The following is a 102,326-nucleotide window of genomic DNA, read 5'->3' as shown; positions in this document are numbered from 1 at the left end:
CCCCCCCCCCCGCCGCCGACTGATTCAGCGCAGGGGGGTAAGCCGGTCGGTGCCCAGGCGCTCCTGAAGGACCTTCGGGACCAGGACGCTGCCGTCGGCCTGCTGGTACTGCTCCAGGATGGCCGGGAAGAGCCGGCTCGTCGCCAGCGCCGAACCGTTGAGCGTGTGCACGAAACGGGTCTGCTTGCCGCCCGGCTCGCGGTAGCGGATGGCCGCCCGACGAGCCTGGTAGTCGCCGGCCCAGGAAACCGACGACACCTCCTTGTACTTGCCGGTGCTCGGCATCCACACCTCGATGTCGAGCGTCTTCTTCATCGAGGCGCTGGCGTCACCGGCCGAGAGCAGCGTGCGCTGGTAGTGCAGGCCGAGACCCTCGACCAGGCTCTCGGCGTGGGCGAGCATCTCCTCAAGAGCGGCGTCGGCCTGCTCCGGCAGGGTGAACTGGAAGATCTCCACCTTGTTGAACTGGTGCCCCCGCACCGTGCCGCGCTCGTCCGAGTGCGAACCGGCCGACTCCCGCCGGTAACACGGGGTGTACGCGAACGCCTTCAGCGGCAGCTTCGGGGTCTCCAGGATCTCGTCCTGGTACGCGCCGAGGATCGCCGTCTCCGACGTGGGCAGCAGGAACTGGCCGCGCGGGGCGGACGCCGCATCCAGGTGGTAGACGTCGTCGTAGAACTTGGGGAACTGCCCGGCGGCGAAGCCGGCCGAATCCAGCAGCAGGTGCGGCGGGAGCAGGAACTCGTAGCCGGCCTTGATGTGCTGGTCGACGAAGTAGTTGAGCAGCGCCCACTCCAGCCGGGCGCCGATGCCCGTGTAGATCCAGAAGCCGGACCCGCCGAGCTTGACCCCGCGCTCGTAGTCGACCAGGCCCAACGCCCGGCTCAGCTCCACGTGGTCGCGGACCTTCTCGATCACCGGAGGCTCACCGAAGGTCTTCACCACCCGGTTGGCTTCCTTGCCGCCGGCCACCACGTCGTCGCTGGGCAGGTTGGGCAGCTCGCTCATCGCGTCCCGCAGCCGGGCCTGCACCTCGTCCAGCTGGGACTCCAGGTCGGCGAGCTGCCGACGCTCCGCCTCCGGCGCGGCGACCTGCGGCTCCTCGCCGGCCCGCTTTGCCTGCGCGTACGCCCGGGCCTCCGCCTTGCGGCGCTGCCGCTCGGCGTCGATCTCCGTGATCAGCGCGCGTCGTTCCTGGTCGAGCCGCTGGATCTCGTCCAGGGATCGGGTGACCTCGGCGGGATCCAGTCGCTTCGCCAACGCGGTCGCCACTGCTTCGCGATCCTTCCGGATCAACTCCATGTCGAGCATGCTGCTCCGTACGCCTCCGTCCGGGGTCACAGGTGAATCACCAGATGCTACCGTCGCGGCCCCCTGGGCCCGGGGCGGGGAGGTTCTAGAGCCGGATCGGCATCAGCACCGAGTAGGTGTCCGCGTCGTCCGGTCGGCGTACGGCCAGCGGGGCGATCGGCCCGTCCAGCTCCAGCACCAGTTGCGGCGCTCCGGCCGCGTTCAACGCGTCCAGCAGGTAACCACCGTCCACCCCGACCCGCATTGCGTCGGTGCCCAGGTCGGTGGCGGGGAGCAGCCGCAGCTCGCCCCGGTCGTCGACGCCGAGCACGGTGACCGCACGGGTCGTGCCGTCATGGTCGCGGGCGACGGTGGGGGCCGCCGGGTCGGCCAACGCGGCGCGCAGGGAGGCCACGTCGACAGGGATCCGGCGCGCGGTGGGCCGCTCGCCGACGGCCTTGCGCAGCAGCCGGCGGTAGTCCGGGAAGTCGTACGGCAGGGCGGTGCCCGTCACCGTGCCCTCGGCCACCCGCACCCGCAGGTCCGCGCCCGTAACTGTCAGCCGGACCGGCCAGGTGTCGGCGGCGTCGAGCAGTGGCCGGAGCTGGTCGACGAGGGCCACCGGCACGAACACCCGCACCGGCGGGCCGTCGACGTCGGCCCCGGCCCGAGCCAGCGCCAGTCGGTACCGGTCGGTGGCGACGAGTCGGACGCCGTCGGTCTCCACGTCGAACAGCACACCGGCGAGCATCGGCAGCTCCGGGTCGACGGTGACGGCGAAGCGCACCGCGTCGAGCGCGGCGGCCAGGGCGGCGGGGGAGATCAGCAGCGTGGTGGCGGTCGGCGGGGTCGGGTCCAGCAGGGCCCGGAGCCGGTCGACCTCACGGCGGGCGTCGTCGAGCCCGTCGGCGAGCCGGCGCAGGTGCGCGTCGAGCAGCTGGTGCACCACTGCCGGCTCGGCGCGTACCGCGGCGGCGATCTGCGGCACCGGCATGCCGATCCGGCGCAGTCCGGCCACCAGCCGGGCCGGCGCGACCTGCTCGTCGGTGTACCAGCGGTAGCCGGTCACCGGGTCGACCAGGGCCGGTTCCAGCACCCCGGCCGAGTCGTAGAAGCGCAGGGCGCTGACCGTCAGGCCGCTGGCCCGGGCCAGCTCGCCGATGCTGTGCAGGTGGCTCACGCTGGGCATCCTGCCCCCTCGACCCGGTTGAGGGTCAAGCCGGGCGTTCCAGCACCCGGAAGGTGAGGCCGGCCCGGACCAGCCGGTCGAGCAGCGCGTCACCCATCGCGGCGACCGGGGTGAGCTGCCCGGCGGTCGGCGGCAGGTTGTCGAGCGCCAGGCACAGCGCCGACTCGCCGAGCATCTTCGCCGTCTCGTCGTAGCCGGGGTCACCACCGGCGACCTCGGTGACCACCCGCTGCCCACCGCCGGTGCCGACGAAACGGACCCGGAACCACGACGACGCCCGCTGCTGGGCCGTGGGCCCCTGCCCGGACGAGAGCCGGCCGAGCAGCCAGCGCCGACTGGGCGGCAGCTTCACCAGCCCGACCAGCGCGCCGAGCCCGGCGGCACCGACAAGCACCGTGGGTAGCCGCTTCACCGCGGCGAAGTGCCGGTAGCGGAAGTCCGGGCCGTACTCCGGGCGGGCCGCCGCCGAGCGCCGCACCACCTGCGGGTCGATGGTCGGCAGCGGCACCGTCCAGATGCCCAGCTCCGCCGAGCGGGCCAGCCGGCCGGGCACCGCCCGGACCCGACGGGCGGCGGGGCGCGGCTCGACCGCCCGACGCTCCCGGGCGGCCCGGCTGGCCTGCCCGGTACGGGAGAACGCGGTGAGCGCCGAATGGTAGGTGCCGGCGGAGAACCGGCCGCCGGCGCGCACGTACCCGTCCACGGTGATCGGGACGTCGGCGGGCAGTTGCTTGACGGTGAACCAGACGCCCACGTCGTGCGGGACGGAGTCGAAGCCGCAGGCGTGCACCAGCCGGGCGCCGCTGCGGGTCGCCTCGGCGTGGTGACGCACGTACATCAGGTCGACGAACTCCGGCTCGCCGGTGATGTCCAGGTAGTCGGTGCCGGCCCGGGCGCAGGCGGCGACGAGCGGCTCCCCGTGGTGGATGTACGGGCCGACGGTGCTGGCCACCACCCGGGCGTTCTCCGCCACCACCCGTAGCGAGTCGGCGTCGGTCACGTCGGCGGTGAGCAACGGCAGGTCGGCCAGGCCCGGGTCGACGGCGGCGAGCCGGTCCCGGACGGCGGCGAGGCGCTGCGGGTTGCGCCCGGCCAGCGCCCAGCGCAGCCCGGCCGGTGCGTGTCGGGCCAGGTACTCGGCGGTCAGGCCGCCGGTGAACCCGGTCGCGCCGAACAACACCACGTCGTACGTTCGCTCCACGGCCATCCCCGGAGTCTGCCATTCGCCCCCGCCGATCGACACTCGTCACGGCGTGAACACGGCCCGTACGCAACCGTCGGCCCGGTCCCGGAACAGCGCGTACCCCTCGGGGCCCCGCGCCAACGGCAGTCGGTGGGTAGCCAGGTGCTCGGTCCGCAGCTCGTCGCGGGCCATCCGGTCCAGCAGCATCGGCACATCGCGCAGGTCGGGCCGGCCCGCGCCGTGCAGCGTGAGCCGCCGCTCGGTCAGCGCACCCAGCGGGAACGCGTCGACGAACCCGGCCGTCCCGCCGAGCACCACCACCACGCCGCTCTTGCGGCAGGCGTGCACCGCCTCCCGCAGCGCGTCCGGCCGGTCGGCGTGCTGACCGCCGAACCGGTCGGCAATCGACCGGGTCGGCGGTGTGCCGACCGCCACCACGCACACGTCCGGCCCGCGCCCACCGCTGCGGTCGCGCAGCTCGGCGGCGATGTCGTCGCGGCGGTAGTCGAGCGGCTCGGCGTCGCAGTGCCGCTCGGCCATCCGCAACCGCTCCTCGTACCGGTCCACGATCAGCACCCGGGTGGCACCGCGCCGCACCGCCGCCCACCCGGCCAACTGACCCACCGCCCCGGCGCCCCAGATCGCCACCACGTCGCCGGGGCGCACCGCACCCACCTCGGCGGCGAGCCACCCGCTCGGCGCGGCGTCGGCGGCGAACACCGCCCGGTCGTCGTCGACGCCGTCCGGCACCCGGAACGCGCTCACGTCGGCGTACGGCACCCGCACGTACTCGGCGTGACCGCCCGCGAAACCGCCGGCCGCCCTCGGCCGGCCGAAGCACCCGGCGTCCGAGTGGGCCCAGTCGGGGTCGGCGCTGGCCAGGTCGGCATGGGCGTTGTCGCAGCAGGAGTGCCGGCCCTGGCGGCAGTACCAGCAGCCGCCGCAGGCCACGCTCGCGCCGACCACCACCCGGTCGCCCACCCGGTGTCGGCGAACCCCGGGGCCGACCTCCACCACCTCGCCGAGGAACTCCGCGCCGAGCACGTCGCCGACGCGCAGCAGCGGGTGCCGACCGGACAGCAGCGGCAGATCACCCCCGCTGGTGGCGCTGCGCCGCACCCGCACGATGACGTCGCGCTCGTTGCGCAGCTCCGGGTCGGGCACCTCGCGTACCCCCAGCTCACCGGCGGCCACCCAGCACAGCGCCCTCACCCGGGAACCTCGGGGCGGTCCAGCGCGGAGCGGTCCGCGCGCAGCACCTCACCGGTCTCCACCCGCTGCTTGACCTGGCGCAGCGCCCGGCGGACCAGCAGAGCAGGGTCGTCGCCGACCAGGTGCGCGGCCAGCCCGGTGGGCGGGGTGACGCCGGCCAGCGGCCGGGCGGCCAGCTCGGTGCCGCGGTCGCCGGGCGCCGGCCGCACCCGCACCTCGACCGCCCCGTCCAGGCGGCGCAGCGGCTCCGGCCACCGGCCGTCGGGAAGCACCTGCTCCGGCGGCCGGTCGACGGTCACCACCTCCCACCGGGCCGGCGCGGCAGCGTCGCCGTCCGCGCCGCGCCGGCCACCCCGACGGGGTACGCGCAGCAACCGTGCCGCCCCGGCCAGCGCCGCGCCGCCGAGGGCGGGTCCCGCCCGCGCCAGCCGTCCCATCGGCACCACCCGTCCTCCCGGTTCACGTCCCCCGATCGTCGGTCGCGGCCGGGTGAAGCGCGCTCGCCCGGAAGGGGTGAACCGGCCCGGGTCGGGTAACCGCTCGCCGACCGGGGGCGGAGCGCGTGGTGGGGGTGGGGCTGGGTGCCGGAACAGAATCGGGTACGGGTCGAACCGGCGCCGGGGCCACCGCTGTTGGCGTCCCGGCTGACACCGGCCGTGCCGCCGGAACCGGTGGTGGCCCGACCCCGCCTGCTGCGCCGGCTGGACGAGGGCAGTGCGGGACCGGTGACGGTGGTGGCCGCCCCGGCCGGTTGGGGCAAGACGACACTGCTCGCCTCCTGGGTGCGGCTGGGCGGCCCCGCACCCGACGTCGAGCCCGGCGAGGTCGTGCCCGACTCCGGCGACCTGTCGGTGTCGCCTGCGGACACCCCGGTCTCGGCCTGGATGTCGGTCGAGGCCGGCGACGACTCCGACCGGCTCTGGGCGTACCTCGCCGCGGCGCTGCGCTCGGCGATCGGGTCGACCGACGACGGCCCGGTGCCGGACCGGCCACCGCGCCCCGACCAACTGGAGGCGTTGGCCGCCACGCTCGCCGCCGCCGACCGGCCGGTGCTGCTGATCCTGGACGACCTGCACCGGGTCACCGACCCGGGGGCGTTGACCGGCCTGGAGTTCCTGCTGCGGCATGCCGGCCGGCGGCTCCGGCTGGTGATCGGCGCGCGCGCCGGACTGCACCTGCCACTGCACCGGCTGCGCCTCGCCGGTGAGCTGACCGAGATCGGCCCGGACGAGCTGGCGTTCACCGACGACGAGGTGGCCGACCTGCTCACCGCCCACGCCGCCGCGCTGCCGGCGAACGCCGTGCACCGGCTTCGGGAGCGCACCGGCGGCTGGCCGGCCGCGCTGCGCATCGCGGCCCTGGCGATCCGGGGACAACCCGACCCGGAGCGCTGGGTGGGGCAGTTCGGCGGGGACCAACCGGAGATCGCCGGCTACCTGCACGAGGAGGTGCTGGCGACGCTCGACCCGGCCGAGGTGGACCTGCTGCGGCGTACCGCAGTGGTCGACACCGTCTGCGCCGACCTGGCCGAGGCCCTCACCGGCCGCGCCGACGCCGGGCAGGCGTTGGCCAACCTGGCCGGGACCGGTGGCCTGCTGCACCGGGAGGACACCCGGCCACCCTGGTACCGGTGTGAGCCGCTGCTCGCCGACCTGCTCCGCGCCGACCTGGCCCGGTTGCCCGCCGACGAGCTGCGCGAGCTGCACGTGCGGGCCGCCGACTGGTACGCGGGCGACGGCCGGCCCGCCGACGGACTGCGGCACGCCCTGGCCGCCGGCCGCTGGGACCTGGCCGGTGACCTGTTCGTCGCGCACTGGCCGGAGCTGACCCGCTACGACAGTGGCCCGGTGCACGCGCCGGCACCCGCGCCGCCGCCAGCGGAGGTGATCCGGGCCGACCCGGAGGTGGCGTTGGCCTGCGCCGCCGAGCGGGCGTACGCCGGTGACCTACCGGCGGCCGGCGGTCACCTGCGCGCCGCCGCCGGGTACGCCGCGGGCCTGCCGGTGCCGCGCCGGGACCGGTTCCTGCGGTTGGTCACCGCGCTGGAGCTGACCGTGGCCCGGCTCGCCGACGACCGCGGTGAGGTGCGGGCCGCCGCCGCTCGCCTGTTGCGCACCCGCCCGTCGGACGCCACGCCGACCCGGGTGCCGGACAGCCCGCCGACCGGTGTGCTCAGCTCCGCCCCGACAGCCGGTGGCGGCGGCGCTGCGGACGACCTGGACCTGCGGGCGTTCACCGGCACCGCCCTGGGGCTGGTCGAGATGGCCGACGGCGCGCTGCCCACCGCCCGGTTCGTCCGGGCCCGGGCGGCAGCTCGGGAGGCTGAGCGACCGCGCACCGAGCTGGTCGGCGCCAGCCGCGCCGCGCTGCTGCTCGCGGTACGCGGCGAACTGCGGGCGGCCGAGCAGGCAGCCCGGGACGCGCTTGGCATGCCGCCCTGCCGGGGCTGGTCCTGTCGGCTCGACTGCGGCTACGCGTACCTGGCTCTCGCGGTGGTGGCGCTGCTGCGCGACCAGCCCGACGAGGCCACCGCGAACCTCGCCCTCGCCCTCCCGGCGCTCGACCTGGCGGGCGGCTGGTCCGGCGACGCGGAGGTGGGCGACGAGTGGCTGGCCGCCGCGGCCGGTGAACCGGTGGCGGCGGCGGTGGCCGCGTTGTGCGGGGCTCAGCTGCGCCGCGACTCCGGCGACCCGGCGGCCGGCCAGCGGCTGCTCGTCCGGGCCCGGGAGGCGTTGGCCGACCGGCCGTCCGCCGCCAGGTTGACCGGTCTGCTGCGGGCCGCCGAAGCCGAGCTGCGTGCCACGCGGGGCGACCTGGACTCCGCCCGCGACCTGCTGACCGACGCCACCGAGGAGGGGACCGACCCGGCGCTCGCGGTGACGTTGGCGAAGGTGCAACTGCTGGCCGGAGACCCCGCAGCCGCCGCGCGCGCCCTGCCGGACTGGCAGGCGCCGGCCGCCACCGCCTGGCCGTTACCGGTACGCCTGGACGCGCGCCTGCTGGACGCGGTGCTGGCCGAGCGGGCCGGGGACGGGCGTCGGGCCGGCCGGATCCTGGAGCAGACGCTGGACCTGGCCGGCCCGCAGGGCTGCCGGAGGGTCTTCACCCGGGCCGAGCCGCCCGTGCGGGACCTGCTCGCCGCGCACCTGGACGCCGGCACCGCGCACTTCGCGCTCGTCAGTGACCTCGTCCGGGGGGCGGGGCAGAGCACCGCCGGGCCGGCCACCGGGCCACGGGGCGCGCTCGACGAGCCGCTGACCGAGCGGGAGCTGACCATCCTGCGCTATCTGCAGAGCATCCTGTCCAACGTGGAGATCGCCAGCGAGTTGTCCCTCTCGGTCAACACGGTGAAGACCCACGTCCGCAACATCTACCGCAAGCTCGACGCGACCCGCCGGCGTGAGGCGGTCCGGCGGGCGCGCGAGCTGCGGCTGATCTGAACGGACACGGGTCAGGCGTTGGCGGCGGCGTCCACGGCCGTCAGCAGGTCGGGCAGGTCGTACCCGCCGTCGTGCCGGACGCCGTTGACGAACAGGGTCGGGGTGCCGTTCACCCCGCTGCGGATGCCACCGACGAAGTCCCGGCGCACCCGGTCCGCGTGCGTCCGGTTCTCCACCTCGGCGTTCAACTCGTCCGGCGGCAGGCCGACCTGCTCGACACCGAGCGAGAGGTGCACCGGGTCGAGCTGGTCCTGGTGCTCGTAGAGCCAGTCGTGCATCTCCCAGAACCGGCCCCGGACACCGGCGGCCTCGGCCGTCTCGGCGGCGCGTTCGGCGTACGGGTGCACGTTGGCGATCGGGAAGTAGCGGTAGACCAGCCGGACGGTGTCGGTCCGCTGCCGCAGCAACTCGTGCAGGTTCGGGTACGCGGCACCGCAGAACGGGCACTGGAAGTCGCCGTACTCGACGATGGTCACCGCCGCGTCGGCCGGCCCCCGGATGTGGTCCTCGGTGGTCACCGGGTCGCGAAGGCGGGCGGTGACCTGCAGTGGCGTGCTCATCCGGTCATCACCTCCCGATCGGCGGCGAGTTGGTCCAGCGCGTCGAAGATGCCGTCGGCGCCGGGGTTCACCTCGGGCGGTGACAGGTAGCTCCAGTTCACCGTCCCGGCCGGGTCGAGCACGACCAGCGCGCGGGCCGCCTCGCCCCGCTCCGGCAGGTACGCGCCGTAGCGGCGGGCCACCTCGCCCTTCGGCTCGAAGTCGGACAGCAGCGGGAACTCGATGCCCTTGCTCTCCGCGAACGCCCGGTGCGACCAGATGCCGTCCACCGACACGCCGAGCATCGCCGCCTGGTACTGGGCGAAGACGGGTGCCGCCGACTGGTAGAGCGACATCTGGTCCCCGCAGACCGGGCTCCAGTCGGCGGGGTAGAAGGCGAGTACGACGGGCCGGCCACGGAACTGCTCAGGCCCGACGAGAGCCCCGTCCGGGGTGGCCGGCAATGTGAAACCAGGCGCGGAACGTCCCGGTTGGATCAGCCCGTTCGGATCACTCATGCCCCCAGCCTGCTCCCGGGGCGGGTGAGGTGGGCTCACCCACCCCGGGTGGTTCCGCGCCCGCTCGGCGCTGGCGGGCTCAGCGCAGCACCGGGGCGACCGCGATGTGGTTCTGCACCTCCCGGATGCCCGGCGCGGACCAGGCCACCTGCTCGACCTCGGCCCGCTCGGGCATCGAGTGCACCAACCCGGCGAGGATCGCCGTGTCGCCGTGCACCCGGACGCTGATCCGTTCGGCCTCGGTCGCTCCGGCCCGGGCCAGCGCGTCGACGATCCGTTCGGCCAGGTTGTGGCCGTCCGGCGCGCTGGCCGGTCGGACGGTGATGCCGTTGCTGACCCCGCGTACGCCGGTCAGTCGGGCGACCGCGCGTTCGGCGGCTCGGCGCTGGTACTCCCACTCGACGTCGCCGTGCAACGTCACCCAGCCGGCCGAGACGGTCACCTGGAGTTTCTCGATGGGCACGAACGCGTCCCACTCCAGCGCGTGGCTGGCTGCGGCGGCCAGGTCGCTGTCGGCGCGCTCGGTGCTGTCGGTCAGCTGCACGGCCACGTCGTTGGCGACCGCCCGGACCGAGGTGACCCGGTGCGCGGCCCGTTCGGCGGCCCACTTCTTGGCATAGCTGTCCACGCGGCCGGTCAGGGTGACGACGCCCTCGGCGACGGTCACGCCGATCTCGTGCGGCTGCACCCGCGGTTCCCAGGTCAGCTCATCGAGGACGGCGGACTGGATGTCCTGATCGGTGCGGTTGATCTCCGCGATGGCCATCTGTCCTCCTCCGCTCTGGCGATGGCGGACCTGGCGCTGGTCGCGGCCGGAGGTCCGCCGTGCCGCCAGCCTGCCGCCGCCCGGGGTGAGCCGCCCTCGCCCGGACCGGGTGAGGGCGTGGCCCGACCTGGGCGGCACGGCGGGAAGGCGCGGACCAACATCGATGGTGGGAGCGCTTCCAAAGCGAGCGGCTTTCGGTTACGGTAATCGCGTTCCTCGATCGCGGGAGCCGTCGCGTCGGGTGATGGAGCCAGGGCAGCTCCGTCCGTTCCCGTCGTCGTGCTCGTCCCCCGGGCCACGGCGTCACCAGGCGATCGCCCCCGTCCCCCGGGGCTCCATCGAGAGGAACCGCAGATGCGGAGAAGTCTCGCCGGCACCGTCGTGTCCGTGCTGGCCGCCGCCACCGCCGTCGTGGTGGTCCCGTTCACCGCCGCCGGGTCGGCCCCCGCCCCGGCCGCGGCGGAGGCGTACACCTGGCGGAACGTCCCGGTCGGCGGCGGCGGTTTCGTCCCCGGCATCGTCTTCAACCCCACCGAGAAGAACCTCATCTACGCGCGCACCGACATCGGTGGGGCGTACCGCTGGGAACAGGGCAGCCAGTCCTGGACGCCGCTGCTCGACTGGGTCGGCGCCGACCGGTGGGGCTACAACGGCGTGGTCAGCATCGCCACCGACCCGGTGCAGACCAACCGGGTGTACGCCGCGGTCGGCATGTACACCAACGGCTGGGACCCGAACAACGGCGCGATCCTGCGTTCGACCGACAAGGGCGCCAGCTGGCAGGCAACCGAACTGCCGTTCAAGAACGGCGGCAACATGCCGGGGCGGGGAATGGGGGAGCGGCTCGCCGTCGACCCCAACCGGAACAGCATCGTGTACTACGGCGCAGAGGGCGGCAACGGGCTCTGGCGCAGCACCGACCACGGCGCGACCTGGGCCCGCGTCACCGCCTTCCCCAACGTCGGCAACTACCGGGCCGACCCCAGCGACCCGAACGGCTACAACGGGCAGAACCAGGGCCTGACCTGGGTCAGCTTCGACAAGAGCACCGGCGCCGCCGGCTCCACCACGCAGACCATCTACGTGGGCGTGGCGGACAAGGACAACCCGGTCTACCGCAGCACCGACGGCGGCGTCACCTGGGCGCGCATCCCCGGTCAGCCCACCGGCTACCTCGCCCACAAGGGCGTCGTCGACCCGGTCGGCGGTCACCTCTACATCGCCACCAGCGACACCGGCGGCCCGTACGACGGCGGCAAGGGCGACGTCTGGAAGTTCACCAGGTCGACCGGGGCCTGGACGCGGATCAGCCCGGTGCCGTCCACCAGTGCCGACGCCTACTTCGGCTACAGCGGGCTGACCATCGACCGGCAACGCCCGAACACCCTGCTGGTCGCCACCCAGGTGTCCTGGTGGCCGGACGCCATCTTCTTCCGCAGCACCGACGGCGGGGCGAGCTGGACGCGGATCTGGGAGTTCACCAACTACCCGGAGAGGTCGCGCCGCTACACCATGGACATCAGCTCGGTGCCCTGGCTGACCTTCGGTGTCAACCCCGCGCCGCCTGAGGAGAGCCCCAAGCTCGGCTGGATGAACGAGTCGGTGGAGATCGACCCGCACGACTCCAACCGGATGATGTACGGCACCGGCGCCACCATCTACGGCACCACCGACCTGACCAGGTGGGACACCGGTGGTCAGTTCACGCTCCGGCCGATGGTCCGGGGGCTGGAGGAGACCGCCGTCCTCGACCTGGTCAGCCCGCCCAGCGGCGCACCGCTGATCAGCGCGCTCGGCGACGTCGGCGGGTTCCGACACACCGACCTGGACACCATCCCGTCGATGCTGTTCACCCAGCCGGTCTTCACGAGCACCACCAGCCTGGACTACGCGGAGAACAAGCCCGCGGTGCTGGTGCGCGCCGGCAACTTCACCGACGCCGACCGGCCCAACGACAGTCACGTCGCCTTCTCCACCGACGGCGGAGCCACCTGGTTCCAGGGCACCGAACCCTCCGGGGTCAACCTGGGTGGCACGGTGGCCGCCGCCGCGGACGGCAGCCGGTTCGTCTGGGCACCCGGTGACGCCGGGCAGCGCGTCGTCCACGCTGTCGGTTTCGGCAACTCCTGGGCGCCGTCGACCGGCATTCCGGCGAACGCGACCATCGAGTCCGACCGGGTCGACCCCGCCCGGTTCTACGGCTTCAGCGGCGGGCGCTTCTATCTGAGCACCGACGGCGGGGCCAGCTTCACCCCGACCGCGGCGACCGGTCTGCCCACCACCGACGTGCGGTTCAAGGCCCTGCCGGGCCGGGCCGGCGAGGTGTGGCTGGCCGGGCCGGGTGGCCTGTGGCGCTCCGCCGACGCGGGCGCGAGCTTCACCAGGCTGAGCGGCGTCAGCGCCAGCGGCAACGTCGGCTTCGGCAAGGCGGCACCCGGGCGGACCAACCCCGCCGTGTTCCTCTACGGCACGGTGAACGGTCAACCCGGCGTGCACCGCTCCGACGACACCGGCGCGACCTGGGTACGCGTCAACGACGACCGCCACCAGTACGGCAACCCGACCGAGGCGTTGACCGGTGACCCGCGTGTCTACGGTCGGGTCTACCTCGGCACCAACGGTCGCGGGATCCTGGTCGCCGAGCGCAGCGGCGAGCCCCCGACCACGCCTCCGCCGACCACTCCGCCGCCGGCCGCCGGATGTGCGGCGACCTACCGGGTGACCGGCTCCTGGTCAGGCGGCTTCCAGGCCGAGTTGACGGTCAGCAACACCGGCAGCGCCCCCATCGCCGGGTGGACGCTGGGCTGGACCTTCACCGACGGCCAGCGGATCAACCAACTCTGGGGCGGCACCCACACCCAGGCCGGGGCCGCGGTAACGGTCCGGGACAGCGGCTGGAACGGCGCGCTCGCCGCCGGGGCCGGCACCACCGCAGGTTTCCTCGGCTCCTGGACCGGCACCAACACGCCCCCGACGGCCATCACCTGCACGAGTCGCTGAGCGGGTGATCCGGGTCGGGACCCCGGATCACCACCAGACACCGGTCCGCCGGGCCGCCTGAGGGGTCCGGCACCCGGCGGACCGGTTCCACCCCGGCACCACGACGGGCCCCACCCGAGAAAGGTCGAGTGGGGCCCGTGCTGCTGTCGTTCAGACGGCGGGGGAGTTGGGGCGGTCGACGTCGACGAACTCCACGTCGTCCACGGCACGGTCGTCGCGGCTGCCGGCGGCCCGCGCGGCGGAACCGACGGCCCATCCGACCGCCGCGCCGGCGAGCGCGGCGCCGATCAGCAGCGTCCAGGGCAGTGCCGGCTGGCGGCCGGCGAGCGCGTCGAAGGCCAGCGAGGCGCGGCGTCGCGCCTCCTCGGCGGCGGATCCCACCAGGTCACCGGCCCCGTCGGCGAGGTCACTGCTGCTGCGACGGGCCGAGCGGGCGGTGTCCAGCACACTGTCTCCGGCGGAGCTGACCGCCGAGAGCAGGTGCTCCCAGGCCTGCTCAGCGATCCGCTCCGGCTTGCTGCGGCGGTCCAGCAGGTTGGTTCCGAACATCGTGGTTACCTCCTCGGGTGCCGAAGCCGCCGGCCACTTCGGACTTCGGCGTCTTTCCAGCGCGTCACGGTGTCGTCCACCCCGCAGTGCCCCGCGTCAGCCGGACGCAAACCCCGACCGCCGCGGAGCACCGCCAGCTCGGCGCGCCGCCACCCCGGCGCGCCACCGACTCAGCGCACCGCTGACACGGTGATGCCGCGGGCGAAGTCGTCGTCATCGTCGTCATCGTCGTCTCCGCCACCGAAACCGCAGGCCAGGACGAGGGCGAGCAGCGCGCCGACGCCGGCCAACCCGGCAAGTCGCTTGATCATCGAAGATCCTCTCCGTCACGGCGGGTGTCCCGGCCGATGCTAGGGCGCGTGGGCAACCGACGGCGCGGATCACACCCGCCGACCGACTGCGACACGCCGACGGCGCACGGGGCGGGCGTACGTCGGGGACCGGTTGTCGGGCGTGCCGCGTCCGGACCGCTACCCTGGTTCGGCGGCGCGTCGGTCCCGACTGATCGTCGATGCTCGGATAACAAAAACTCTTGAGTAATCAAATACTGAAAAGTGCGGATATGGGCAGCTTTTTGGGCCCGGATCCGCGAATTGCTCATCCCGAGGGGTGGCGACCGAGGCCATCGGAGGAATACTCTCGGTCGCGGCCCGCGTACTGATGAGGCGCCCGGGGGACGGGCGGGTGGAGGTGCTCGCGTGAGCCTGTCGATCGTGAAGTCGGTTCTGTCCGGTGGTGTCGTGGAGATCGCCCCACGGGGCGAAATCGACGTCGACACCGCGTACGAGGTGCGCGAAGCGATCGCGGAGGTGCTGGCCAAGGGCCGGCCGCTGCGCATCGAACTCAACATGAGGCTGGTCACCTTCATCGACTCGGTCGGCATCAGCGCCATGGTGGCCGGCTTCCAGACGGCCGAGGTCAGCGACGTCAAGCTGGTCGTCACCGAGCCGAGCCGGTTCGTGCACCGGCAGCTCTGGGTGACGGGCCTGCTCGGCCTCTTCGGCGCCCCGGAGCCCTACTTCGCCGGCGCCGCCACCCCCGAGGTGCTGCCCGGCGCCTGAGCGCCCGTCAGGGCTGCTCGTCCAGGCCGGTCAGGTCGATGTCGGTCGCCTCGCTGACCGCTCGGACGGCGGTCACCGACGCGTACCCGGCGGCCAGCAACGCCACGTCCGTGCCGGGCTGCGCGGCCTGCCCCGGTTCCTCCAGCGAGGTACGGACGAAGCCGTGGCCGGATTCGGCCACCGTCATCTGCACCTGACCGAAGCTGGCCAGGCGGCCTCGTCGCACCCCACGAAGCTGCCCGTGCGGCAGGTCCGGGGCGTTCACGTTGAGCACGCTCTCCGACGGCGCGGAGGTCAACCGGGGGAGCAGGTCCAGGGCGACCCGCGCGGCGGTGCTCCAGTGCCGTTCGGCATCGCGTACCCGGGCGGCGGCGTCCACCGCGGCGCCACCGCTCGCGGCCGTCGCCTCGCCGGCCGAGAGCACGTCGAGGGAGACCGCCATCGCCCGGCACCCGTTCGTGGCGGCGGTGAAGGCGGCACCCACGGTTCCGGAGTGCAGCACCGCCCGGCCGGCGTTGGCACCCCGGTTGACCCCGGAGAGCACCACCGACGGCGGTGGACCGAACGCCCCGTGCAGGGCGATCAGCGTGATGAAGCCGGGGGACCCGGCGACCCCGTACGCCGGCACACCGGCCAGGTCCGGCAACGGGTGGTCGTTCACGACGACCCGCCCGTCGCGTTCCATGGCGCTCATCGCGGCGCTGGTGCCGCTCGCCTCCTCCATCGGCGCGGCGACCACCACGTCCAGGCCCCGCTGCCTGGCCGCCCAGGCCAGTGCCTGGATGCCCGGCGCCGCGATCCCGTCGTCGTTGGTGATCAACACTCGCAGTGTCATCGCTCGGCCACCCGGTCGGCCAACTCGTCCGGGGTGGTCCGCTCCTGCTGCCGGCTGTCCGCTGGCACCAGTCGGACCCGGTCCACCAGGCCGGTGATCGAGTCCAGTCGTCCGGTGCCCAGGCCGTGCCGGGTCACGTTCAGTGCGCCGGCGGCGGCGCCGGTGCGGATGGCAGTGCGGATGTCCCCGCCCCGGGCCACGACGGCCGCCACTCCGGCGGTCATCGAGTCGCCCGCGCCGCGTGGGTCGGCGGCCTCCAGCCGGGGCATCTCGACCTGGAACAACTCCCCGTCGATGAGCGCCAACGCCGGCTGGTCGGCGCGACTCACCACGACGGTCTCGGCGCCGCCCGCGTGCAACTCGTACATGGCCTGGGTCAGCTCCACGGTGTCGTCGCTGCGGGCGCGGCCGTCGCGGATCAACTCCTCGTGACTCACCTTGAGGAAGAACACCCCGCTCTCCAGCACCGAACCAAGGTGATCGCCGGAGAGGTCGACCACCACCCGGCCGCCGTTCGCGCCGAGGTCGGCGGCGAAGCGTCGGTACAGGTCGGCGGGTACGAGCCAGGGCTCGTTGGGTCCACTGAGGATGCTCACCGAGGCCCGCAGGCCCTCGCCGAGGGCGAGGTTGTACAACTCGTCGATCTCATGCCGGCTCAGTGGCTGCCCGGGTACGTCGACGATCTCCTGCCGGGAGCCGTCCCGGCGATCGTGCACGTACCCGCCGCTGCCGGAGTCACGGACCACCACCTTGAGGTCCACGCCCTCGCTGACCAGCAGCGGCTCCAGCACCTGGCCGATCTCACCACCGAGGGCGGTGCAGAGCACCACGTCGACCCCGAGGGAGATCACCATCCGGGACTGCCAGACGCCCTGCCCGCCGGGGTGCAGGTGCAGCTCGGGGTGATCGTTGGGCTGGTCAACGGTCACCGTCAGCTGTGGAGTGGGCGCGAAGACCATCACGTGCCCGCTCATCGGTTGTCGCCGTACAGGTGGCCGCGCTCCGGCATCTTCGGAAGATTTCGCACTAACTGATCTTAATGGGACATATGAGGGCACGGCACCGCATCGGCCCGGCCCCGGCGCGGCGTCGGGGCGATCGGGCGTTGCCAGCCGGACATCGGTACGGGACGATCGGGCGACCAACGGCGGCGGGAGACGGTGTGCTCAGCAGCGATACCTTCAGCTACACCGTCCAGGCCCGGAGTTCACCAGCCGAGGCCGCGGCGCTGCTCAGCGACCTGACCCGGCAGGGCGAGCTGCATCCGCTGATCGTCCGGGTCCGCCGGGTGCCACCCCGGCCCGGAGCGCGGGCCAGCTACACGATCAACGACCGGTTGGTGGCCGGCCCGCTGCACTTCCGGACCACCTACCACGCGGACGTGCTGATCAGCGAGACCGACGAGATCGTCATGGTGGCCCGCCAGTGGCCAGCCACCACCGTGCGCAACCACACCCGGCTGCGCGCCGAGCCCGACGGCCTGGTCCGCATCGACGTGGAGATCACCCTGACGGCGCCGACGCCGCTGTTCCGGTACGCGTTCCGCCAGGCCCGAGCAGCCCACCTCGCCCTCGCCACCCGGCTGGGCGCGGCCCTCGACCACGCCGGCGACCCCCCACCACCCCCGGCCTGACCCACCGCCGCGCGCCGCCCCTCCGCCCCTCCGCCCCTCCGCTTCATGATCGTGCTCAGTCCTGGTTCGGGCGCGATCATGGGTGGGCGGTGTCGCTAGGGGCGTGCGGTAGCGCGGCCACGGCCGGTGAGGGTGGCTGCGGCGGTGCGCCGGCGGCCCCACGGCTTGTAGGTGGAGAGCACCGTCGCGATGATCATCAGGCTGGTCGACACGGCCGGCGCGATGACCAGGTCGGCGCGATCCCGGGCGGGCAGGGCGGCGCCGACCGCTCCGGCGTGGCGCAGGTTCGGGATGAGCAGGAACAGCACCAGCCCGACCATCACCGTGGTGAGCACGAGCTTGGCCAGCACCCAGCGGTGCCGCAGCAGGCCCCACGGGGTGAGCAGCGAACTGGCCACTCCGATCAGCCAGACCAGGACGCTCAGCGGCGCGAACAGCACAGTGCCGATCAGGGCCGTGACCGGGTAGACCACCGCCGGGTCGGCGCCCCGCTGCACGGCGATGCCGAGGGTGAGCAGCACCAGGTCGGTGCCGAGCCAGCCGAGCGAGGTGACGAGGTGCAGGGTGAGCAGCGCCTTGCGGGTGGTGGGTCGAATCCGAGGCATACCGCGATGCTGCCCGCCGGCCCCGGCCGGGTCGTCCGCCGAGCGACGACATCAGGGGTACGCCCGGCGACGTAGCCGGCCCCGGACGCAGGTGATGCCTGTGAGTCATCGTGATGACTCACAGGCATCACCACGCGTGGGTCAGTAGACCGACAGGTGTACGTGGTTGGTGTGGTCGGTGGACGGGGTTCCGTGCGCCCCGCTGTACGACTTCCATCCGCTGCTGGGCAGCCAGATCTGCTTGTACCAGATCACGTAGAGCACGGCGAGCCGGTCCGCGTTACGGATGAAGTACGCGGCCAGGTTGTTGCCGTAGGTCTTGTCGCCGCCGGTCGCGGCTCCGCCGAAGCCGCCCTTCTGTGCGGCGAAGTCGCAGGCCCGGCCCTTCGGGTGCTCACCGGAGCCGCTGGGGCGGTGGCACGAGACGTACCTGGTGAAGCCCGCGGCCTTGGCCTGGTTGAGCGCGTGCAGGGTGCGCGGGGTGATGCAGCCGCTGGCCGGCGTCGGGTCGTTGACGCTGCACGACTCGGCGGGCCAGGAGCCGTCGGAGTTGCGCGGCGCGGCCGTCGCGTTGGCGGTGGAGGTGCCCCGGTTGGAGCCCGTGTCGGCGGCGCTCTGCGTCTTGGGTGTGGTGGCCACGGTCAGGGCCCGTTCGGCCTGTTCCTTGCGCTTGGCCATCACCGCGACCTGCTTGCGCTGTTCGGTGATCTCGCCGTCCAGTGCGACCCGGGTGCGGGTGGCCTGGTCCTTGCTCTGCAGCAGGTCGCGCAGCACCCGGTCCTCGTTGGCGGCCACCGCGTCCAGGGCGGCTGCCCGGTCCATGAAGCCTTCCGGGGTGCTGCTGTTGAGCAGCGCCGACATCGCGCCGAGTCGTCCGGTCCGGTACGCCACCTCGGCGATCTCGCCGACCTTGCCGTTGCGCTGGTCGATCTCGACCTCGATGGTCTTCAGCTGGGTGGTGAGCTGCTTCTGCCGTTGTACCGAGGTGTCCAGGGCGCGCTTGGCGTCCAGGTAGCCCTTGCTGGCCGCCTCGAGTTGGGCGCGCAACGCCGGGGTGCCGCCCTCCTCGTCGGAGTCGGGTGCGGCGGCCCGCAGGCCGGTCGGGGGAGCGGCCGAGGCGGTGCCGGCCGGAAGCGCGACGCCGAGGGCGAACATCGCGACGATCAGGGCCGCCAGTCGGGCGGCGGGTGGTCGTGCTGGTGCCACTGCGCATGTCCTTCCGTCAGCCGCCGACCGGGTTAGCTGACGGGTTCGGGACGGAAGATCCCTACCGCTGACGCGGATGCACCCCAGGAACATGGTTCCCCGGTTCGCCCGGTTGGGCGATTAGGCGGCGACCGCCACCGGCGCCGGGAGGCGCCGCCTGGTGGAGGCCGGGACCGAGCCTACCGGTGCCGGTGGGGCCGTTGCAGCCAATGTGACGGACGGTGCGTGCGTCATCACGGAAAATTACCCTAAAAGTGAGCAATGCTCCGAAAAGGTCGTCACCACTCGATGGAGCCACACGCGCCGGAGGCGGCGCCCGGCTCGATCTGCAACGTCGCGTGTTCGATGCGGAAGTCGTCGTGCAGGGCCGTACGCGCCGCGGTGAGCACCGCGCCGACCTCCGCCCCGGGTGCCATGGTCAGGTGTGCGGAGGCCACCTCCATGCCCGAGGTGAGCGTCCAGACGTGCAGGTCGTGCACCTCGACGACGCCGGGCACCGCGGCCAGCCGGTCGTGCACGGCGGTCACCTGGAGGTGCTCCGGGGCGGCCTGCACCAGGATGCGGATGGCGGCGCGGGCCAGCCGCCAGGTGCGCGGCAGGATGAACACGCCGATGGCGACCGCGACCAGGGGGTCCGCCCACCACCAGTCGGTGACGGTGATGAGCAGCGCCGCCCCGATGACGCCGACCGAGCCGAGCAGGTCACCGAGCACCTCCAGGTAGGCGCCCTGGAGGTTGATGCTCTCCCGGGCCCCGGCGCGCAGCAGGGCGAAGGCGGCGATGTTCGCGAGCAGACCGAGCACGGCCACCGCGAGCATCGGGCCGGCGACGACCTGGTGCGGGTCGCCGAACCGACGGATCGCCTCGATCACCACGTAGATCGCCACGCCGGAGAGCAGGACGGCGTTGGCCAGCGCGGCGAGCACCTCGAGCCGGTAGAGCCCGAAGGTGCGCTGTGGGTCGTTGGCGGCCCGCCGGGTCGCCGTGATCGCGGCGAGCGCCATCCCGATGCCGAGCACGTCGGTGAACATGTGCCCGGCGTCGGAGAGCAGGGCGAGTGAGCCGGTGTGCAGGGCGGTCACCGCCTCGACCACCATCAGGGTGGCGAGCAGCCCGAACGCCGCCCAGAGTCGACCCCGGTGCTGGTGTGCGGCATTGGCGACGGACCCATGGTGGTGGTCATGACCTGCGCCCACGAGATTCACCTTCCGCCGCCGGCCGGGACCCGGTCAAATGTATGCTCACATCGCTATGTGTGCAAGTGTACGGGCGGTGCCTTTCGCTGGCGGCGATCCGCGCAGGTCAGGCGGTCGGGTCGATGGTGGTGAGCCGCTGGGTGGCCCGGGAGAGCGCCACGTACAGCGTGCGTACCCCGGCACCCGGATCCGCCCGGATTTCGCTCGGGGCGACCAGCACCACCGCGTCGTACTCCATGCCCTTGGCCTCCAGGCTGGTCACCACCTGCAACCTGGGCGCGCCGAGCGCGCCGAGCCAACCGGCGACCTCGTCGCGGCGGGGGACCGGCGTGATCACCCCGACCGTGCCCTCCACCTCGGCCAGCAGGCCGGCGGCGGCCTCCACCGTCGCGGTCTCCAACCCGGCGGCCGGCACCACCAGCTCGACCGGTTCCACCCCGGTGGAGCGGACCGCTCTCGGCAGCGGCAGGTCGGGGTAGAGCCGGCGGATCTCCGCCGCCGCCACCGCGAAGATCTCCGACGAGTTGCGGTAGTTCGTGGTCAGCGTGAACTCGTGTCGCTTGCGCCGGCCCAGCGCCTGGTCCCGGGCTCGGGTCAGCTCCTCCGGGTCACCGGTCCACGCGGTCTGCGCAGGGTCGCCCACCACCGTCCAGGAGGCCAACCGGCCACGTCGACCGACCATCCGCCACTGCATCGGCGAGACATCCTGCGCCTCGTCCACCACCACGTGCGCGTAGTCCCGGTAGTCCTCCGGCCGCTCCCGGGCGGCCGCGCGGGCGGCCCGCTGCCGTTCGCCGAGGGTGCTCAGCTCGCGGACACCACCGGCGAGCTGGAACGGATCGCGTCGCGCCCTGGCCGGCTGCGCGGGCTTACCGAGCAGCGCGTCCAACTCGTCCAGCAACGCCACGTCGGCGATGGTCAGCCCGGCCGAGTCCAGGTTCCGGTACGCGGCGGTGAGCAGCCGGATCTCCGCCGAGGAGAGGATTCCTCCGGCGTACCGGCGCAGCCGGTCCGGCTGCGCCAGCCAGCCGAGCACGTGCCGGGGGTGCAGCCGGGGCCACCACGCCTTGAGGAACTCGCGGAACTCCGGCCGCTCGGCGATCTCCGCCTCGAAGGCCGGCTGCTCCGGCAGCCGACCGCTGCTCAGCTCACGGGCCTGCGCCCACAACGCGGCGAACACCCCGTCGAAACCGGCCCGGCGCACCTCGTTGCGCCGCGCGCCGCGGTGCAGCGCGCGGTCCCGGATGCGGTCCAGGGTGGCCCGGTCCAGCCGCAGCAGCGTGCCGCGGTAGAGCAGCCGCAACTCACCCGGGCCGCCCGGCACCGCGTCGCGGGCCGCGCGCTCCAGCACCCGGCGCATCCGCAGCGATCCCTTCACCGCCGCCACCTCGGGCGGATCGGTGCGGGTGGCGGTCATCCCCGGAAAGAGGGTGCCCAGCGAGTGCAGGGTCGCGGTGTCCTCACCGAGCGACGGCAGCACGGAGCCGATGTACTCGACGAAGACCGACGACGGGCCGACCACCAGGATGCCGCCGCCCGCGTAGCGACTGCGGTCGGAGTACAGCAGGAACGCGGCCCGGTGCAGGGCGACAGCGGTCTTGCCGGTGCCGGGGCCGCCCGCGACGATCGTCACCCCGGAGCCGGGCGAGCGGATCGCCTCGTCCTGCTCTCGCTGGATGGTCGCCACGATGTCGCGCATGCCCCGACCGGTGGCCTTGGACAGGGTGGCCAGCAACGCGCCGTCACCGACCACCGTCATCCCCTCCGGGGCGGCGGTCGGGTCCAGCAGGTCGTCCTCGATCCGGGTGACCCGCTCGGCGCGGGACTGGATCGTGCGGCGTCGCACCACGTCCAACGGCTGCGCCGGGGTGGCCTGGTAGAAGGCGGCGGCGGCCGGCGCGCGCCAGTCGACGACAAGCGTGACGGCGTCCTCGTCGCGGATCCCGAGTCGCCCGACGTGCAGCACCTGACGGTCGCGCAGGTCCAACCGGCCGAAGACCAGCCCCTCGTGCTCGGCGTCCAGGGTGTGCCGCCGTTGCGCCGCGTGGAAGACCATCGCGTCGCGCTCGACGAGGGCGCCGAACGTGCCCACCCGCGCCATCCGGTAGCCGTCGCGCTCGGCGCGGACCGCCGACTGCCGCAGCTCGGCCAGCCGGGCGTACACCCGGTCGAGGTGTCGTTGCTCGACGGCGATCTCCTGCTCAAGGCCGTTCTGGTCGGTCAACGCACGCTCCTTCGAGGGTCGCCGGCAGGCGGCGGGAACCGCGCGGGCCAACCGCAGAAGGGTACGGCCCCCGGCTCGACCCGCCGCGCCCGAGGTGCGCGAACGTGCTCAGGCACCCGTCTGCGAAAGGGTCGCGTCACAGCGGGCCGGCGGTGATTCGGCGAGCACCCGCCGCAGCACCCCGGTGAGCGCGGCGTTGACCTCGTCCGGGCGTTCCATCATCAGCATGTGCCCGGCACCCGGGCAGACGGTCAGTTCGGTGGCGGGCAGGGCCGCCGCGATCGACTCGGCGCACGGCGGCGGGGTCAGCCGGTCCCGGTCGCCGACCAGGGCGGCGGCCGGCAGGTGGGCCAGCGCGGCGAGGGTGTCCAGTCGGTGCTGGGCGCCGATGGAGGCGCGGAACCCACCGATCGACCGCAGCGAGGCACGGGCCACCGCCGACGTCACCAGGCGGATGTCGGCCGGCTCGCAACGGTCGCCGAAGAGCATCCACCGGATGCTCGGTTGCAGCGCGTTCAGCAGGGCCCGGGGCGCCCGCCACGAACCACACCGGGCCAGTACGCCGGCGCCGGTCGTCTCGGCCAGCCGGATCAACCGGGCGATCCGGGGCGAGAGCCCGTAGGCGGTGTGCGTGTGCCCCTCGGCGGTGGTCGACACGAAGACCAGCCCGGCGGCGCGGGCGGCGAAGTGCGCGGGGTGGCGGTGGGCGTACTCCATGATCGTCATGCCGCCCATCGAGTGCCCGACCAGCACCACCGGGCCGGTCGGCGCCACGGCGTCGATCACCGCGGCCAGGTCGTCACCCAACTGGGCCAGGGTGGCGGTGGGCAACGCCATGCAGCTGGACCGGCCGTGCCCTCGGGCGTCGTAGGCGACCACCCGCACCGCGTCCCCGAACGGCGTCGCGGTGAGCGCGTCGACCTGCCGGTGCCAGGCGCGTCCGTCCAGCGTCCAGCCGTGCAGCAGGATGGCGGTGACCTGGGCGTCCGTCGGACCCGTCGCCTCGACGTTGAGCCGTACGCCGTCCGGCAGAGCGACCTCGAACCGCTCCGGCATCGCCACCTCCCCAGGGCCGCCCAGTACCACGAGCACCGGGATACCCGGCGGTAACACCGGCTACCCGCCATGACACCACGCCAATCGCGCCGTGGCGAACATTCCCGACCGCACCCGTGGCGGACGGCGGCGGGCCAAGCTGAACGGCATGGGGTGGTCGGGAGCGCCCATGGGCGCGGCGTCGGGGCCGGGGCGGCAGGCCGGCGGTACGCCCCGCGCCGCGCTGGCCGACCTGCTCGCCGGCAACCGGCGGTTCGTCAGCGGTCAGCCGGTGCACGGTCACGACGTCACGGCCGCCGCCGCTGCCTCCGGCGACCAGCAGCCGTACGCCGTGGTGCTGGGTTGCATCGACTCCCGGGTGCCGCTGGAGGCGATCTTCGACCAGACCTTCGGCGCGATCTGTGTGATCCGTACCGGCGGGCACGTGCTCGACCGCGCGGTCTGCGGCTCGATCGAGTACGTGGTCGGCCAGCTCGGCGTACCGCTGGTGATGGTCCTCGGCCACGAGCGGTGCGGCGCGGTGGAGGCCACCGTGCGGGCGCTGCGCGCCGGGCAGCGTCCCGGGGGGTCGTTGGCGCACCTGGTGGACGAGATCGCCCCGGCGGTGACCGAGGTGGGGATCGACGACCCGGCGGTGCAGCCGCTGGCGATCCGCCGGCACGTCCGGCGCACGGTGCGCATCCTGCGCGCGGACGACCTGCTGGCCGGGCCGGTGGCCGCCGGCCGGGTGGCAGTGGTCGGCGGCCTCTACGACCTGGCCACCGGCGAGGTCGCCCTGATCGATCCAGGCTGACCCGCCCCTGCTCGGCGGGCTGGCCCGACCCGACCCCGGACGCGCGAAACCGCCCGCCGGACTGTCCCGGCGGGCGGTTTCGGTTGGTGCGGTGGGGGAGGGCTCAGCCCTCGAAGACGCCGGCCGCGACCAGGCGCTTCTCGGTGGCCTCCCAGCCGTCACCCGGGTGGGAGGCAGCCAGGTTGTTGATCTCCGCCCGGATCTTGGCGGCGTGGCCGGCGGCGGCCAGCACGCGGATCTCCTCGACGAACGCGTCGGAGTCCGTGCGCAGGTGCGCGGTCTTGCCGTTGGTCAGGTTCCGCACGTAGGCGTGCTTGCCGCCGTTGAGCGGGATGAGGTACTTGAACTCGCCCAGCACGCTGAGGGCGCCACCCTGGCCAGCCTGGCCGGCCCGGACGGACGCGCGCGCGGTCTTAGAGGTGTTGCTCGCCACGGAGGTACTCCTTGCAAGACGTACGGGAGGACTGGACGTCCGGGGGCTGTGTGCGGGCCGTACGTGAACTCGACCCGCGAAGGTGTAACGCGGCATAAGCCGCCGGTGGAACTGTACAGGACCACGACATCATGCTGGTCGTCGCGGTGTCCTGAGAGGCAACGGCGACCACCCGTCCGGCTATTCCGACCGGCGATTTTTCCGATTCCCTGGCGCACCACGCGTCACACAAGTCATCATGTGTTGCAGCAGCCACCTGGGTGGACGAGGTCGTAGGGGAAGACGCACCTCGCTCTCCGGGAGGTCACCGTGCCAACGCGTGGCGTCGTATACGTCCACTCGACCCCGCTCGCCGTGTGCTCGCACGTCGAGTGGGCGATCGCGCGCGTCCTAGCCGCGCCGGTCAACCTGCAGTGGACGGCTCAGCCCGTCGACCCCGGCGCACGCCGGGCCGAGTGCGGGTGGACCGGTCGTCCGGGGACGGGCGCCGAGCTGGCCGCTGCCCTACGGCAGTGGCCCATGATCCGTTTCGAGGTCACCGAGGAACCGAGTCCCGGAGCCGATGGCGAGCGCTTCATGTATGTGCCGGCCCGTGGCCTCTTCCGGGCGACGGTCGGCGTGGCCGGCGACATCCAACTCGGCGAGGACCGGCTTCGGACGCTGATGGCGGCCTCGCGGGCCCCGGAGGCGCTGGCGCACGCCCTCGACAAGGCGCTCGGGACGGCGTGGGACGCTGACCTGGAGCCCTACCGGTACGCCGGCGACGGCGCCCCGGTGACCTTGCTCACCCGGGTGGGCTGACCCGACGGTCCGCGAGTCGGCGACGTGCACGCCCGTCCGCCCGGCACGCACGGGCGGTAAGGTCAAGTTGCCCCGATAAGGGAGAAGCTGGTGGGATAGGTGGCGTGTCGAATCGCCCGTGGCGCGCCCCTGTCGCTGTCGCCGCCCTGACCGCCCTGCTCGTCACCGGCTGCTCGGGCGGCTCGCCCCGTCCCGCCCCGACGCCCAGCCCGACCGCCCCGTCCGGTGGTCCGAGCGCCCCGGCCGCGCCGCCGGCCGCCGATCCCGCCGGCCGGGCCGCCGCACTGGTGGCGACGCTGTCCGACGAAGACCTGGTCGGCCAGGTGCTGATGCCGTACGCCTACGGCGACTCGGCGACGAAGGTCTCCGCCGGCTCGGCGGCCGGTAACCAGGCCCTCGCCGGGGTCGACACCCCCGCCGACATGATCGCCAAGTACCGGCTGGGTGGCCTGATCCTGGTCGGCTTCAGCGCCGACGACCCCACCAAGGGCAACCAGGAAACCACCAACGTCGACAACCCCCAGCAGGTGCACGAGCTCACCACCGGGCTGCGTGCCGCCGCCGGTCGGCTCGCCACCGGGCCCGCACCGCTGCTGATCGGCACCGACCAGGAGTACGGCGTCGTCACCCGCGTGACCGACGGGGTCACCGTGCTGCCCAGCGCCCTCGCGGCCGGCGCGGCCGGTGACCCGAAGCTCACCGAGGCCGCCTGGCGGGCCGCCGGCACCGAGCTGGCCGCGATGGGCATCAACATCGACTTCGCCCCGGTGGCCGACGTGCTGGCCACCCGCAGCACCGTGATCGGCTCCCGGTCCTACGGGGCCGACCCGAAGCAGGCCGCCGCTCAGGTGGGCGGCGCGGTCCGGGGCCTCCAGGCGAGCGGGGTCGCGGCCACCCTGAAGCACTTCCCCGGGCACGGCCACAGCGCCGACGACTCGCACCAGGACCTGCCGGTGCTCACCCAGTCCGCCGCGGCGTTGCAGAGCGGCGCGTGGCCGCCGTTCACCGCCGGGATGGACGCGGGCGCGATGGCGGTGATGTCCGGTCACCTGGACGCGCGCGCGATCGACCCGGGGACCCCGGCGACGTTCTCGCACAAGCTGCTCACCGACGTGCTGCGCGGCCAACTCGGCTTCAAGGGCGTGGTGATCACCGACGGGATGAACATGCCGCCCGCCAAGCGCTGGGCTCCCGGCGAGGCAGCGGTCCGGGCGCTCAACGCCGGCAACGACCTCATCCTGATGACCCCGAACGTCGCTCAGGCGTACGACGGGTTGCTCGCCGCGCTGCGCGGCGGATCACTGCCCCGGACCCGACTGGTCGAGGCGGTCACCCGGGTGCTGACCATGAAGTTCCAGCTCGCGGAGCTGCCGGCGGCGCAGATGTCCACGCTCAACACCCCGGCGCACCGGGCGGCGGCCGACGCGCTGGCCGCCGCCGCCGTCACCGTGCTGCGGGGCACCTGCGGCGCGGGAGTACGCGGGCCGGTCACCGTCACCTCGTCCGGCGGTCGGGACGGCACCCGGGCCACGCTCACCGCCGCGCTGACCGCCGCGGGGGTGTCGGTCAAGCCCAGCGGTGGCACTGTCGTGCACCTGGTGGGCTACGGCGACGGCGCCGAGGATCTGCGCGCCGACGCGGCCGTCACGGTCGCCATGGACACCCCGTACGTACTGGCCGGCGCCACGTCACCGACGCTGCTGGCCACGTACTCCTCCAGCCGGGCGTCGATGACCGCCCTGGCCGCCGTGCTCGCCGGCAAGGCCCGGCCGGGCGGCCGGTCCCCGGTGGCCGTCCCCGGACTGCCCGCAAGCACCTGTCGCACCTGACCTGTCGACGCGTGCGCCGGGCGACCTCACTCGCCCGGCGCGAGCCCGCGCACCGCGAGCCGGTACGCCGGCAGCACGTCGGTCCGCTCGGTGATCAGCCCCTCGTTGACAGCGAAGACAAGCGTCTGCCCGGCCGACTGGACGGCCAGCGCCCAGTTGCGCGACTCCTCCTCGACCAGCGGGTTGGTGGCGATCCAGGTCATCTCGGTGCCGTCGAAGCCGCCAGCGCGCAGGTCGCGGAACTGTGCCCCGGTGACCGTCTCGCCGGCCCCGGCCGCGAAACCCTCCAGCGCGGCGCGCGGCGTGCCGGTCGGCGAGTCCGCAGCCCAGATCCGCAGGAATCCGCCACCGGCCGAGCGGCCGTCCACCTCGCAGCGCACCGTGGTGCCGCCGCGCTTCGTGAGCGCCTCGCCGACCAGTTCGGCCAGCTCACCCTTGGGCGGCTCGATGGCCTTTGCCGTCCACCCGTCGGCCAGGGGAAACGACACCGGGACCGGGCAGGGCGAACCCGTGCCGCCGGTCGTGCCGCCGGGCGACGCCGGGGCCACCTCGTCGTACCAGGGCTCACCCGTGGCCTGCGGCGCAGGCTCGCCGGCCGTGGCACCGGTGGGGGCGTCGTCGCCGCAGCCGGCCAGCAGGCCGAGGGTGAGCAGCGCCGACACGGCAACGCGGGTACGAGTGTCCATGGTGGTGATCCCCGTCAGTCGATCTTCAGTCGGCCCATCTAAGCCGGGCGCTGTCCCGGCGTCAATCGGCATCGGCTCCGCGCCACCGAAATCGGGTCGCCCCGCCCCCGGCCGGTCTGACAACCTCCCCCCATGGGAGCGGCAGCGGGATTCCGGCACACACAACGGGCGGACGGCACAGTGGTGATCACCCACCACGGACGGGTCGCCGGGACGCTGCGCGGCGCGCGGGCCGCGGAGTTCCTCGCCGAGGTCGACGACGATCCGCAGTTGGTGATGGCCCGCTGGACCGGCAACTACCGCCACGGCAACGAACGCACCGCGAAACAGCATCCCCGCAACCGGGGCTGAACGACGTAAGGGCCCCTCCTCGACGAGGAGAGGCCCTTACGCAGTAGCTCAGGGTCGGGCGAAGACGAGAGCCACGTTGTGGCCGCCGAAGCCGAACGCGTTGTTCAACGCGGCCGGAATCTCCATGGGGCGGGCCTTGTGCGCGGCGACGTCCAGGGTGAGGCCGGGCTCCGGGTCGTCCAGGTTGATCGTCGGCGGCACGATGCTGTCGCGGATCGCCAGGATGGTGGCGATCGACTCCAGCGCGCCGGCCGCGCCGAGCAGGTGACCGGTCATCGACTTCGTCGCGGACAGCACCGGGTGGTCGCCGAGCGCCTTGTGCAGCCCGCCGATCTCCAGCATGTCCCCGACCGGGGTCGAGGTGGCGTGCGCGTTGACGTGCACGATGTCGCGCTTGGCGATGTCCGCGTCGGCGATCGCCTTGGCGATGGCCCGGATGGCGCCCTCGCCCTCGGCGTGCGGCTGCACGATGTCGTACGCGTCGGAGGTGATGCCGGCACCGGCGAGGCGCGCGTACACCCGGGCACCCCGGGCTGCGGCGTGCTCGGCCCGCTCCAGCACCACGATGCCGGCGCCCTCACCGAGGACGAAGCCGTCCCGGCCCCGGTCCCACGGGCGGGAGGCCCGCTCCGGGTCGTCGTTGCGGGTCGACATGGCCCGCATCGAGCTGAAGCCGGCGATCGGCAGCGGGTGGATGACCGCCTCCGTGCCGCCGGCCACCACCACGTCGGCCCGGCCGGAGCGGATGATGTCCAGGCCCAGGGCGATCGCCTCGGCGCCGGTGGCGCAGGCGCTGGCCACCGAGTGCACGCCGGCCTTGGCGCCCAGCTCCAGGCCCACCCAGGCAGCCGGACCGTTCGGCATCAGCATCGGGATGGTGTGCGGGGAGACCCGCCGCGGCCCGGAGGCCTCCAGGATGTCGTCCTGGGCGAGCAGGGTGGTGGCACCGCCGATGCCGGAGCCGACGCTGACGGCCAACCGCTCCCCGTCAAGGTCGGAGCCGGCGAGGCCGGCGTCCGCCCAGGCCTGCTGCGCCGCGATGATCGCGATCGCCTCGGAACGGTCCAGGCGGCGCAGGCGGACCCGGTCCAGCACCTCGGACGGCTCCACGGCCAACTGGGCGGCGATCCGGACCGGCAGTTGCTCGGCCCACTCCTGGGTGAGAGCACTCACCCCGGAGCGGCCGGCGAGCATGGCGTCCCAGGTCGACGCGACGTCCCCGCCAAGCGGGGTCGTCGCGCCGAGCCCGGTGACGACGACGTCGGAACGACTCATGATCAGGACTGGGCCGCGATGTAGCTGACAGCGTCACCGACGGTCTTGAGGTTCTGCACCTCGTTGTCCGGGATCTTGACGCCGAACTTCTCCTCGGCCGCGACCACGACCTCCACCATGGAGAGCGAGTCGACATCGAGGTCGTCGGTGAAGGACTTCCCCTCGGCCACGTCGTCCGGGTTCACCCCGGCAACCTCTTCGAGGATCTCGGCGAGGCCGGTGGTGATCTCGTCACGGGTCATTGCGGTTGGTTCCTTTCATCGGGATTATCCGGCGGTCGGCGTCGCCCACCGCCACTCCTCGACGCGTACGCGCCCGAGGGGGTCATCAGGGGCAGCGGACGACCTGACCGGCGTAGGTCAGACCGCCGCCGAAGCCGAACAGCAGCACCGGCGCGCCCGAGGGCACCTCCCGGCGCTCGACCAGCTTGGACAGGGCCAGCGGAACGCTCGCCGCGGAGGTGTTGCCGGACTCGACGATGTCCTTCGCGATGATCGCGTCGGGGATGTTGAGCCGCTTGGCGATGCCGTCGATGATCCGCGCGTTGGCCTGGTGCGGCACGAACGCGGCCAGCTCCGACGGGTCGACCCCGGCCCGCTCGCAGGCCTGGAGCGCGAGCGGCGCGATCGCGGTGGTGGCCCAGCGGAACACCGCCTGCCCCTCCTGCTGGATGTACGGGCGCCAGCCCTCGATGCGGACCGCGTCGCTCTTGTCCGGCACCGAACCCCAGACGACCGGGCCGATCCCGGTCGGCTCGTCGTCGGCGGTGGCGGAGACCACCGCGGCGCCAGCCCCGTCCGCGAAGATGATGCAGGTGGAGCGGTCGGTCCAGTCGGTGAAGTCGGAGAGCTTCTCCGCGCCGATGACGAGCGCGTTGCGGGACGCCCCGGCCCGGATGGCGTGGTCCACGGTGCCCAACGCGTACGCGAAGCCCGAGCAGGCGGTGTTGAGGTCGAACGCGCCCGGCGCGTTGATGCCCAGCTTGGCGGCGACCCGGCAGGCCACGTTGGGGCTGCGGTCGATGGAGGAGCAGGTGGCGACCACCACTAGGTCGATGTCGGCGGCGGTCAGGCCCGAGTTGGCGAGCGCCTTTCCGGCGGCTGCGGCGGCCATGTCGGCGACCGTCTCGCTGTCGGCGATCCGCCGGCTGACGATGCCGACCCGGTCACGGATCCACTCGTCGTTGGTGTCGACGAGCTGGGCGATGTCGTCGTTGGTCACCACCCGGGACGGCTGGTAGTGCCCCATCGAGACGATGCGACTGCCAGTCATGAACGACCTCCGATACGGGCGATCAGGTCCCGTGCGGCCGGCAGGTCGTCCGGGGTGTTGAGGGTGACGATCTCCGGGGCGCCGTCGCCCTTGAGTTCCCGCTTGACCAGGCCGGCGAGGGTGCCGGCCGGGGGCAGTTCGATCACGCCGGTGACGCCGAGGTCGGCCAGCGTGCGCATGCACAGGTCCCAGCGCACCGGCGCGGTGACCTGACGGACGAGGCGCTGCACCATGGCCGCGCCGTTGTCGACCGCGATGCCGTCGAGGTTCGACAGCAGGGTCCGGGCCGGGTCGGCGGCGGCGATCCCGGCGGCCGCCGCGGCGAGCGCGGTCTCGGCCGGAGCCATGTACGGGGTGTGGAACGCGCCGGCCACCTGGAGCCGGATGATCCGGGTCCGGGCCGGCGGGGCGGCGGCGAGCTTGTCGAGCCCGTCCAGGGCGCCAGCGGCGACGATCTGCCCGGCGCCGTTGCGGTTGGCCGGGTAGAGCCCGTTCGCCTCGATCGCGGCGATCACCTCGTCGGGGTCGCCGCCGAGCACGGCGGCCATCCCGGTCGGCTCCAGCGCGCAGGCGGCGGCCATCTCCCGGCCGCGTACGCCGGCCAGGGTGATCGCGGCGTCGGCGGAGAGCACTCCGGCCAGGGCGGCGGCACCCAACTCGCCGACGCTGTGGCCGGCGGTGAGCGCGACGCCGTCCAACGGCAGGTGCTCGGCCGCGAGCAACGCCGCGGCGACCAGCAACGGCTGGGTGCGGGCGGTGTCCTTGATCTCGTCGGCGTCGGCGGCGGTGCCCAGGTGCAGCAGGTCGACCCCGGCCAACGCCGACCACTCGCGCAGTCGCGCCTCAGTGCCGGTCAGGTCGAGCCAGGGGGTCAGGAAGCCGGGTTTCTGAGAACCCTGGCCGGGACTAAGTACAGCGAGCACGCCTATGACTCTCCCGGATAAAGGCGGGTAACGCTGTGCCGCCTTCGACCAAACCGTACTAGGACCTTTGGAGGTTTCCTACAAAGATCGGCGGGGATCATCCTCGTTTTGAGGGGATTTCCGGGCGGCCGGGGTCATTGTCTGAGTCGGGACCGCAGAGGCGAGCGGGGCAACCGGGTCCAACCGACCCACGGTCAGCGCGACCTGGAGGGCGAACGCGTCGCGCGGAGACAACGGCGAGAACCCGGTCACCTCGGCGATCCGGCGCAACCGGTAACGCACCGTGTTCGGGTGCACGAACAGTGCCCGGGCCGCGCTCTCCAACGTGCCACCGGCGGCCAGGAACGCGTCCAGGGTCGCCAGCAGTTCCCCGCCGGCACGCACCAGCGTCGCGTACACATCGTGGCGTAGCCGCCGACGGGCCTCCGCGTCACCGGCGAGAGCCCGCTCCGGCAGCAGGTCCGCCGCCGGCACCGGGCGGGGCGCGCTGGGCCATGCCGGCGCTGCCCGGAAGCCGGACAGCGCCGCCCGCGCCGACTCGGTCGCCTCGTCCAGGCTCGGTACGGCGGGACCGACGACCACCGGGCCGTCCCCGAACGCGCTCAGCAGCTTCGCCGTGGCGGTCAGCGGATCCGGTGCGCCGCCCAGCACGATGACCAGCCGGTCGCCGTGGACACCGCCGATCACCTCCACGCCGATCCGGCGGGCCTGGCGGTAGACCACGTGCAGCACCGCGGAGACCTCGCCACCGGGGGACCGGCCGACCGCCACCGCCACCGGCGGCGCGTCCGTCCAGCCGAGCGCGGCGGCCCGACTGGCCAGCACGTCCGGCGAGTCGCCGCGCAACAGGGCGTCGACAAGCAGCGCCTGCAGCCGGGCGTCCCACGCGCCGCGCGACTCGGCGGCCCGCGCGTACACCCGAGCGGCGGAGAACGCGATCTCCCGGGAGAAGCGCAGCACCGCCTCGCGCAACTGCTGCTCCTCGCCCTCGGCGGCCAGGTGCGACACCTGCTCCTCGACCACGTCGATCGTCACCTTGATCAACGCCACGGTCTGCTGGAGGGTGATCGACCGGGCCAGCGCCTGCGGGGCGGCGGCGAAGACCTCGTCCGAGACCTCCTGGGTGCTGTCCGCCGTGCCGCCGCCCTCGCGCAGCCACTGCACCAGCGACCTCGCGCCCGCCTGGGCGACCAACATCACCCAGGAGCGCTGGTCGGCCGGCAGCGACCGGAACCAGGGCAGCGTCTCGTCCATCCGGGCCACGCTGGAGGTGGCCAACGCCCCCGCCGATCGTTCGATACGGCGCAGCGTGGCCGACAGCTCCCCACCGCCCGGCGTGCTCACCGCCCTAGCCTGACACGTCGTGAGCAGGCCAACCACGTCGGCACCGGTCGGCACGGCTCACGGCGGCGGGGGAGCGGGCAGGCCCAACTCCTGGGCCAGGATGGCGGCCTGCACCCGGCTGCGCAGGTCCAGCTTCGCCAGGATCCGGCTCACATGGGTCTTGGTGGTGCTCTCCGCCAGCACCAGCCGGTCGGCGATCTGCTGGTTGGACAGGCCCAACCCGAGGCAGGCCAGCACGTCACGCTCGCGCGGGGTGAGGGTGGCCAGCGCGGCCCGGGTGTCCGCCGACGCGCCCGGCGTGGTGGCCGCGAACGCGGTGATCAGCCGGCGGGTCACAGTGGGCGCGATGAACCCGTCGCCCCGGGCCACCGTGCGCACCGCGCTGACCAGACCGTCGGCGTCGGTGTCCTTGAGCAGGAACCCGGCCGCGCCGGCCCGCAACGCCCCGAAGACGTACTCGTCGAGGTCGAAGGTGGTGAGCACCAGCACGTCGGCGAGCCCGTCGGCGACGATCGCCCGGGTCGCGGAGATCCCGTCGGAGTGGGGCATCCGCACATCGAGCACCGCCACATCGGGGCGCAGCTCCCGGCACAGGCGCACCGCGGCGTCACCGTCGGCAGCCTCGCCGACCACCCGGACACCCGGTGAGCCGTTCAAGATCAGGGCCAGTCCCGCGCGTACCGCCGGCTGGTCGTCGGCGAGCACCACCCGTACCGTCGCCGCGCCCGCGTCGTCCGCGGGCCGCGCCGCCCCGGTCACCCGGCCTCCCCGGTGGGCAGGGCCGCCCGCACCTGCCAGCGACCGTCGCACGGCCCGGCAGTGAACCGACCGGCCAGCAGCGTGGCCCGCTCCCGCATGCCGATCAGCCCGGCCCCGGCGCCCGGCAGCCCGGCCGCGCCCCGGCGGACCGGGTTCTCCACCGTCAGCACCACCTCGGCCGGGCGGTACGCGATCGTCAGCTCCGCCTCACCCGTACCGTGCTTCAGCGCGTTCGTCAGCGACTCCTGCACGATCCGGTACGCGGCGAGGTCCACCCCCACCGGCAGCGCGCCCGGCGTGCCATCGGTCCGGACTCGCACCGCGAGACCGGCCGCCCGGGCCCGCTCGACCAGCCCGTCCGCCTCGGCCAGCCGCGCGGTGACCACCTCCGGCGCGGCCTGGCCATCACTGCTCCCGGGCTCGCGCAGCACCTCGATCATCTGACGCATCTCCGCCAGCCCCTGCACGCTGCTCTCCCGGATGACCCGCAACGCCGACTCCACCTGCCCGCGATCCAACCCGGGCACCGACAGCACGGCGGTGGCGTGGATGGCCACCGCGCTGAGGTGGTTGGCGACCACGTCGTGCAACTCCCGGGCCATCCGGGCCCGCTCGGCGCTGACCGCCTGCCGACGGTCCAACTCCGCCAGCCGGGCGGTCTGCTCGGCCCGCGCCCGCTCGGCGGCGGCCTGGTCGCGGTACTGCCGCACACTGATGCCGGTCAGCACCGGCAACAGCCCGACGAGCACCACCAGCACCCCGAGCGCCGCCCCACGCCAGTGGCCGTACCCGAGCACCCCGACGACCGCCCCGACCAGGCTCAGCGCCACGGTGATCCGCAGCAACCACCGCCACAGCCGGGGCGGGCCGTACACGCAGGCGTCGTAGAGCACCTGCGTGTAGACCAAAACCGTGCCCAGCGAACTGCCCAGCGCCGTGTCGACCACCAGCGCGCCGGTGCCCAGCGCCAGGCTGGCGCGCGGTGCGATCCGCCGAAGAGCGACGGCGACGCACACCGCCACCAGCGGCGGCAGGAACAACGCCGAGGGCACCTCCGCGTTCGGGCGGACCTGCGGTTGCCAACCCAGGGCGTGCAACACCAGACCACCGGCCAGCGACGCGCCGGCCAGCACGAGATCACGGCCGAGGGTGCCGGAGTCGAGCCACGGTGGCGGACGCATGACCCGATCCCACCACAGCCGTCGCCGGTCGAACTCCGACCGGGGGAGGACCTCGACCGCACCGCCATGCGCCGAAAGGGGTACGCGCACAGCGCCCCGCCCGGTCCGCCCTCCGGCGGGCCCTTCGGTGAACGGCGCGGAAAGATGCTGTGAACTGCGTAACCGGGTTCCGTGCTCGGCGGCGTCGCCGGGGACCAACCCGTCCGGACGCCGGGTACGCTGCGCGCGGCCCGTCGGTCCCGGCCAGTACGGTGACAGGGCACCTCGGGGGAGAGCACCCGAGGGTGGGGCGAGCGTGAGGAGACCGGGATGGCGCACGGGGAGGCCGAGCACGGCTGCGCCCAGGGCGAGCCCTGCCGGCCGGGGCACCACGACCCGCAGGCGGCGGGTAAGCACCGCCGAGCGGTCGGCGGCGCACCATCGCACCCGGCGGAGCCGCTCACCGGGCGGGCTGACGACGAGCCCGTGCTGCCGCGCCAGCGCTCCGCAGAGCCCAACACCCTCGGCGAGCCCGACTACGACGTCCCCGCTGGTTGCCTGAGTGAACTTCCCGGCTGGGCCGGGGCGCACCGGCACGGCCCGGTTCGACCGCGTCCACGGGCCACCCGCCGGGAACGCCCACCGCGCCGCTGGTGCTGACCAGCGCCAACTGAGGCGCTGGCCAGCAGGTGCGCCGGTGGTCAGCGCTGGCGCCGGTTTAGCGTGTGCGGCGGCGGATCAGCAGGGCGATCCCGGCGAGGCCGACCGTGATGGTCAACATCACGCCGACGTTGAGCAGCAGCAGGCGTTGCAGGTCGCCGAGCGCCTCGTCGAGATCCTTCGCCGGGTCGAGCGTGTCTTCCGGGAGCACCCGTTCGCCGCCGCCCGCGCCGCCGCTGACCGTGTCGAACTGCCGCTCCAGCGGCACACCGGCGGTGCGCAGGGTCTCGGACATGCTGAGCCGACCCAGGAACCAGCCGGCGCTGGTCTTGCGGCCGTCCGGCTGCTTGGCCGGCCGGTAGACGCGGGGGCCACCGACCGCCTTGGGATAGAGGTCGTAGGTCTGCTTCGGTGTATCGCCGGCGAGCACCACGACCGTATATTTCGGACCGAGGTTGGCCGCCTTCGGACCGGTCGGCATGCCGGTGCGAGCGAGGAAGTTGACCTGGTCGATGATCGCGCCCACGAGAGCGGGCTCGGTGTCCGCGTGCATTCGCAGCGGCTCGGACAGCCCCGTGCCGGTGATGTCCACTCCGGCGGGTGCCGGTTTCGGCGCGGCCGAGGCCGAGCCGGCGGTGCCCAGCGACAGCAGTGCCGCCGCCAGCGTGCCCGCCAACACGGCGGCCAACCGCCTCATGTGTCGGACCATCCCGCCTCCTCGCCCCGCTCGATGGATGGCTTCGTCGTGACGTCCGGACCGACCTGCCGGTGCGGGCATCGACCAGATGGCCGCGTCCACTCCTACAGACTCCGCAGAACGTCGATGAGTTGCAGCTTTCGGAACAGTAATTGGAACTATCTGCGATCTCTGCTCGACTAATGAGGAGCCGTTTGATCAGCGGGCGGATCGTACCCTTACGGAGGGGTTCATGGGGGGCAGGGTTACACGTACGGTGCGGGTCATGCCAGTGGTCCTCGGCGTGGCGTTCGGTGTGTCGTTTCTGGTGCCGCCCACACCGGCCGCCGCCCACAACGAGCTGACCGGCAGCAACCCGCGCGATGGTGCCCGCGTGGCGACGGCACCCGCCCGGGTCGAGCTGCGGTTCCTCGCCACGCCGTCACCGACAACGACGAAGATCACCATAACCGGACCGGACAATGTGGTCGCTGGCGGCCCACCGGTCTTCGCCGGCAGCCGGGTGCGGGTGCCGTTCAAGCCCGCGGCGGCGGGTCTCTACATCGTGGGCTACCAGCTCGCGTCCGCCGACGGGCACCCGGTGAAGGGCGAAGTGCGGTTCACCCTCACGACCGGTACGGCCGCCGACCCGTCCGCCTCGCCGTCGACCGCAGCCGGGACCACAGCGGCCGGGTCGCCCTCGGCCGGCGCGTCGCCCTCCACCGCGCCGGCGTCAACCACCCCCGCCAGCTCGACGGCGTCCACGGTGCCGGCCGCGTCGGAGCAGTCCGACTCCGGCGGTCGTTGGTGGCTCTGGGGGCTCGGCGGCGTGCTACTGCTCGCCGCGCTCGGAGCCGGCCTCGTGTTCCGCCGCCAGCGAGGGGTTCGGTGACCCTCTGACACTCACCGCTTCGGGTGGGTCAGGTGTGCGCGCCATCCTTTGCTCTGCACCCGCGGAAGCGACGGTTACGGTCTGCGACCGGTGCCTATTGGGGTGCAGAGCAAAGGCGGGGCGATGCGGAGTTGGGTCGGCGACGCGCCCGTGACGCGTCGCCGCGCAACAGTCAGACCAGGCGGAGGCGGGCGGCGCGGATTCGGGTCAGGGTGCGCTCGCGACCGAGCACCTCCAGCGACTCGAACAGCGGCAGACCCACGGTGCGGCCGGTGACCGCGACCCGTACGGGTGCCTGCGTCTTGCCGAGCTTGAGGCCCCGCTCGGCGCCGACCGCCTCCAGCGTCGACTTCAACGACTCGGCATCCCAGGACTCCAGCGCCTCGAACGCCGCGACGGCGTCGTCCAGCAGTTCGGCGGAGCCGTCCTTCATCGTCTTGGTCCAGGCCGCCTCGTCGATCAGCGGCGTGGCCAGGAAGAGGAAGTCGACGTTCGGCACGATCTCGCTGAGCACCGCGATCCGGGTCTGGGCCAGCGGCGCCACGGCGGCGAACGCGTCGGCGTCGAACTCCTCGGGCTGCCAGGGTGGCGGCGCGATGGTGTCGGTGCCGGTCAGCCACGGCTGGCAGGCGTCGATGAACTCGGCCACCGGCAGGGCGCGGATGTATTCGCCGTTGAACGCGCGCAGCTTCTTCTCGTCGAAGAACGCCGAGGAGAGGTTGACCTCGTCCAGCCGGAACTCGTCCTCGATGACCGACCAGGGCACGATCTCCCGGTCGCCGGAGGGTGCCCAGCCGAGCAGCATGAGGTAGTTGCGCATCGCGCCGGCGAGGTAACCCTCGTCGCGGTACGCCTCCAGGGCGACCTTGTCCCGGCGCTTGGAGAGCTTCTGCCGCTTCTCGTTGACCACCACCGGCACGTGCGCCCAGACCGGCGGCTTGACCCCGAGGGCCTCCCAGAGCAGCTGCTGCTTGGGGGTGTTGGGCAGGTGCTCTTCGGCCCGGATCACGTGGGTGATCCCCATGGTCATGTCGTCGACGACGTTGGCCAGCAGGAAGACCGGCGAGCCGTCGCCCCGGGCGATGACGAAGTCCTCGATGAGCTTGTTCTCGAAGGTGGGCTCGCCGCGGATCAGGTCGACCACCACGGTCGTGCCCTCGTCCGGCGTACGGAAGCGCAGCGCGCGACCCTCACCGGGGCCGAGGCCGAGGTCGCGGTGGTAGCCGTCGTAGCCCTGGTACTGCGAGCCGGTGCGGGCCTGCACGTCCTCACGGGTGCAGTCGCAGTAGTAGGCGCGGCCCGACTCGTACAGGCGCGCGGCGGCGGCCCGGTGCTCACCGGCGTTCGCCGACTGGAAGTAGGGGCCCTCGTAGCTGCCCCGGGTGATGCCGATCCAGTCCAGCGCGGAGAGGATGCCCTCGGTCCACTCGGGCTTGTTGCGCGCCGCGTCGGTGTCCTCGATCCGCAGCACGAACACGCCGCCCTGCTGCTTGGCGTAGATCCAGTTCTGCAGCGCCGAGCGGGCGCCGCCGACGTGGAACATACCGGTCGGGGAGGGGGCGAAGCGCACACGTACTGTCACGTCCCCCAGCCTACGGCGGGCGGCGAGCGCTTTTGGGCACGGCCCCCTGACTCAGGGCACCGAACGGATCTTGACGACCAGGGCGCTGCCGAGGAGGGTGACCACGGCGGTGACCGCGTAGAGGGTGGGATAGCCGCCCAGATACACCACGAGCGGGGCGGAGAGCGCCGGGCCGAGCACCTGCGGCGCCGAGTTGGCGATGTTGATCACGCCCAGGTCCTTGGCCCGGTCGGTGGCCCGGGGCAGCACCTGGGTGATCAACGCGGCGTCCACCGAGAGGTAGACGCCGTAGCCGGCGCCGAGCAGCAGCGCCGCGACGATGGCGACCGGCCAGAGCGGGGCGACCGCGAGCAGCAGCGCCGCCACCGCCATGATCAGCCCGGAGACGATCACGTAGACCTTGCGGCGGCCGGACCGGTCGGAGAGCCGGCCGGCGACCACCGCGGTCAGCATCATGCCGAGCGTGTAGAGCAGGATCAGCACCAGCAGGCCGCCCTCGGGGTCGGGGTGACGCACCCCGTCGCTGAGGAAGTACAGCAGGTAGAGGGTGCCCAGCGCGTTGCCGAGCTGGACCAGGAACCGGGTGATCCAGGCCCAGGCGAAGTCCGGGTGTCGGCGCGGGCTGATCCACATCGAGGCCAGCAGCGCCCGCGTCCGGAGCGCCGGTCGATGCGTACGCGGCAGTGGCTCGTCGGGGGTGAGCAGCGCGAACGGCAGCGACAACAGCAGGATGGCCACGGCGATGGCCAGGTAGCCGGCGGCGTTGCCGGTGACCACGGCGGTGACGAGCACCGCGCCGAGCACCAGCCCGAGCGCCTGCGGGATGCCCACCCAGCCCGAGACGCCACCGCGCTGGCGCACCGGCACCCGGTCCGGGATGGCGGCGGTGAGGCTGGCCAGCATCGCGTTGAAGCAGACCTGCGCGGCCACCCAACCGAGGGCGACCCCGAGGATGGTCCGCTGCTGGGCCAGCAGCACCAGGGCCGCCGCGCCGAGCACCGCCCCGCCCACCGTCCAGACGTGCCGTCGACCGAACTCGCGGCCGGCGATCCGCAGGCAGGTCCGGTCGGAGAGCGCGCCCGCGAGGGGGTTGGCCAGCACCGCGGCCAGCGCGCCGAGGCCGGTGACCACGGCCAGCATGTTCTCCTTGTCGCCGGGCGCGATCTGCTCGATCTGCTGCGGCAGCAGCACCTGGATCGGCGTGAAGAACGCCATCCACACGCCGAGGTTGGCCGCGAAGATCAGGCCGATCCAGCCGCGCCGGACCGGCACCGTCGGCTCGGCGAGCGCCGCCGGCAGCGATGCCGGCGTCGGGTCGAGGGTGGTCACCGCGCCGACCCCGGCCGGCTGGCCGCGATCACGTCCCGCAACCAGGTGTACGACGACTTCGGCGTACGCGTCTGGGTGGCGTAGTCGACGTGCACCAGACCGAAGCGCTTGGTGAACCCCTCGGCCCACTCCCAGTTGTCCAGCAGCGACCAGACGAAGTACCCACGGACGTCCACCCCGTCGTCGAGGGCGGCCCGGACCGCGCGCAGGTGCCCGTCGAGGTACGCGATCCGCTCCGGGTCCGCCACCTGCCCGTCGGCGTCGGGTGCGTCGTCGTACGCGCAGCCGCTCTCGGTGATCTCGATGGGTGGCAGCGCGTCGCCGTACGTGTCGTGCAGCCAGCCGAGCAGCTCGCGCAGCCCGTCGGGGGCCACCGGCCAGTCGAAGGCGGTACGCGGATAGCCGTCCAGCGCAACCAGGTCGAACGGCAGGGGTGAGCCCTCCTCGGCGGCCCGTACCCCGGTGGGGTTGTAGTAGTTGACCCCGAGCACGTCGATCGGCGCGGCGATGGTGTCGAGGTCGCCGGGGTGGACGATGCCCGGGTCGAGGCCCGGTAGTTCGGGGTAGCCGCGGCCGAGCAGCGGGTCGGTGAAGAGCCGGTTGTGCAGCGCCTCGTATGCGGCCCCGGCGGCCCGGTCGGCGTCACTGTCGCCGAGCACCCGCACCGGCGAGTAGTTGTTGGCGATCGCCACCGGGCTGGTCGTGTGGGCCCGTAGCGCGGCGACGGCGAGCCCGTGCCCGAGCAGTTGGTGGTGGGCGGCCGGGAAGGCGTCGAAGAGCAGCATCCGGCCGGGGGCGTGCTGGCCCATTCCGTAGCCGAGGCTCATGTGGATGAACGGTTCGTTCAGGGTGATCCACAGCCGGACGCGGTCGCCGAGCCGGGCGGCGGTCTTGTCGGCGTACTCGGCGAACCGGGCGGCGGTGTCGCGGTGCAGCCACCCGCCGGTGTCTTCGAGGGGTTGCGGCAGGTCCCAGTGGTAGAGGGTGGCCACCGGGTCGACGTCGGCGGCCAGCAACTCGTCCACCAGGCGGTCGTAGAAGTCCAGGCCGGCCGGGTTGGCCGGGCCGGCGCCGGTGGGTTGGATCCGGGGCCAGGCGATGGAGAACCGGTACGCGCCGACGCCCAGGCCGGCCAGCAGCGCCACGTCCTCGGTGTGCCGGTGGTAGTGGTCGCAGGTCACCGCGCCGCTGCTGCCGTCGCTGATCCGCCCCGGTTCCTGCGCGAAGGTGTCCCAGATGGACGGACCTCGGCCGTCGGCAGTGGTGGCGCCCTCGATCTGGTGGGCCGATGTGGAGACGCCCCAGCGGAAGCCGGTGGGGAACTGGGGCATCGGTGCTGTCGACATACGCCCTCCCGGTCAACGTGAAACGTGCTCGGGACTTTAGGGCGCTGTCGATGAATGCGCCATAGGCCGGCCTGGCGCATTCCGCAATGGTTGATCGGCGTGTCTTTTTCCGAACCCGTCCTGGTAAGTCCGATTTAACGCATAGAGTGCCGATATCGTGGGATGTCCTCACCGGAGGAAAGACGGAAATGATCCTCGTGGAACGCAGTGCGCACGTGGCGGCGCCAATTGAAGTGGTCTGGGATGTCGTGCAGCGGGCCGAGCAGTTGCCGGCCTGGCTGGCCGGGGTCCGCGCGGCCGAAGTGCTCTCGGGTGAGGGCTTCGGACGACGACAACTGGTCCAGGCGGGGCGCGGCTCGGCGCATGAGGCCGAGGTGATCGCCTACCAGGAGCCGACGCTGATCGGCTGGCGGGAGCGGGCCAAGGGTGCCGGTGCTCGTGCGGAGGCGCGCACCGAAATCTACGTCCAGCTCACCGCCGACGAGGAGGAGGGCGGCACCATCGTGCGCCTCATCGTGGTCCGCTGGCCGGCCGGCCCGGTCAAGGCGGCTCTGCTGCGCCTCGGACTGCGTCGGGTCGGCGCCGACCTGGAGGACTCGCTGGCCCGGCTCACCGACCTGGCCGCCGTCGGCTGACGAGCGCCCATCCTCCCGGCGTCACCCGCGACGGCGGTGGTCCGGATCCCCGCCAGGGCTCCCGGACCACCGCCGCTCCCTGAACGGAAAAGGGCCCGGCGCGGGTGCGCCGGGCCCTCCTCAGTGGTGCGGAGTCAGCTGTCGCCGCCGGTCTCGCCGACCGGGGCGGCGTTGACGTCGTCGATCGCGTACTTCTTGGCGGCCTCGGCCGGCACCGTGGCCGGCACCGCGCCGCTGCGGGCGAGCTGCCGCAGCGTGGCCACCACGATCGACTCCGCGTCGACGTGGAAGTGCCGGCGCAGCGCGTGCCGGGTGTCCGACATGCCGAAACCGTCGGTGCCGAGCGACGTGTAGTCGCCGGGTACCCAGCGGGCGATCAGGTCCGGTACCGCGCGCATGAAGTCGCTGACCGCGACCTTCGGCCCGTCCGCGTCGGCCAGCTTCTGCTGGATGTACGGAACCTTCGCCTCGGCGCCCGGGTTGAGCAGGTTGTACTCCTCGGTCTCCACCGCGTCGCGGCGCAGCTCGGTCCAGGAGGTCACCGACCAGACGCTGGCACCCACCCCCCAGTCCTGGGCGAGCAGCTGCTGGGCCTTGAGCGCCCACTGCATCCCCGTGCCCGAGGCGAGCAGGTTGGCCTTCGGGCCGTCGACCTGCGGGGCCGGCGAGTAGCGGTAGATGCCCTTGAGCAGGCCCTCCACGTCCACGTCGGCCGGCTCGGCCGGCTGCACCGTCGGCTCGTTGTAGACCGTCAGGTAGTAGAAGACGTTCTCCTGCGCGTCCCCGTACATCCGGTGCAGACCCTGCTCCATGATGTGCGCGATCTCGTACGCGAACGCCGGGTCGTACGCGACGACGGCCGGGTTGGTGGCGGCGATCAGCAGCGAGTGCCCGTCCTCGTGCTGAAGGCCCTCACCGTTGAGCGTGGTCCGACCGGCGGTGGCGCCGAGCAGGAAGCCCCGGGCCATCTGGTCGGCCGCCGCCCACAGCCCGTCGGCGGTGCGCTGGAACCCGAACATCGAGTAGAAGATGTACATCGGGATCATCGGCTCGTCGTGCGTGGCGTACGACGAGCCGGCAGCGGTGAACGAGGCCACCGAACCGGCCTCGTTGATCCCCTCGTGCAGGATCTGCCCGGAGGTCGACTCCTTGTACGACAGGAACAGCTCGCGGTCGACCGAGGTGTAGCGCTGGCCGTGCGGCGAGTAGATCTTCGCGGTCGGGAAGATCGAGTCGAGACCGAAGGTGCGGGCCTCGTCCGGGATGATCGGCACCCAGCGCTTGCCGAACTCCTTGTCCTTCATCACGTCCTTGAGCAGGCGGACGAAGGCCTGCGTGGTGGCCACCTTCTGCTTGCCCGAGCCGCGCTTGACGTCGGCGAACCGCTCCGGGCCGGGGATGGCCAGCCGCTTGGTGCTGGTCCGTCGGGACGGCAGGAACCCGCCGAGCTGCTCGCGCCGCTCCTTGAGGTATGCCATCTCCTCGGACTTCTCGCCCGGGTGGAAGTACGGCGGCAGGTAGGGGTTGTCCTCCAGCGCCGAGTCCGGGATGTCGAGGTAGAGCCGGTCGCGGAAGGTCTTCAGGTCCTCCAGCGTCAGCTTCTTCATCTGGTGGGTCGCGTTGCGGCCCTCGAAGTGCGAGCCGAGCGTCCAGCCCTTGATCGTCTTCGCCAGGATGACGGTGGGCTGACCGGTGTGCTCGGTGGCCGCCTTGTAGGCCGCGTAGAGCTTGCGGTAGTCGTGCCCACCCCGCTTGAGGTTCCAGATCTCGTCGTCGCTGAGCGGCTCGACCATCTTGCGGGTCCGGGCGTCCCGGCCGAAGAAGTGCTCCCGCACGTACGCGCCCGACTCCGCCTTGTAGGTCTGGTAGTCGCCGTCGGTCGTGGTGTTCATGAGGTTGACCAGCGCGCCGTCGGTGTCCGCGGCGAGCAGCGGGTCCCACTCGCGGCCCCAGACGACCTTGATCACGTTCCAGCCGGCACCCCGGAAGAACGCCTCCAGCTCCTGCATGACCTTGCCGTTGCCCCGGACCGGGCCGTCCAGCCGCTGCAGGTTGCAGTTGATCACGAAGGTGAGGTTGTCCAGCTCCTCGCGGGCGGCCACGCCGATGGCGCCGAGCGTCTCCGGCTCGTCCATCTCGCCGTCGCCGAGGAACGCCCAGACGTGCTGCTGGGAGGTGTCCTTGATGCCGCGGTGCTGCAGGTACCGGTTGAACCGGGCCTGGTAGATCGCGTTCAGACCGCCGAGACCCATCGAGACGGTGGGGAACTCCCAGAAGTCCGGCATCAGCCGAGGGTGCGGGTACGAGGGCAGCCCACCGCCGGGGTGCGACAGCTCCTGGCGGAACCCGTCGAGCTGGTGCTCGCTGAGCCGCCCCTCCAGGAACGCCCGCGCGTACATGCCGGGGGAGGCGTGGCCCTGGTAGAAGATCTGGTCGCCACCGCCCGGGTGGTTCTTGCCCCGGAAGAAGTGGTTGAAGCCCACCTCGTAGAGCGACGCCGAGCTGGCGAAGGTGGAGATGTGCCCGCCGACGCCGATCTCCGGGCGCTGCGCCCGGTGCACCAGCATGGCGGCGTTCCACCGGACGTACGCCCGGATCCGCCGCTCGACGTGCTCGTCACCCGGGAACCAGGGTTCGCGCTCCGGTGTGATGGTGTTGATGTAGTCGGTGGTGGTCAGGGGCGGAACCCCGACCTGGCGCTCACGGGCCCGCTCCAGCAGGCGCAGCATGACGTAGCGGGCGCGCTTGGCACCGCGTTCGTCGATGACACCGTCAAGCGACTCGACCCATTCGCTGGTCTCTTCAGGGTCGATGTCCGGAAGCTGGCTCGGCAGGCCGTCGCTGATCACCGGGCGCTTGCGTTCCGTAGCCACAGGCGTTCCCTCGGTTGTGTGTGGGATAGGTCTCTAGCGCCATCCTGCCCCCTGGTGGCACCCCTCGTCACGTCTAGGTGCCCCGGACGCGACGCTCAACACAGGTACTCGTCGGTAACTTAGCGCTACGACCCGCTTTCGACACTTGTTCTGGCTTCCTACCGTGGTGGGATGAACGGACGGCGCGTGATTGTCGGCGGTGTGCTTCTGGCGGTCGGGGTGCTCCCGGCGGTTCCGGCGACCTGGGTGCTGGTGTCGGGTGAGCCCGCCGCGCTCCCGATCGTCATCTTCGGTCTGGCCGCAGCGATCTTCGGCGCGATCCACGTGCGTGCCGGCCTGCGGGAACCGGCGGCCCGGAGGGTGTGGCCCGTGCCCGGCCAGCGCGCCCGGCACGCGGACACCAGCACGCCGGTGAGCTACTACGGAAGCGACTCCGGCGGCTGGGACTGGGGCGGCGGCGGTGGCGATTCCGGCGGCGGTGGCGGTGGTGGGGACTCCGGCGGCGGTGGCGGCGGTTCCTGAGCCCGCGCTGCGGCAGAATGCGGTGTATGCGCAGCGACGTGATCACCGTCCAGACCGGGTCCCGGCCGGCCGTCCGGGACATCACCGCGGAGGCCCAGCAGTTCGTCTCCGGTGCGGGCGACGGCCTGCTGCACGTCTTCGTGCCGCACGCCACCGCCGGCCTGGCGATCATCGAGACCGGGTCGGGCTCCGACGACGACCTGCTCACCGCGATCGACGCGCTGCTGCCCACCGACAACCGCTGGCGGCACCGGCACGGCTCGCCCGGCCACGGCCGTGACCACGTGCTGCCGGCGTTCATCCCGCCGTACGCCACGGTGCCGGTGCTCGGCGGCCGACTGGCGCTCGGCACCTGGCAGTCGATCTGCCTGGTCGACACCAACGGCGACAACCCGACCCGCCAGGTCCGCTTCTCCTTCCTCCCAGGCTGACCCGCCGCCCCGCCCCGCCCCGCCCCGCCCCGCCGCTCCGTCCCGACCCCGCCCCGCACGCCCCCCTCAAGATCCGCACAACTTCCCCGAAACTGCTGCCTCAGCGCCTGGCGAGGCAGCAGGTTCCCTGATGTTGCGCGGATCTTGAGGCGTCGGGGCGGTTACGGGCGGACGGTCTCCTGGTCGACGGTTTGTTGGCCGGGGTCGACGGACGGCGCGCCGCCCCGCAGCGCCGACGGCAGCGGGTTGTCCGCCGTCTGGTGCAGGCCGGGCACGCGGTCCTCGATCACGAACGACGCCCGGGTGTACGCGGGCGCGTCCGGCCGGCTGACGTACGGCAACACGTCGAAGTCGGCGGTGAGCTGCCCCGGGGTGATCGTGGTGCGCACGTACCCGCGCAGGTTGTTCTGGAAGCGCAGGTGCGGGTTGAACGCGAACCACGGGTGCGAGCCGGACGCCGAGTCCGCGCCGTCACCGGTCGAGGTGATCGAGGAGCAGACCAACTCGGTGCCGACGGTGCGCGAGGTCGGGTCGGCGTAGTCCAGCTTGAGATCGCTGGCCCAGTGGGCGTGCACGTCGCCGGTCAGCACCACCGGGTTGCGTACCCCGGCGGCCAACCAACCCCGGGTGATGCGGTCCCGGGAGGCCACGTAGCCGTCCCAGGCGTCCATGCTGGTGACGGTGAGCGGGCCGGAGTTGTTGTCCCGCTGCGCGAAGAAGACCTGCTGGCCCAGGATGTCCCACTGGGCGTCCGAGCGGCGGAACCCGTCCAGCAGCCACGCCTCCTGCTCGGCCCCGGTGATCGACCGGGCCGGGTCGCTTGCCGCCGCGCAGTCCCGGTAGCCGTCGCCGCAGGCCTGGTCGTCGCGGTACTGCCGGGTGTCGAGCATGTGGAACGTGGCCAGCCGCCCCCAACGCACCCGCCGGTAGAGCTGCATGTCGATGCCGCGCGGGATCGAGGTGCGCCGCAGCGGCATGTTCTCGTAGTACGCCTGGAACGCCGCCGCCCGCCGCGCGGGGAACTCCGGGTCCGGCGCCTCGGGCACCTCGTCGGCCCAGTTGTTCTCCACCTCGTGGTCGTCGAAGACCACCGCCCACGGCGCCACCGCGTGCGCGGCCTGCAGGTCGGGGTCGGTCTTGTACTGGGCGTGCCGCTGCCGGTAGTTGGCCAGCGTCCGGGTCTCCGGTCCCTCGTGGTCACGGGGGTTGCCACCGGGCACGTTGTACGTGTCCGGGGCGTACTCGTACTGGTAGTCGCCCAGGTGCAGGATCAGCTCCGGCTCGGTCTCGGCCAGCCGCCGGTAGGCGGTGAAGTAGCCGTGCTCGTACTGGGAGCAGGAGGCGAAGCCCATCGCGAGGGCGGCGGGCATGGTCCACGGTGCCGGGGCGGTGCGGGTGCGTCCGGTCGGCGAGATGTGCCGCTCGGCCCGGAACCGGTAGAAGTACTCGCGCCCGGCCAGCAGGCCGGCCAACTCCACGTGCACGCTGTGCGCCGAGCGGGCGCGGGCGACAGCGACCCCGCGGCGCACCACGTGCCGGAACCGCTCGTCGGCGGCCAACTCCCAGTGCACCGGCACGTCGCGGTCCGGCATGCCGCCGAGGCCGTCCTCGGCCAGTGGCTGCGGGGCCAGGCGGGTCCACAACACGAACCCCTCGTGGTCGGGGTCGCCGGAGGCCACCCCGAGGGTGAACGGGTAGGCCAGCGGCCGGCCCGCCGCCGCGCCGGCCGCCGTCGGCAGCCCGGTGACCGCGCCCGCGGCGCCGATCGCGGCGCCGGACAGCAGGATGGTACGTCGGGACAGTGACACGAATCCTCCCCAGAGTCCGATCTTCGTGACTCCGGGAGCCTCGCGAGCCCCGGTGGCCGACAGGTGACAGCGAGTGGCCCTGCTCGTCGCCGGCAGTCGAACACCGATGACCACAGTCGATTCGTGCTGCTCGCCGACCGGCGGGTGCTCCGCCCGGCCGGGCCGGCCCGACGGCGCCCGTCACCGTACGATGTGGCGGTGACGCAGGAGGTGGGTCCCGCGGCGGGCGCACCGGTGGATCGCGCCGGTCTCGCCTTCGACGTGGTGCGCCGGATGGCGCACGTCACCGCCGCGCTGCGACACCGGCAGGGCTCCGCGTTCGCCGAGTTGGGCCTCACCCCGGCGGCGGCCCGGGCGTTGCAGGAGTTGGACCCGGACCACCCGCTGCCGGCCCGCGACCTCGCCGGTCAGCTGGGTTGCGACCGGTCGAACGTGACGGTGCTGGTCGACAAGCTGGAGCAGGCCGGGCTGGTCGAGCGCCGCACCGATCCCACCGACCGTCGGCAGAAGACGTTGCTGGTGACCGGGGAAGGGCGCGTCGTACGGGCCCGGGTGATCGAGGTGATGTCCGACTCCCGACTGCTGTCCGGGCTGACGGACGAGGAGCTGAACACCCTTCGTGACCTGGTCTGGAAGGTGTCCGACGGTGGCTGCCCGGAGGCCTGCGAGTCACAGTGAGCGCACCCCGGCCGGCCGTGTCCCACTGGGCGAGCCGGGCTCCCGTCGGTAATGCTGTCCGACGTGACCACCCCGCAAGATCTCGACGACCGGTTCCGGGAGACGCTGGCGGCGCTGCCCGCCGCCGAGCGGCGGCGTGACCCCGCCGACCCGGTCACCGACGACGCCCCACTGACCGGCGCGCAGCTGCTGGACCTGTTCGACGCGCAGGTGACCAGCCGGCAACTCGACCTGGCCGGCCGCTGGTTGCGCAGCTTCGGGGAGGGCTTCTACACCATCGGCTCGGCCGGTCACGAGGGCAACGCCGCCGTGGCCGCCGCGCTGCGTCCCACCGATCCGGCGTTGCTGCACTACCGCTCGGGCGCGTTCTACTGCCTGCGCGCCGCCCAGGTCGCCGCCGATCCCGCGCCGAGCGCCGAGCCGAGCACCGAAGCCGAGTCGACCACCGAGACCGGGCCGACCACCGAGACCGAGCCGACCTCCGCTCGGGTGCCCTCCGCCGACGCGGCGGTGTCCGAATCGGAGCCGTCCGGGTCCGAGGAGGTCACCGGTGGCTTCACGGCGTACGCCGACGCGGCCCGGGACGTGCTGCGCGGGATGGTCGCGTCCAGCCTCGAACCGATCGCCGGTGGCCGGCACAAGGTGTTCGGGCGCGCCGACCTGGCCATCGTGCCGACCACCTCCACCATCGCCTCGCACCTGCCCCGCGCCGTGGGCATGGGGCTCGCCGTGGAGCGGCTGCGCCGGCTCGACAGCGCCGGACGGCGTACCGGGGCCGGGGTGCGGCTCGGCAGCGGCGCCGGCGCCACGCACGCCCCCTGGCCGCCGGACGCGATAGTGGTCTGCTCGTTCGGCGACGCCTCGGTCAACCACGCCAGCGCCACCGCCGCCTTCAACACCGCCGGCTGGTACGACCACGCCGGGCTGCGCATCCCGGTGCTCTTCGTCTGCGAGGACAACGGGTTGGGCATCAGCGTCCGCTCGCCGGAGGGCTGGGTCGAGGCGACCCTGCGGGCCAAGCCGGGCATCCGCTACTTCAGCGCGGACGGAAGCGACCCGGTGCAGACGTACGCGGTGGCGGCGGAAGCCGCGGCCTGGGTGCGCCGCAACCGGCGCCCGGCCGTGCTGCACCTGCGCACCGTGCGGCTGATGGGGCACGCCGGGGCGGACGCGGAGTCGGCGTACCGCAGCCCGGCCGAGCTGGCCGAGGACCTGGACCGGGACCCGGTGGCCGGCACCGCGCGGCTGCTGGCAGCCGCCGGCATGGCGACCGGTGCGGAACTGCTCTCCCGGTACGACGAGACCGGCTGGCAGGTCCGCCGGCTGGCCGAGGAGGTGCTGGGCGAGCCGAAGCTGGCCGGCGCGGCCGACGTGGTGTCGACGCTGGCGCCCCGCCGTCCGGTGCGGGTGGCGCGGGCGGTGGCCGACGCCGCGGCGCGGGCCAGCGGGCCGGGCGCGGCCGCCCGGGCGGAGGCGTTCGGCGGTAAGCCGCCGGAGCTGGCCGGCCCGATGACGTTGGCGCAGAGCATCAACGCCGCGCTCGCCGACGGGATGCTCGACCACCCGCAGATGGCGGTCTTCGGTGAGGACGTGGCCGCCAAGGGCGGCGTGTACGGGGTGACGAAGGGGCTGCGCGACCGGTTCGGGGCGGCCCGGGTCTTCGACACCCTGCTCGACGAGACGTCGGTGCTCGGGCTGGGCCTCGGTGCCGGGTTGGCCGGGATGCTGCCGGTGCCGGAGATCCAGTACCTGGCGTACCTGCACAACGCCGAGGACCAGCTGCGCGGTGAGGCGGCCACCATGCGGTTCTTCTCGCAGGGGGCCTTCCGCAACCCGATGGTGGTGCGGGTGGCCGGCCTGGCGTACCAGGAGGGGTTCGGCGGCCACTTCCACAACGACAACTCGGTGGCCGTACTCCGGGATGTGCCCGGTCTGGTGATCGCGGTGCCGGCGCGGCCGGACGACGCCGCGCCCATGCTGCGGACCTGTCTGGCGAGCGCGGCGGTGGACGGCAGTGTGTGCGTGTTCCTGGAGCCGATAGCGCTCTACCACACCCGCGACCTGTACGCCGATGGTGACGGAGAGTGGCTGGCCGGCTATCCGGAGCCGGGCGGATGGGTGGCCGGTCACGTGCCGATCGGGCGGGCCCGGGTCTACGGGGTCGGCTCGGCCGACGACCTCACCATCATCACCTTCGGTAACGGGGTGCGGATGTCGCTGCGGGCCGCGGCCGTCCTCGCCGAGGAGGGGGTGGGCACCCGCGTGGTGGACCTGCGCTGGCTGGCCCCGCTGCCGGTGGCCGACATCATCCGGGAGTCCTCGGCGACCGGCCGTGTGCTGGTGGTGGACGAGACACGCCGCTCCGGCGGGGTCGGCGAGGGCGTGATCGCCGCGCTCGTCGACGCCGGGTATGTCGGTGCCGCGCGGCGAGTGGCGGGAGTTGACTCGTTTGTACCATTAGGTCCGGCAGCGCGTCACGTACTGGTCTCCGCGGAAGCCATTACCGACGGTGCCCGTACGCTGCTGGCACGGTAAATTCCGTTCCACCCGGTGCGCCACTTGCGCAGGGACCCACAACTGTGTGGACTTGCCTGACGGCGTCGGACCGACGCCGCGAGCAGGGACGAGATGAGGAGGCACGCGACAGTGAGCGCGACCGCTGGTCAGGCCGCCGACGGGGTACGCAGCCTGGCGGACCGGTTCGGGATCGAACCGGGGATGGTCGTCATGGAGATGGGGTACGACGAGGACGTCGACCAGGATCTCCGAGACGCCCTGACCGACCGCTGTGGAGATCTGGTCGACGAGGACACCGACGAGGTGGTCGACGCGGTGCTGGTCTGGTACCGGGACGGCGACGGCGACCTCTTCGAGTTGCTCGTCGATGCCCTCGGCCCGCTGGCCGACAACGGCGTCGTGTGGCTGCTCACCCCCAAGGCGGGGCGCGAGGGGCACGTCGAGCCGAGCGAGGTCGCGGAGTCCGCGCCCACCGCCGGCCTTCAGCAGACCTCGACCGTGAACGCCGGCCGGGACTGGAGCGGTGCACGTCTGGTGCTGCGTCGAGGGGCCAAGGCCAAGAAGTAGCCAGCGCCGCTCCGCGCGCCCGACGGTCCGCCCACCGCCGGGTGGCAGGCCGCTGCCGTTCACCCGACTCGACCCGAGGAGAGTGCGCATGCTCATCGAGGTTGGTGCCGAGGCACCGGACTTCGTGCTCAAGGACCAGAACAACCAGGAGGTCCGACTGTCGGACTTCCGGGGCAGGCGCACCGTGCTGCTGGTCTTCTACCCGCTCGCCTTCACCGGCATCTGCCAGGGCGAGTTGAGCGAGATCCGAGACAACCTCGACGAGTACGTGAACGACGACGTCCAGGTGCTGACCGTCAGCGTCGACTCGGTCTACAGCCACAAGATCTGGGCCGACCGTGAGGGCTACCAGTTCCCGATGCTGGCCGACTTCTGGCCGCACGGTGCCGTCGCCCAGGCGTACGGGGTCTTCAACGACGTGGCCGGCTTCGCCAACCGGGGCACCTTCGTCATCGACAGGACCGGCGTGGTCCGCTTCGCCGAGATGAACGGTCCGGGCGAGGCCCGCGACCAGCAGGGTTGGCGCAAGGCCGTCGCCGAAGCGACCAGCTGACCGGGGTACGCCGTGCACCCGGGTCGGTGGCGGGCAGGTAAGCTTGCCAGCCACCGGCCCGCCACGGGCGATCCGGGCGCGTAGCTCAGTGGGAGAGCACTCGCCTTACAAGCGAGGGGTCGCAGGTTCGAAACCTGCCGCGCCCACCCTTCACCATCTGCCGAATCACCTGTGCCGAGGCGCCGTCTGGCGTTGGCGACGTATCGAGTGGATCGACGCAGTCATGATCCAGGGTGCAGCATCCTGATCAGGACGGTACGCAGCGCGTTGGCGGCCTCGGCTGGAGACATCCGACCGGCGTCGACCTCCTCGCCGGCGGCGTGGCCGAGCTTGATGGTGATCGTGGCCAGCCAACTGGCCGGGAGCCCGTTGTCGAACTCGCCGCTCGCCTGACCGCGCTGGATCACGCGGTTGATCCGGTCGGTGACCGGTGCGTGGCGTTCCTCGTCCACCTGCGGGGTCACCGGAAGCGACGCGATCTGCTGGACGAGGACCGGATGGCGCCCGGCGGTCTGGGCGCCGGCCTCGAGGACGCGGATCAGCGCGTCCGTGGCCGATCCGTTGTCGGGGTCGGCGGCGTCCATCGCGGCGACGGCCTCGTCGGTGATGCGTCGCACGACCGCCGCCATCAGGTGCTCGCGGGACGGGAAGTGGGCGTAGACGGTCTGCCGGGTCACGCCGGCGGTGCTGGCGATGGCGTCGAGGCTCGCGTCGGGCTGCGCGTCGAGCAGTCGGACTGCCGCGTCGAGGATCGCGCTGCTGTTGCGCCGGGCGTCGGCACGGCGGTTGCGGTCTGCTGAGCCGGTCATCTTTTACACCTTGCCAAAGTTGTCGGAGGTCGATATTTTACAAGCTGTCAAGGTTCATCGAATCACAAGCTGACGGCGGGTGACATGGGCGGCCTCGATGGCAGCGATCCGAAAGAGTTCATCGCCAACTTCTTCACCTCCTTCATGAACGATCTGGTTCACGGCGACGAGGATCCGGCAGTGGTCGTCGACCGGTACCACACGCCCGACATCGTGCAGTTCGCCGACGGCAACCTGATGGATCGCGCCAAGCTCATCGCGCACACCCGTCCGGCGCGGAAACACCAGACCGGCGCCCGGTGGGAGGTGCACGAGGCGATAGCGGACGGGGACCGGATCGCCGCCCGCTACACACTGCACTTCCACACCTCGAAGCGGGCCGGCAGTGTGGACGTCCACTTCTTCGGGCAGTTCGCCGACGACGGGCGGATGCGTCAGGCGCACCTGCTCACCCGTTCCGTGCCGGCCAGGGCCAGCGACCGCGGGCAGGTGTCGCGATGACCGTCAGCAGCTATCGCGTGATCGGTATGGCCTGCGGGCGCTGTGCGGGCTTCGTCGCCGAGGAGATCGAACGGATTCCCGGTGTCACCGCCGTGGCGGTGGACGTCGAAGGCGACACCGCCACGGTGACGAGCGACCGACCTCTCGACATCGCCGAGGTGCGTGCCGCCGTCGAGGAAGCCGGTTACGAACTGCCCTGACCGTCGCTCACCCGCCTGCCGACGGAGCGGGCCGGACGGTCCGGAGCGATCACGCCATGATGGGTGGGTGCAGGACACCGTCGCCGTCGCGCTGATCACCTCACTGTCCACGTTGGCCGCCGCCACCCTGACCGGGCTGGTCGGCGCGCTCAGCACCCGCCGGCAACTGGCCCACCAACTCACCGTCGCCCGGCAGGAGAGCGTCGAGCGGTGGGCGACGCGTCGGGACGAACTGCGCCGCGACGCGTACGTCGGGTTTCTGAGCGCCTGCGACCAGGCGTACCGGCAGTTGGACCGGCGGTGGCTCGAATCCGGCGGGGGCGAGCCGGTGCCCGGCTACGACGAGGCGTACGCGGCGATGCGCGCCGTCGACGAGGCGTACAACCTGGTGTTGCTGGAAGGCCCGGCGGAGGTCGCGGCGGCCGGCCGGGCCGTGTTGACCAGCCTCACCGCGGAGCACGCCGACCAGCGCCGGCTCGGTGACGAGCCGGGTGACCGGGGTGCGCCGCTGCGCGACCGGCACCGGGAGCGTTGGCTCGCGGCGATCGAGGTACGCACGAATCACCGGATCTCGTTCGTCGACGCGGTTCGCCCGGTGCTGGGCCACGACGGCTGACGAGCCGGCATTCGGTTGGTTGAGCCCGGGGCGGCGTCGGATGGCGCCGACGCCGCCCCGGTTGCTCAGCTGTTGAAGCCGCCGTCCACGTTGACCACCGCACCGGTCACGTAGCCGGCCTCGGGGCTGGCCAGGTGCGCGACGGTGGCCGCGATGTCGGCGGGGCGGGCGTACCGGCCGACGGCGGTGAATCCGGTGATCGCCGCAGCGTTCGGCCCGTCCGCCGGGTTGGCGTCGGTGTCCGTCGGCCCCGGGTTGACCAGGTTGACGGTGATGTTTCGGGAGCCCAGTTCCCGGGCCAGGCCCCGGGTCAGCCCGACCAGAGCGGTCTTGCTCATCGCGTAGAGGCTCAGCCCGGGAAAGACCACCCGTTCACCGACGTTGCTGCCGATGCTGATGATCCGTCCGCCCTCGCCCAGGTGCCGCAGAGCCGCCTGCGCGGCGACGTACGGTGCCCGGATGTTGACAGCGACGGTCTGCTCCACCTCGGCCGAGCCAAGCTCGTCCACGGCGCCGACCGTGAACACCGCGGCGTTGTTCACCAGGATGTCCAGCCGACCCAGTTCGGCGGCTGCCCGGTCGACAGCGCCCCGCACGGCGGCCGGGTCGGCGCCGTCCGCCTGGATCGCCAGCGCCCGTCGGCCCAGCGCCTCGATCTGCTTCACCACTGTCGCGGCCCGCTCGGCGTCCTGCCGGTAGGTCAGCGCCACGTCGGCCCCGTCCTGGGCCAGACGCAGGGCGATGCCGGCCCCGATGCCCCGGGAACCTCCGGTCACCAGGGCGACCCTGTCGTTGAGTGTCGTCGTCATGCAAACGATCATCTGGCCGCGCGGCCTCGTCGTCTGGCGGCTATCGGACCCCTCGTTGCGACCCTCAGGTCCGATTCCCGCGATCCTCGACGGCCTGCGGACGCGGTGGGCCGCCATGATCCGCGCACCTTCACCGATCCTGCTGCCTCACTGGGCGACGAGACAGCAGGATCACCGAAGTTGCGCGGATCTTGCCAGGTGGGGGAGGGTGGGGCCGAGGGATGCGGGGAGAGTGGTCGTGGAACTGGCAGGCATCGGCGCGGTGCTGTTCGACATGGACGGGACCCTGGTCGACTCCGACGCCGCCGTGGAGCGGGCCTGGGAGCGGTGGGCCGCCGACTACGCCGTCGATCCGGCGGCGGCGTTGGCCATCGCGCACGGCAGCCCGGCCGACCGGACCATCCGCCGGCTGCTGCCCGCACTCGACGACGACGCGGTCGCCACCGCCGCCGCGCGACAGTTGGCGTTGCAGTACGACGACCTGTCCGACGTGACCGCCACCCCCGGTGCGCACGAACTGCTGAACGTGCTGGCCCGACTGGGGTTGCCCTGGGCGGTGGTGACCAGCGCCGACGCGCGGCTCGCCGAGGCCCGGCTCGACGCCGCCGGCATCAGGGCGCCGGTGCTCGTCACGGTGGAGGACGTCAGCGGCGGCAAGCCGGACCCGGAGGGCTACCTGCGGGGCGCGGCGCTGCTGGGCGTACCGGTGGCGCGGTGCCTGGTCGTCGAGGACGCCGAGGTCGGCCTGCGGGCCGGGCGGGCGGCCGGGGCGATGACCGCCGCATTGAAGGGACTCGACGGCGACCTGCGGCTGCACGACCTGGCGCACCTGGCACGCCAGCTGGATCCGCCGCCGACGGCATCCTGACCGGGCGGCCCGGCCGGCGCAGCCCTCTGTCCGCACCCGGCGGTGAATCAGTTGGCGCGTCCGAGTCGGCTCTGCTGCACTACCCGCTGGCGACGATGGAGGGGAGACGCGGTGGAGTTGACGTTGACGCCGATGACGGCGCCGGAGCTGACCCGCCTGCTGGGGGCACTGGAGCAGGGGTACGCCGAGGACCTGGTGGCCCACCGGGGGATGACCCCGGAGTCGGCCCGTGAGCGGACGGTCACCCAGATCGCGGAGTCGCTGCCGGCCGGCGTGGACACCGAGGGGGTGTTGCTGCGGATGGGCCGGGTCGGTGACACCGAGGTCGGCTGGATCTGGGTGACCCTGCCGACGGCCGCCGCCCCGAACCAGGCGTGGATCCACAACATCGAGGTGCACGAGGAGCACCGGGGACGCGGGTACGCACGGCGGATGATCCAGCTCATCGAGGCCGAACTCGCCCAGCTCGGCGTGCCGGAGCTGGGTCTGAACGTCTTCGGTACGAACACCGTGGCGCTCGGCCTCTACCGCAGTCTGGGCTTCGAGGTCACCTCGCAGCAGATGGCGAAACGCGTCACCCCGGCGGGCTGAACCGCCGCCGACGCCGTGCACTGTCGGTCCTCCCGGCAGGACTGTTCACCTGCCCAGCGGGAAACCGGCGCGGACCGCACCTGGGGAGGAGCGACGGATGACGCACGGCGCCGGACTGACCATCGGTGTGCTCGGCTCGTACGGTGGGCGAAACCTCGGCGACGAGGCGATCCTCACCGGCCTGCTCACCGATCTGCGGACGCAGGAACCGAACGCCCGGATCATCGTCTTCTCCCGGAACCCGGAGCACACCCGGGCCGCGCACCCGGACGTCGAAGCGGTGCCGTGGGAGGGCGTGAGCCGTACCGACTCGGCCCTGGTCCTGGCCCAGCTCGACCTGCTCATCCTGGGCGGCGGCGGCATCCTCTACGACCGGGAGGCCCGCCGTTACCTGCGGGTGGTCCGGGTCGCCCAGGAGCGGGGCCTTCCGCTGATCACGTACGCGGTGGGGGTCGGGCCGCTCAGCGACGGGGTGGACACCGGCATGGTCCGGGAAACGCTCTCCAGCGCGACCCAGGTGACCGTCCGGGACCAGGAGTCCCGGATGGTGCTGGAGGAGGCTGGCCTGCTCAACCCGATCACCGTCACCGCTGACCCGGCGTTCCTCCTGGAACCGGAGGAGTTCCCGGCCCACCTGCTGGCCGAGGAGGGGGTTCCGGTCGGCAAGCGGCTGGTCGGGATAAGCGTGCGGGAGCCGGGCCGGGCCGCCGAACGCCTCGACGTGGACGGTTACCACCGGCTGCTGGCCCAGATCGGTGATTTCCTGGTGCACCGGATCGACGCGTACGTGCTGTTCGTGCCCATGGAGCGGGACGACATCCGGCACGCCCACGGGGTGCTGTCGCACATGGTCGCCGCCGAGCGGGGTCGGATCCTGCACGGCACCTACTCTCCGCAGCAGGTGCTGGGGCTGATGCGCCACTTCGACCTGGCCGTCGGCATGCGCCTGCACTTCCTGATCTTCGCGGCGATGGTCGGTACGCCGTTCCTGCCCCTGCCGTACGCCGGAAAGGTCTTCGACCTGGCCCAGCGGCTCGGTGTGCCGGCGCTACGCGGTGTGGAGCGGGAGGTCGAGGGGCCGCTGCTGGCCGAGGTCGACCGACTGTGGGACGAGCGGGAGCAACGCGCCGACGCCACCGCGCGACGGGTGGCGGAGGTGTGCGAGCAGGCGCGGGGCACCTCGGAGGTCACCCGTGGCGTGTTGGAGAGTTTGCGCAGTCAGACCCTCACCCGGGTCTGAACCGGCATTCACACCGCCGGGCCGGTCCACCGGTAGCGCCACTCGCGGGCGTCCTCGCGGAAGTTCTCCAACTCGTAGATCTGCGCGTCGGCCAGCCCACCGGAGCCGAGGTGATGGTGGGTCAGCGGCGGGCGACCGTTGCTGTCGAGCTCGACGGTGATGGTCTGCCCGTCCGCCGTGCCGCCGACGAGAGGGATCTGCACGGAGGAAGCCATGCGCCCATCCTGCCCGGCGCAGCGCCCGCTCGCAGCGGATAGCGGGGCAGCGCGGTGACCGGCCCGTGGCTAGGGTCGGCGGATGGAGCAGACGATCGATCCCACGCTCGGTCCGGTGCTCGCCCGCACCGGCGACGAGCGCGCCGTCCTGACCTCGTTCCTCGACTTCCACCGGGCCGTGCTGCTGCGCAAACTGCGCGGTCTCTCCGACGCCGACGCCCGCCGCCGGCTGGTGCCCTCGGCGACCACGCTCGTGGGGCTGGTCAAGCACCTCACCCTCGTCGAGCGCAACTGGTTCCCGACCCTGTTGGCCCCCTCGCCCGGCGACGTCTACCTGACCTCCGAGGAGGACGCGGTCGCCAGCTTCATGCTCGACGACCAGGAGACCGTCGCCGGGCTCGTCGAGGCGTACGAGCGGGCCTGTGAGCGGTCCCGGGCGGTCGTCGCGAGCGTCGACCTCGACCACGTGGTGCCGCATCCGCAGCTCGGTGAGGTGTCGGTGCGGTGGATTCTGGTGCACCTGATCGAGGAGACGGCCCGGCACGCGGGCCACGCCGACATCCTGCGCGAGCTGACCGACGGCGAGTGCGGCGCGGTCTGAGCCCTGCCCCTGCGGTCCGAGCCGCCGATCATGGAGTTGCGGTGCCCGGTCGGCGGGCCGGTTCCTCTCTGGCATCGCATGATCCACTCGAGTTGCAGGAACGCGGCCCGTCACCGGGCCCGGGATACCGCGACTTCACAGAACGCGAGTGGATCAACGATGGCGTCGGTCGGTGGGGCGTCCGGTCGCTCAGCGGGAGGCGCCTATCCTGGTCGCGGGCGACGACGAGGGGGAACGGGTGCTGGTCATCCACGGGCTGTGGTTGCCCGCCGCCAGCTCTACCGGCGCCAGCTCGACCGGTGGCCTTGCTGTCTGGGCCGAGGACAGCGCGGCGCCGATTCCCGCTGTGCGTGCGGGCCGCCCGGCCCGGGACCGCCCGCACCCCTTCGCCGCCGGGCACACCGACCTGGCCGCCGTCCTCGCCGAGGCCGCCGAGCCGACCCGACCGGACACCGCGCTGCTCACCCTGCCCACCCGGGCGGGCGCGCCGACCGACTCACCCGAGCTGATCCGCACCACCGTCGCACCTGCGGTCCGCGGCCGGCTCACCCTGGCCAATTGGCGGGTGCCCATCCTGGTGTACGCCCCGGACGACGCCCTGTCGCTGCTGCACACCCTGGACGACATCCCGGCGGTGGCCGGGGCCACCCTGCGGCACCTCGCCGAGCTGGCCGACTTCGCCGCAGACCTGGTGACCCGTGGCCGGGTCCTGCCCGGCGTACGCACGACGACGGACGACCAACTGCCCGGCGCTGGTGCGACGACGGAAGACCAGCCGCCCGGTGCGACGGCGGGTGACCAGCTCTCCGGCGCTCACGGGACGGTGGCGTCTTCCGGGGCTGCCGGGCAGGTGCCCGCGCAGGCGGTCTGGCGTCCGCTGCTGACCGGCACCGATGCCGCCTGGGCGCGATCGCTGGCGCTGGCCCTGCCACCCGCCGCCCGCGCCGCCGTCCTGCCGGCCACGGCCGCCGGCTCGCCAACGCCCACCCCCGCCGCGCTGGTCGCGGACGCGCTCGACGCGTTGACCGACGCCGCCGCGCGGGCCGCGCTGGCGACCACCACGCTGGCCCGGGGGCTGCGCCCGGGTGGTCCGGCACCGGCCTGGTTGACCGCGCTCGCCGGCCCGCAGCGGGACTTCACCATCGACCCGGCCGGGCTGGCGACCCTCCGCGCTGAGCTGGACGCCTGGCAGCGCGACGCCGCCGGTGGCCCGGTGCGGGCCAGTTTCCGACTGGTCGAGCCGGCCCCCGACGAGGTCACCGAACCGTTCCTGGCCACCCGGCCGGCACCGGCCTCCGCGCCGGCACCGGCCTCCGCGCCGGCACCGGCCTCCGCGCCGGCAGTGGCCTCCGCGCCGGCACTGGCCGACTCCGCGCGGGGACCTGTCGACTCCGCGCCGGCGCCGGTCGACACCGCGCGGGCGGCGGTCGGGTCGACCGGTGGCGGGCGCTGGCGGCTGGAGTTCGGATTGCAGGCCGCAGACGAGCCTGGGCTGCACGTCGACGCCGGGGAGGTCTGGCGCGGGCCGCAGACACTCGGTGGCCTGGCGGGTCGGACGGCCAGCCCGCAGGAGACCCTGCTCGCCGAGTTGGGCCGGGCCAGCCGGCTCTGGCCGGACCTGGACGCCGCGCTGCGGACCGCCGCCCCGGAGGCGATGGAACTCGACGTCGAGGGAGCCCACCGGTTCCTCAGCGCGGGCGCCCCGGTGCTGCACGCGGCCGGCTTCGGGGTGCTGCTGCCGTCCTGGTGGCAGCGTCCGTCGGCGCGACTGGGTGCCCGGTTGCGGGCCCGTAGCCGCACCGCGCCGGGCACGGTCGGTGGTGTCGACGCCGGTGTCGGACTGGACGCCCTGGTCGACTACCGCTGGGAGATCGCCCTCGGCGACCAGCCGCTCTCCGCCGATGAGTTGGCGGCGCTGGCCGAGATGAAGACCCCGCTGGTCCGGCTGCGCGGCCGGTGGGTGGAGTTGGACCCGGGGCGGCTCGCCGCCGGTCTGCGCCTGCTCCGCTCCGCGGGCGAGCTGACCGTCGCCGACCTGCTCCGCCTCGGGCTGGCCGACGGCGAGGAGACCGGCGCGCTGCCGGTGCTGGAGGTGACCGCCGACGGTGCGCTGGGCGACCTGCTCGCCGGCGCGGTCGAGCGGCGGCTCACCCCGCTGGACCCGCCCCCGGGCTTTGAGGGGACGCTGCGGCCGTACCAGCAGCGTGGGCTGGCCTGGCTGGCCTTCCTGCGCTCCCTCGGCCTGGGCGGTGTGCTCGCCGACGACATGGGGCTGGGCAAGACCGTGCAACTGCTCGCGCTGCTCGCCGGGGACCCACCGGAGGCCGGTCCGACCCTGCTGGTCTGTCCGATGTCGCTGGTCGGCAACTGGCAGCGGGAGGCCGCACGGTTCACCCCGGGGCTGCGGGTGCACGTACACCATGGTGCCGAGCGGGCGCGGGGGGCGGAGTTCACGGCGGCCGCGCACGGCGCGGACCTGGTCCTCACCACCTACTCGGTGGCCGCCCGCGACGCCGCCGACCTGGCCGGCATCGACTGGCACCGGGTGGTGGTGGACGAGGCGCAGGCGATCAAGAACGCGTCGACCCGGCAGGCCGAGGCGGTCCGCGCGCTGCCCGCCCGGCAGCGGGTGGCGGTCACCGGTACGCCGGTGGAGAACCGCCTCGCCGACCTCTGGTCGATCATGCAGTTCGCCAACCCGGGCCTGCTCGGGCCGGCCGCGACGTTCCGCAAGCGGTTCGCCGAGCCGATCGAGCGGCACGGCGACGCCGAGGCCGCCGAGCGCCTGCGCCGGATCACCGGCCCGTTCGTGCTGCGTCGGCTCAAGACCGATTCGTCGATCATCTCCGACCTGCCGGAGAAGCTGGAGATGGAGGTGCTCTGCAACCTCACCGCCGAGCAGGCCGCGCTGTACCGGGTGGTGGTCGACGACATGCTCGCCCGGATCGAGACGAGCGACGGCATCGAGCGACGCGGCCTGGTGCTGGCCACCATGACCCGGCTCAAGCAGGTCTGCAACCACCCCGCCCAACTGCTGCGCGACGGCTCGCCGTTGGAGGGCCGTTCCGGCAAGCTGGCCCGGCTCACCGAGATCCTGGAGGAGGTGCTGGCGGCGGGGGAGCGGGCGCTGCTGTTCACCCAGTACGCCGAGTTCGGTGCGATGTTGCGCGGTCACCTGTCGGCGCGCTTCGGCCGGGAGGTGCTGTTCCTGCACGGTGGCGTCGGCAAGGCCGAGCGGGACACGTTGGTGCAGCGCTTCCAGTCGGCGGAGGGTCCGCCGCTGTTCGTCCTGTCCCTCAAGGCCGGCGGCACCGGGCTGACCCTGACCGCCGCGAACCACGTGGTGCATGTGGACAGATGGTGGAACCCGGCGGTCGAGGACCAGGCCACCGACCGGGCGTTCCGGATCGGGCAGCGCCGACGGGTGCAGGTCCGCAAGTTCGTCTGCGCCGGCACTGTCGAGGAGAAGGTGGCCGCGCTGATCGCCGACAAGCGCAGCCTCGCCGAGCGGGTCGTCGGCACCGGCGAGCAGTGGATCACCGAGTTGTCCACCGGCCAGCTGCGGGACCTGTTCGCCCTGGAGGCCGGGGCGGTGGTGGAGTGACGGACCGGTTCGCCGACTACGGGCGTCCCCGCCGGGTCGACGGGGGCCTGCGGGCCCGCAGCGCCCGAGGCGCCATCGGCCGGTCCTGGTGGTCGCGGCGTTTCCTGGAGGTGCTGGAGTCGTTCGCGCTCGGCACCCGGTTGACCCGGGGCCGGTCGTACGCGCGGGCCGGTCAGGTGCTCACGCTCGCCATCGCACCCGGGCGGGTCAGCGCGGTGGTGCAGGGCTCCCGGCCGCAGCCGTACCAGGTGTCGATCGGGGTGCGGCCGTTCCCGGCCGCGCTCTGGTCCCGAATCGAGAACGAGCTGGCCGGGCAGGCGTTCTTCAGCGCCCGGCTTCTCGCCGGGGACCTCCCCGACGAGTTGGAGGAGCTGTTCGCCGCCGCCGGTGCGCCGCTGTTCCCGGCGGCCGTCGACGAGTTGACCCAGCGCTGCAACTGCCCGGACTTCGCGGTGCCGTGCAAGCACCTCGCGGCCACGTTCTACCTGCTGGCCGAGGCGTTCGACGCGGACCCGTTCGAGCTGCTGCACTGGCGCGGTCGGTCCCGCGCGGAGTTGCTCGACGAACTCCGCGCCCGCCGGGCCGCAGCCACCGGTGCGACGCCACCGCCCCCGCCGGTCGACGAACCGTCCGAACCGGACGGTGTCGGGTCGGCGGTGGACGTCCTGACGCCGGTCGGTGCCGCCCGTGCGCTCGCCGGGCTGTCGGCGACGCCGCTGGCCGAGGCGGCGGACCGGTTCTGGTCGGCGCCGGTGCCGCTGCCTGATCGGCCGCCCCGACTGGTGACGGGCACCGACCTGCTGCTGCGCCAGCTCGGAGCGCCGGCTGCGGCCATCGGTGGGCCGGGAACGCTCGAACGGTTGCGTCGCGCGTACCGGGCGTTCGGCCCGGCCGACCGGTGAGCCGTCCCGTCGAGCGGTTGAGCAGTCATGTCCAGCGGCGGCGGAACCGCCACATGATCGCGGCGTTGGCCACCAGCACCACCGCGCAGATCGCGCCGGTGAGCCGACCGGCGAATACGGCTATCGCCGGCAGTGACGCCCACAGCACGATGGTCAACAACATCAGGTAGCGGCCCCTGCGGGCCCGCACCCGGTGGTCCAGCTTCTTGAAGAAGGCCGGGTCACTTTCCCGGAGCTGACGGGTGATCTGGTCGAATCTGCGCTGATCCTCTTTGCTGAGCATGGCGCTGCCTTCCCCTCACGCGTTCAGCGGTTCGGCGGCATACCCGCTGCGGTGGCGGCTCACGCTCGCCCGTTGCTGCTACTTTTCCTCCACGCGAGCGCCCCTCATGTCCGGCTTACCCGGACCTTAAGTTTGCCTTTGGTGGTGAACGGCGCCGAAAGTGTCGGCTACGGGCAAGTGGTCCGATCCGTACTCGCCTGGCGCGCGTACGCCCTGCTGGGAGAGTCTGCGGTCGGACCCCGCCCACCGCCCGCCGTCGAGGCCGCACTGAACGCTGTCTTAAGTGCCCTCACGGGTGTGTTCCGGCCACCTTGAAGGGCCCTGGGGGCTTGGTTACTTTGCCGTAGCAACTCCCTCAGGCAACAGTCGCCGCACTGCCGCACCTGCCCGGTAGCAGCTTCCGGCGCTCATCAGAAATCGGGATTGGTACATGGCCGACCAGAATGTGCCACCACGTCGACCGCGGGACGACCGCGGTTGGGACGGACACCAGCACCACAACGCTGACGGCTACGGCGACCCCCACCCGCCCACGCCCTACGGCTACGATTCGCCCCACCCCCAGCAGGGCGGCTACGCCGCGCCGGTCGACCCGCGTGAGCAGTACGCCGGGCACCCCGCCCCCGCCCCGCGCGGTCCGCAGTGGATCGGACCGGAGGGCCTTGGCCGCCCGGCTCCGGCCCGTCCGGCCGGCACCGGACTGCCCACCCTCGACGATGACGACGAACCGGGTCGCAAGGTCGGCCGACGCAAGGCGATGGTGGCCCTCGGCGGTACCGCCGCCGTCGTCGCCGGTGGCGCGGCGCTCGCCATGACCCCGCAGCTGCGGGGCCTCTTCGGCGACGAGGCGGTGGCCGGCGACGCGACCGGCAGCACGGTCACCGACGGCACCGCCGCACGGCCCAGCGGCCAGCAGCCCAGCACGGTGCGTACCTACACCGAGCAGAACGAGAGCTACATGGGCTCGCGCGCCGGTGAGGCGCTGAAGAAGAACGCGCCGGCCGGTGGGCGCACCTACTCCGGCCCGGCCGCGGCGGCGGCGGCGACCAAGGTGACAGTGAAGACGGTCCTGGCCAAGGACCCGATCCTGCACCTGGCCCGGCGCGCCACCTTCGGCGTGACGCCCGCGCTGCTCGCCGACATCAAGCGCGAGGGCATGGACGCCTGGATCCGCGCCCAGCTGGACCCGGACAAGTTGGAGCCGAGCAAGGGTGAGCTGAAGCTCGCCGAGCTGCCGACCCAGAAGCTCTCCGCGCAGCAGCTGCGTGACCAGCGGGACAAGCTCAACGAGCAGGGCGCCCAGCCGGAGCAGGAGATGGTCGACGCCACCATCGCCCGGCAGATCTGGTCCAAGCGCCAACTGTTCGAGGTGATGGTCGACTTCTGGAACGACTTCCTGCACGTCGCCGCGGACTTCGACGGCGGCGAGGTGTACCGCAACTCGTTCGACCAGGACGTCATCCGCAAGCACGCCCTGGGCAGCTACCCGGAGATGCTGGTCGCCGCGAACAAGCACCCCGCGTTGCTGATCTACCTGAACCAGAAGGACTCCCGCAAGGACGCGATCAACGAGAACCTCGCCCGGGAGAACCTCGAGCTCTACTCGGTCGGCGTCGACGGCGGCTACAAGGAGCCGGACGTCCGGCAGGCCGCCATGCTCCAGACCGGCCGTGGGGTCCAGGACGGCAAGTACGTCTTCCGCCCCGAGCAGCACTACGTCGGCAAGGTGAAGATCCTCGGCTTCACCCACCCGAACAACTCGGCCGACCCGAAGAAGGCCGAAGCGGCCATCGACGCGTACATCACCTACATCGCGACGCACCCGTCGACGGCGAAGTACGTGGCGCAGAGCCTGGCCACCCGGTTCGTCTCGGACACCCCGCCCAAGTCCCTGGTGGACCGGCTGGCCAAGACGTACACCACCAACAAGGGCATGATCAAGCCGGTCCTGATGACGCTCTTCTGCTCCTCGGAGTTCTGGGCCGGTGTGGGCCAGAAGGTGCGCCGGCCGATGGAGTACCTGGTGGCCACGTACCGCACCCTGGGCGTCTCGCCCGACGCGTCGCCGAAGCACAACAACGGCGACAGCAAGCGCACCGCGTACGCCCGAGGGCTGCGCCAGATCAACGACAAGCTGCGCGAGTTGGGCCACTACCCGATGGGCCAGCCCACTCCGGACGGCTACCCGGACGTCTACGTCGCCTGGACCTCGGCCGGCACCATGGTCAACGGCTGGAACGAGGCGGGCGAGATCCTCGCCGGCTACCGCACCACCTTCACGTACACCGCGCCGGAGAAGCTGGTCGCCAAGCCGCCGGCGACGGCCGGGGCGTACGTGGACGCGCTCTCCCTGCGGCTGGTGGGCCAGAAGTTCAGCACGCGGGAGAAGAACCTCATCCTCGGCGTGGCCGGTGTGGCGGCGACCGCCAAGGTCGACGCCACGTTCAACGGGGCCATCACCGCCGTCGCGCGGGCGATCCTCGCTTCCCCCCAGCACCACCTCCGGTGAGGCACCCGATGGAGAAGACTGTGTACAACTCTTTCCCCCTGCACCCCGAATGCCCGGACGTGCGACGGCTGGCCGACAACCCGGCCGAGGCGTTGCTGCGCGCCGAGGCCGACATCGTCGCCGCCGAGAACGCCGCCGAGTTCGACAGGTACCGCACCCTGGAGAACCTGGAGGAGGCCCAGCAGGACGGGCGGGGCGTGACCCGGCGGACCTTCGTCGCCGGTGCCGCGGCCACCGCCACCGCGCTGGCCACCGCCCAGTTCGTCACCACCTCGGCGTCGTTCGCGGCGACCAAGACCGGCACCCTGGTCCACGTCTTCCTCTACGGCGGGCTGGACGGGCTGAGCCTTGTCGCTCCGGACAACGACCCGGTGCTCGCCAAGGCCCGCCCGGACCTGCTGCTCGGGAACGACTCGTTGGCCCTGGGCCGCGGCTTCAAGCTGACCAGCGCGTTCAAGCCGCTGGAGAAGTGGCTCACCGCCGGTCAGCTGGGCTTCATCCCGGCGGTCTCGGACGAGCGGCTGTCCCGCAGCCACTTCCAGGCCGCGGACGCCTGCAACCTGGGCGGGCTGCCCAACGAGACCGGTGGCCGGGGTTGGCTCGACGGGCTCGTCGACAACCTCGGCAAGGGCACGGCGTTCCGCAGCGTCGGCATCGGCAGCACGCTGCCCCGCTCGCTCGTCGGCAACAACGGCGCGCTCTCGCTGAACAGCGTCGGCTCGTTGCGGCTCAACGGTGACGAGAAGTTCCGGGCGGCCACCGAGAAGGCCATCAAGGGGCTCTTCACCGGGATCAACCACCCGGTCGAGGAGGCCGTGCAGGAGGGCATGGGCGCGCTGTCCACCGCGCAGAAGCTCGCCGCCAAGCCGTACCAGCCCGCCGCGGGCGTCACGTACGAGGGCGTCGGTCGGGCGTTCCAGCAGCTCGCCCAGCTGATCAAGGGCGGCGCCAACGTGCGGGTAGCCACCGTCGGCATGGGTGGCTACGACACCCATGAGAACCAGGGCACCCGCGAGGGCGGCCAGCTGCACCGCCGGTTGAACGAGCTGGCCAGCGCGATGGCCGCGTTCTTCACCGACCTCGGCCCGCAGGCCGCCGACGTGACGATCATGGTCTCCAGCGAGTTCGGCAGGCGGGTCGGCTCCAACACCGGCGGCACCGACCACGGGCACGGCGGCGTGGTCACCCTGCTGTCCGGCAAGAAGCTGGCCGGTTCGCTGCTGGGCACCTGGAACGGTCTGGACAAGCTGGACTCCGGTGACGTGCCGGAGTACAACAACATGTTCAACGTCTACGGCGCGGTGGCCCAGGGCCGGTTCGGGCTCACCAACGCGGAGGTCGACAAGATCTTCCCCCGCCAGAAGTACGCCCCGATGAAGCTGTACGCGTGACGTATTCGCACACCCACTCCACCGGCCGTCGTACCGGGACCTCGTCCCGGCACGACGGCCGGTCGGCGACACCCGTACCCCCGCAGAGCCCGGCCCGGCGCGGACCCGGCGGCCGGCGGCTGCTGGGCGTGCTGCTCCTGGTCGGCCTGCTCGCCAGCGTGCTCCCGTGGTGGTTGGGCACCCCCGCCGGATCGCTGCGCACCACCGCCGCCACCGTCACCGCCGCCGGCCGGATCACCGGCCTGGTCGCCGGCTACCTGCTGCTGGTGCAGGTGCTGATGATGAGTCGCCTGCCGGTGCTGGAACGGTGGATCGGCGGGGAGCACACCGCCCGCTGGCACCGGGACATCGGGGCCACCCTGCTGGTCACCGTGCTGGCGCACATGTCGCTGATCCTCGTCGGCTACGCCGACCTGCGTAACCAGTCGATCCTCGCCGAGGTCGGCACGTTGCTCGGCGACTACGAGGACATGGTCTCCGCGTTCGCCGCCACCGGCATCATGGTGCTTGTCGGGTTCACCAGCATCCGGGCGATCCGGCGGGCGTTGCCCTACGAGCTGTGGCACCTGCTGCACCTGTCCAGCTACCTGATCCTGCTGCTCGGCTTCGGCCACCAGTTCACCCACGGCGCGCAGCTGTACAAGCCCGGCCCGGTGCGCACCGGCTGGATCGCGCTCTACGTGCTGGTGGTCGCCGCCCTGCTCTGGGGGCGGGTGATCGCGCCGCTGGCGTTCAACCTGCGCTACAAGCTGCGGGTCGCCGACGTGGTCGCCGAGAGCACCGACACGATCTCCATCTACCTCACCGGGGAGCGGCTCGGCCGGCTGGCGATGCTCGGCGGCCAACACTTCCGCTGGCGCTTCCTCACCCGGGGCTGCTGGTGGCAGTCGCACCCGTTCTCCGTCTCCGCCGCCGCCAACGGCCGCTGGCTGCGGATCACCGTGAAGGTGGTCGGCACCCACACCGCCGACCTGCGCGACCTGGACCCGGGCACCCGGGTCTGGGCCGAGGGCCCCTCGGGCACCTTCACCGCCGCGCACCGGCTGCGCGAGCGGGCGCTGCTGATCGCCGGCGGGAGCGGCATCACCCCGATCCGGGCGATGCTGGAGGAACTGCCGCCGGGCGCCGCGCTGATCTACCGGGCCCGCACACCGGCCGACGTGCTGCTCAGCCGCGAGTTGGACTGGCTGGCCCAGGAGCGCGACACCTCGCTCTGGTACGTCATCGGTTCCCGCGACGACCCCGGCCCCCGCCAGCTGATGAGCCCGGACGGGCTGCGGCAACTGGTGCCCGACGTGGCCCGGCGCGACGTCTACCTGTGCGGGCCGCCCGGGTTGGTGGAACAGTCGGTGCGGGCGCTGCGCCGGGCCGGCGTGCCCCGGCGGCAGATCCACCTGGCCACGTTCGAGCTGTAGGAAGGGCATACCCATGCGTCGCGCGCTCCTCGCGATCACCGGCCTGGCGGCCAGCACCACCGCGCTGGTGGTGTTCAAGGGCTCGCCGGGCGCCACCCAGGTCGCCCAGAACCTGCCGACCGCCCAGCCGGTCAACCCCACCGCGCCGGGCGCCGACCCGGCCGCGCCGGGCACGGACCCGGCCGGGGAGGTGGCCACGCCGTCGAAGACGGCCGACCCGCCGGTGTCGCCCAAGCCCGGCAAGACCACCGCCCGCCCCTCCGGCACGAAGACCACGACGAAGGCCCCGAGCACCCCGCGTACCACCAAGGCGGCCCAGCCGACCACCCGCCGGGTCACCGGCAACGGCTTCGACAACGAGTACGGGTACGTGCAGGTGCAGATCGTCGTCTCGGGTAACCGGATCGTCGAGGCGGTCGCGCTGTCGCTGCCCAGCGGGGGTGAGTCCGACATCCACAGCGGTGACGTGCGCGACCGCTACGACGGCAGCGGCGGCGAGGTGGTGCAGAAGCAGAACGCCAACCTCAACACCGTCTCCGGGGCCACCGAGACCAGCAACTCCTACAGGCAGTCGCTGCGGTCCGCCATCGAGCAGGCATTCTGACGTGCGGGCCACGCTGACCCGACCCGGGCTGTGCCGGGTCGAACAGATCATGGGTACGGCCGTCACAGTGGACCTCGCCGACGATCTGCCCCCGGCGACCCTGCGCGAGCTGGCCGATGACGTCTTCGCCTGGATGCACGAGGTGGACGCGCGGTTCAGCACCTACCAGCCGGCGAGCGAGGTGTGCCGCTTCGACCGGGGTGAGGTGCTGCTCTCCGAGGCGTCCGCGGACCTGCGGTACGTGCTGGAGGCCTGTGCCGACCTGTGGGGCGCCACCGACGGGTTCTTCGACGCGTACGCCACCGGTCGGCTCGACCCGTCCGGCTTCGTCAAGGGCTGGGCGGCTCAGGTCGCCTCGGACCGCCTCGTCGCCGCTGGCGCCGTCAACCACTGCGTGAACGCCGGCGGTGACGTGCGGGTGCGGGGCCTGTCGCCGTCCGGGGAGCCGTGGCGCATCGGCATCCGGCACCCGTGGGACGCGATGGCGGCCTGCCTGGTGCTCACCGGGACGGACCTGGCGGTGGCCACCTCCGGCGTGTACGAGCGGGGCCGGCACGTGCTGGACCCGCGCCGGGGAACGCCGGCCAGTGGGCTGCGCTCGGTGACGGTGGTCGGCACCGACCTCGGGGTGGCCGACGCGTACGCCACCGCCGCCCTCGCCATGGGCACCCCCGGCCTCGGTTGGTTGGCCCGCCTGGACGACCACACCCACGCGGCGATCACCGACAACGCCCGGCAGTATCTCTCCGTCGATCTGCCGCTCGCCGACTAGCGGAGGGGGCGGTGGGTGCCGGCTGGGCGGGAGCCGGTGGGGCGTGGGCGGCCGGGGCGGGAGCCGGCCGGTCGGGTGCCGGCCCAGCGGTGCCGTCGGTGGCTGCGCCGGGGCGGCTCGGTGCCGCCGGGGTGAGGCGCTCTGTCGTTGCTGGACATCGTTCCCCCGTTCGTGGCGCGTTGGCGCTCTTCCCCTGTCAACGAGGACCGGTGTCCCGTCGACGCTGTCGGGCACCTGATCGAATCGTCTGTCACATGCCTCGTCGGGGCAGCGGCAGGTGACCGGGGAGCAGGTCCGGGGTGAGCGTCACCCCGGTGGCGCGCAGCGCGCCGATCAACGTGTTCTGCACGAGGTACGAATCCGGAAGCTGCCAGCGGGCCTGCTCCGGGGCGACCGCCCAGCGGACGGTGCCCTCCGGCAGCCGGGTGGGCGGCGCGGGGATCCACGAGCCCGGACCGTGCCGGACCACGTGGAAGCAGTGCTCCAACTCCGGCCGGAGCGGGTCGCCGGGGCGGACCAGGAACATCCACCGCCCGGTGGGCGTGACCAGCACCGGCCCGCGTACGCCGGTGCCGGCCGGGTGGATCTGGACCGCGTCGAGCACGTGCCGGCCGAGGTGGGCGGGCACCTCCAGCACGTCGAAGGCCCGGCCGGTGGGCAGCAGCACCCCGTGCGGGCGGCTCCGCCACCAGGTGGCCACCCGGGCCGGGTCGGCGCTGGCGGCCAGCTCCCAGTTCTCCAGCGCGGGATGGCAGCCCACCGTGGGACAGCCGGCCCGGCCGCAGACGAAACGGCTGCGGGCCAGGCAGGCGCCCGGTGTGACCTGCCAGCCGTGTGCGGCGTACCGGATGGCGACCCGGCGCAGCCGGACCCGTTCCAGCGGCGACAGTTCGGCGACGCGCGGTCCGACATTCCCCCACATGTGTGCCAACTCCTCTCGTCGGTCCCGGCGTTCGCCAGGTCGCATGTCGAGCACCGTCACTGCCGTAACCCACGATCGTTGAGGTTGACGAACGGCTCGTGCAACTTGCACGAAAAGTACGAGGGCCAGCTGTACGGCTGACGTACATCCTGTGCGACCAGCCAAAACCTGAAAGTGAAAAGCGGTCGCCGCGCCCGCGGACATCGCCCCGACTCGATTGGTCGTCGGTGGCAGGGGAGGATGGGGAGATGGACGAGCTACCCATAGGACGGCGAGTGGCCTACTGGCGGGGGCGACGCAAGATGTCCCAACAGGTCTTCGCGGACCGGCTGGGCAAGTCCAAGAGCTGGGTGGACAAGGTCGAGCGCGGCGTCCGCCGGCTGGACAAGTTCTCCGTCCTCTACGAGATCGCCGACATCCTCCAGATGGACGTCCAGCTGCTGATGGGCAAGGATCCGGAGCGCCGCGCCGACGCCCTCAACTGCATCGACCAGGTCGAGGTGCAGGAGATCCGGGCGGCGCTGGAACGCTACGACTCGATGAGCGCGTACTTCGACGCGGCACCGTTCCCACCGCCGATGGACGACATGCGCAAGGCCGTCAACCACGCCTGGCTCACCTACCAGTACGGCCGCTACGGGATGCTCACCCGGGCGCTGCCCAAGCTGCTGCGCGACGCCCAGGCGGCCGACGCCGCGTACGGCGGTGAGCAGGCCGCCGAGGCGGCCCACCTGCTCGGCCAGGTCTACCAGATCGCCTCCTCGGTGCTGCGCAAGCTCGGCGAGTGCGAGCTCGCCTGGTTGGCCGCCGACCGGTCGATGGCGGTGGCCCAGCGGGCCGACGACCCCCTGCTGGCCGGGATCGCCACCACGCGGGTGTGCAACGCCCTGGTCGCGATGGGGCGGGCCCGTCCCGCGCTGGAGCTGAACGTCCAGATCGCCAACCGGCTGGCACCGGGTGGGAGCAACGAGGTCTCCCCGGCCCGCCTCTCCGTCTACGGGATGCTGCTGCTCCAGGGCGCGATGGCCGCGTCCCGCATCGGCGACTCGGCCAGCGTCGACGACCTGATCAACTGCGCGCAGGAGGCGGCCAACCTGCTCGGCGGCGACCACAACCACTACTGGACGTCGTTCGGCCCGACCAACGTCGAGCTGCACCGGGCCGCCGCCGCGGTGGAGCTGGGCGACGGTGGGCGGGCCGTGGAGGTGCACCAGCTGCGCATCGCGGAGCCGTCCTTCAACGCGCTGCTGCCCGAGCGTCGCGCCCACCACCTGCTCGACATCGCCCGCGGCTACGCCCAGATCGGTGACGTGGCGAACGCCGGCGAGATGCTGCTGCTCGGTGATCGGCTCGCCCCGTCGGAGATCCGCTGCCGGCCGATCGCGCACGAGGTGATGTCGGACATCCTCCGTCGCACACGTGGTGCGCCGCCTTCTCCGGTAGCGGAGTTGGCTGAGCACATGGGAGTAGGGGTATGAGCGCGGAGCCGGTCTGATGGCCGGTACAACGCGCAACAGCGGGCACCGCGAGGTGCTCTACGTCATCGCCTGCGGTTCGCCGCTGGCACGGCACGTCGGTCGTCTGGTCGACCTCGCCCAACAGGACGGTTGGGACGTCTGCGTGATCACCACGCCGGACGGCGCGAAGTTCGTCGACCAGTCGGCCCTGATTCGACAGACCGGCCATCCGGTGCGGATGCACTACAAGAATCCCGGCGACCCGGACGTGCTGCCGCCCGCCGATGCCATGATCGTCTGCCCGGCCACCGTCAACACCGTCAACAAGTGGGCCGCCGGGATCACCGACACCCTGGCGCTCGGGCTGCTGGTCGAGGCCCAGGGCAAGGGTGTCCCCATCGTGGCGGTGCCGTACACCAACGCGGCGATGGCCTGCCACCCGGCGTTTCGGGCCGGGGTGGCCCGGTTGGCCGAGTGGGGCGTCACCGTGCTCTTCGGCGACGACGTGATCGCGCTGCATCCGCCCGGGACGGGGGAACAGCACATGCACGCCTTCCCCTGGGCGATGCCGCTGGCGGCGCTGCAAACCGTCTCCTGGACCGCCGCCTAGCGCGTCCGCCCGACGCGGCCGGGCCGGGTGTCACCGTCCGGTGGCCGCCACGCCGGTAAGCTGGCCCGCCGTGAGCACAAGCGGATCCGCCCCCACTGTCGGCGACGTGGTGGCCGAGCTGGAACGGCGTTTTCCGCCGGTCTGGGCGGAGGAGTGGGACCGGGTGGGCCTGGTGCTCGGCGAGCCGGCCGCCCCGGTCCGACGGGTGCTCTGCGTGGTCGACGTGGTGCCCGAGACGGTCGACGAGGCGCTCGCCGCCGACGCGGACATGATCGTCTCGCATCACCCGCTGCTGCTGCGCGGGGTGTCGTCGGTCGCTGCGACGACCTTCAAGGGGCGGATCATCCACCGGTTGATCCGGGCCGGGGTGGCGCTCTACACGGCGCACACCAACGCCGACGTCGCCTCCCCTGGCGTCTCCGACGCCCTCGCCGCCCGCTTCGGGCTCACCGGTCCACGCCCCCTTCAGCGGCCGGCGCCCGGCTCGCCCGCCCACGGCGACGACCGGGGATTCGGCCGGATCGGCGAGCTGCCCGAGCCGATGACCCTCGCCGAACTGACCCGGCACGCCGCCGCGGTGCTCCCCGTCACGTCCTGGGGAGTTCGCGCGGCGGGGGATCCCGGGCGTATGGTTCGTACCCTCGCCGTCAGCGGCGGGTCGGGGGACAGCTTCCTCGGCGCCGCGACCGCCGCCGGGGTGGACGCGTTCCTCACCGCCGACCTGCGGCACCACCCGGCCGGCGAGCACCTCGCCGCCGATGGTCCCGCCCTGATCGACGCCGCCCACTGGGCGACCGAACGACCGTGGCTGGACGACCTGGCCGCCTTCCTCCGGGAGGCGCTGGACGTCGAGACGCTGGTGTCCGACCTGGACACCGACCCGTGGACCGTGCACGCCGCCGCACCCGCTGTGGACGACAAGGAGCCCGACCGTGAAGGCTGACCCTCAGGTGCAGCGCCGCCTGCTCGACCTCCAGGCGATCGACACCAACCTCGCCCAGCTCGCCCACCGCCGACGAACGCTTGCCGAACGCGCCGAGCTGGAGGCGCTGGCCCGCGAGCTGTCGTCGATGGAGGACGAGCGGGTCCGCGCCCAGGTGGCGGTGGACGACCTGGACCGGGACATCGCCCGGTTGGAGAAGGACGTCGAGCAGGTCCGGGCCCGCAAGGAGAAGGACGAGAACCGACTGGCCGCCGGCACCGGCCCGGCCCGCGAGCTGGAGGCGCTCCAGCACGAACTGGTCTCGCTGAAGCGCCGCCAGGGCGACCTGGAGGACGCCGAGCTGGAGCTGATGGAGCAGCGGGAGACCGCGCAGGGCGTACTCGACGGCGTGGAGCAGCGGCTGGCCGAGACCCGGGACAAGCGGGCCGCCACCGAGCAGCGCCGCGACGAGGCGCTGGCCGAGATCGCCAAGGAGGAGGAGTTCAAGCGGGGCGCCCGTCAGCCGCTCGCCGCCGACCTCCCGGCCGAGCTGGTCAACCTCTACGACAAGATCCGCGAGGACACCGGGCTGGGTGCCGCGCTGCTCACCGCGGGACGCTGCGGCGGGTGCCGCCTGGAGCTGTCCGGTGCCGACCTGGCCCGGATCCGCAAGGCCGCCCCCGACGACGTGGTCCGCTGCGAGGACTGCCGACGGATCATGGTCCGCACCAACGAGTCGGGCCTGTAGGTCGTGGCGCCGCGCGTGGTCTCCGTGGAGGCCGACGGTGGGTCCCGGGGCAACCCCGGCCCCGCCGGCTACGGCGCGGTGGTCCGCGACCCGGAGACCGGCGAGGTGCTCGCCGAGCGCTCCGAGTCGCTCGGCACGGCCACCAACAACGTCGCCGAGTACCAGGGCCTGATCGCCGGGTTGACCGCCGCCGCCGAGCTGGGCGCCGCCGAGGTGGACGTCCGGATGGACTCCAAACTGGTGGTCGAGCAGATGTGCGGCCGGTGGCAGATCAAGCACCCCGGCCTGCGGCCCCTCGCGGCCCAGGCCGCCGCGTTGGTGGGCCGGTTCACAGCGGTCCGGTTCAGCTGGATCCCGCGCGAGCAGAACCGGCACGCCGACGCCCTCGCCAACGCCGCCATGGACGCCGCCGCCGGCCGCCCACCGGCCACTGCCGCCCCCGCCGGTGCTGCGACGACGACGGCCACGAACCAGCCCTCGGCGGCACCCGCCACCCCGATCGTCGGCAGTGACCCGGCTACCGCGCCGGCCTCCTGGGAGCCACGGCCCACCTTCACCGCCACCCGGCTGATCCTGGTCCGGCACGGCGAAACCCCGTACACGGAACAGCGACGCTACTCCGGGCGCGGCGACGTGCCGCTCTCCGAGCGTGGCCGGGCCCAGGCCGGCGCCACCGGTGCCCGGGTGGCGGAGCTGGCCCCGTCCGTCGCGGCCGTGCTCAGCTCACCGTTGTCCCGGTGTACGGCCACCGCGGCGGCGATCGCCGGGGCGCTCGGCGACGTGCCGGTCCGCAGCGAGGACGACCTGATCGAGTGCGACTTCGGCCAGTGGGAAGGGCGCACCTTCGCCGAGGTGCGCGAGCAGTGGCCGGGGGAGATGGACGCCTGGCTCGCCTCACCCCGGATCGCGCCGCCGGGCGGGGAGTCGTTCACCCACGTCGCCGAACGCGCCAACCGGGTCATCGCCGGACTGCTCACCGCGTACCCCGGTGAGACAGTGGTGGTCGTCTCGCACGTCTCGCCGATCAAGCTGGTGCTGCGCGACGCCCTCGCGGCCGGCGACGGCTTCCTGCACCGGCTCTTCCTGGACGCGGCGGGCATCTCGGTGCTCGACATGTGGCCCGACGGCGGCGTGGCCGTGCGGACGGTCAACGACACCGCCCACCTCGCCGCGCTCTGATCAGCGGCGGTCGGGGGGCTCGCGCTCGACGGCGAGATGCCCGGCCTGATCCGGCTGGCGCTGGCGCTGCTCTGGGCCGGTCTCGCCCTGCCCACCCTCTACCTGCTGCGGTGGCTGCACCGCAGAGGCACCGCCGGGCAACCGGCCCGGCCGGGGCAGGACCGGACGAGCCGGTGAGGCCCGCCCAGCAGCAGGGTCACGGCGACGAACCAGACCAGCAGGATCGCGCTGTTGGCCCGCGGGGACCGGGGTCGGCGGCTCACTTCGCCGCCTCCGCGCCAGGCCCGTTCCGCAGCAGGCGCTGCGGGTCGCGCAGCACGTCGCCGATCCGTTCGTCGCCGATCGGCAACGAATCCAGCAGTGCCTGCCGGGCCTGGTCGACCTCGCGGCCGGCCGCCCGAATGGTCTCGGCGACCAGGTCACCGAGGGTCAGGTTGTCGACCGTACGACGGGCGCGGGGGTCGATCCGGACGGTGAGCAGCTCCCGGTTGCCGGACATCTCGACCGTCACCTCCCCGTCGGGCGACGAGACCACGTGCCGCCGGTCGGCGGCCTGCTCGGCGAACTCCACAGTCGCGGCGATGAGCGCGTTCATCTGTCGGGTCAACGCGCCCAGATCGGGACGCCCCATCAGCTGGCCCTCCCCGCCGCATCGCGGAACTCGTCCAGGGCCTGCCGCAGGCTGACCGCCTGGTCCACCCCGTCGTTTCCGGTGATCTCCTGAAGTCGCTCGCCGAGCACTGCGGCGAGTCGCGTCTGGGCTTCGCGGACCGCCTCCACGCAGGCGTTGCCGAGCGCGTCCGCGTCGAGGTCCCGAATGGCCTGTGGGCTGAGGTACACCCCGGCGACCTCCCCATCGCCGGGCAGCTGGACGCTGCGGGTGTCGATCTTCCCGGCCTGGTCGGCGAACTTGTTGGCGAGCGCGTCGTTCGCGTCGCCGAGGCTCTTCGCCGACTGCCACACCAGCAACGCGAAACCCACCAGGAGGCCGATGACAGCGACCGCGAAGCCCGCCCAGGCGACGAAGATCGCCACCTTGACCGCGGGCGACACCGGACCGGAGGCGTTGGCCGCGATCGCACCACCGATGGCCGCGGCCGTGCCGACCAGGAAGGCGGCCAGGGTGGTGCTGACCCCGACGGCCATCTGCGCGCAGTACGAATCCATCAGCGCGCAGGTCTGGGTCAACCGATCCAGGGCGGGCAACAGGTCGCCGGTGGCGAACGCGTGCTCCTCTCGGTTGTGCGGGGGCCGGTCAGTCGTACGGGGACCGGAAGCCGTCGGCCTGGTCGGCCTCCAACTGGTCGTAGTGCCCGGCGACCCGGTGCAACGCGGTGCCGATCGCCTCGAACGTCTCGCGCAGGGTGGCTGTCACCGCGCCCACGGCGGAGAGGGAGCGCTCGTAGTCGTCGGCGGCGGACAACGCGAACAGGGGGAACGCCTCCGACGGCATCTCCAACCCGGACAGGGCCCAGTTGGTCTGCTGGTCCAACTCGTCGGCATAGGTGCTGAAGGACGTGCCCAACGCCCGCATGGCCTCGACTTCGTACCGCGACACGGTGATCACCCCGCAGCCCTTGGTCGCCATCAGGCTAGTAGGCAGGCACCTTCTGCGCTGTCCCGTGCCGGCGGGCGTCATTCGGCGCACCACACTCGCCGCTCGGCGCACGACGCGCCTGACGGGTCACGTGACGGACGCCACAAAGCCGTAGCCTCCGGCCGTTACATCGAGATCCACGACTCCCCGGAGGTGTGTCAGATGGCTGCACCCGAACCGGAGGCGCCCACCACCACGGCGCCGACCAGGGCGAAGGACCACAGCCCCTGGAACTGGTTGCTGTTCATTCCCATCGTGGTGCCGCTGGTCCCGGTCTTCTTCAATGGCGACTCGCCCCGGGTCTTCGGCTTCCCACGTTTCTACTGGCTGCAACTGGCCTTCATCCTGCTCGGCGTCGGCACCACCACGTTGGTCTACCAGATGACAAAGAAGCGGGGAGGTCACTGATGTGGCGGGACCATCTCACCGAGATCATCGTCTTCTCGTTCCTGTTCCTGCTGGTGAGCGTGATGGGCTTCGCGGCCGCCCGGTGGCGGGCACCGAAGGACATGGCCCACCTGGACGAGTGGGGGTTGGGTGGGCGCAGCTTCGGCGGCTGGATCACCTGGTTCCTGGTCGGCGGTGACCTCTACACCGCGTACACCTTCGTGGCGGTGCCGGCGTTGATGTTCGGTGCCGGCGCGGCCGGGTTCTTCGCCGTGCCGTACACCATCGTCATCTACCCGCTGGTCTTCCTGGTGCTGGTGCGGCTCTGGTCGGTGTCGCACCGGCACGGCTTCGTCACGCCGGCCGACTTCGTCCGCAACCGGTTCGACTCGCCGGTGCTGGCGCTGCTGATCGCCATCACCGGCATCGTCGCCACCATGCCGTACATCGCGTTGCAACTGGTCGGCATCGAGGCGGTGCTCAAGACGATGGGCGTCACCGGCGACAACGCGCTGGCCCGGCACCTGCCGATCATCATCGCGTTCGCCATCCTGGCCGCCTACACGTACCAGTCGGGGTTGCGCGCGCCGGCGCTGATCGCGTTCGTCAAGGACAGCCTCATCTACATCGTGATCCTGGTGGCGGTCGTCTACCTGCCGTACAAGCTGGGTGGCTGGGGTGACATCTTCGCCGCCGCGGACGCGAAGTTCGACGCCTCGCCCAACCCGAACGACGGCATCCTGCTCAACGGCAACAACCAGCTTCAGTACGTGACGTTGGCGTTCGGCTCGGCGTTGGCGCTCTTCCTCTACCCGCACAGCATCACCGGTGTGCTGGCCAGCCGGAACCGCGACGTGATCAAGCGGAACATGTCGGCGTTGCCCGCGTACAGCCTGCTGCTCGGGTTGATCGCGCTGCTCGGCTACATGGCGATCGCGGCCGGTGTGAAGCCGCTGCCCGGCGCCAAGGAGGGCACTGTCGACAGCAACACCGTCGTGCCGCTGCTCTTCGACCAGCAGTTCCCGGACTGGTTCGCCGGTGTCGCGTACGCGGCGATCGGCATCGGCGCGCTGGTGCCCGCGGCGATCATGTCGATCGCGGCGGCGAACCTGTTCACCCGCAACATCTACAAGGAGTACCTGAAGCGGGACGCCTCTCCGGCCCAGGAGGCCAACGTCTCGAAGATCACCTCACTGGTGGTGAAGGTCGGCGCGGTGGCCTGCATCGTGTTCCTCGATCCGCAGTTCTCCATCGACCTCCAGCTGATCGGCGGCGTGATCATCCTGCAGACGCTGCCGGCGGTGGCGCTGGGCCTCTACACCCGCTGGTTCCACCGCGCCGGCCTGATCGTCGGCTGGGTGGCCGGCATGGGGTTGGGCATGTGGATGCTCTACCAGGTGGCCAGCCCGACCCGGAAGCACTTCGGCGGCTCGGCGTTCCCGCTCTCGGAGTTCGGGTTCGACACCACCAAGACGATCTACGTGGGCATCGTGGCGGTGGCGGTGAACCTGGCCGTGGCGGCGCTGCTGACGCTGGCGCTGCGGGCCGCGAAGGTCGAGGAAGGGGCCGACGGCACCGAGCCGGACGACTACTTCGCCGACGAGGGAGACCCGCGGGTCACCCCGGGCACCGAGCGCGACGCCGACTCGGCCCGCGAGCCGGTCGCCTGACCCTGGGCCCCGCGCGGGTTTTCGCGTCGATCATGGAGTTGTGGTGCCTGGTTGATGACTGTTCACGGCAGTCGTCCCCCACCACAACTCCATGATCGACGAAGCCTGGGCTTCACGAGCCCTTGTGGACCGACTCACGCCGATCCGCTGACCCGATTCCCTGCAGGGCGAGGGTCAGCAGTTGGTTCGCCTTGGCCGCGCCCATCGGTTGCGCCGCGAGTGAGATGCCGTTGGCGAGGATCATCAGGTCGGCCATGGTGATGTCGGGCCGTACCGATCCCTCGTCGACGGCTCGGCGGAGCAGTGGTTCACCGGCGGCGACGAGCGTCGCGCCGCAGGTCCCGGACTCCTCGGCGGGTTCGTTCAGAAGCGAGTCCGCGAGGCCGCGGGTCGTCGTGGCGTACGCGGTCACCTCGTGCAGCCAGGTCGTCAGCGCGTCGAGCGCGTCCGACGCGGCGAGCAGATCTCCGGCGCGCGCCGCCAGGTTGCGGACACATCCGCCGAAGACCGCCTGGAGCAGTGACCACCGGGTGGGGAAGTGCCGGTGCAGGGTCGCCGAACCGACCCCCGCGGATCGGGCGATCTCCTCCAGCGAGGCGTACGCGCCGTCGCGGGCGATCGCCTCGGACGCCGCGGTGACGATGAGGTCGTAGTTGCGCTTCGCGTCCGCTCTCATGACCCGCCTTGCAGAAGTGGGGTTGCCCCCCGTATCGTAGCCGAGGGAAAGTGGGGGGCTACCCCACTTGCTTCGTGGGAGGCATCATGGTTGTTCTCGTCATCGGCGCGACGGGCAAGCAGGGCGGGGCCACGGCCCGAGCGCTGCTCGACCGTGGCGTCCCGGTCCGCGCACTGGTCCGCGATCCCGGCACCGACAGCGCCCAGGCCCTGCGGGAACGGGGCGCCGAACTGGTCACTGGCAACCTGGACGACGCCGACTCGCTGCTCGCCGCGGCACACGGGATGGACGGCCTCTTCTCCATCCCGTATCCGGACGTGACGGACATGCAGGGCGACGCCGAGGTGACCCGCGGCCGCAACGTCGTCGAGGCGGCGCGCCGGGCCGGCGTGGCGCACGTCGTGCACAGCAGCGTCTCGGGTGCCGGGGACTTCCACCGCAGCCAGCCCGGCTGGGCCGAGGGTCGGTGGGACACGCACTACTGGGAGAGCAAGGCGGCCATCGACGAGATGGTGCGCTCCGCTGGCTTCGCGCACTGGACCATCCTGAAGCCCTCGACCTTCATGGAGAACCTGCTCGGCTGGTCCTACCTCTTCGGCGACTGGTCCAGCGGCACGATCATCACCGGCTTCGCCGAAGACACGCGGATGCCGTGGATCGCCGTCGACGACATCGGCGAAGCCGCCGCGCTCGCGTTCACCAACCCGGGGAAGCTCGACGGCCTGGACGTCGAACTCGCCGGCGACCTGCTCACCATGACCGAGGTCGCGGCCATCCTGGGTGAGGTCACCGGCCGGGCGATCACCGCGCCCGTGCTCACCCCGCAGGAGGCCGTCGAGCGCGGCCTGCTGCCCGCCATGGTCAAGGCGGTCGAGCAGATCAACGAGAACGGAAGCCCCGCCCGTCCGGAGATGACCCGCGCCCTCGGCCTACCGACCACCGACTTCCGCACCTGGGCGCGGCGAACGTTGTCCTGAATCCCAGCGGGTTCGCCGCAAGATCGTGCTCGATCGTTGTTGTAGTGGTGTCGGACCGCGCGGGATGCCACTACAGCCAGGATCTTGCGCGATCTTGGCGGTGGAAGGGCTTCTTCGCGCGACTGGACGGCGCGGTGAGCCAGACCACGACACCCCGACGCGGGGTCAGCGGGAGCGGTTGCGGTTCACCAGGGCCTGGTTGAGGCGGCCCAGCAGGGCGGCGAGGGTGGCGCGGTCCTCGGCGCTCCAGTCGGCCAGCATGTCGCCGTAGAGCCGGGTGCGGGCGGCCTGGACGGCGGCCATCCGCTGCAGACCGGCCGGGGTGGGGGAGATGACGGTGCCGCGGCCGTCGGAAGGGTCCGGGGTGCGGGTGATCAGGCCGTCGCGCTGAAGTGCGGAGACCTGTCGGGTGACTGTCGAGCCGTCCAGGTTGAGTCGGGCGGCGAGCGCCGAGACGTTCTGCGGGCCGGCGTCGGCCAGGTGGCGCAGGATGACGTACGCCGCGCGGTCCAGCACCCGGTGTTCGGCCGTGCCGGTGGCCCGCCGGGTGGCCTCGCCGAAGCGCATCAGCAGGGCCACCTCGGTCTCGATCTGGCCGAGGGTGCTCTCGTCACTGTCGTCGCTCATAGCTGTATGATACAGAATAAATACCTGTACGATACAGCTATCTGAGGAGTCGGAGTGGATCGGCGTTCCGAACCGAACCGCAGTGCCATCTACGCCACCACCCTGGTGGCCTTCCTCGCCATCGCCGGCATCGCGGTCGTCGACCCGATCCTGCCGGCCATCGGCGAGGCGATCGGGGTCACCGCCTGGCAGGTCGAGCTGCTGTTCACCGCGTACATCGCGGTCATGGCCGTCGGCATGATCCCGGCGACGCTGGCCAGCGGCCGGTTCGGCTTCAAGCCGGTGCTCATCACCGGCGTCTCAGTTGTCGGCCTCGCCGCGATCCTCGCCTCGTTCAGCGACAACATCGTGCAGCTCTCCGTGCTGCGCGGCGTCTGGGGGCTGGGCAACGCGATGTTCTTCGCCACCGCAATGGTGGTGCTGGTCAACCTGGCCGTCGACCGGGAATGGGTGGTGGGCCTCTTCGAAACCGCCCTCGGTCTCGGCTTCGCCGTCGGACCGCTCATCGGCGGCCTGCTCGGCCAGGTCAGCTGGCGGCTGCCGTTCTTCGTCTGCGGCGTCTTCATGGTCCTCGCCCTCGGCGTGGCCTCCCGCAAACTCCGCGAGCCCACCAACCGGCAGGCCCCGGTACGCGTCGGCCAGATCTTCGCCACCTACCGGCGGCCGGCGTTCATCGCTCTCTGCGTGGTCACCGCCGCGTACAACTTCGTGTTCTTCGTGGTGCTCGGCTACACGCCGCTCTTCCTCGGCCTGGACGTCATCCCGCTGGGGCTCGCGTTCACCGGCTGGGGTCTCGGCCTGGCCGCCGGCATCATGGTGATCGGTCACCGGCTGGCCCACCGCATCGGCGCGGTGCAGACCGTCGGCGTGGCCATCGCCGGGCTGCTGGTCTGCATGGTCCTCTTCGCCACCTCCACCAGCACCGCCGAGGCGCTCGTGGTGCTGGTGCTCGCCGGACTCTGCATGGGGCTGGCCAACGCCAACCTCACCGACCTGGCGCTCGGCCTCGGCTCCAGCGACCGGCGCGTCGCCACCGGCGCGTTCAACCTGGTCCGCTGGGGCGCCGCCGCGCCGGCACCGATCATCTCCGGCAAGCTCGCCGAGCAGTCGCTGTCGCTGCCGTTCTGGGTCGGCTTCGGGGTGCTCGCCGTCGGCGTGCTCGTCTACCTGGCCTTCGCACACGTGATGGCCGCCGGCTACGGCGAGCGGGTGCTCTGGTCCCGTTGGAACCGCGCCGCCGCGAAGACCGAACACACCGCCGAGGAACCGGTAGGCGAGGCCTACTGACCGCCCGGGTCTGCGCCCCTCCGCGATGCCCTGCCCAAGATCCGCATTCTTCGGGGAAACTGCTGCCTCGCTGCCGGTTGAGGCAGCACTTTCCCTGTAGTTGCGGATGCCAAGTACTCGTAGGAGTGGCGCGGGTATTCCGGTGCTGGAGACCCGGCACCGCTCCGGACCGGGCACCCTGCCTGACGGGTTCTGATTTGCCCCCTGGCGAGGGTAGGGGTAACTCCCAACCCCGACTGGGTGGTAGCAGGATCGAGCAAGATCTAGAAACCGTGGAAGCTCATTTCCATGACCACGCAGAAGATCTCCCGGTTCCATCGGACCGCCCTGGCCCTCGTCCTTCCCGTCGCCGTGATAGCGGCAGTCGCCGGGTGTGATGACTCGGCGGCGCCGAAGGCCGCGCCCGCGGCCAGTTCGGTAGGCGCGGTTCCCTCGACCTCGACAAGCGCGGCCGGCCCGGCAGGCGCGGCCCCCGCAGCGGGCTTGCACATGATCGCCAACAACGGGCATCAGCTCGCCTTCCACGTCACGCCCGGAAGTTCTCCCACCATCGTGCTGGACGCCGGCGGTGGCGAGGACTCCTCGTACTGGGATGCCCTGGTGCCGCAGCTGTCGCAGGCCACCGGATCGCAGATCATCACCTACGACCGGGCCGGTATGGGCGCCAGTGAGGAGGTGAAGGGCCCATGGGACCCCAAGGCCGCCGCCTCCGACCTGCAGGCCGGTCTGCGTGAACTCGGCGTCACCCAGAACGTGGTCCTCGCGGGCCACTCGCAGGCAGGAGAGGTGGCCCACTACTTCGTCCTCGCGAACCCCGGCGTTGTCTCCGGGGCGGTGCTCATCGATGCCAACGTGCCGCAATTCTTCACCGACACCCAGACCCAACGCCTCGTCGCGCTCACCGCACCGCAGATCGAAGAGCTCAAGAAGGCGCCGTCGACGAAGGCGAACCGCCAGCTCATCGCCACGGCCGACAACTTCGGTCCCACGCACCAGGCGTACCACAAGGTCTCCTGGCCCGACGGCGTTCCCGTCATCTACATCGTGTCGGACAAGACGCCCTTCGACGGATCTCCCCAGGACGCTCAGGCCTGGCGCGACGCGGCAGCGGCGTTCACCAAGGCGGGGCCCGACCGCACACTCGTCATCGCCGAGGGAAGCTCACACGACGTTCCCCAGGACAAGCCCGCCCTGGTGCTCAAGCAAATCGAACAGATGACCGCCACCGTCAAGTAATCACCAGCCCGGCGGTTCGGGACGGTGCGCAATAATGGAGTGAGATGACCGATAACAGCGGAACGGCCCTGTCCGGCGGCTCCTCGCCCTCGCGGGAGGGCTCCGGGCCGGGTCGCGTCGCTCGCAGCGGTCCGATCCTGCGCTCCGCGCTGGCCCAGCGGATGAGCCTGCTGGGCTGGTCGCTGGTGCTGCTGCCGGGCGCTGCCCTAGGTGCCGTGCTGGCCACACTCTGGATCACCTCGATATCGGTCGTCGCGCTTGGCGCCGGAATCCCACTGAGCCTGCTCGCGACCGTACTGGTGCGCTGGTTTGCCGACCTGCATCGCCAGTGGGCCGCCAACCGGCTCGGTGAACCGGTGCCCGCCCGGCCCTATCAGCCGACGCCGGACGCCGGGTGGCCGGTGCGGCTCTGGAGGATCCTGCGCGACCCGGCGACGTGGCGGGACTGGATCTGGTTGGTGGTCAACTCGATCACCTATTGGTTGAGTAGCGGACTGTCACTGCTGTTCTTCGCCTTCGGAGTCGTCTACCTGATCTATCCGCTCATCTATCAACTGACGCCTCCTCAGGTGTTCCGCACTCCGCTGGGGGAGGGCTTCCGGCTGCACAGCGTCGGGCAGTCGTTCGGGCTGGTACCGCTCGGTCCGGTTCTTCTTCTGCTCTGGTACGTCACTGCGGTGCGCCTCGCGAACCTCAACGCTCGGGTGATCCGCGCTCTGCTCGGCCCCACCGAACAGGCGCGCCTGCGGGCCCGCGTCCACCAGTTGGCGACCTCGCGAGCTGAGACCGTCGACAGCCAGGCCGGTGAACTGCGCCGAATCGAACGCGACCTGCACGACGGCGCGCAGGCCCGGCTGGTGTCGCTGGGTATGAGCCTGGGCTTGGCCGAACAGTTACTGCCCAAAGATCCGCAGGCGGTCCAGCAGTTGCTGGCCGAGGCCCGCGAGTCGACCTCCAGCGCCCTGACCGAACTGCGCGACCTGGTACGAGGCATCCATCCGCCGGTACTGGCCGACCGTGGCCTGGACGGCGCACTCAAGGCCTTGGCCCTGGTCAATCCGATCCCGACCACGGTGGTGACCCGCCTACCCGGACGGCTGCCGGCCCCGATCGAGTCCGCGGCCTACTTCGCCGTCGCCGAGGCCTTGTCGAACGCCATCAAGCACGCCCAGGCCCAGCAGATCCGGATCACCGTGGAGTTCGCACCCCACCGGGGCGGCGCTGCCGGGGAACTGACGATGCTGGTGTCCGACGACGGCCGTGGGGGTGCTTCGATCGATTCCGGCACCGGCCTGCGTGGCATCGTCCGTCGCCTGGCGGCCTTCGACGGCACGCTGACCGTTGACAGCCCGCCGGGCGGACCTACCGAGGTGAGGATGTCGCTGCCGTGCGTATCGTGATAGCCGAGGACCTCGCCCTGCTCCGCGAGGGCCTGATCAGGATCCTGCGGGCCAATTCATTCGAGGTCGTGGAAGCCGTTGACAACGGCCCCGCGCTGATCCGGTCGCTGACGACGCACCGTCCCGACGTCGCCATCGTCGACGTGCGGTTGCCGCCGACGTTCACCGACGAGGGGTTGCGTTCCGCGATCGAGGCCCGCCGGCAGATTCCAGGGCTGCCCATCATGGTGCTCTCGCAGTATGTCGAGCAGATCTACGCCAGGGAGCTGATGTCGGATCGCGCGGGCGCAGTGGGCTACCTGTTGAAGGACCGGGTTACGGACGTCGACCAATTCGTCGCCAGTGTCCGGCAGGTCGCTACCGGCAGCACCGTTATGGACCCCGACGTGGTGAGTGCGCTACTCACCCACCGCTCCACCGACCCTAAGCTCCTGGAGCTGAGCCCACGCGAGCATGAGGTCCTCACCCTGATGGCGCAGGGCCGCTCGAACGCTGCGATCGCCGCCCGGATGTTCGTCACCGAGAAAACCGTCAGCAAACACAGCAACAACATCTTCACCAAGCTCGGTCTCAAGCCCTCCGAGGACGACAACCGCCGCATCCTGGCGGTACTCGCCTACCTGGAAGGCTGAGTCCTGGGCCTCTGCCCCACCATGAGTGCGACCGACAACTGCCGAGCAACCAGGGGTGCGCGACGTCAGTGCAGGGCGCGCCAGAGCAGGTAGAGGCCGATCGTCGTACCGAACACCACGATCAGCGTCTTGAGCACCACCGGCGGCAGCCGGCGGACCAGCCGGGCGCCCGCGTACCCCCCAATAAGGGTGGCCGGCGCGACCACCGCGACGGCCGCCCAGTTCAACGGGCCGAACAGGGCGAACACCACCAGCGTCGTGCACCCCACCAGCGCGGAGAGCAGATTCTTGATCGCGCTCACCCGGGCCAGGGTCGCGTCCAGCACCAGGGCCAGCCCGGCCACCAGCATCACCCCGAGCGCCGCACCGAAGTACCCGCCGTACACCGCACCGAGCGCGACCATCGTCTGCACCGCGACCGTCCGCTGGCGCGGCGACATGTCCCGGGGGTGACCGACCAGCCGGCGCAGCGGGTCCTGGAAGGCCAGGACCGCTGTCGCGCCGAGAACCAGAAACGGTACGACCAACTCGAACGCGCGGGCCGGAGTGGCCAGCAACAGCAACGCCCCGACAATCGTTCCCACGATGGTGGTGGGCACCAGCGTGGCCAACGCACGGGGGCGCGGCAGGTCCTGCCGGCTGCCCGCCACACTGGCCAGATACCCGGGGAACACCGCGACGGAGTTGCTGACGTTCGCCGGCACCGGCGGCAACCCGACCGCGATCATCGCCGGAAAGGTGATCAACGAACCGCCACCGGCCACCGCGTTGACAGTGCCAGCGGCGAGACCGGCGGCGAGCAGCAGCGCGGCGTGGGAGAGATCCATAGCCCCACGAGGCTAGCTGCCGCCTTCCGAGGCGACTTCGCCGGACCGCCCGTGAGCTGCGCGATCTTGGTCTGGCGGGGCGGCAATACCGGCAGCACGCTCGTCGTTAGGATGGGAGAGCGACGGACGAGTCGACCGGGCGGTCGCGTCGGCGGGCTCCGGCCCGCCGCCGAGGAACGTCCGGACTCCACAGGGCAGGGTGGTTGTTAACGGCAACCCGGGGCGACCCGCGGGACAGTGCCACAGAAAACAGACCGCCGACCCCAACGGGGACGGTAAGGGTGAAACGGTGGGGTAAGAGCCCACCAGCACCCCGGGTGACCGGGGTGGCTCGGTAAACCCCACCCGGAGCAAGGCCAAGCAAGGGCCGTCACCGCAAGATGACGACCCGGCGCAGACGCTTGAGGGCTGCCCGCCCGATGTCTGCGGGTAGGCCGCTAGAGCCTGCCGGCAACGGCAGGCCGAGATGGATGGCCGCCGCCGACGCAAACCCCTTGGGGTACGCGTCGCGCACAGAATCCGGCGTACAGGTCGACTCGTCCGTCGCCCATCAGCTCGGAGACCTGATCAAGGTTCTGAGCTGGTTCTATGTCCGGGCGTCGACGGTCGTTCATGGTCAACATTGGGCAGCGTTTGACGCCCTGACGACGCCCTGACGCCCTGGAAACGCCCTGAGCGCCGGCTCAGTTGACCCCGTCTCGGGTCTGGCCGAACGTGCCGCCGTGGGTCGTCTCCGGGCCTGTGGTCGATGATTCCGGCGTGGGGCGGCGGCTGTGGCGGAGGGTGGGGCACGTCCTGGCGGTGGAGCTGGTGCCGCGACCCGGTGATCCGGTGGCAAGGCAGTCCCGGGGTTGGACTGGCGCGGCAGGCGGAAGCCCCGACCTCGATGGCGGTCGAGGTGCCGGCTTCCGTACCGCTCGCTGGCAAGCCGGCTAGGCGAATCTGCCGGTACCGCCCAACCGGATATCCAGGTCTCGCAGAAGCGCACCGAGCCGTCTGCTGGCCTCGGCGTCCATCTGGGGAATCGGCCGGCCTGCGGCCTGATGCTCGCCCAGGTCGTACAGCGCGATGCGAAGGTACTCGGCGGCGGCGAGGTCGAGACGCAGCTCGATCGGGTCGTCCATGCTGTGACCGTAGGACTCTGCCGTCATCTGGCGTGAAGGCGGTGTCCCGGCGGCTGTCGGTGGCTCACCGCCCCGGCGCCGTAGGCGGCCGGGGCGGCTTGCCGCCGGCCGGGCTTGCCGCCCCGCACCGCGCGCAGCGCGGTGCCTTGATCCTAGAAAGAGCAATTCGGCAGGACAGCAGCCTTGTTTAGGTTCTCCTCGCTTCAGTTAGAGCGGCAGAAGCCCGAGCGCTACTTGTTAGAAGTGGATCCTCCACGCTGATGGCAGGCGTGGGGCGTCGTGCCCAGCAAGCTGTCGCGAAGAGAACGGTCCCCAAGGTTTGGCTTCCCGCGACTAACGCCGCCCATGCCGGCCCAACTTCGCTCGAAGCAATCCAGTACGTCGACAAGACGAAGAAGCCAAAGACCCCTAACAGCATTAAGGCGGACCGAGCGGACATGCCAACCCGATTACGAGCCAGGATGGCTTGTGCGACGATAAAAGTGGGGCAAAGCCCAAATAGTAAGGGTGCCGTGGCTGATCTTGTTATGTCTGGGACCTCGGGAAACGCCACCTCCGAGCCTGTCGCGGAGAAAATGCACGCTGGAAGCAGAAAGAGTATTCCGACTGCCCCTACGCCGAAGCGGAGCTTGCGCGCGCCGTACTTGGGTGGCGGCAATACCAGGATTGGCGCTGGCTTCTTCGTTTGTTGCGGAGGTGCCAGACTCTCTAACAGAACGATGTGGCGAAATTGGTATTGAGGTCCAGTTTGGCGCAATATACCGCGCTCTCTGCAGAACTCAAGAAAGCCAACAAGTTGAAGTGGTAGAGCGCCTTGGGCGGCGAATATGAGGCGCGCGGTTTCGAATCTCCCCCAAGGGCTTGCAATGATCGCTGTGCATCCCCCAAGGAATCCACTGATAATCCCGGGAAGTCCCGAAGTTTTTCCCCCTGCGATGGCAAATATCCCACCCGCAAGCAGGCTCACCATAAGTCCAATGGTAAGTGCAACGGAGCGGGATGATCGTAGGATCGCGACTGGGCTAGCTGGCTTAGCTGTATCGACTTGCGCAGTCACCATGTCGACCACACCGACTATTATTCCTGCGACGACACCAAATATTGGTCCGGCGACAATTACCTCTGGTTCTCCAGTTCCTGCAAGGCCGATCAGGCTAATCCCAGTAAACAACGCGATGGAGCGAATGAACGGCTTCCAAAAGCGCCTTGGTGATATCGACACAACTGACGGTCGCGCATCAATTCGACGCAGGAATACTGTGCTCGACGCCATTGCTGCTATGACTGACATTACCGCAAGGGGGAGGCTGAAAGCTAGCCACGAGATGGCAAATACGAGCGCAATTGAAGCCATCCATGCTGCGCTGGCAAGGCCCTCCACCTCGTCGCTGAGATCCCACCAGCCGATTTCCTGCGATTCCTTCTTCCTGAGCAGTCGTGCCAAGAATGTCAGCCACTTCTGGGCGTGGTCGGCGGAACCCCATTTTGCTGACTCTGCACCCTCGAAGATGGACGGAATAAGTGCGCGGGTTAGGTGGCGCTCGATGTCTTCTCTAGTGCGTAACCCGGTATTTATTAGGTCGCTGGGATTTCCTGGTCCGCGAGCGTACGACTCTCGAGCCAAGCTCACCATTAGTGGCGTGCTTAGTGCTTGAGCGAGGCGGCCGCGAGGACTCTTTTCAAGACGACTGAAGACCTTGTTCCAAAGGGGAAGACGAAGCGGCGGCGTTACGCGATGAAGGTAGCCGCGAACCGTGGTGGCCGAAAGTTCCTCAATCTCGATAACCGCAGCGGCCGTTAGGACGTAACCCTGGGCGATAATTTCCGCATACTCACGGTGGCGAGACGTTAGGATAAGGTGCTGACCAACACCTAAGCGGTTTACACCTTCGATTGCGGAAATTCGAGAGTGGGGGGCCATTTCGTCGAGGCCGTCAAGGATGGGAAGTACTAGCCCATCCGAAATCATGTCTTCGGATATCGTCAGGTCATGCATCACCGGGTAGTCGGCTGCCAAGCGCCTGGACAGCCATTCTGTGAAGGATTGTTGCTCGGGATCCCAAGTTGTTAGTGGTGCAATTACCGGTACAGGGCTCTCTTCGGTTCTCCTTTCGAGAAGATCGAGCAGTAGACGCGTGGCAAGAACCGTTTTTCCCGCACCAGCCTCACCAAGGACCACTAGCCTTTTGCGGTGAAGAGTTGTCTCAAATATTTCTGAGACGTCAGCCAACCTTCCATCGACTGAGAGGTGGTGATCTATCCCGTCGGTTCGTATGTTCTTCCAGTGATCGCTCATGGGTGGACCAAGAGCATGCCACTGCACGGGGATGGGTTCCGGATTGTTCAGGCGATGCAGCCGTTCTTCGGCTGACCACTGGGCCCTTACTGACTTCGCAAGGAGGTTTATCAGCTTGCGCTTGCTGTCCTCTTGGGAGTGTGGGTTGCGGGTGATCCGAGGCGTCAGAAAGGTCAGCGCAAATGTGGCTAACCCCAAAAGGAGGCCACCCACGCTTGACATTTTATCCGCTTTGTCCAATCCTCCGGCCAATAGGAACCAAACACCAACTGCCAGCGCGGGGGTGCCCAAGAGCAAAACGGCGCGCCCTCGCTTTACGCGACCTAATCCGAGCATCCTCGGATTGTCCACCATCACGCATAGTTCTCGCAGGTCTGGCAAGCGGTTCTAGCGCGGTGACAAGGAACCGACTGAAGTGTTGACAGGTTGGCTGTTACTGGTCATGGCCGGAGTCTCCAGCCCAACACTGTCCGGCTTCACCCGTCGCTCCGTTCCCGAGCGTGGGACCAATGGTGCCGGTTCCTTCAGTGCAGGCGATAGGTTCTGACTACCGCTCTGACAGCTCCGTCTGTCCGGGCGAGGCTCTGTTGCTCAATGAGCTGTGTGCCTACAGCGACAGCGAAAAGTGCTGCCAGGTCTGGGTCAGCGGCTACGAGACGTTGTCGTGTCTCTGTCTCCGGATCCTCGCCTGGCCTCCTCGTTGAGGGCTGAGGGTTCGCGTATGTGCCACGGCCGTGCTCTGTAACAACCAGGTGCTCCTCCCTCAAGACCCCTATGGCCTGGCGGATCGTGCCGCGACTTGCGCCGAATTCCGCTGTTAGGGCGCTTTCGGTCGGCAGAAGTGCACCCGGCGGGATGCTGCCGCTCTCGATGCGTTCCCTGAGTTGATCCGCGATGACGCGGTAACGGGGCTGTCCGTAGTGCGGGGTGGGCACTCGGCCACCGTACCTGGCACTTGTCGTATCAAGTGTCAACCAGGAGGCATGTTTCGATGCCTAGACAACTCATCCACTTGTAGGTACGTTTCGGAATGTGCGGCCGGGGTGACGGTTTGTATCAGGGGTGGTGTCGCGTTGCTCCTGGTCGCACGTGATGCGCGGCGTCCTGTCGGACCGGTTGCGGTAGCTGCGCGTACAAATTGGCTCGGCGATACCCGACCGTCTACGTCGGACGGTGCGCCGTGCCCTCATCCGGGACCGGCGGCCGACTGCGTACCGCGTGGCTGACCGCCGGTCCCGGCCTACCCGTGGAGGTGCGATGTCTGGCTCTCATCGTCGGCGGCGTTGGTTCTCGATCTGGAGGTCCCGCAGACGTCTGCCGTCCAGTCCCGGCGGGAACGCGGCCACCTCGGACCGTTGTACGCCCTGCGTGACGCCGATGCAGGCGTGGGCGAACGCGCCGACCCGGAATCTGCCGGTGCTGAGGAGCGCGCCGCTGATGACTCCGGCCCAGATCTATCGGGGCAACGGTGGGCGGTGGGGGCGGTGAGCAACGCGGGCAAGCTGACCAGCGGTAGCCACCCGGCATGGTGTGCACCCGACCGATGTGGCCACCTGGTGCCACCGCTGATGGCCCACATGCCGCGTCGTCACCGTGGGGCAATGCACCGCCTGGGCGACGGTCGGCAGAGCGGCCAGCTCGTCACCTACCTCGTCGGCTCCGACGCTCGCGTGTCCCTGGTCGCGGTGCACGTGACGAGCCGGGGCGCGATCGCCTGGGTGGAGCTGTCCCTCCCGCAGGCTGCCCAACTGGCCGAGCGACTGCGCTCCTTGTTGGCGCAGGCGGGCACCCGCACGGAGGCCACCGGTGACTGAGTCAGAGGCCACGAGTGCTGGCGGGTTGACTCCGTCCACGAATCCTGCCGACTGCCCGAGTTGGTGCCGGGGGTGCGGCCCAAACGATCCAATGCATCACGGGCTGCTCCGGACTATCGGACGGGAGCGAACCGGCTGGATCAGCGTGCAACTGCTGACCGACCGATTCTTTCGGCGTGACCTGGCCGTGAAGCTCGACGCCAGCCGCAGCGGTGCCACCGAATCGGTCCTGCTCTCCCGAACTCAGCTCGACCGGCTCATCTACGAGTTGACCTATGCCCGGCTGGTGATGATGACCAAGGGGCAACCTCTGGAGGGGTTCCATGAACACCGCTGACCGGCGGTTCACCGATCGGATGCCCTCAACGAGTGCGCGGCCCGTGAAGCGGCCAGCGGCCGTCGTGCCTCCGGTGCCTGAGCGGCCCGCAGGTGGGACCGCCTGGCAGACGTTGGAACGTCTAGGGGGTACGGTGACCGGTGTGCATGGCCGGGACTGGCGCCCTCGTTACCTGCAACTCGCGGAGGAGTTGCGGGCAAAGATCGTGGGCGGAGAGCTGGCCCCGGGCACGCTGATGCCGAGCGAGACGGAGTTAGCGGACTCGTCCGGCCTGTCCCGCACCAGCGTCCGCAACGCCATCCGGCAGCTCCGGGAATGGGGCCTGGTCCGCGCGGAACAAGGTCGCGGCACCTATGTCCGGGCACCTCGTCAACGGGTACGGCGTCGCAACGCCGAGCGTTACCAGTGGGAAAAGGACCGGGCGCTGCTCGACGAGTCGGAGCGGCTGAAGACCGGGGCGACCGAGCACGACACCGGCCTTACCGTCGATGACCTAAAGTTCCACGCCGAGTACGCCCGGGTGGAAGCGGATTCGGACATGGCGGCGGCCTTGCAGGTCGAGCCGGGTGCGCCGTTGCTGCGACGGGTCTACTGGACGACCTCGCGGCATGAGAACGCGCCGCTGACTATGTCGTACTCCTACCTGCCGTATGACCTAATGGCCACGAACCCGGACCTGCTCGACGCCGGTAAGGAGCCCTGGCCGGGCGGCACACAGCACCAACTCCACACTCTCGGTATCGAGGTGGACCGGATCGACGACGAGATCCGCGCGCGCCCGCCGTCGCCGGACGAGGCCGAGTTGCTGGACATCGACCCGGGCGTCTCGGTGCTCACCGTGCGCAAGACCTCGATCGACACCAAGGGCCGCGTTGTCGAGGTGGCCGACGTGGTGATGCCGGGGGACCGGACCGAGTTGGTCTACTCCCACAAACTGCAACGGTGGAAAACTTGACGCAGCTCGTCTCGGTCATCACCCCAGTTCACGCGCCCAGCATCGAGCACCTGGCCGGCGCGTACGCCTCGCTCGTCAAGCAGGAGATGCCGGACGGGTGGGACTGGCAGTGGCTCGTTCAGGAGGACGGGCAGACCGGCGCGCTGGAAGGCGTCGTGCCGGACGACCCTCGCATCAGCATCGGCGTCGGTCGTCCCGGCGGGCCAGGTGTTGCTCGTACCCTCGCTCTTTCCCGTGTCGCCGGTCAACACATCAAGGTCTTGGACGCGGACGACCAGCTCACCCCCGGCGCCCTCGCCCGGGACATCGCCGCCTTCGAGGCGCATCCCCAGATCGGCTGGACGACCTCCCGCGTCCTGGACCTGATGCCGGACGGGTCCACCCTCGGCTGGGACAAGGACCCGGAAGGCGGAACCATCGGCCGCGGTGCCGTCCTAGCCTTCTGGCAGGCCAACGGATACCGATCCCAGGTGCACCCCGCCACCCTGTGCATCCGCCGGGATCTGCTCCTGGCGCTCGGCGGCTGGATGGCGCTGCCCGCCTCCGAGGACACCGGCCTACTCCTGGCCGCGAGCGCGATCAGCGATGGCTACTTCACCCGGGAACACGGACTGCTCTACCGCAAGTGGCCCGGTCAGGTCACCAGCCAAGCCGCACACCGCGAACCCGTCGAGTACGAGGGCCGCATGAAGATCATCGAGGCCAGAGCCGTAGCCCTGGCCTCGATGCTCCCGAACGGGTTGCCGGTCAATCCTGCGGCGTAGCCTCGTGCCCCGGCATCCCGTGGGTACGCCGACGCTCTTTCATCTCCGCCTCGTAGATGTGCCGTCGGCCGCCGGCTAGCTTCTCCCGCGCATCCCGCTCGATCTCCTGGAACGCGGCGTAGTAGCCGTCGTCGAACTCCTCCACGATCTGGAACGTCCACCGGCCGGGTAGCACGTTGCGCCCCAACAGCTCGCGCTCAACGCGGTCCGCCATCTCACCGTGTCCAGCTTCGCGAAGCAGCTTCACTACTCGGTCAAGGGTTAGATCCGCGCCGCCGACGAGTTGGTGAGCCGAATACAGGTGACCGCGCACCCGGTGAACCGTCTCTAGAGCTTTGCTGAGCTCGCCTAATGCTTCGACCGTGGTGTCATCCATGCCGGCAAGACGTGAATGACCATCTAATTCTCCGTGCCGTGTGTCCGCATCCATGGCGCATCTCTACCCAACCTCAAGGGTCCCAATCAGTCGTCCTGGTGGCTCACTGCACTGCCGGCAGCAGGCTGATGAACAGCAACAGGATGCAGACCACAACGACGACGGGGACTTTAAGCGAGACGTTAACCAAAAGCATGGAGCTCTCCATTCTGCGGGATTCGCCGCCACTCGCGACCACTAAAAGGTAAAGGTATGGATGGTTCGAGCGCAAGTGTCAACTTCTACGGTACTAAGGCGATAAATGTCCGTAGCGGTGTCGTTTACTAAATCGAACCAACCACCTTTCTTGGCGTCGGTCGACATAAATTCACTACGCGCTGACGTGCATTTATTGGGGAGCTTGGGGTCGCTTAGCGTCAGCGGTGAAGGCAACTTTTCAGGGCAAAATCCCCGGAATCGGCCAACCTGTTGACTTGTCTGCCAAGTGCTGTCTAGCTTGGACGCAACTTGGCAGACAAGTTAACAAGTTGGAGGTTGAGCGATGGCTCTGCGAGGCGGAACGCGGTTCGCCGTGCGGTTCGAGGACGTGTTCCCGGCTGGGTGCGCGTTGGTCCCGGACTCTCTCGGTGAGGTCGAGGACTACGACGAGAAGACGGGCCGACGGTCGCCGGCCAAGGACAAGGTGACCGGCCAGCGGGTGTGGCAGGTCCGGGTGATGGATCTCGACCCTGAGCTTGGCAAGCGGTCCCGGGAGACGACGGTGAAGATCTCGGCCGATTACCAGCCGGTGCCGCCCACGGGTGGCCTGTTCGAGGCGGTCGAGTTCGACGGGATGACTGTCACGCCGTACGTGGCGAACAACGGTCGGATGGCGTACTCGCTGCGGGCGACCGGGCTGCGTGCCCCGACGGGCGTCAACCAGAAGGCGTCGGCGTAGCCGCATTTGGTCAGGGCGGGGCTGTCAGGTCTTGGCGGACGGCAGCCCCGCCCCGGTGTCTCTTCCCCCTGCTCTGTCGAGAGAGGTGCAGACGTGTCCAAGGGTAGGCGTCCAGCTGGCCGTAACCGGCCCCGGTGCGGTGTGTGTCAGGCCCGATTCAGCCTGGCCGGAGGTGCCAAGTGATCGGGCGGCCTCGCGGTGAGGTGTTGATGACCTCGGCCGGGGATCTGCTGGTGATCCGGCCGAAGAAGCTCAAGCTGCCGTTCTGGATGGTGCTGCTCGGCCTGCCACTGAGGTGGTCCGGGCGGGTCCTCTGGTGGTGCCTGCGGCACCCGGTGGCCACGGCTTCGGTGGTGCTGGCGCTCTGGCTCTACGTCGAGTTCAACTGGGCCGGCCTGGTGGTGCCGCTCGTGTTGGCGGCTGCGGTGTCGGCGGTGTGGCGGTGGCGTGACGAGTCGTCCTGGTGGGCCTGGCTGGCGGGTCCGCTGCTCGGCTCGTGGCGGCGGGTGTTCGTCTACCGGCGGGCGTGGCGGGAAGCTATGACCCTGTGCGGGCTATCCGAGATGTACGACCATCGTCCGGTCCTGCCCGAGCTGCTGCGGGTGCGCTCGGATCAGGCGCTCGACGTGCTGACCGTCCGCATGGCCCGGGGCCAGACGCCGGAGCAGTTCCAGGCCGTCAGCGCCAACCTGGCGTACGCGTTCGGCCGGCGGCACGCGCGGATCTACTCCGAGCGTCCCGGCGACCCGCCGACCCGAACCGGCCGGGGTGCGTGGTTGCTGCGGCTCGTCGACCGTGTGCGGTACCGGGATCGTCCGACGCTGGTCTACCTGGCCCTGGTCCGTACCGATGCGCTGCGGACCGTGGTCCCGCCGTTCGCGGTGCCGGCGGTGCCGGACATCACCGCGCTACCACTGGCGCGGCGCGAAGACCTACGTACCTGGTCGCTGCACCTGCTCTCCACGCATGTCCTGGTGGGCGGTGCAACCCGGTCCGGTAAGGGCTCGGTGCTGTGGTCGCTGGTCCGGGTCCTCGGTGGTGGGGTCGCCTCCGGTCTCGTCCGGCTCTGGGTGATCGACCCCAAGGGCGGGATGGAATTCGCGCTCGGCCGTCCGATGTTCGCCCGGTTCGCCGGCAAGTCGTTCGAGGTCATGGCCGATCTGCTCGACGAAGCGGTGGAGGTGCTGCGGGAGCGGCAGACGCGGCTTGCCGGCCGGGTTCGTGTCCACACCCCGACTGAGGCTGACCCCCTGGTCGTGGTCGTCATCGACGAGATGGCCGCGCTGACCGCGTACCTGCAAGACGTTGAGCTGCGCAAACGCATCGCGTCGTCGCTGGGGCTGCTGCTGTCCCAGGGGGCCGGCGTCGGCGTCCTGGTGGTGGCCGCGTTGCAGGACCCGCGCAAGGACGTACTGCCGTTCCGGGATCTCTTCCCGACCCGCATTGCGCTCGGCCTGACCGAGGCGTCGCAGGTCGACATGGTCCTTGGCGACGGTGCCCGCAAGCGGGGCGCGCTCGCAGACCAGATGCCCCGATGGGCAAAGGGCGTCGGGTACGTCATCCTCGACGGCACTCCCGACCCGATGCGGGTCCGGTTCTCGTACGTCAGTGACGACGACATCCGCGACATGGCCCGGCAGTATCCGGCTCCGGCCGACGCGTCGGACATCCTCGCCCAGGTCGGCCGGGAGACCGCCGCCGAACCGGTCCGGCTCCCGCTGCCCCGTAAGCCGTCCGGGCCGCTGCTCCCCGAATCCCTGCGCAACCTGCTCGACCGAGACGCCGGGGGTGATGCCCGATGACCGGTCGCCGCTTCTACCGGCTGCGTACCCCCGAACCGGTCACCGCGGTCTCTGTCCGCGTCGACCCGGAGCGGCCCGACCCGTACCCCGTCTATCTGGCGGTCGGTGCCGGTCAGCGACGGATGTCCCTGACCCCCGACGAGGCGTGGGCGCTGTGGCGCTGCCTCTCTGAAGCGGTCGCCGCGCTCGGCACGCCACCCGACTACATCCGCACCGACATTCGACCGGCCCGGAGGTAACCGCCGTGAACCCCTTCACCCGCCTCATCGACCGGCTCCGGCGTCCGCTGCGCATCCGGCTCGTCGGCCCCTCCGACCAGACCGCCGCCGCTCTTCACGGCGTGGCGCACATGGTCAACCGCCGCCCCGACATGGACGGCCGGCGCATCCGCATCGACCTGACCATCCGCGAGAAGCCGTTGGAGGAGTGGCGATGAGCAAGAGCACCGAATCGGCGGTACGCCTGCTGATCCTGCTCGCCATCGGCACCATGGCCGGTGCTGCAGCCTTCACCCACGTTCACGACCTGTCCGTCGCGCACGGCCAGCCCGACTGGATCGGCTGGGCCAATGCGGTGGCGGTTGAGCTGATGGCGATCTACCTCGGTTTGGAGATCCGTGCCCGGCGGGGTGCTGGTCGCCCGGTCGGCCTGGTCGGCTCGCTCCTGGTGGCGTTCGCGCTGCTGTCCCTCGCCGCCCAGGTCGCGGAGGCCGAACCGTCCGTGTGGGGCTGGACTGTGGCGGCGGTGCCGTCGTTGGCGTTCCTCGCACTGGTCAAGGTCGTCCTGTCCAACGCCCCGGTTGCCCCGCCGGTCGACGAGCCGGACCAGCCGACCGCGTACCAGTACGAGGAACCCGCCACCGTCGAGCCAGTCCGCCCGGCAGAGCCGATGCCGTCCATCGCCCCGGCCGTGGTGCCGCCGCGCGCTGTCGTCCCGTCCAACCGGCCGCACGTCGTCGGGATCATCCGATGAGCGCTGTCGGGTCCGGTCACCGGCTACCGGAACTCGTGGACGACCTCTATCTCACCGACGATGTGCGCGTTGAACTCGTCCAATTCCTCGGCGGGTACCCACAGCTCAAGGATGGTGTCGCCGCCGACCTGGCGGACGGGGTAGCGGCTGAGAAATTCCGTCTCGACGCGGAAGCGGGTCACGTACCCGACGCCAGAGGCAGGCACATTCCAGTCCCGGGCGATCTTGATCGCGTAGTCCTCATTCAGCACGGGGTAGAAGATCGGCTGATCGGGCAGACGAGGCGGCCACTTCCGCCATCCCGAGGCGTGGACAAGCTCCAGTTCCTGCGGCCCGGTCGGGCGCCACAACACCGTCGTATCCGCGCTGCTGCTCATCTTGACCCCGCTACTCCCGTCGATCGTGAGCCCGGACAGTACCGATACACCCGCAACCGTCACCACTGCTTTCACTGCCCGGTCGAGGTGACCCGATGACGGCTCCGACCCTGCCGGGCCTCGAACCCGCGCCGACCCCGGTTGCACCTCGGCCGGGGTCGCGGGCGGCCCGCATGGCGCTACCCCGCTCGGTCGACGTGCTCAAGGAGATCGCGGCCGAGTACGGCGTCTGTGTCCGTCCGCTCGCCATGCGCCGCACGGATCTCGCGACCGGTCTGACCGAGGTCATCGACCTGCCCTGTGGGGCGACCCGTGAGGACAAGTGCGCGCCATGCGCCAAGAAGAACCGCCGGCTGCGGCAGGCCCAGATCCGGGAAGGCTGGCACCGCGACGACGAGCCGCTGCCGCCGCCAGAGCCGGCGACCGAGGAACAGAAGGCGCTTGTCCTGCTGCGCGGTCACCTGGAGTTCGCCCGCGACGAGGCATCCCGGGCGAGCCAGTGGGAACAGGTCACCGACCTCGACGAGGCGATCCGCGAGGTGGAAGAGGCGATCACGGCCGAAGGACTCCGGGGACGGATCGCACCGCCACACTCGACCGGCGACGAGGACCAGGACGACGAGGACACCGGTAGGCGCCGCAAGCGCTCGACCCGGCGACGGCAGGATGCCCCGGACCTGCCTCGCCGCAAGGTCGAGCGCCGCACGGTCGGCAAGACCTACACCGCGCCGGACGGCTCGACCTACCGGCCGTCGATGTGGCTGACGCTCACCCTCGACTCGTACGGCCCAGTCCGCCCCGACGGCACCCCGCTCAACCCCGACCGGTACGACTACCGCCGCGCAGCCTGGGACGCCGTGCACTTCCCCCGGCTCCTCGACCGGTTCTGGCAGAACCTCCGACGCTGCGAGGGCTGGAACGTCCAGTACGCCGGCTGCGTCGAGCCGCAACGCCGCCTTGCCCCACACGCGCACTTCGCCATCCGGGGCACTATCCCGCGTGACGTGCTGCGGACCGTGGCGGCGGCGACCTATCACCAGGTGTGGTGGCCCTCGGTCGACGTCCAGCGCTACACCCTCGACCGGCTCCCGGTCTGGGACGAGCAGGCGGCGGCATGGGTAGACCCGGGCACCCGCGAGCCGCTGACCACCTGGGCGGAAGCCCTCGATACCATCGACGAGGACCCCGACGCCGAACCCGTGCACGTCGTGCGCTTCGGCTCGCAGGTCGACGCACGAGGCGTCATGCCCGGCACCGAGGACGCAGAGCGGACCATCCGGTACGTCACGAAGTACATAACCAAGCACACCGGCGACGTCCACACGATGACCAGCGCTCGGCAGCGGGCGCACCTGGACCGGTTGTGGCAGGAACTCCAGGTGACCCCGTGCACCGATCGGTGCGCGAACTGGCTGCTCTACGGCGTCCAGCCCCGTAAGGCACACGCCAAGCTGAAGCCGGGCCGCTGCAAGGGCAAGGTTCACCAGCGCGACACCCTCGGCATCGGCGGCCGGCGCATCCTCATCTCGCGCGACTGGTCCGGAAAAACGCTCTCGGACCACAAACACGACGTGCGGGCCTGGGTGCGGGCGCTGCTCGGCGTGAGCGTCGGCCTGGACGCCGTCGACGACCAGGGCGCGACCGTCGAACCGGTCCGGCACGCCTGGGAACTCGCCCGACCCGACGACCCCGACGTGCCGGCCATGGCCCACCGGCTGCTGCGCTCGATCAGCGAACGTGCCCGCTGGCGCTCCGAACTTCTGGCCGCGAAGGACCGGGCCGCGCAGCTCCCCGCCGCCGAACCGAGAACGGGAACGGACGGCACGACGGGGGAGAGGCTTTGATGGCGGCGAACGATGGGCTCTGGACGGTCGCGGACGTGGCGGCGTACCTGCGGGTACCAACCGAGACGCTGTACCGCTGGCGGAAGGTCAAGTACGGCCCGCCGGCGGCCCGGGTCGGCCGACACCTGCGGTACGAGCCGGAGACGGTCCGGTCCTGGGTACGTGAGCAGGCGGCGGCCTGATGGGACACGTAGAGGACCGCTGGCACAAGACGCTGCGCCACCCGGGAGGGCGAACGGAGCGGGTCAAGACGGAACTGTTCGGCAAGGGCCTGCGCTACCGGGTGCGGTACATCGGGCCGGACGGCAAGGAGCGCAAGAAGTCGTTCCCGGACCGGGCCAAGCGGGAGGCTGACGCCTTCCTCGTCTCGACCGAGTCGGACAAGCTGCGCGGCACGTACGTCGACCCGCTTGCCGGGCGGATGACCTTCGCCGAGTACGCCGAAACCTGGCTGCGGACGCGCTCGTTCGACGAGTCAACCCGGGAGAGCACCGAGTTCCGGGTACGCAAGCACCTGCTGCCGGTCTTCGGCTCGCGGAAGCTGGCCGAGATCAAGCCGGGCCACATCCGGGAGTGGGACGCCGCGATGGTCGGCAAGCTGGCCCCGGCGACCCGGGCCGTGGTCTTCGCGCACCTCCGGACCATCCTCGGCGCGGCCGTCGACGACGAGCGGATCGCCAAGAACCCGTGTTCGGCAAAGTCGGTCAAGCCGCCGCGACCGGTGCAGCGCCGGGTGGTGCCCTGGACCTACGACCAGGTTTCGGCAATCCGCGGTGGCCTCGCCCAGCGGTACCGCGCGATGGTCGACCTGGGTGCCGGCTGCGGGCTGCGCCAGGGCGAAATCCTGGGGCTCGGTGTCGACGACATCGACCTCGACGCGGGATGGGTGCACGTCTCACGTCAGGTCAAGCTCGTCCGCTCCCGGCTCGTCTTCGGCCTACCCAAGAACGACCGGGACCGCCGGGTGCCGCTGCCGGACTCCGTCGCCCAGGTGCTGCGGCAGCACATCAAGGACTGCGAGCCGGTGACGCTCACCCTGCCGTGGGAGAACCCGGCCGACGACGAGCGGGTCACAGTGCCGCTGCTGTTCACCAGCACCCGTCGGGGCGCGATCAACCGGCGCACCTTCGACCACAAGAGTTGGCGACCGGCTGTCGTGGCGGCCGGCATCACGCCGACCCGGGCCACCGGGATGCACGCGCTACGCCACTTCTACGCCTCGTCGCTGCTCGACGCGGGGGAGAGCATCAAGGCCCTCGCGTCGTACCTCGGTCACGCTGACCCCGGCTTCACGCTCCGGGTCTACACGCACCTGATGCCGGCTACAGAGGTTGAAAGGCTGACGTCCGTCGGCGTGTCGGCGTGATCTCGGTCGATTGATTCGGTAGGCCGGAGGTATGAGGTATCCGGCTGGTGGTGGCATGAACGCGGCAGCCCGGGTCCGGCG

The 102,326-nt window shown here is 71.4% G+C and carries 103 protein-coding genes, 1 tRNA gene, 1 other RNA gene and 1 riboswitch; of the genes, 58 read left to right on the top strand and 47 right to left on the bottom strand.

The window, feature by feature from the left end; translation table 11 throughout:
- Positions 1 to 24 precede the first annotated feature (24 nt).
- From serS to QCZ28_RS25980, 5 genes are all read right to left on the bottom strand, one after another.
- Positions 25 to 1,311 (bottom strand): serine--tRNA ligase, encoded by a 1,287-nt coding sequence (gene serS / locus QCZ28_RS26000; protein ID WP_279519095.1) that lies wholly within the window; start codon positions 1,309 to 1,311, stop codon positions 25 to 27.
- A gap of 85 nt (positions 1,312 to 1,396) precedes the next feature.
- Complete coding sequence (locus QCZ28_RS25995; RefSeq protein WP_279519094.1) at positions 1,397 to 2,479, bottom strand: MerR family transcriptional regulator; 1,083 nt, start codon at positions 2,477 to 2,479, stop codon at positions 1,397 to 1,399.
- A gap of 25 nt (positions 2,480 to 2,504) precedes the next feature.
- Positions 2,505 to 3,686: a saccharopine dehydrogenase NADP-binding domain-containing protein gene (locus tag QCZ28_RS25990; RefSeq protein WP_279519093.1), complete on the bottom strand. Its 1,182-nt coding sequence runs from the start codon at positions 3,684 to 3,686 to the stop codon at positions 2,505 to 2,507.
- A gap of 39 nt (positions 3,687 to 3,725) precedes the next feature.
- The gene (locus tag QCZ28_RS25985) at positions 3,726 to 4,874 is read right to left on the bottom strand and encodes an alcohol dehydrogenase catalytic domain-containing protein (protein WP_279519092.1); all 1,149 of its coding nucleotides are present in this window, start codon (positions 4,872 to 4,874) and stop codon (positions 3,726 to 3,728) included.
- The gene (locus QCZ28_RS25980; RefSeq protein WP_279519091.1) at positions 4,871 to 5,311 is read right to left on the bottom strand and encodes a hypothetical protein; all 441 of its coding nucleotides are present in this window, start codon (positions 5,309 to 5,311) and stop codon (positions 4,871 to 4,873) included. Before QCZ28_RS25980 ends, QCZ28_RS25985 begins: the two co-directional genes overlap by 4 nt.
- Positions 5,312 to 5,455: 144 nt before the next feature.
- Between QCZ28_RS25980 and QCZ28_RS25975 the strand changes: the two genes are divergently transcribed.
- Positions 5,456 to 8,314 (top strand): LuxR C-terminal-related transcriptional regulator, encoded by a 2,859-nt coding sequence (locus QCZ28_RS25975; RefSeq protein WP_279519090.1) that lies wholly within the window; start codon positions 5,456 to 5,458, stop codon positions 8,312 to 8,314.
- 11 nt (positions 8,315 to 8,325) lie between these two features.
- Here the strand turns inward: QCZ28_RS25975 and QCZ28_RS25970 are convergent, their stop codons facing one another.
- The 3 genes from QCZ28_RS25970 to QCZ28_RS25960 form a co-directional block, all read right to left on the bottom strand.
- Positions 8,326 to 8,874 (bottom strand): thioredoxin domain-containing protein, encoded by a 549-nt coding sequence (locus QCZ28_RS25970; RefSeq protein WP_279519089.1) that lies wholly within the window; start codon positions 8,872 to 8,874, stop codon positions 8,326 to 8,328.
- Positions 8,871 to 9,371 (bottom strand): redoxin domain-containing protein, encoded by a 501-nt coding sequence (locus QCZ28_RS25965; protein ID WP_279519088.1) that lies wholly within the window; start codon positions 9,369 to 9,371, stop codon positions 8,871 to 8,873. Before QCZ28_RS25965 ends, QCZ28_RS25970 begins: the two co-directional genes overlap by 4 nt.
- A 79-nt stretch (positions 9,372 to 9,450) precedes the next feature.
- Positions 9,451 to 10,137 carry a BON domain-containing protein gene (locus QCZ28_RS25960; RefSeq protein ID WP_279519087.1) on the bottom strand — a complete coding sequence of 229 codons (687 nt, stop codon included), beginning with the start codon at positions 10,135 to 10,137 and terminating at the stop codon, positions 9,451 to 9,453.
- A 354-nt stretch (positions 10,138 to 10,491) separates the two neighbouring features.
- Between QCZ28_RS25960 and QCZ28_RS25955 the strand changes: the two genes are divergently transcribed.
- A complete protein-coding gene (locus QCZ28_RS25955; RefSeq protein ID WP_279519086.1) occupies positions 10,492 to 13,137 on the top strand; it encodes a cellulose binding domain-containing protein in 2,646 nt (881 codons plus the stop codon).
- Between the two features lie 150 nt (positions 13,138 to 13,287).
- Here the strand turns inward: QCZ28_RS25955 and QCZ28_RS25950 are convergent, their stop codons facing one another.
- Both QCZ28_RS25950 and QCZ28_RS25945 read right to left on the bottom strand, forming a co-directional pair.
- The gene (locus QCZ28_RS25950; protein WP_279519085.1) at positions 13,288 to 13,686 is read right to left on the bottom strand and encodes a hypothetical protein; all 399 of its coding nucleotides are present in this window, start codon (positions 13,684 to 13,686) and stop codon (positions 13,288 to 13,290) included.
- A 170-nt stretch (positions 13,687 to 13,856) separates the two neighbouring features.
- Positions 13,857 to 13,997: a hypothetical protein gene (locus QCZ28_RS25945; protein ID WP_279519084.1), complete on the bottom strand. Its 141-nt coding sequence runs from the start codon at positions 13,995 to 13,997 to the stop codon at positions 13,857 to 13,859.
- Positions 13,998 to 14,384: 387 nt separating this feature from the next.
- On the opposite strand from QCZ28_RS25945, the gene QCZ28_RS25940 reads away from it, so the two are divergent.
- Positions 14,385 to 14,747 (top strand): STAS domain-containing protein, encoded by a 363-nt coding sequence (locus QCZ28_RS25940; protein ID WP_030330302.1) that lies wholly within the window; start codon positions 14,385 to 14,387, stop codon positions 14,745 to 14,747.
- Positions 14,748 to 14,754: 7 nt separating this feature from the next.
- Here QCZ28_RS25940 and QCZ28_RS25935 read toward each other — a convergent pair whose 3' ends face one another.
- Both QCZ28_RS25935 and QCZ28_RS25930 read right to left on the bottom strand, forming a co-directional pair.
- Positions 14,755 to 15,582, bottom strand: coding sequence for a 5'/3'-nucleotidase SurE (locus QCZ28_RS25935; protein WP_279519083.1), 828 nt, complete (start codon positions 15,580 to 15,582; stop codon positions 14,755 to 14,757).
- The gene (locus QCZ28_RS25930; RefSeq protein ID WP_209444515.1) at positions 15,579 to 16,556 is read right to left on the bottom strand and encodes a PfkB family carbohydrate kinase; all 978 of its coding nucleotides are present in this window, start codon (positions 16,554 to 16,556) and stop codon (positions 15,579 to 15,581) included. The genes QCZ28_RS25935 and QCZ28_RS25930 overlap by 4 nt, the downstream gene beginning before the upstream one ends.
- A 188-nt stretch (positions 16,557 to 16,744) precedes the next feature.
- On the opposite strand from QCZ28_RS25930, the gene QCZ28_RS25925 reads away from it, so the two are divergent.
- Positions 16,745 to 17,215, top strand: coding sequence for an SRPBCC family protein (locus QCZ28_RS25925; protein ID WP_279519082.1), 471 nt, complete (start codon positions 16,745 to 16,747; stop codon positions 17,213 to 17,215).
- Positions 17,216 to 17,310: 95 nt separating this feature from the next.
- On the opposite strand, the gene QCZ28_RS25920 is transcribed toward QCZ28_RS25925, so the two are convergent.
- The 5 genes from QCZ28_RS25920 to QCZ28_RS25900 all read right to left on the bottom strand — a co-directional run bounded on the left by QCZ28_RS25920 (position 17,311) and on the right by QCZ28_RS25900 (position 23,502).
- Positions 17,311 to 17,820, bottom strand: a complete 510-nt coding sequence (locus QCZ28_RS25920) for a hypothetical protein (RefSeq protein WP_279519081.1) — start codon at positions 17,818 to 17,820, stop codon at positions 17,311 to 17,313.
- Positions 17,821 to 17,961: 141 nt separating this feature from the next.
- Positions 17,962 to 18,975 (bottom strand): hypothetical protein, encoded by a 1,014-nt coding sequence (locus QCZ28_RS25915; protein WP_279519102.1) that lies wholly within the window; start codon positions 18,973 to 18,975, stop codon positions 17,962 to 17,964.
- A 56-nt stretch (positions 18,976 to 19,031) separates the two neighbouring features.
- Positions 19,032 to 19,163: riboswitch (cyclic di-AMP (ydaO/yuaA leader) on the bottom strand.
- A 141-nt stretch (positions 19,164 to 19,304) separates the two neighbouring features.
- Positions 19,305 to 20,222, bottom strand: coding sequence for a cation diffusion facilitator family transporter (locus tag QCZ28_RS25910; RefSeq protein WP_279519080.1), 918 nt, complete (start codon positions 20,220 to 20,222; stop codon positions 19,305 to 19,307).
- Between the two features lie 106 nt (positions 20,223 to 20,328).
- Entirely contained in the window at positions 20,329 to 22,446 is a 2,118-nt protein-coding gene (locus QCZ28_RS25905) for an AAA family ATPase (protein ID WP_279519079.1), read from the bottom strand.
- 108 nt (positions 22,447 to 22,554) lie between these two features.
- Positions 22,555 to 23,502 carry an alpha/beta hydrolase gene (locus QCZ28_RS25900; RefSeq protein ID WP_279519078.1) on the bottom strand — a complete coding sequence of 316 codons (948 nt, stop codon included), beginning with the start codon at positions 23,500 to 23,502 and terminating at the stop codon, positions 22,555 to 22,557.
- A 169-nt stretch (positions 23,503 to 23,671) separates the two neighbouring features.
- Here QCZ28_RS25900 and QCZ28_RS25895 point away from each other — a divergent pair, with 169 nt between their 5' ends.
- Positions 23,672 to 24,295 carry a carbonic anhydrase gene (locus QCZ28_RS25895; protein WP_279519101.1) on the top strand — a complete coding sequence of 208 codons (624 nt, stop codon included), beginning with the start codon at positions 23,672 to 23,674 and terminating at the stop codon, positions 24,293 to 24,295.
- Positions 24,296 to 24,398: 103 nt separating this feature from the next.
- Here QCZ28_RS25895 and QCZ28_RS25890 read toward each other — a convergent pair whose 3' ends face one another.
- Positions 24,399 to 24,728: a hypothetical protein gene (locus QCZ28_RS25890; protein ID WP_279519077.1), complete on the bottom strand. Its 330-nt coding sequence runs from the start codon at positions 24,726 to 24,728 to the stop codon at positions 24,399 to 24,401.
- A gap of 309 nt (positions 24,729 to 25,037) precedes the next feature.
- Here QCZ28_RS25890 and QCZ28_RS25885 point away from each other — a divergent pair, with 309 nt between their 5' ends.
- A complete protein-coding gene (locus QCZ28_RS25885) occupies positions 25,038 to 25,529 on the top strand; it encodes a DUF3145 domain-containing protein (protein ID WP_030330284.1) in 492 nt (163 codons plus the stop codon).
- A gap of 104 nt (positions 25,530 to 25,633) precedes the next feature.
- Positions 25,634 to 27,358 carry a glycoside hydrolase family 3 N-terminal domain-containing protein gene (locus QCZ28_RS25880; RefSeq protein WP_279519076.1) on the top strand — a complete coding sequence of 575 codons (1,725 nt, stop codon included), beginning with the start codon at positions 25,634 to 25,636 and terminating at the stop codon, positions 27,356 to 27,358.
- Positions 27,359 to 27,384: 26 nt separating this feature from the next.
- On the opposite strand, the gene QCZ28_RS25875 is transcribed toward QCZ28_RS25880, so the two are convergent.
- Positions 27,385 to 28,044, bottom strand: coding sequence for a lipoprotein (locus QCZ28_RS25875; protein WP_279519075.1), 660 nt, complete (start codon positions 28,042 to 28,044; stop codon positions 27,385 to 27,387).
- A gap of 132 nt (positions 28,045 to 28,176) precedes the next feature.
- On the opposite strand from QCZ28_RS25875, the gene QCZ28_RS25870 reads away from it, so the two are divergent.
- Positions 28,177 to 28,395: a hypothetical protein gene (locus QCZ28_RS25870; RefSeq protein ID WP_091409273.1), complete on the top strand. Its 219-nt coding sequence runs from the start codon at positions 28,177 to 28,179 to the stop codon at positions 28,393 to 28,395.
- A gap of 48 nt (positions 28,396 to 28,443) precedes the next feature.
- Here the strand turns inward: QCZ28_RS25870 and fabF are convergent, their stop codons facing one another.
- The 7 genes from fabF to QCZ28_RS25835 all read right to left on the bottom strand — a co-directional run bounded on the left by fabF (position 28,444) and on the right by QCZ28_RS25835 (position 35,149).
- Positions 28,444 to 29,670: a beta-ketoacyl-ACP synthase II gene (fabF, locus tag QCZ28_RS25865; protein ID WP_030330277.1), complete on the bottom strand. Its 1,227-nt coding sequence runs from the start codon at positions 29,668 to 29,670 to the stop codon at positions 28,444 to 28,446.
- 2 nt (positions 29,671 to 29,672) lie between these two features.
- Entirely contained in the window at positions 29,673 to 29,912 is a 240-nt protein-coding gene (locus QCZ28_RS25860) for an acyl carrier protein (protein ID WP_030330276.1), read from the bottom strand.
- An 85-nt stretch (positions 29,913 to 29,997) separates the two neighbouring features.
- Positions 29,998 to 30,942, bottom strand: a complete 945-nt coding sequence (locus tag QCZ28_RS25855) for a ketoacyl-ACP synthase III (RefSeq protein WP_279519074.1) — start codon at positions 30,940 to 30,942, stop codon at positions 29,998 to 30,000.
- Positions 30,939 to 31,865: an ACP S-malonyltransferase gene (locus tag QCZ28_RS25850; RefSeq protein WP_279519073.1), complete on the bottom strand. Its 927-nt coding sequence runs from the start codon at positions 31,863 to 31,865 to the stop codon at positions 30,939 to 30,941. Before QCZ28_RS25850 ends, QCZ28_RS25855 begins: the two co-directional genes overlap by 4 nt.
- Before the next feature lie 78 nt (positions 31,866 to 31,943).
- Positions 31,944 to 33,245, bottom strand: coding sequence for a helix-turn-helix domain-containing protein (locus QCZ28_RS25845; RefSeq protein WP_279519072.1), 1,302 nt, complete (start codon positions 33,243 to 33,245; stop codon positions 31,944 to 31,946).
- Between the two features lie 21 nt (positions 33,246 to 33,266).
- On the bottom strand, positions 33,267 to 33,968 hold the full coding sequence (locus tag QCZ28_RS25840) for a response regulator transcription factor (protein WP_279519071.1): 702 nt from the start codon (positions 33,966 to 33,968) through the stop codon (positions 33,267 to 33,269).
- Positions 33,965 to 35,149 (bottom strand): histidine kinase, encoded by a 1,185-nt coding sequence (locus tag QCZ28_RS25835; protein WP_279519070.1) that lies wholly within the window; start codon positions 35,147 to 35,149, stop codon positions 33,965 to 33,967. Before QCZ28_RS25835 ends, QCZ28_RS25840 begins: the two co-directional genes overlap by 4 nt.
- A 309-nt stretch (positions 35,150 to 35,458) precedes the next feature.
- On the opposite strand from QCZ28_RS25835, the gene QCZ28_RS25830 reads away from it, so the two are divergent.
- Positions 35,459 to 35,788 (top strand): hypothetical protein, encoded by a 330-nt coding sequence (locus tag QCZ28_RS25830; RefSeq protein ID WP_279519069.1) that lies wholly within the window; start codon positions 35,459 to 35,461, stop codon positions 35,786 to 35,788.
- A gap of 58 nt (positions 35,789 to 35,846) precedes the next feature.
- On the opposite strand, the gene QCZ28_RS25825 is transcribed toward QCZ28_RS25830, so the two are convergent.
- Positions 35,847 to 36,497, bottom strand: coding sequence for a hypothetical protein (locus tag QCZ28_RS25825; RefSeq protein ID WP_279519068.1), 651 nt, complete (start codon positions 36,495 to 36,497; stop codon positions 35,847 to 35,849).
- 253 nt (positions 36,498 to 36,750) lie between these two features.
- Between QCZ28_RS25825 and QCZ28_RS25820 the strand changes: the two genes are divergently transcribed.
- A complete protein-coding gene (locus tag QCZ28_RS25820; RefSeq protein ID WP_279519067.1) occupies positions 36,751 to 37,356 on the top strand; it encodes a copper resistance CopC family protein in 606 nt (201 codons plus the stop codon).
- A gap of 172 nt (positions 37,357 to 37,528) precedes the next feature.
- On the opposite strand, the gene gltX is transcribed toward QCZ28_RS25820, so the two are convergent.
- The 3 genes from gltX to QCZ28_RS25805 are packed head-to-tail and all read right to left on the bottom strand — an operon-like array spanning position 37,529 to position 41,613.
- Positions 37,529 to 38,938 carry a glutamate--tRNA ligase gene (gene gltX / locus QCZ28_RS25815; RefSeq protein ID WP_030330259.1) on the bottom strand — a complete coding sequence of 470 codons (1,410 nt, stop codon included), beginning with the start codon at positions 38,936 to 38,938 and terminating at the stop codon, positions 37,529 to 37,531.
- Between the two features lie 51 nt (positions 38,939 to 38,989).
- The gene (locus QCZ28_RS25810) at positions 38,990 to 40,267 is read right to left on the bottom strand and encodes an MFS transporter (protein ID WP_279519066.1); all 1,278 of its coding nucleotides are present in this window, start codon (positions 40,265 to 40,267) and stop codon (positions 38,990 to 38,992) included.
- Positions 40,264 to 41,613 carry a GH1 family beta-glucosidase gene (locus QCZ28_RS25805; protein ID WP_279519065.1) on the bottom strand — a complete coding sequence of 450 codons (1,350 nt, stop codon included), beginning with the start codon at positions 41,611 to 41,613 and terminating at the stop codon, positions 40,264 to 40,266. The genes QCZ28_RS25810 and QCZ28_RS25805 overlap by 4 nt, the downstream gene beginning before the upstream one ends.
- Positions 41,614 to 41,801: 188 nt before the next feature.
- On the opposite strand from QCZ28_RS25805, the gene QCZ28_RS25800 reads away from it, so the two are divergent.
- The gene (locus tag QCZ28_RS25800) at positions 41,802 to 42,248 is read left to right on the top strand and encodes an SRPBCC domain-containing protein (protein WP_030330254.1); all 447 of its coding nucleotides are present in this window, start codon (positions 41,802 to 41,804) and stop codon (positions 42,246 to 42,248) included.
- A gap of 134 nt (positions 42,249 to 42,382) precedes the next feature.
- Here the strand turns inward: QCZ28_RS25800 and aceE are convergent, their stop codons facing one another.
- A complete protein-coding gene (aceE, locus tag QCZ28_RS25795; RefSeq protein WP_347815131.1) occupies positions 42,383 to 45,121 on the bottom strand; it encodes a pyruvate dehydrogenase (acetyl-transferring), homodimeric type in 2,739 nt (912 codons plus the stop codon).
- A 171-nt stretch (positions 45,122 to 45,292) separates the two neighbouring features.
- On the opposite strand from aceE, the gene QCZ28_RS25790 reads away from it, so the two are divergent.
- Positions 45,293 to 45,643 carry a hypothetical protein gene (locus QCZ28_RS25790; protein ID WP_279519064.1) on the top strand — a complete coding sequence of 117 codons (351 nt, stop codon included), beginning with the start codon at positions 45,293 to 45,295 and terminating at the stop codon, positions 45,641 to 45,643.
- A gap of 26 nt (positions 45,644 to 45,669) precedes the next feature.
- Entirely contained in the window at positions 45,670 to 46,074 is a 405-nt protein-coding gene (locus QCZ28_RS25785) for a YjbQ family protein (RefSeq protein WP_279519063.1), read from the top strand.
- Between the two features lie 161 nt (positions 46,075 to 46,235).
- Here QCZ28_RS25785 and QCZ28_RS25780 read toward each other — a convergent pair whose 3' ends face one another.
- The gene (locus QCZ28_RS25780; RefSeq protein ID WP_279519062.1) at positions 46,236 to 47,882 is read right to left on the bottom strand and encodes an alkaline phosphatase D family protein; all 1,647 of its coding nucleotides are present in this window, start codon (positions 47,880 to 47,882) and stop codon (positions 46,236 to 46,238) included.
- Positions 47,883 to 48,155: 273 nt separating this feature from the next.
- On the opposite strand from QCZ28_RS25780, the gene QCZ28_RS25775 reads away from it, so the two are divergent.
- The 5 genes from QCZ28_RS25775 (at position 48,156) to QCZ28_RS25755 (ending at position 52,343) form a co-directional block, all read left to right on the top strand.
- The gene (locus QCZ28_RS25775; protein WP_279519099.1) at positions 48,156 to 48,560 is read left to right on the top strand and encodes a MarR family winged helix-turn-helix transcriptional regulator; all 405 of its coding nucleotides are present in this window, start codon (positions 48,156 to 48,158) and stop codon (positions 48,558 to 48,560) included.
- Positions 48,561 to 48,611: 51 nt separating this feature from the next.
- Entirely contained in the window at positions 48,612 to 51,095 is a 2,484-nt protein-coding gene (locus tag QCZ28_RS25770; protein WP_279519061.1) for a thiamine pyrophosphate-dependent enzyme, read from the top strand.
- A 111-nt stretch (positions 51,096 to 51,206) separates the two neighbouring features.
- Positions 51,207 to 51,644: a DUF3052 domain-containing protein gene (locus tag QCZ28_RS25765; protein WP_117673355.1), complete on the top strand. Its 438-nt coding sequence runs from the start codon at positions 51,207 to 51,209 to the stop codon at positions 51,642 to 51,644.
- 88 nt (positions 51,645 to 51,732) lie between these two features.
- Positions 51,733 to 52,197, top strand: coding sequence for a peroxiredoxin (locus tag QCZ28_RS25760; protein ID WP_279519060.1), 465 nt, complete (start codon positions 51,733 to 51,735; stop codon positions 52,195 to 52,197).
- Positions 52,198 to 52,271: 74 nt separating this feature from the next.
- Positions 52,272 to 52,343, top strand: a tRNA-Val gene (locus tag QCZ28_RS25755).
- 75 nt (positions 52,344 to 52,418) lie between these two features.
- On the opposite strand, the gene QCZ28_RS25750 is transcribed toward QCZ28_RS25755, so the two are convergent.
- A complete protein-coding gene (locus QCZ28_RS25750) occupies positions 52,419 to 53,006 on the bottom strand; it encodes a TetR/AcrR family transcriptional regulator (protein WP_279519059.1) in 588 nt (195 codons plus the stop codon).
- 84 nt (positions 53,007 to 53,090) lie between these two features.
- On the opposite strand from QCZ28_RS25750, the gene QCZ28_RS25745 reads away from it, so the two are divergent.
- The 3 genes from QCZ28_RS25745 (at position 53,091) to QCZ28_RS25735 (ending at position 54,323) form a co-directional block, all read left to right on the top strand.
- The gene (locus tag QCZ28_RS25745; RefSeq protein ID WP_279519058.1) at positions 53,091 to 53,507 is read left to right on the top strand and encodes a nuclear transport factor 2 family protein; all 417 of its coding nucleotides are present in this window, start codon (positions 53,091 to 53,093) and stop codon (positions 53,505 to 53,507) included.
- The gene (locus QCZ28_RS25740) at positions 53,504 to 53,707 is read left to right on the top strand and encodes a heavy-metal-associated domain-containing protein (RefSeq protein WP_279519057.1); all 204 of its coding nucleotides are present in this window, start codon (positions 53,504 to 53,506) and stop codon (positions 53,705 to 53,707) included. The genes QCZ28_RS25745 and QCZ28_RS25740 overlap by 4 nt, the downstream gene beginning before the upstream one ends.
- A 67-nt stretch (positions 53,708 to 53,774) precedes the next feature.
- A complete protein-coding gene (locus tag QCZ28_RS25735; protein WP_279519056.1) occupies positions 53,775 to 54,323 on the top strand; it encodes a hypothetical protein in 549 nt (182 codons plus the stop codon).
- A 65-nt stretch (positions 54,324 to 54,388) separates the two neighbouring features.
- Here QCZ28_RS25735 and QCZ28_RS25730 read toward each other — a convergent pair whose 3' ends face one another.
- Entirely contained in the window at positions 54,389 to 55,132 is a 744-nt protein-coding gene (locus tag QCZ28_RS25730; RefSeq protein WP_279519055.1) for an SDR family oxidoreductase, read from the bottom strand.
- Between the two features lie 238 nt (positions 55,133 to 55,370).
- Here QCZ28_RS25730 and QCZ28_RS25725 point away from each other — a divergent pair, with 238 nt between their 5' ends.
- From QCZ28_RS25725 to QCZ28_RS25715, 3 genes are all read left to right on the top strand, one after another.
- Positions 55,371 to 56,000: an HAD-IA family hydrolase gene (locus QCZ28_RS25725; RefSeq protein WP_279519054.1), complete on the top strand. Its 630-nt coding sequence runs from the start codon at positions 55,371 to 55,373 to the stop codon at positions 55,998 to 56,000.
- Positions 56,001 to 56,111: 111 nt separating this feature from the next.
- Positions 56,112 to 56,591 (top strand): GNAT family N-acetyltransferase, encoded by a 480-nt coding sequence (locus QCZ28_RS25720; protein ID WP_279519053.1) that lies wholly within the window; start codon positions 56,112 to 56,114, stop codon positions 56,589 to 56,591.
- 97 nt (positions 56,592 to 56,688) lie between these two features.
- Positions 56,689 to 57,831, top strand: coding sequence for a polysaccharide pyruvyl transferase family protein (locus QCZ28_RS25715; RefSeq protein ID WP_279519052.1), 1,143 nt, complete (start codon positions 56,689 to 56,691; stop codon positions 57,829 to 57,831).
- Between the two features lie 8 nt (positions 57,832 to 57,839).
- Here QCZ28_RS25715 and QCZ28_RS25710 read toward each other — a convergent pair whose 3' ends face one another.
- On the bottom strand, positions 57,840 to 58,046 hold the full coding sequence (locus tag QCZ28_RS25710; RefSeq protein ID WP_030330229.1) for a hypothetical protein: 207 nt from the start codon (positions 58,044 to 58,046) through the stop codon (positions 57,840 to 57,842).
- Positions 58,047 to 58,128: 82 nt separating this feature from the next.
- On the opposite strand from QCZ28_RS25710, the gene QCZ28_RS25705 reads away from it, so the two are divergent.
- The 3 genes from QCZ28_RS25705 to QCZ28_RS25695 all read left to right on the top strand — a co-directional run bounded on the left by QCZ28_RS25705 (position 58,129) and on the right by QCZ28_RS25695 (position 63,153).
- A complete protein-coding gene (locus QCZ28_RS25705; protein WP_279519051.1) occupies positions 58,129 to 58,647 on the top strand; it encodes a DinB family protein in 519 nt (172 codons plus the stop codon).
- 262 nt (positions 58,648 to 58,909) lie between these two features.
- The gene (locus tag QCZ28_RS25700) at positions 58,910 to 62,251 is read left to right on the top strand and encodes a DEAD/DEAH box helicase (protein ID WP_279519098.1); all 3,342 of its coding nucleotides are present in this window, start codon (positions 58,910 to 58,912) and stop codon (positions 62,249 to 62,251) included.
- A complete protein-coding gene (locus tag QCZ28_RS25695; protein ID WP_279519050.1) occupies positions 62,248 to 63,153 on the top strand; it encodes an SWIM zinc finger family protein in 906 nt (301 codons plus the stop codon). The genes QCZ28_RS25700 and QCZ28_RS25695 overlap by 4 nt, the downstream gene beginning before the upstream one ends.
- A 25-nt stretch (positions 63,154 to 63,178) precedes the next feature.
- Here the strand turns inward: QCZ28_RS25695 and QCZ28_RS25690 are convergent, their stop codons facing one another.
- A complete protein-coding gene (locus QCZ28_RS25690; RefSeq protein ID WP_030330224.1) occupies positions 63,179 to 63,436 on the bottom strand; it encodes a DUF3040 domain-containing protein in 258 nt (85 codons plus the stop codon).
- A 430-nt stretch (positions 63,437 to 63,866) separates the two neighbouring features.
- On the opposite strand from QCZ28_RS25690, the gene QCZ28_RS25685 reads away from it, so the two are divergent.
- The 5 genes from QCZ28_RS25685 to QCZ28_RS25665 are packed head-to-tail and all read left to right on the top strand — an operon-like array spanning position 63,867 to position 70,127.
- Positions 63,867 to 65,945, top strand: coding sequence for a DUF1800 domain-containing protein (locus QCZ28_RS25685; RefSeq protein WP_279519049.1), 2,079 nt, complete (start codon positions 63,867 to 63,869; stop codon positions 65,943 to 65,945).
- Between the two features lie 8 nt (positions 65,946 to 65,953).
- On the top strand, positions 65,954 to 67,336 hold the full coding sequence (locus tag QCZ28_RS25680; protein WP_279519048.1) for a DUF1501 domain-containing protein: 1,383 nt from the start codon (positions 65,954 to 65,956) through the stop codon (positions 67,334 to 67,336).
- Positions 67,333 to 68,751, top strand: coding sequence for a ferredoxin reductase family protein (locus tag QCZ28_RS25675; RefSeq protein WP_279519047.1), 1,419 nt, complete (start codon positions 67,333 to 67,335; stop codon positions 68,749 to 68,751). The genes QCZ28_RS25680 and QCZ28_RS25675 overlap by 4 nt, the downstream gene beginning before the upstream one ends.
- 13 nt (positions 68,752 to 68,764) lie before the next feature.
- On the top strand, positions 68,765 to 69,355 hold the full coding sequence (locus QCZ28_RS25670) for an FMN-binding protein (RefSeq protein WP_279519046.1): 591 nt from the start codon (positions 68,765 to 68,767) through the stop codon (positions 69,353 to 69,355).
- Between the two features lie 49 nt (positions 69,356 to 69,404).
- On the top strand, positions 69,405 to 70,127 hold the full coding sequence (locus tag QCZ28_RS25665) for an FAD:protein FMN transferase (RefSeq protein WP_279519097.1): 723 nt from the start codon (positions 69,405 to 69,407) through the stop codon (positions 70,125 to 70,127).
- A 250-nt stretch (positions 70,128 to 70,377) separates the two neighbouring features.
- Here the strand turns inward: QCZ28_RS25665 and QCZ28_RS25660 are convergent, their stop codons facing one another.
- Positions 70,378 to 71,049 carry a bifunctional DNA primase/polymerase gene (locus QCZ28_RS25660; RefSeq protein ID WP_030330217.1) on the bottom strand — a complete coding sequence of 224 codons (672 nt, stop codon included), beginning with the start codon at positions 71,047 to 71,049 and terminating at the stop codon, positions 70,378 to 70,380.
- 248 nt (positions 71,050 to 71,297) lie between these two features.
- Here QCZ28_RS25660 and QCZ28_RS25655 point away from each other — a divergent pair, with 248 nt between their 5' ends.
- The 6 genes from QCZ28_RS25655 (at position 71,298) to QCZ28_RS25630 (ending at position 76,142) form a co-directional block, all read left to right on the top strand.
- A complete protein-coding gene (locus tag QCZ28_RS25655; RefSeq protein ID WP_279519045.1) occupies positions 71,298 to 72,527 on the top strand; it encodes a helix-turn-helix domain-containing protein in 1,230 nt (409 codons plus the stop codon).
- A 16-nt stretch (positions 72,528 to 72,543) separates the two neighbouring features.
- Entirely contained in the window at positions 72,544 to 73,116 is a 573-nt protein-coding gene (locus QCZ28_RS25650) for a flavoprotein (protein WP_210862735.1), read from the top strand.
- Positions 73,117 to 73,186: 70 nt separating this feature from the next.
- A complete protein-coding gene (locus QCZ28_RS25645; protein ID WP_030330212.1) occupies positions 73,187 to 74,059 on the top strand; it encodes a Nif3-like dinuclear metal center hexameric protein in 873 nt (290 codons plus the stop codon).
- Positions 74,049 to 74,786 (top strand): C4-type zinc ribbon domain-containing protein, encoded by a 738-nt coding sequence (locus tag QCZ28_RS25640; protein WP_279519044.1) that lies wholly within the window; start codon positions 74,049 to 74,051, stop codon positions 74,784 to 74,786. Before QCZ28_RS25645 ends, QCZ28_RS25640 begins: the two co-directional genes overlap by 11 nt.
- Before the next feature lie 3 nt (positions 74,787 to 74,789).
- Positions 74,790 to 75,965, top strand: a complete 1,176-nt coding sequence (locus QCZ28_RS25635; RefSeq protein WP_279519043.1) for a bifunctional RNase H/acid phosphatase — start codon at positions 74,790 to 74,792, stop codon at positions 75,963 to 75,965.
- A 36-nt stretch (positions 75,966 to 76,001) separates the two neighbouring features.
- Positions 76,002 to 76,142, top strand: coding sequence for a hypothetical protein (locus QCZ28_RS25630; protein ID WP_279519042.1), 141 nt, complete (start codon positions 76,002 to 76,004; stop codon positions 76,140 to 76,142).
- Between the two features lie 82 nt (positions 76,143 to 76,224).
- Here the strand turns inward: QCZ28_RS25630 and QCZ28_RS25625 are convergent, their stop codons facing one another.
- Genes QCZ28_RS25625 through QCZ28_RS25615 form a run of 3 tightly spaced genes read right to left on the bottom strand, consistent with a single transcriptional unit; the run spans position 76,225 to position 77,523 of the window.
- Entirely contained in the window at positions 76,225 to 76,596 is a 372-nt protein-coding gene (locus QCZ28_RS25625) for a YbaB/EbfC family nucleoid-associated protein (RefSeq protein WP_279519041.1), read from the bottom strand.
- Complete coding sequence (locus tag QCZ28_RS25620; RefSeq protein WP_279519040.1) at positions 76,596 to 77,171, bottom strand: YbaB/EbfC family nucleoid-associated protein; 576 nt, start codon at positions 77,169 to 77,171, stop codon at positions 76,596 to 76,598. Before QCZ28_RS25620 ends, QCZ28_RS25625 begins: the two co-directional genes overlap by 1 nt.
- Before the next feature lie 49 nt (positions 77,172 to 77,220).
- Positions 77,221 to 77,523, bottom strand: a complete 303-nt coding sequence (locus QCZ28_RS25615; protein ID WP_279519039.1) for a hypothetical protein — start codon at positions 77,521 to 77,523, stop codon at positions 77,221 to 77,223.
- Between the two features lie 201 nt (positions 77,524 to 77,724).
- On the opposite strand from QCZ28_RS25615, the gene QCZ28_RS25610 reads away from it, so the two are divergent.
- Positions 77,725 to 77,970 (top strand): DUF3311 domain-containing protein, encoded by a 246-nt coding sequence (locus tag QCZ28_RS25610; RefSeq protein WP_030330196.1) that lies wholly within the window; start codon positions 77,725 to 77,727, stop codon positions 77,968 to 77,970.
- The gene (locus QCZ28_RS25605; protein ID WP_279519038.1) at positions 77,970 to 79,619 is read left to right on the top strand and encodes a sodium:solute symporter; all 1,650 of its coding nucleotides are present in this window, start codon (positions 77,970 to 77,972) and stop codon (positions 79,617 to 79,619) included. Before QCZ28_RS25610 ends, QCZ28_RS25605 begins: the two co-directional genes overlap by 1 nt.
- 112 nt (positions 79,620 to 79,731) lie before the next feature.
- Here the strand turns inward: QCZ28_RS25605 and QCZ28_RS25600 are convergent, their stop codons facing one another.
- Positions 79,732 to 80,295 (bottom strand): helix-turn-helix domain containing protein, encoded by a 564-nt coding sequence (locus QCZ28_RS25600; RefSeq protein WP_279519037.1) that lies wholly within the window; start codon positions 80,293 to 80,295, stop codon positions 79,732 to 79,734.
- Between the two features lie 86 nt (positions 80,296 to 80,381).
- On the opposite strand from QCZ28_RS25600, the gene QCZ28_RS25595 reads away from it, so the two are divergent.
- The gene (locus QCZ28_RS25595) at positions 80,382 to 81,272 is read left to right on the top strand and encodes an NmrA/HSCARG family protein (RefSeq protein ID WP_279519036.1); all 891 of its coding nucleotides are present in this window, start codon (positions 80,382 to 80,384) and stop codon (positions 81,270 to 81,272) included.
- A gap of 165 nt (positions 81,273 to 81,437) precedes the next feature.
- Here the strand turns inward: QCZ28_RS25595 and QCZ28_RS25590 are convergent, their stop codons facing one another.
- Complete coding sequence (locus tag QCZ28_RS25590; protein ID WP_279519035.1) at positions 81,438 to 81,899, bottom strand: MarR family transcriptional regulator; 462 nt, start codon at positions 81,897 to 81,899, stop codon at positions 81,438 to 81,440.
- A 54-nt stretch (positions 81,900 to 81,953) separates the two neighbouring features.
- Here QCZ28_RS25590 and QCZ28_RS25585 point away from each other — a divergent pair, with 54 nt between their 5' ends.
- From QCZ28_RS25585 to QCZ28_RS25570, 4 genes are all read left to right on the top strand, one after another.
- Positions 81,954 to 83,186: an MFS transporter gene (locus QCZ28_RS25585; RefSeq protein ID WP_279519034.1), complete on the top strand. Its 1,233-nt coding sequence runs from the start codon at positions 81,954 to 81,956 to the stop codon at positions 83,184 to 83,186.
- Between the two features lie 288 nt (positions 83,187 to 83,474).
- Entirely contained in the window at positions 83,475 to 84,422 is a 948-nt protein-coding gene (locus QCZ28_RS25580; RefSeq protein ID WP_279519033.1) for an alpha/beta hydrolase, read from the top strand.
- 161 nt (positions 84,423 to 84,583) lie between these two features.
- Positions 84,584 to 85,822, top strand: a complete 1,239-nt coding sequence (locus QCZ28_RS25575) for a sensor histidine kinase (protein WP_279519032.1) — start codon at positions 84,584 to 84,586, stop codon at positions 85,820 to 85,822.
- Positions 85,810 to 86,454, top strand: coding sequence for a response regulator transcription factor (locus QCZ28_RS25570; RefSeq protein WP_279519031.1), 645 nt, complete (start codon positions 85,810 to 85,812; stop codon positions 86,452 to 86,454). The genes QCZ28_RS25575 and QCZ28_RS25570 overlap by 13 nt, the downstream gene beginning before the upstream one ends.
- Before the next feature lie 65 nt (positions 86,455 to 86,519).
- Here the strand turns inward: QCZ28_RS25570 and QCZ28_RS25565 are convergent, their stop codons facing one another.
- A complete protein-coding gene (locus QCZ28_RS25565) occupies positions 86,520 to 87,281 on the bottom strand; it encodes a sulfite exporter TauE/SafE family protein (RefSeq protein ID WP_279519030.1) in 762 nt (253 codons plus the stop codon).
- Positions 87,282 to 87,408: 127 nt separating this feature from the next.
- Here QCZ28_RS25565 and rnpB point away from each other — a divergent pair.
- Positions 87,409 to 87,824: RNase P RNA component class A (gene rnpB, locus QCZ28_RS25560), an RNA gene on the top strand.
- A gap of 389 nt (positions 87,825 to 88,213) precedes the next feature.
- Here the strand turns inward: rnpB and QCZ28_RS25555 are convergent.
- Together QCZ28_RS25555 and QCZ28_RS25550 are read right to left on the bottom strand one after the other, a co-directional pair.
- Entirely contained in the window at positions 88,214 to 88,405 is a 192-nt protein-coding gene (locus tag QCZ28_RS25555) for a hypothetical protein (RefSeq protein WP_279519029.1), read from the bottom strand.
- A 187-nt stretch (positions 88,406 to 88,592) separates the two neighbouring features.
- Positions 88,593 to 90,701, bottom strand: a complete 2,109-nt coding sequence (locus QCZ28_RS25550) for an NACHT domain-containing protein (protein ID WP_279519028.1) — start codon at positions 90,699 to 90,701, stop codon at positions 88,593 to 88,595.
- 1,601 nt (positions 90,702 to 92,302) lie between these two features.
- Here QCZ28_RS25550 and QCZ28_RS25545 point away from each other — a divergent pair.
- The 4 genes from QCZ28_RS25545 (at position 92,303) to QCZ28_RS25530 (ending at position 94,571) form a co-directional block, all read left to right on the top strand.
- Complete coding sequence (locus QCZ28_RS25545) at positions 92,303 to 92,515, top strand: hypothetical protein (RefSeq protein ID WP_279519027.1); 213 nt, start codon at positions 92,303 to 92,305, stop codon at positions 92,513 to 92,515.
- Positions 92,516 to 92,660: 145 nt separating this feature from the next.
- Positions 92,661 to 92,852, top strand: a complete 192-nt coding sequence (locus QCZ28_RS25540) for a hypothetical protein (RefSeq protein WP_279519026.1) — start codon at positions 92,661 to 92,663, stop codon at positions 92,850 to 92,852.
- A gap of 133 nt (positions 92,853 to 92,985) precedes the next feature.
- Complete coding sequence (locus tag QCZ28_RS25535) at positions 92,986 to 93,807, top strand: GntR family transcriptional regulator (protein ID WP_279519025.1); 822 nt, start codon at positions 92,986 to 92,988, stop codon at positions 93,805 to 93,807.
- Positions 93,795 to 94,571, top strand: a complete 777-nt coding sequence (locus tag QCZ28_RS25530) for a glycosyltransferase (RefSeq protein WP_279519024.1) — start codon at positions 93,795 to 93,797, stop codon at positions 94,569 to 94,571. The genes QCZ28_RS25535 and QCZ28_RS25530 overlap by 13 nt, the downstream gene beginning before the upstream one ends.
- Here the strand turns inward: QCZ28_RS25530 and QCZ28_RS25525 are convergent.
- Positions 94,555 to 95,001, bottom strand: a complete 447-nt coding sequence (locus tag QCZ28_RS25525; protein ID WP_279519023.1) for a hypothetical protein — start codon at positions 94,999 to 95,001, stop codon at positions 94,555 to 94,557. The genes QCZ28_RS25530 and QCZ28_RS25525 overlap by 17 nt on opposite strands.
- A gap of 487 nt (positions 95,002 to 95,488) precedes the next feature.
- Between QCZ28_RS25525 and QCZ28_RS25520 the strand changes: the two genes are divergently transcribed.
- The 5 genes from QCZ28_RS25520 to QCZ28_RS25500 all read left to right on the top strand — a co-directional run bounded on the left by QCZ28_RS25520 (position 95,489) and on the right by QCZ28_RS25500 (position 98,658).
- On the top strand, positions 95,489 to 95,884 hold the full coding sequence (locus QCZ28_RS25520) for a transcriptional regulator (RefSeq protein ID WP_279519022.1): 396 nt from the start codon (positions 95,489 to 95,491) through the stop codon (positions 95,882 to 95,884).
- Positions 95,885 to 96,093: 209 nt separating this feature from the next.
- Positions 96,094 to 97,686 carry an FtsK/SpoIIIE domain-containing protein gene (locus QCZ28_RS25515; RefSeq protein ID WP_279519096.1) on the top strand — a complete coding sequence of 531 codons (1,593 nt, stop codon included), beginning with the start codon at positions 96,094 to 96,096 and terminating at the stop codon, positions 97,684 to 97,686.
- Positions 97,683 to 97,925 carry a hypothetical protein gene (locus QCZ28_RS25510; protein ID WP_279519021.1) on the top strand — a complete coding sequence of 81 codons (243 nt, stop codon included), beginning with the start codon at positions 97,683 to 97,685 and terminating at the stop codon, positions 97,923 to 97,925. Before QCZ28_RS25515 ends, QCZ28_RS25510 begins: the two co-directional genes overlap by 4 nt.
- A 5-nt stretch (positions 97,926 to 97,930) precedes the next feature.
- Entirely contained in the window at positions 97,931 to 98,122 is a 192-nt protein-coding gene (locus QCZ28_RS25505; protein WP_279519020.1) for a hypothetical protein, read from the top strand.
- Positions 98,119 to 98,658 (top strand): DUF2637 domain-containing protein, encoded by a 540-nt coding sequence (locus QCZ28_RS25500; protein ID WP_279519019.1) that lies wholly within the window; start codon positions 98,119 to 98,121, stop codon positions 98,656 to 98,658. The genes QCZ28_RS25505 and QCZ28_RS25500 overlap by 4 nt, the downstream gene beginning before the upstream one ends.
- A 23-nt stretch (positions 98,659 to 98,681) precedes the next feature.
- Here the strand turns inward: QCZ28_RS25500 and QCZ28_RS25495 are convergent, their stop codons facing one another.
- Positions 98,682 to 99,035, bottom strand: coding sequence for a hypothetical protein (locus QCZ28_RS25495; RefSeq protein ID WP_279519018.1), 354 nt, complete (start codon positions 99,033 to 99,035; stop codon positions 98,682 to 98,684).
- A gap of 95 nt (positions 99,036 to 99,130) precedes the next feature.
- Here QCZ28_RS25495 and QCZ28_RS25490 point away from each other — a divergent pair, with 95 nt between their 5' ends.
- The 3 genes from QCZ28_RS25490 to QCZ28_RS25480 are packed head-to-tail and all read left to right on the top strand — an operon-like array spanning position 99,131 to position 102,245.
- Positions 99,131 to 100,879, top strand: coding sequence for a replication initiator (locus tag QCZ28_RS25490; RefSeq protein ID WP_279519017.1), 1,749 nt, complete (start codon positions 99,131 to 99,133; stop codon positions 100,877 to 100,879).
- A complete protein-coding gene (locus QCZ28_RS25485; protein WP_279519016.1) occupies positions 100,879 to 101,061 on the top strand; it encodes a helix-turn-helix domain-containing protein in 183 nt (60 codons plus the stop codon). The genes QCZ28_RS25490 and QCZ28_RS25485 overlap by 1 nt, the downstream gene beginning before the upstream one ends.
- Positions 101,061 to 102,245: a tyrosine-type recombinase/integrase gene (locus QCZ28_RS25480; protein ID WP_279519015.1), complete on the top strand. Its 1,185-nt coding sequence runs from the start codon at positions 101,061 to 101,063 to the stop codon at positions 102,243 to 102,245. Before QCZ28_RS25485 ends, QCZ28_RS25480 begins: the two co-directional genes overlap by 1 nt.
- The last annotated feature ends 81 nt before the right edge of the window (positions 102,246 to 102,326 follow it).

It is taken from the genome of Micromonospora sp. DH14, from assembly GCF_029809455.1.
Taxonomy (GTDB): Bacteria; Actinomycetota; Actinomycetes; order Mycobacteriales; family Micromonosporaceae; genus Micromonospora; species Micromonospora parva.
Note: the sequence above shows the minus strand (reverse complement) of the source record. Positions and strands in the feature narration are given on the sequence as shown.

Coding starts and splice junctions, on each gene's coding strand:
- QCZ28_RS25575 (WP_279519032.1), top strand. CDS start 84,584: ATGAGCCTGCTGGGCTGGTCGCTGGTGCTGCTGCCGGGCGCTGCCCTA.
- QCZ28_RS25970 (WP_279519089.1), bottom strand. CDS start 8,874: ATGAGCACGCCACTGCAGGTCACCGCCCGCCTTCGCGACCCGGTGACC.
- QCZ28_RS25650 (WP_210862735.1), top strand. CDS start 72,544: ATGGCCGGTACAACGCGCAACAGCGGGCACCGCGAGGTGCTCTACGTC.
- QCZ28_RS25785 (WP_279519063.1), top strand. CDS start 45,670: ATGCGCAGCGACGTGATCACCGTCCAGACCGGGTCCCGGCCGGCCGTC.
- QCZ28_RS25800 (WP_030330254.1), top strand. CDS start 41,802: ATGATCCTCGTGGAACGCAGTGCGCACGTGGCGGCGCCAATTGAAGTG.
- QCZ28_RS25630 (WP_279519042.1), top strand. CDS start 76,002: ATGCCCGGCCTGATCCGGCTGGCGCTGGCGCTGCTCTGGGCCGGTCTC.
- QCZ28_RS25730 (WP_279519055.1), bottom strand. CDS start 55,132: ATGACGACGACACTCAACGACAGGGTCGCCCTGGTGACCGGAGGTTCC.
- QCZ28_RS25960 (WP_279519087.1), bottom strand. CDS start 10,137: ATGGCCATCGCGGAGATCAACCGCACCGATCAGGACATCCAGTCCGCC.
- QCZ28_RS25870 (WP_091409273.1), top strand. CDS start 28,177: ATGGGAGCGGCAGCGGGATTCCGGCACACACAACGGGCGGACGGCACA.
- QCZ28_RS25920 (WP_279519081.1), bottom strand. CDS start 17,820: ATGCCTCGGATTCGACCCACCACCCGCAAGGCGCTGCTCACCCTGCAC.
- QCZ28_RS25790 (WP_279519064.1), top strand. CDS start 45,293: ATGAACGGACGGCGCGTGATTGTCGGCGGTGTGCTTCTGGCGGTCGGG.
- QCZ28_RS25660 (WP_030330217.1), bottom strand. CDS start 71,049: ATGTGGGGGAATGTCGGACCGCGCGTCGCCGAACTGTCGCCGCTGGAA.
- QCZ28_RS25525 (WP_279519023.1), bottom strand. CDS start 95,001: ATGGATGCGGACACACGGCACGGAGAATTAGATGGTCATTCACGTCTT.
- QCZ28_RS25480 (WP_279519015.1), top strand. CDS start 101,061: ATGGGACACGTAGAGGACCGCTGGCACAAGACGCTGCGCCACCCGGGA.
- QCZ28_RS25690 (WP_030330224.1), bottom strand. CDS start 63,436: ATGCTCAGCAAAGAGGATCAGCGCAGATTCGACCAGATCACCCGTCAG.
- QCZ28_RS25515 (WP_279519096.1), top strand. CDS start 96,094: ATGACCTCGGCCGGGGATCTGCTGGTGATCCGGCCGAAGAAGCTCAAG.
- QCZ28_RS25760 (WP_279519060.1), top strand. CDS start 51,733: ATGCTCATCGAGGTTGGTGCCGAGGCACCGGACTTCGTGCTCAAGGAC.
- QCZ28_RS25580 (WP_279519033.1), top strand. CDS start 83,475: ATGACCACGCAGAAGATCTCCCGGTTCCATCGGACCGCCCTGGCCCTC.
- serS (WP_279519095.1), bottom strand. CDS start 1,311: ATGCTCGACATGGAGTTGATCCGGAAGGATCGCGAAGCAGTGGCGACC.
- QCZ28_RS25715 (WP_279519052.1), top strand. CDS start 56,689: ATGACGCACGGCGCCGGACTGACCATCGGTGTGCTCGGCTCGTACGGT.
- QCZ28_RS25555 (WP_279519029.1), bottom strand. CDS start 88,405: ATGGACGACCCGATCGAGCTGCGTCTCGACCTCGCCGCCGCCGAGTAC.
- QCZ28_RS25945 (WP_279519084.1), bottom strand. CDS start 13,997: ATGATCAAGCGACTTGCCGGGTTGGCCGGCGTCGGCGCGCTGCTCGCC.
- QCZ28_RS25510 (WP_279519021.1), top strand. CDS start 97,683: ATGACCGGTCGCCGCTTCTACCGGCTGCGTACCCCCGAACCGGTCACC.
- QCZ28_RS25705 (WP_279519051.1), top strand. CDS start 58,129: ATGGAGCAGACGATCGATCCCACGCTCGGTCCGGTGCTCGCCCGCACC.
- QCZ28_RS25950 (WP_279519085.1), bottom strand. CDS start 13,686: ATGTTCGGAACCAACCTGCTGGACCGCCGCAGCAAGCCGGAGCGGATC.
- QCZ28_RS25915 (WP_279519102.1), bottom strand. CDS start 18,975: ATGTTCGCCCTCGGCGTCGCGCTTCCGGCCGGCACCGCCTCGGCCGCT.
- QCZ28_RS25565 (WP_279519030.1), bottom strand. CDS start 87,281: ATGGATCTCTCCCACGCCGCGCTGCTGCTCGCCGCCGGTCTCGCCGCT.
- QCZ28_RS25820 (WP_279519067.1), top strand. CDS start 36,751: ATGCCAGTGGTCCTCGGCGTGGCGTTCGGTGTGTCGTTTCTGGTGCCG.
- QCZ28_RS25805 (WP_279519065.1), bottom strand. CDS start 41,613: ATGTCGACAGCACCGATGCCCCAGTTCCCCACCGGCTTCCGCTGGGGC.
- QCZ28_RS25900 (WP_279519078.1), bottom strand. CDS start 23,502: ATGCCGGAGCGGTTCGAGGTCGCTCTGCCGGACGGCGTACGGCTCAAC.
- QCZ28_RS25990 (WP_279519093.1), bottom strand. CDS start 3,686: ATGGCCGTGGAGCGAACGTACGACGTGGTGTTGTTCGGCGCGACCGGG.
- QCZ28_RS25605 (WP_279519038.1), top strand. CDS start 77,970: ATGTGGCGGGACCATCTCACCGAGATCATCGTCTTCTCGTTCCTGTTC.
- QCZ28_RS25625 (WP_279519041.1), bottom strand. CDS start 76,596: ATGGGGCGTCCCGATCTGGGCGCGTTGACCCGACAGATGAACGCGCTC.
- QCZ28_RS25680 (WP_279519048.1), top strand. CDS start 65,954: ATGGAGAAGACTGTGTACAACTCTTTCCCCCTGCACCCCGAATGCCCG.
- QCZ28_RS25685 (WP_279519049.1), top strand. CDS start 63,867: ATGGCCGACCAGAATGTGCCACCACGTCGACCGCGGGACGACCGCGGT.
- QCZ28_RS25665 (WP_279519097.1), top strand. CDS start 69,405: ATGGGTACGGCCGTCACAGTGGACCTCGCCGACGATCTGCCCCCGGCG.
- QCZ28_RS25830 (WP_279519069.1), top strand. CDS start 35,459: ATGGCGCACGGGGAGGCCGAGCACGGCTGCGCCCAGGGCGAGCCCTGC.
- QCZ28_RS25500 (WP_279519019.1), top strand. CDS start 98,119: ATGAGCAAGAGCACCGAATCGGCGGTACGCCTGCTGATCCTGCTCGCC.
- fabF (WP_030330277.1), bottom strand. CDS start 29,670: ATGAGTCGTTCCGACGTCGTCGTCACCGGGCTCGGCGCGACGACCCCG.
- QCZ28_RS25490 (WP_279519017.1), top strand. CDS start 99,131: ATGACGGCTCCGACCCTGCCGGGCCTCGAACCCGCGCCGACCCCGGTT.
- QCZ28_RS25670 (WP_279519046.1), top strand. CDS start 68,765: ATGCGTCGCGCGCTCCTCGCGATCACCGGCCTGGCGGCCAGCACCACC.
- QCZ28_RS25875 (WP_279519075.1), bottom strand. CDS start 28,044: ATGGACACTCGTACCCGCGTTGCCGTGTCGGCGCTGCTCACCCTCGGC.
- QCZ28_RS25750 (WP_279519059.1), bottom strand. CDS start 53,006: ATGACCGGCTCAGCAGACCGCAACCGCCGTGCCGACGCCCGGCGCAAC.
- QCZ28_RS25935 (WP_279519083.1), bottom strand. CDS start 15,582: ATGACACTGCGAGTGTTGATCACCAACGACGACGGGATCGCGGCGCCG.
- QCZ28_RS25860 (WP_030330276.1), bottom strand. CDS start 29,912: ATGACCCGTGACGAGATCACCACCGGCCTCGCCGAGATCCTCGAAGAG.
- QCZ28_RS25835 (WP_279519070.1), bottom strand. CDS start 35,149: ATGCGTCCGCCACCGTGGCTCGACTCCGGCACCCTCGGCCGTGATCTC.
- QCZ28_RS25710 (WP_030330229.1), bottom strand. CDS start 58,046: ATGGCTTCCTCCGTGCAGATCCCTCTCGTCGGCGGCACGGCGGACGGG.
- QCZ28_RS25825 (WP_279519068.1), bottom strand. CDS start 36,497: ATGGTCCGACACATGAGGCGGTTGGCCGCCGTGTTGGCGGGCACGCTG.
- QCZ28_RS25610 (WP_030330196.1), top strand. CDS start 77,725: ATGGCTGCACCCGAACCGGAGGCGCCCACCACCACGGCGCCGACCAGG.
- QCZ28_RS25485 (WP_279519016.1), top strand. CDS start 100,879: ATGGCGGCGAACGATGGGCTCTGGACGGTCGCGGACGTGGCGGCGTAC.
- QCZ28_RS25775 (WP_279519099.1), top strand. CDS start 48,156: ATGGCGCACGTCACCGCCGCGCTGCGACACCGGCAGGGCTCCGCGTTC.
- QCZ28_RS25550 (WP_279519028.1), bottom strand. CDS start 90,701: ATGAGCGATCACTGGAAGAACATACGAACCGACGGGATAGATCACCAC.
- QCZ28_RS25595 (WP_279519036.1), top strand. CDS start 80,382: ATGGTTGTTCTCGTCATCGGCGCGACGGGCAAGCAGGGCGGGGCCACG.
- QCZ28_RS25740 (WP_279519057.1), top strand. CDS start 53,504: ATGACCGTCAGCAGCTATCGCGTGATCGGTATGGCCTGCGGGCGCTGT.
- QCZ28_RS25965 (WP_279519088.1), bottom strand. CDS start 9,371: ATGAGTGATCCGAACGGGCTGATCCAACCGGGACGTTCCGCGCCTGGT.
- QCZ28_RS25655 (WP_279519045.1), top strand. CDS start 71,298: ATGGACGAGCTACCCATAGGACGGCGAGTGGCCTACTGGCGGGGGCGA.
- QCZ28_RS25955 (WP_279519086.1), top strand. CDS start 10,492: ATGCGGAGAAGTCTCGCCGGCACCGTCGTGTCCGTGCTGGCCGCCGCC.
- QCZ28_RS25745 (WP_279519058.1), top strand. CDS start 53,091: ATGGGCGGCCTCGATGGCAGCGATCCGAAAGAGTTCATCGCCAACTTC.
- QCZ28_RS25930 (WP_209444515.1), bottom strand. CDS start 16,556: ATGAGCGGGCACGTGATGGTCTTCGCGCCCACTCCACAGCTGACGGTG.
- QCZ28_RS25545 (WP_279519027.1), top strand. CDS start 92,303: ATGCACCGCCTGGGCGACGGTCGGCAGAGCGGCCAGCTCGTCACCTAC.
- QCZ28_RS25895 (WP_279519101.1), top strand. CDS start 23,672: ATGGGCGCGGCGTCGGGGCCGGGGCGGCAGGCCGGCGGTACGCCCCGC.
- QCZ28_RS25855 (WP_279519074.1), bottom strand. CDS start 30,942: ATGACTGGCAGTCGCATCGTCTCGATGGGGCACTACCAGCCGTCCCGG.
- QCZ28_RS25600 (WP_279519037.1), bottom strand. CDS start 80,295: ATGAGAGCGGACGCGAAGCGCAACTACGACCTCATCGTCACCGCGGCG.
- QCZ28_RS25495 (WP_279519018.1), bottom strand. CDS start 99,035: ATGAGCAGCAGCGCGGATACGACGGTGTTGTGGCGCCCGACCGGGCCG.
- QCZ28_RS25770 (WP_279519061.1), top strand. CDS start 48,612: ATGCTGTCCGACGTGACCACCCCGCAAGATCTCGACGACCGGTTCCGG.
- QCZ28_RS25520 (WP_279519022.1), top strand. CDS start 95,489: ATGGCTCTGCGAGGCGGAACGCGGTTCGCCGTGCGGTTCGAGGACGTG.
- QCZ28_RS25995 (WP_279519094.1), bottom strand. CDS start 2,479: ATGCCCAGCGTGAGCCACCTGCACAGCATCGGCGAGCTGGCCCGGGCC.
- QCZ28_RS25590 (WP_279519035.1), bottom strand. CDS start 81,899: ATGAGCGACGACAGTGACGAGAGCACCCTCGGCCAGATCGAGACCGAG.
- QCZ28_RS25980 (WP_279519091.1), bottom strand. CDS start 5,311: ATGGGACGGCTGGCGCGGGCGGGACCCGCCCTCGGCGGCGCGGCGCTG.